Raw genomic sequence first — 83351 nt, forward strand, 5'->3', positions numbered from 1 at the left:
AGCGACCGGCATCCATCTGGTGATCGCCACCCAGCGCCCCAGCGTGGATGTGGTGACCGGGCTGATCAAGGCCAACTTCCCGGCCCGCATCGCCTTCGCGGTGGCCTCCTCCGTGGACTCCCGGGTGATCCTGGACACACCGGGAGCGGAGACCCTGCTGGGGCGCGGGGATATGCTCTTCCTGCCGCCGGATCTGGGGAAGCCGGTTCGGGTTCAGGGCGCCTATGTTTCGGATGGCGAGGTGGAGCGGGTGGTGCGGTTCTGGCAGGAGCGTTACGCGGATGAGCGGCCGGAGCCTGCCCCATGGGAAGGGATGGTGACTCCCTTGGAGGTGGGGAGCGGCCGTTCGGTGAGCCGTGGCGAATTCGAGGAAGAGGACGAAGAGGCCCTGTTGCGAGAGGCAATCGAGATCATCAAGCGTCATCGTGGGGCGTCCACTTCCTTGCTTCAGCGAAAGCTGCGCATCGGCTATCCCAAGGCCGCTCGCCTCATCGACCGCTTAGAGGAGCTGGGGATCATCGGCCCGCTGGAGCCCAGCGGCCGCCTGCGTCCGCTCCTCATCCCGGAGAACTGGGAACCGCCGCCGGACTGGCTCCGGCGATAGAGGACCGGGTTCCGAAGCGGAGAAGCCCCCATGAGGTTTTCGCAACTCCTCTCTCCGCCTTGCTTTCCTTGACGTTTTGGCGGACTACATTTAAAATGTAAAACAGAAGCGGCACGGTGGATTTGCGGCTGGAGTTCGGGAGGAAAGACAGGCTCTCCCAGGGTGTCTGCAGACCTTATAGCGGATTCCACTGTCGGAAGATCCCTTAGGATGAACAGGGGCGCGATCAGGCGCCCCTGTGTTGTTCCTATGGGGATGTGAGGATAATGGAAGGAGCTGCCTTCAGGGGCCTGTTGAGCCCTCCGAACCCGGGTGGGATCCACCGCGCCCTCTTGAGAGCGAATGATCGAATATGCAGAAAGAGGAGCTACCGAATGGCGAAGAGCGAGCTCCTGCTGGCCGTGAATCAGATCGCCGCCGATCGGAACCTTCCTCGGGAGGTGGTCTTGGAGGTCCTGAAGGGGGCCCTGGCCACCGTGTTCCGTCGGATGACCGATATGGGAAGTGCCCAGGCCGTCGATGTGGAGATCGATCTCGAAAACGGCCAGGTTCGCGTTTTCCTCCAGAAGACGGTCGTGGAAACCGTTAAGGATCCTCGCCATGAGATCTCTCTGGAGGACGCCCGACGGATCCGTCCCGACGTTCGGGTGGGGGAGACGATCCGCGTGGACGTCACGCCGGATAATTTCGCGCAGCGGATCGCGGCCCAGAATGTGCGACAGATCATCCTGCAACGCATCCGTGAGGCGGAGCGGGAACATCTTTACCGCTACTTCTCCGAACAGGAAGGCGAGATCGTCCACGGGGTGGTTCAGGCCGTCACCCCCCAGGGGGCAACGGTCCTGCTGGCCCAGGGGCGGGCGGAGGCGATTCTGCCTCGCAATCAGATGGTGCCCGGAGAGCGGCTCCAGCCCCATCAGCGGATCCGCGCCTATCTGGCAGAGGTCCGGCAAACGCCCCGAGGGCCGCAGCTGATCCTTTCCCGGACCCATAAAAACATGATCCGGCGGCTGCTGGAGACCGAGGTGCCGGAGATCTACAACGGCCTGGTGGAGATCAAGGCGATCGCCCGCGAGCCGGGCCAACGCACGAAAGTGGCCGTGGCGGCCACGCAGCCGAACATCGACGCGGTGGGGGCATGCGTTGGCCAGCGCGGCATGCGGATCCAGAACCTGGTCCACGAGCTGGGCGGCGAGAAAATCGATGTGATCGAGTGGCATCCGGATCCTGCCATCTTCATTGCAAAAGCCCTGAGCCCGGCCCGGGTGCTCACGGTGCATCTGTTCGAGGAAAAGCGCTCGGAGCGGACCGCCCAGGTGGTGGTGCCGGATGATCAGCTCTCTCTGGCCATCGGACGGGAGGGCCTGAACGCCCGGCTGGCGGCCCGCCTCACCGGCTGGCGGATCGATATCCACAGCCTCACGGAAGCCCTGGAGCAGTGGCTCCCTCGGGTGGAAGACCCCGAGCTGCGGGAGCGCATGGGCGAGGCCGCCCGCTTGATCCCTGCCATGCGGGAGGCGCTGGCCCGTCATAAGAGCCAGCCCGGCCTGCCCTGGAACGCCGATGAGCTCCAGGAGGCCCGGACTTTCCTGGAGGCCGCTTATCAGGCCTATATGGCACGGCGGGAGGCGGAGCGGGCCCGGCGCAAGGCGCAGAAAGCCGCCCGCGCAGAGGCTCCGGAAATCCCGCCGGAGAAACGGGAGCCCGCTCCTCAGGAGGCGGAGGAGGTTCCCGCTCCTGAGCCGGTGCCGGCATCGGAGTCGGCCCCATCGATTTCGGAAGCCGTTCTGGAGCCAGTTGCCCTGGAGTCCGCGGAGACGGAAATCCCCGGAAGCGGGGAACTCCACCCGGAGATTCAAGCTCCCCTCGAGGCTCCCCCTATCCCGGAGCCCGTAGGGATTGAGGAAACCGAAGACGAGGAAGAGGAAGAGGAAGAAGAAGAGGAGCTCCGACGGCGCAAGAAGGCCAGCAAGGGAAAGGAGCGCCGGCGGGTCCGTTATGAGATCGACTATGAGGACGAAACCTGGCTGAGGCGGATGCGTGGCGGGCGGGTGCGCGACTGGCTGGAGGAATGAGGTGGGGGATGAGCGGAAGGAGCCGATCCTGGATCCGTATGGGGTGCGGATGGGGGGCTGGACGCTGGAGCGCTACCCGGCGGAGGCTCCCGAAAGCCCGATCTGGGGGTTCGTGCGCGGGAAGATCGGGAGGCATCCGCTGAGTGGACAAGTAGGACATGGGTCAGACGGTCCATTTCGTGCTCCTGGCCGGTTCCACCGTGGAGGTGGACCGGATCTTCGGATGAAGGCTCGTCATCCAATTCGGCGTGGAGCGCGGGTGGCGCAGCGGGCTTCCTACGGGGAACTTTTCGGATTGGGCCGTTCTCTTCAGGATCCCGCGTGACGCGGGCCGTCCCGTCTATGAGATAAGTCTTACGGGCATGGAACCCAGATGGCGCGGAAGCATATCCCTCAACGCACGTGCGTGGGCTGCCGGCAGGTGCAGGCGAAGCGGGAGATGATCCGCATCGTCCGCACGCCGGAGGGCCGCGTGGAGGTCGATCCGACAGGGAAGAAATCCGGTCGGGGAGCTTACCTGCATCCCCGGCGTTCCTGCTGGGAGCGGGCCCTGAAGGATGGGCGCCTGGAATATGCCCTGCGGATCGAGGCGCTGCGGGAGGAGGACCGCATGGCGCTGGTGGCCTATGCCGCGACCCTGCCGGAGAATGAAGGGTGATGCGACCCTGAGGGAGATCGCCGGAGGACGCTTCGGGGCTTGGGCAGGCGGCAGGGCATCCTGGATTGGATCCACCGGCACGGTCGGCGAGGGCCACCGTGCCGGCTTTTTTATCCGCAGGACCTGTGCCTGGATCCTGGATAAGCGAACAGGATCCAGAGGGGGAGGACCTATCCTGTTTCGTGAGGAGGTAGGGGATGCGACAGAACGGACGGAAAGAGATCGAGATCCCGGCGAGCATTACAGTGCGCGAGCTGGCTGCGCTGATGTCGGTGAGCCCTATCGATGTCATCAAGGTCCTCATGCACAACGGCATTATGGCCAGCATCAATCAGCGCATCGATTATGAAACGGCGGCCCTGGTGGCCCATGAGTTCGGCTTTGAACCCCGGGAGCAGCGGCCGCCGGAGGCCGCGGAAGAGGAAGGCCCTTCGCTGCTCTGGGAGCGCCTCTATGCCGGGGAAGATCCCTCCAAACTGAAGCCGCGGCCGCCCGTCGTGGTGGTCCTCGGCCACGTGGATCATGGGAAGACCACCCTGCTGGACGCCATCCGCCGCACGAATGTGGCGGCCCAGGAGGTGGGGCAGATCACGCAGCGGATCGGCGCCTATCAGGTGGAATACAACGGGCGGAAGATCACCTTCCTGGATACGCCGGGCCACGAGGCGTTCACCCAGATGCGGGCCCGGGGCGCCCAGGTGACCGATATCGCTGTCCTGGTGGTGGCCGCCGATGATGGGGTGATGCCCCAGACCCGCGAGGCGCTGGCCCACGCCCGGGCCGCCCGATTGCCGGTGATCGTGGCCCTCAACAAGATCGATAAGCCCACCGCCAACGTGGAGCGCGTGATGAGCCAGCTCTCGGAGCTCGGCCTGGTTCCCCAGGAATACGGTGGGGACACCATCGTGGTGAAGGTCTCGGCCAAGCAGCGCATCGGCATCGAGGATCTCCTGGAGGCGATCCTGTTAGTGGCGGAGACCCGGGAGATCAAAGCCAATCCAGATCGCCCGGCGATGGGCACGGTGATCGACGCCCGAGTGGATAAGCGAGGGCCGGTGGCCACCCTGCTGGTGCAGAACGGCACTCTCAAACAGGGAGACATGATCGTCGCCGGTGCCACTTACGGTCGGGTCCGCGCTATGTTTGACGACCGGGGCCGTCCCTTGAAGAAGGCACTCCCCTCCACGCCGGTGGAGGTCCTGGGGCTCTCGGATGTGCCGGAGGCAGGAGACTTCTTCGAGGTGGTGGAAAACGAGCGCCAGGCCCGGGAACTGGCGGAGCGGCGGGCGGCCGAGCGCCAGCGACAACGCCAGGTCCGGCGGATGAGCCTGGAAGACCTTTACCGCCGCATGCAGTCGGGAAAGGTTCGCGAATTCAATGTCATCGTCAAGACGGACGTCCAAGGATCCATTGAGCCGATCATCAGCCTCTTGCAGCGGCTGGTGGAGAAGCACGCCCGGGATCAGCTCCAACTGAACGTCCTCCACGCCGATGCCGGCGAGGTCAGCGTCTCGGATGTCACCCTGGCGGCCGCCTCCGACGCCATCATCATCGGATTCAACGTCCCGGTGGATGCGGCGGCGAAGCGGCTGGCGGAGAGCGAGGGGGTGGATATCCGGCTTTACCATGTGATCTACCACATCGAGGAGGACCTGGAGAAGGCCCTGAAGGGCATGCTGGCCCCCGCCATCCAGGAACGAATCCTGGGCCACGCCGAGGTCCGTCAGGTCTTCAAGGTGCGGGGGGGCCAGGTGGCGGGCTGTTACGTCCGGGATGGCGAGATCCGGCGGAACGCCCTGGTGCGGGTCCTGCGGGGCGGCCAGAAGATCCACGAAGGCCGTATCGCCTCCCTCAAGCGTTACAAGGACGATGTCACCGAGGTCCGCGCGGGCTACGAATGCGGGATCGGACTGGAGGGATTCCACGATTTCGCCCCAGGGGATGTCCTGGAGTGCTTCATCCGGGAGGAAATCGCAGCGGCATAGCGGGCCCCAGTTGGCCGAACTTCCAGATGGGGGGGAGAGACGGATCGGGCCCCCAGCCCGGTGAGCCGCGGGGAGGGAAACCCCCAAGGCCGGATCGCCCGGGGGACCCTTTCTTGTTTCCCCCCTAGAGGCATGCTATAATGGGGACGCTATCCGGAGGATGACCGGGATCAAGCGACAAGTTTCAACAAACAGGGCGCCTGAACGGGCGCTCTTTCTGTTTATCATCTTGCTGTCCATGGGATATCGCCGCGAAAACTATACTCTTGCGAGGACCTATGAGCGAGCAACCGATCTATCTAACCCGTGAGGGTTATCAGAAACTCCTCGAAGAGCTGGAGTATCTCCGTACAGTCCGGCGCCAGGAGATCGCCAAGCGACTGAACCTGGCGATGGACGAAGGCAATTATGATGAAAACGCCGAATACGAGGCCGCCAAGACGGAGCAGGCGTTTGTGGAAGGCCGCATCATGATGCTGGAGTCCATGCTCCGCCGGGCGGTGATCATTGAGGAAACCAAAGGCCCTAAAACCTTCGTCACCCTGGGGAGCTGGGTGACCATTCAGGAGGAGGGCAGCTCCACCCCAGAGCGCTATCAGGTGGTCGGCTCGGCCGAGGCGGACCCCGCTCGAGGCCGGATCTCCAATGAGTCCCCACTGGGGCAGGCGCTCCTGGGGCGCCAGGTGGGGGATGTGATCACCGTCAACGCCCCAGATGGGGTTCTGCGTTTCCGCATCCTCCGCATCGAATAGGTTTCCGACAATGGCCCTCTTTCGAGAGATTGTCCGCCGCCGTCTGGAAAAGGTCGCCCGCCTCCGGGCCCAGGGCATCGATCCGTATCCGCCGCGTTCGCGGCGCACCCACACCAGCGCGCAGGCGATCCGAGCCTTTCAGGCTGTCGAGGCCGGCGAGGAAACCGTGGAGGCGGTAGTCGCCGGGCGCCTCACGGCGATCCGGGTAATGGGGAAAGTGACCTTCGCAGACCTCCACGACGGTGACGGTCGTCTCCAGCTGTTCCTCCGCTACGATGACTTGGGCGAGGAGCGTTATCGTTTCTTCCAGGAATTTTTCGACCTGGGCGATTTCATCGAGGCGGAAGGAACAATGATGCGCACCCGGACCGGGGAGATCTCCCTGCGGGTTCGGGATTTCCGCATGCTGGCCAAGGCGATCTACCCGCCCCCCTCCCGCTGGCACGGCCTGAAGGATGTGGAGACTCGTTACCGGCGTCGCTACCTGGACCTGATGATGAACCCGGAGGTTCGGGAGATCTTCCGCACCCGCGCAGCCCTCGTCCGAGCCATACGGACCTTCCTGGACGAACGGGGGTTCATCGAAGTGGAGACGCCGATCCTGCAGCCGATTTACGGCGGGGCCTCCGCTCGCCCCTTCGTGACTTATCACAACGAGCTAAAGCAGCAACTCTACCTGCGGATCAGCTTTGAGCTCTACCTCAAGCGCCTGCTCGTGGGGATGTTCGAGCGGGTATATGAGATCGGCCGCGATTTCCGCAACGAGGGGATTTCCTTCAAGCACAATCCGGAATTCACTCAGATGGAATGCTACGTGGCCTACGCCGATTATGAGGAGATGATGCGACTGACGGAGGAGCTGATCGCCTTCGCCGCCGATCGGGTGCTGGGGCGCCGCACTCTGGTTTACCAGGGCCACGAGATCGATCTCAATCCGCCTTGGCGCCGCCTCCCCCTCCGGGAGGCCATCCTGGAGTTCGCGGGGATCGACATCGCTCAGTATCCCACCCGCGAATCCCTGGCCGCCGTGATGGCAGCCCGCGGCATCGAGGTCGACCCTCGCGCCAGCCGGGGCAAGCTGATCGATGCCCTGATCTCGAAGTTCGTAGAGCCCCATCTCATCCAGCCGACTTTCGTCTATGATTACCCTCGGGAGATCTCGCCCCTGGCCAAGGCCCGCCCAGACGATCCGGAGACGGTGGAACGTTTCGAGGGATTCATCGGAGGCATGGAGATCTGCAATGCCTTCACAGAGCTGAACGACCCGCTGGATCAGGAGCAACGGTTCCTGGAACAGGGACGGGCGCGCGAGGCTGGAGATGAGGAGGCGCACCCAATGGATGAGGACTACCTGGATGCGATGCGCTACGGGATGCCTCCGAACGGAGGCCTGGGGGTGGGAATCGACCGTCTGACCATGCTCTTCACGGACCGGCGTTCGATCCGGGAGGTGATCCTGTTCCCGCACCTTCGGCCCCGGGAGCGCCGTCAGGAGGAGGCCGAACTGGAGGAACTGGCCGAAGGTTAACGCACGAGAGGGCGTTCCCCCAGACCGGCTGCGATCGCGGCTGGACCTGCACTGTAGGCCCTGAATGATGGAAGGCGGGAAAACTCTTCCCCCCTCCCGCGGGGGAGATCAATGCTATTATTCTCCCGCAGGCCATTGAGGGGTGCTGGGGAGAATCAAAGAAGGATGAGGGAACGTCTGCCACAAAGATGCGCCGCCGATCCCTGAGGGGGCCGCGATGAGTCCGCTGGAAAACCATCGTTCCGCCCGCTTTGTGGCCGATACGATGCTCGGCCGCTTGGCCAAGTGGTTGCGGATCTTGGGTTACGATACCCACTACGATCCCTCCCTCGATGACGACGCCCTGTTGCGCATCGCCCAGACGGAGGATCGCATCCTGCTCACCCGGGATCATGCCCTGGCTCGCCGGGCAGGACCCCATGCGTTCTTGGTAGACCACGAGGACCTCATTCAGCAGCTGCGGGCCATCCGGGAGCAGTTCGGGGAGCCTGCAGACGTCCCGTTCTCCCGCTGCCCGGTGTGCAACACCCGCCTGACCCCCGTCCCACGGGAAGCAGTGGCCTCCTGTGTCCCGGCTTTCGTCTGGCGGCAGTATGAACGTTTCCACCGTTGCCCGGAATGCGGCCGCGTGTATTGGCCCGGCACGCATTTTGAGCGGATGCGGTCCGTGCTGAAAGCCCTGGAGATCCATGACCTCGGGCTCGATGATGGCCGAGGTCTCAGAGCCTGACTTCAGATCTCCCATGCGGGCGGGCGAGGGAAGGGGCTTCCCGCTCTTGGTTTTATTCGGAAAAGGGGAAGCCACGCTCATCCTAACGGCGGCGTGGGTAGCCGCTGGCCACCCATCCCCGGGGCCCTGGCTGCTAGGGGCATGGCTGCTCACGGAAGCCGGATGGCCAGCGCTGCGCCGGCTGTTGCTCGAACGTTATGGAGAGGGCAGGCACCTCTCCTCAGACCTCCCCCCATTTTCCCTGCCCTATCTCCGCTCCGATAGCCCGGCGGATCTCTTCCTTCGAACGATCGGGCAGCTGGTCCGGGAGATCCGGACGCGGGCCCGGGGAGATCCAGAATTCCTGGCCACCCTAGGGACAGCACTCGCTGCCCTCGGAATCGGGATCGGGCTAGTGGGGGGCATCGGGGCATGGTTGACCCTTGGGGTTGGGGTCTCTCTCCTCCTTGGGCGGCGTCTGGGCCATCCGGGGATCGGGGAGGGAATCTGGCGGTGGGTCTTCGGCGCCTTTCCCTGGTGGTTGGGGCTGGCCGGTGGGAGCCCCTCAGCGCCCGCCCTGGTGGCGGGGATCCTAATCGGCCTGGCCTGGGTGGGGTTTCCATATCCGGCAGTCGGATGGGTCGCTTGGCCCTTGTGGGTCGCCTGGGCCGTGGCCCTGAGTCATGGACCCGGAGCTTATGGCCTGGCACTCATCGGTCTACTGCTTCAGGAAGATCGGGTCTGCCGTTCCCGTCGCGCCCAAGGAATCCTGTGGGCTCTCGCGCTGATCCTTACCATCTGGATCGTGCGGACGCTTCCGGCTTAGAGAGTTCGGAAGGGCTTCCGCCCTAGCCTTCCGCCTCAAACTCGAACACGCTCCCAGGCTCCGCCGATGAACCGCCATGCGAACAGCAACGCCCGCACCGCGAAATCCGCCAGCATGCCCAGCCAGGCGCCGGGCAGCCCCCAGCCCAGCCCATAGGCGAGGAGGATCGCGATGGGAAGACGAACGACCCAGATGGATGTGGCCGTGACCAACAGCGTGTAACGGGTATCCCCGGCCCCTCGCAACGCGCCGGAGAACACAAAGCTGACCGCCATGGCCGGCTGGATCAGCGCGGTGATCCGCAGGGCCGCCGCGCCCTGAGCGATGACCTCCGGATCTTCGGTGAACAGATTCACCAGCAAGGGCCCCCCCAGGGCCAGGGCTAGCCCCATCGTTCCCATCAGGGCCAGCGCCAAGAGGAGGGCAATGAACGTCGCCTTTCTCCCCGCTTCCGGTTGTCGCGCGCCCAGGGCCTGGCCTGTCAGGGTGGAAGCGGCCACGGCGAATCCCCATCCGGGAAGGAAGGAAAGGGACATCACCCGCAGCCCGATCTGATGGGCAGCATACGCGGCCGTCCCCAGGGCAGTGATCACGCCGGTTAGATTCAGCAGAGCCAGCTGCAGCAGCAATTGTTCCGCTCCCGCCGGCAGCCCAACCCGGAGGATGCGCTGCAGCACCTCCCCTTCGAGCCTTAACCCGCGATGCGGTAGGACCAGACGGGCGGTTCCCCGCCACAACCGCACCCCGACCAGCACTGCCCCCAGGGTCCGGGCCAGGGCCGTCGCTATGCCCAATCCGACGATGCCCAGATGAAAGGGACTCCATGGGCCGGATAGAATCCATGCCAGCGCGGCATTGGCGAAGACCACCACCGCCCAGATGCGCATCGGGGTAAGCGTGTCCCCGGCGCCCCGGAGCGCGGCGTTGCCCACGAAGAGGACAGCTATGGCTGGGAAGGAGAGGGCCACGATGTTCAGATAGGCCCGGGCGGCGGTGCCCACCGCTGGCTCCGCGCCCAGGGCGGCGAACAGCCAGGCTCCGCCGATCCCTGCGAGCCCCATCCCGGCCAGCCCGAGGGCTCCCGCGCCGAGCAGCGCCTGGAGGGTGATCCGGCCGGCCTGATCCCGATCGCCGGCGCCGACGGCGCGGGCTACCAGAGCCGTGGCCCCTACCCCAACGGCGCCGAAGAAGACCGCCACCAGGTTCGTGAGCTGGCCACTCAACCCCACGGCGGCCAGGGCGATGGTTCCCAGATGCCCAGCGAGGTAGGCATCGGTCCAGTCCACCACAATGTTCAACAGTTGCTCCAGGACCGCCGGCCAGGCCAACCCGAGCACGACCTTCAGCGTCATGGTCCAGGGGGCCGGAACGCCCCGATGGACACGGCGAGCAATCCCAAGCCCAGCCGGGGCGCGTCGGATTTCACGGAACGGCATGGCCCTACTCCCTTCGGATGCCGTAGCAGGGGACGCTATGGCCCATAGGACGGTGTGAGATAGGCGCCCGCCGCCCAGCCCCGTTCTCCGGTCCGTGGATCCTCCAGCTGCCACCAGGTCAATCCATCCGCTTCCTCCGGGCCACCGACCACCCGCATGATTGTCCCTTCGGGAAGAAATCGGATCCGCTCCGCCTGCAGACTGGGAGCCCGACGGAAACTCAGCCCCTGCTCGCCGGCCCCGCTCACCTTTACGAAGATTCCCACCTGGACAGCGGCGGGGAGGGTCGGCGTGGGCGTAGGCGCCGGAGGAGTGGGGCTGGGGCGTGGAGAGGGGGTCCATGTCGGCCGCGGCGTGGCGGTGGGCGGGCCGCTCAGCGCGCCCGCCATGGATCGCTGGAGCTGCCAGAACCCTCCCCCACAGATCAGCAGCGCCGCGAGGAGGGCGCCGAAAAACAGCAACCATTCCGAGGCCCGCAACTCGCCCTCCCCCGGGCGGGGACGCACACGGATCGGCCGCTGCATCGATCCTCCCTCAGCGATGGGCATGATCAATCGTCTCCATTCTACGCCGAACCGAGAGGATAGCCCGTTCCAGCCTCGTCCGGTGGAACCGGAAACGGTTTCCACCGCGGCCTCCGGCAGTTCAGGCCAAAGGGGGCAAGGGCGTTGCCGACCTCCTGGTTGAGGATCGGGGATGATCCCATCCTTGGACGCCAGCGCCATGGTGAAGCGCTATTGGCGGGAAGCAGGGAGCGATGCGGTGGTGCGCCCCACAGAGGCGACTGATCTTGTGGGCACTACCGCCATCACGTATCCCGTGGGGGGAAATGGCGTCGGCCCTGGCCAGGGCCGTAGAGGTTTCCCCGAGAACAGGCCATGAACGCGGCGCCTTTACTCGACCCCTTCCACCCACTGGCGCGGATCAACGGGGATGCCTCGCACTCGGATTTCCCAATGCAGGTGGGCACCGGTGGAGAGACCGGTGTTCCCCACATAGCCCAGCAAATCCCCCGCCTTCACCCGCTGCCCGGTTTGAACAGCCACCGCGCTGAGGTGCCAGTAACCGCTACATACCCCCCAGCCGTGTCGCAGGATCACAGCGTTGCCCCGCACAACCAGCGGCCCGGCGAAGGCGACCACGCCGTCGGCCGGCGCATAAACCGATGTCCCGACGGTTCCCCGCAGGTCCAGGCCCTCATGGTAACTGGTGTAAGGCCCCCCATTATACGAACGCCGGGTGCCAAAGGGAGAGGTCACCTCGGGGTTCGCCACCGGATACCGGAAGGGGCCGCTCCAGCGCCGCTCGGGCTCGAAGGGCGTGCAGGCGGCCAGCACCTTCTCCTGCTCCTCCCGAATCCGCCGGGGGTCGAGGAGACTCTGGCGATCCGGCGGCAGGCGGATCGCTTCCCGCCCATAAGGCCCGGCGGCCACCCGCACCTGGAGGTGGACGCGCACCGTCTGACCGTCGGAGCGGCGGGCGGTGAGGGCCAGGGGATATACTCCGGGGGCCTGCATCGCCGGCACGGCCAGCAGCCCTTCCCCGCCCTCCGCCGTCGGCGCCAGGGGATAGTTCACGCCCAGAAAGGCCGCCTCCAGTGCCGCCGGTTCAGAGAGGCGAACGCGCACCGGGAACACCCGTCCCTGGATCGCTGGAGCGGCGCCCACCTCGATCTCCACAAACGGCGAGGGCCAGACAGTGGAAGCGCCCGGGGCTTCCTCTGGGACCCGAAGGACCTGTCCGGCGAAAATCCAGTTGGGGCTGTTCAGATTGTTCAAGGCCATCAGGCGCGCCACTGTAGTGCCATAGCGCAACGCGATGCGATACAGGGTCTCCCCGGGTTGAACAATATGAATCCGTCCAGGGGAAGGGGCGGAGGCGCCGGCGGGGATGAGGAGAACCTGTCCCACATAGATCAGGTTGGGATTGGTCAGGCCGTTGGCCGCCTCGATCTCCGACACGGTGGTCCCGAAGCGCGCTGCGATGCGGGTGAGGGTATCTCCGGGTTGCACGGTGTAGCGGACCGGCTCCTGAGCGAGGGCGGGCCGAGCCAACGCGAGGCTCAAAGCCAGCCCCATCCGGATTCCCCAGCCTCCTCGCGCCATGTCCAAACCTCCCCGATCCGGGCGTGGGTCAGCAAACCGACGGGACCTTCAATCAGGTAGCGGGCTGGGCGCGGGGGGATATACACCCGGAAGGGACGAGCTTCCACCGCGTGGACGATCCGCCCGGCCTCATCCAGCCAGATGGCGGCGATGGGAAAGAACACGAAGAACATATGGATGGCGGTTTCCCACCGGCCGGCTCGCGGGAACACGAAGAAGAGACCTTCTTCCTCCATCCGGAGGCGGAACATCCATCCGCGTCCGCGGCACCACCACGAGCGGCAGGGCCGCAGCCGGGCCAGCAGCCGTCCGTCCGGGTCATAGAGAAGAATCCGCATGGCCATCGGGCGCGCCTGGGGAAGCTGCCTGCTTCACCTGAGCCCACAACGCCTCCATTTCTTCCGGCGAGAGCTCCTGGAGCCGCCGGCCCTGCGCGGCGACAATGGCCTCCATCTGACGGAACCGGCGCGCGAAGCGGGCGTTGGCCTCCCGCAAGGCCGCCTCCGGATCGATCCCCCAGTGCCGGGCGAGCTGCGCCAGGGTGAAGAGCAGATCCCCAAACTCCGCCGCCCGATGGACCAGATCCGCCGCGGCGGCGATCTCTCGCAGCTCCTCCTGGAGCTTCTCAAGCACCCCCTCGGCGTCCGACCAGTCGAACTTCAACCGGGCAGCCCGCTCGCCATAGGCTGCCGCCTGGGCCAGGGCGGGTAGGCCCTTCGGTACCCCATCCAGGATCGAGGCGGCCTGGCCCTGCTCCGCTTTCTCCTGCTGCTTGATCTGCTCCCAGTTCTCCAACACCTGCCGGACGCTGGTGACCCGCAGATCGCCGAACACGTGGGGATGGCGGCGGCGGATCTTCTCATTCACATGGGCGATGACCTCCGCCATCGAGAACTCCCCGCTTTCGACTGCGATCTGGCTATGGAAAACGATCTGCAGCAGGAGATCCCCCAGCTCCTCCTTCAGGCGGCCGGGATCATCCGCGTCCAGCGCCTCCAGGACCTCATAGGCCTCCTCTAGTAGGTTGGCGCGCAAGCTCTGGTGGGTCTGTTCCCGATCCCAGGGACAACCCTCGGGGGAACGGAGATGGGCGATGGTATCTTGGAACGTCTCGAAGGCGCCCGGCCGGGCCAGGGGCGGCACATACAGGGCGGTGAGCGGGGTGAAATCCGAGCGATGGTCCAGCTGATACAGCGGGAAGGTAACCTGCCGGGCCTCTGGAAGCCCCGCGGCGTCGATCAGCGTCACGGGATGCTCCGGAGGATACTGATTCATCAGGGTGAGCTTGAGATCGGCGGCCACCGTCCGGCTGTCCACCTGGGCGATCAGGGCCGGGCGATCGGGATTTAGCGGGGGATGATATCGCTCGGCCAGCTCAAAGGCGTCCGCGATCTGGAGGCCGTCCAGCGCGTCCAGGCCCAGGAGCTCCAGGGCGGTTTCGATGAAGCTGAGGCCGTGAACGATCCGGATGGGGATGCCGGCCCCGGCGGCCAGAGCGCGGATCCGGGCCACGGTCGCTTCCCCCACGAAGGGCGAGCCGGGCACCGCGTAGCAGACGCCCTCCGGCCGCCGGCCCAGCTCCAGGACCGTGTGGGCGATCCGCTCGTAGACCGCCTCCAGGTTCTCCGCTTCCGCGTAGACCGCATCGAAGTCGTAAACCACCAGATGAGGCGGCAGCGCCGCCACTGCCGGATGCCGCCGGGTCCGCACATAGATCTCCCGAAGCCCCTCCAGAACCTCCATCGTCTCCCGGGTCCAGTATCGAGGATCCCCGGGGCCCAAACCCATGATGATGATCACGCCCCATCCTCCCGGGAAAAGAGATCAGATGGGCGCCGCCCGATCCTCCAGCGGATGGGCTATGGTCCGGGGAAGATACCAGCCCACCGTCCGGTTGGCGCGCGTGAGATACGCGCGAGCGACCCGTTGCACGTCCTCGGGGGTCACCTGGCCCAGGCGCTCCAGATAGGTCTCGAACCAGGTGTAATCCGCGAAGATCTCACTCCAGCCATACCAGAAGCCCTGGTTGGTCACCGACTCGCTGCTGTAAGCGAAGTCGGCGCGAGCCTGCTTGAGGGCCTTCGCGAACTCCTCCGGGCGGATGGGCTCGGATTGCAGACGCTGGATCTCGGCATCGATGATCGCCTCCGCCTCTTCCGGATGCCGGCCGGGCTGCAGGGTCACCGTGAGGCTGTAAAGGAAGGGGTCCACGGTGGGGATCAGGCTGCTTCCCACTTCAGCGGCGATCTGCGTCTCCACCAGGGCCCGGTAAAGCCGCGAGGTCTTATTGGACGTGCCGCCGCTGAAGCTGAGGGAACCCGAACCGGCTAGCACGGCGTTCAGGATCACCAGGGGCATAAAGTCCGGATGGCTCGCCTCCGGGGCGTGATACGCGATCTCCAGGTAAGCGGTGTTCCCTTCCCCCTCCACGACCACCCGGCGTTCCCCCCGCTGGGGGGGCTCCGTCACCCGCAGGCGAGGGATCTCCAGGGCCGGGCGGATGCGACTGAAAGCCCGCTCAATGACCCGCAACGCCTCGGGGATGCGGAAATCCCCCACCGCCACCGCGATGGCATTGTTGGGCGCGTAATAAGTCCGGTAATGACGGTAGAGATCCTCCCGCGACATAGTCTGGAGATCCCCCGGCCATCCGATGACCTCGTGGCCGTAAGGATGGGCCTGGAAGGCGAGGGCCTGCACCTGCTCGCTTAACAGGAAAAGGGGATGGTTCTCCGCCCCGTGCCGTTCGGAGAGGATCACCGTGCGCTCCGCCTCCACCTCCTTCGGGTGGAAGAGGGCCTTCGTCATCCGATCGGCCTCGATCTCCGGGGCGATGGTCCACCGATCGGAGGGCAAGGTCTCGAAATAAGCAGTGAAATCCAGCCAGGTCATCCCATTCCAGGCCCCCCCCTCCCGGGAGATTAGACGGTCCAGCGTCCCCTTCGGATAGGTGGGGGTGCCCTTGAAGAGCATATGCTCCACCCAATGGGAGATCCCGGTGAGGCCGGTGGGCTCATCCCGGCTCCCCACCCGATACCAGACCCAGAAGGTGACCACCGGGGCATGGTGCTGCTCTTTCAGCACCACCGTCAGCCCATTGTCCAGCGCCGTTTTCAGAAAACCGTCCCGGCGAACCGGACGGAACCGTCGGGAGATCCGGGAAGCCGATCGCCGCGTCATTGCCTTCACCTCAACAGATGAGGCAGCAGGAAAGCCAGGGCCATCTGGCCGCCGAGGAGGAGCGCGGCCAGAATGCCAATGCGGCGCAGATCCCGCCGCACATAGGAGTAATCATAATTCGCCAGGCTGGATGCCGGCCGTCGGGACGAAGCCGGCAAAGCGGACACCGGGATCTCCCGGGCCGGGGCCGGAACCGCCCGGACCGGGGTGGAAGGGGTGGATCGCACCCGTCGTTTCTTGGCCATTGGGTTCCCCTCCCGTCAGGAAGGTCATTGTCTATGCGGACAGTCCGAACGTCTCCTCCCGCCTCGAGACGGCGGGGGGAGAAGGGAAGAGCCCGGGGGCAGAGCGGCTCGCCGGATCCCGCCCGGTGTCAGCGGGCGATCTCCACCGCTCGGGTCTCCCGGATCACGGTGACCTTGATCTGCCCGGGATACTGCATAGTCTCCTCGATCTTGCGGGCGATCTCCCGGGACATCCGGATGATGGCGAGGTCATCCACCTCCTCGGGCTTCACGATGATGCGGATCTCCCGGCCGGCCTGAATGGCGTAGCATTCAGCGACGCCGGGATAGGAGCGGGCCAGGTTCTCCAGATCCTGGATCCGCTTGAGATACATCTCCAAGGTCTCCCGGCGGGCGCCGGGCCGGGCGCCGGAGATGGCATCGGCGGCCTCGACGATCACCGCCTCGATGCACTCCTGCGGGACCTCGTGGTGGTGACTGGCGATGCAATTGACCACCTTGGGCGGCGCCCCATAGCGTCGGGCCAGCTCCGCGCCGATCAGGGCGTGGGTGCCCTCCACCTGATGGTCTACGGCCTTCCCGATGTCATGCAACAGCCCACCCATCCGGGCGATCCGCACATCGGCGCCCAGCTCCGCAGCGATCATCCCGGCCAGCCAGGCCACCTCGACCGCGTGATGCAACTGGTTCTGACCGTAACTGGTTCGGAACTTCAAACGGCCCAGGAGGCGGATGAGCTCGGGATGCAGGCCGGTGACCCCTGCCGCGGCCGCGGCCTGCTGGCCTTCTTCCCAGATGATCCGCTCCACCTCCTCTCGAGCCTCGGCCACCACCTTCTCGATCCGCGCCGGATGGATCCGCCCGTCCTGGATCAGGCGGGTGAGGGCGACGCGGGCGATCTCCCGGCGCACCGGGTCATGGGAAGAGAGGGTGATGGCCTCTGGGGTGTCATCCACAATGATCTCCACCCCGGTGATCTTCTCCAGGGCCCGGATGTTCCGACCGTTCCGTCCGATGATGCGCCCTTTCATCTCATCGTTCGGCAGGGGCACCACCGAGACGGTCAATTCAGCGACCTGCTCGCTGGCGATGCGCTGGATGGCGGTGGCAATGATCTCGCGGGCGCGCTCCTCCGCCTGAATCCGGGCCTCAGCCTCGATCTGGCGGTAAAGGCGTGCCATATCCTCCCGCGCCTCTTTTTCCACCATCTCCAGCAGGGCCTGACGGGCCTGCTCGACGGTCATCCCGGCGACCTGCTCCAGGGCGGCCCGACGCTCCTCCTCAAAGCGGCTGATCGCCGCCTGCAGCTGAGCGCTCTGGCGATCCAGCTCCGCCTGACGCTCATTCAAACGGCGCTCCTGCTTCTCCAGCCGTTCCGCCCGGCGATCCAGCTCTTCCCGTCGATGACGCAGACGCTCTTCTTCCTTGCGGAGGTCAGCCCGCCACCGGCGTAGCTCCGATTCGGTCGCCTCCCGAAGGCGAAGGGCTTCATCTTTGGCCTGGAGAAGAAGCTCCGCCGCCTGTTGTTTGGCTTCCTCGAGCAGCCGTTGGGATTCCTGCCGGGCGGCTTCGATCTCGCTCCGGAGCTGTTCTCGAACCCGTTGCTGGACCAGTCGCTTTCCTAGGAACCATCCCAGCGCACCGCCGCCAATGACTCCCATTGCGGCCAGTGGGATAAGGATCAGCCAGTCCATGACGCATCCTGTCTGAGTTGAGATGCGGGAAAACCCCTGCTTCTGGAGATCTGGAGCGACCGGCCCCCAGCACCCCCATCGGACCTGCGCTGACTTAATCCTCCGGATCCTCCCCCTCCTCCTGCCCTAGGGTTCGAAGGATCTCCCCCACCAGCTCCCCATCGAACCCCCGGCGGATGAGGTATCCAGCCAGGCGCCGCCGGAAGGTGCGGGGATCCAGACCTTGCCACCTCCGGGCCCGTTCCCGGGCCAGGCGCAGGGCGAGGGCGCGTTCATCAGGAGAGGTCTCCTGGAGGACCTCCCGGATGATGGCAAGGGGAACGCCTTTGCGCCGGAGCTCGGCCTGGAGGGCCCGGCGGCTACGCGGCCGGAACGCTGTCCGACTCTCCACCCAGAACCGGGCGAAGGCCCGATCATCTACCAGCCCCACGCGCCGGAGCCGTTCCAGCTCCGCTTCCACAGTCTGAGCATCGAAGCCCTTCCGGCGCAGGTAGTCAGCGACCTCTCGTTCGCTGCGGGGGCGATAACTCAGGAACCGGAGGGCGAGCTCATGGGCCTGTTCCCGGAGATCTCGCTCCAGGAGCTGGCCGATCTCCTCATCGGTGAGCACCTGGCCCGGGCGCAGCCGCGCGGCCTCCACAGCCGTCAGCTGGAACGCCCGGTGGCCATCCAGATAAACGGCCACACGGCCGCTTTTCAGCGCTCGCAAACCGGTGATCCGACCGCCCATGAAGCCTCTGGGCGAAGAGAAATCCCTGGCGGGGAAGCGGGTCTCGTCTTCCTGGCCGGCGATCCCCGAGCTCCTCCGGCCGGTTATTCGGCCTCCAGGATGGGAACGGCCTCCTCGGCGCCCTCCGCGCTCACCCCCAGGCGTTTGAGGGAGGCCGCACGGGCGGCGTTTTCCCGGATCTGGCGCTCCAGCTCCTCCAGTAATTCCGGATGGGCTTTCAGGAACTCACGGGCGTTCTCCCGGCCCTGCCCCAGGCGGGTGTCTCCATACAGAAAGAAAGTGCCCCGCTTGGTGACCAGCCCCAGCTCGGTCGCCAGATCCAGGATATCCCCGGCCTTGCTGATCCCCTCATTGTAGAGGATATCGAACTCCGCCTCGCGGAAGGGCGGAGCCACCTTGTTCTTCGTCACCCGAACCCGGACCCGGCTGCCGATGATCTCGCCGCCCGCTTTCAGGTTCTGCAGGCGACGGATCTCCAGGCGGACCGAGGCGTAGAACTTGAGGGCCATGCCGCCGGTGGTGGTCTCTGGGTTGCCGAACATCGTGCCGATCTTCATCCGCAGCTGGTTGGTGAAGAGCATCGCCGTGTTGGACTGGCGGATGGCCCCAGCAAGCTTGCGCAGGGCCTGGCTCATCAGGCGCGCCTGGAGCCCCACGTGGGCGTCGCCCATCTCCCCCTCGATCTCCGCCCGTGGCACCAGCGCGGCCACCGAGTCCACCACCACGACATCCACGGCCCCGCTGCGAATCAGGGTCTCCGCAATCTCCAGGGCCTGCTCCCCGGTGTCCGGCTGCGCCACATACAGGTTATCGACATCCACGCCGCATCGCGCGGCATACTGGGGATCGAGGGCATGCTCCATGTCGATGAAGGCCGCGATCCCACCTCGCCTCTGAGCCTCCGCGATGACATGAAGGCAGAGGGTCGTCTTCCCGGAGGCTTCCGGGCCGTAGATCTCGGTAATCCGCCCTCGGGGGATCCCCCCTACGCCTAAGGCCAGATCCAGGGCCAGGGAGCCTGTGGGGATCACGTCCACCGGCTGCTGTGCCGCCTCCCCCAGGCGCATGATCGTTCCTTCCCCAAATCGTTTCGTCAGCGTTAACACCGCGGTCTCCAGGGCCTTTCGCCGCGCGTCGTTCCCCATCGCTCACCTCTCTCCACAGGCTGGGTCCGCAGACCGGTCGCCTCTCAGGACATCATCCGATGGATACCCCATGCTTTAAACATAGTTTACGTTTGGAGAGTCCAGCATGCAAACCTGTGCAGGGAACTCCACCGGCTTTGCCCCATCGGGCTCCAACCAGGAAGATAGAACATCCCCTCACGGGGGTTCGGACGGGAAGGCTTTGGGATGGGGAGCTCCGGCTTCTGCAAATCCCGGCGAACCGGACTAAGATGAAGAAGCCAGCTCGTAGAGGGGAAAGGCATGGTGCGAGTTCCCCGCTTGGTGCTGTTCTTGGTCGCCTTCGCGGCGCTCATTTATGTCACGGAGCGGTTGTGGCAGCTGTTCACCATGTTCGCCGACCTGGTCCGCATGCTGGCCCTGGCCTGGCTGCTGGCCTACGTGCTGCATCCTCTGGTGGCCTGGCTGGATCGCGGGCCGTTCCCCGAGCCATGGCTGGAGGGCCTGATCCGGCGGGGGGCACCTCTATGGCTTCGCGTCCTCACGCGCTTCCGGATCCCCTACCCCATCGGGGCCACGCTGGTTTACATCGGCCTGCTCGCAGCGATCCTGATCGGCCTGCTGCTGGGAGTGCCCCTGCTGGTTCCCCAGGCCCTGGAGCTCACGACGCTGCTCGCTTCCTATTTTCAGAAGGCGCCGGAGATCCTGGTGGAGCTCCAGCGGGATCTGGCCGCGCGCTTCAACGTCCCGGTGGAATCCCTGGCGATCCTTCCCTCCCGGGAAGCCTGGCAGGATCTGGCGCGGCTGGGGGCCGGGTGGGTGCTCCCCATCCTGGTGGAAACCGCGCGGCGGATCGGGGGCGGGCTGGTGGAATTCCTGCTGATCTTGGCCTTGAGCTATTATACGATGTTGGACTGGCACAACCTTTCCCGGCAGATCCTCGCGCTGATCCCACCGGCGTATCACGATGAGATCCGGGCGACCGCGGCGATCCTGGATCGCACCTTCGGGGGCTTCCTCCGAGGGCAATTGCTGATCGCGCTGATCAACGGGCTGGTGACCTGGGGGGTGATGGTGGCCTTCGGCGCCCCTTTTGCTGGCCTGATCGCCTTGCTCGCGGGGCTGGTCATCCTGATCCCTCTCATCGGAGCGCCCATCGCCCTCTGGGGGCCTCCGCTCACCCTATGGCTCCGGGGGGAGTGGAGCGCCGGGCTCTGGATGTGGATCGTCCTGCTGATCTACCAGCAGGTCCTTTTTCATCTCCTAGTCCCTCGCATGCTGGGGGAGGCCACCGGGTTGCCCCCTTTACTGACGCTGATCGCCGTTCTCGTGGGAGTGCGCCTCCTCGGCTTCTGGGGATTCATCTTCGCCATCCCAATAGCCGGCGCCGGATACAGCCTGGCATTTCTGCTGCTGACCTCCCGGAGCGCTTCTACCCGAGCGCCGGAGCCGTCCGCGGGATCACCGTCCATTGATCCGATCGAAGATCGTAAATGAGATCGAAGACCATTCCATCGGCGGTGCGCGCCCGGAATGCCAGCGTCTCCGGGGTTCGCCAGCGATGGAGGATCTCCGCCACCGCCTTCTCCGTTCCCTCCCATTCGAAAGATTCCGGTCGCTCCGGATAAGTCGATCCAGCGTAGCAACGCACCTTGGCCATGGCGGTCCTCCTGGTCAAAACGATTCCGGAGAAAGGGGGCGCCGAAAACCATCTCGGGTCTCAGAAGGCGATTCGCCGTTGCGCTCGGAAAGCATGCCGGCCCGGGAACTTCCCGGGCCCGCCCATCGTTATTTTAAATCGGGCCCGGAGTCTTCGGGCTGAAATCGAGCGATGACCCCAATGCTCTTCCTCACCTCTCTGGAAGAAAAGGAGCGTTCCGATGAGCATGAAAACGAAGATCGGGATGATCGGCATCGGGATGATCGGATGGCTGGCCGCATGTCAGATGGGCCACCCATCCCTCCCTTCCACGCCGACGGCTTCGCCGGTCCCTCCTCAGCAGGCGCCTACGCTGACCTTTACGCCCACGCCCCCCACCCTTCAGGGGCCCTTCACGGTGGTCCTAGTTCCGCCCACGGATCAGCTGAATGTGCGCGCTGGGCCAGGGCCCGATCAGCCGATCCTGACAACGTTGCCCCCGAACGCTTCCGGCCTGTTCCTCACGGGAAAGGAGGAGACCGTTGCGGGCGCCCGCTGGGTGGAGGTCCGCCTTCCCGACGGACGGATCGGCTGGGTGAACGCGATGTTCCTCACCCAAGAGGTGTCCCTCCAGGCGTTCTGCGCGGACCCCCAGGTAAACGCGTTGCTGGACCGGCTGGAGGCGGCCATCCGGGGGCGAGACGGCCCGGCGCTTGCGGCGCTGATCAGTCCCATCCATGGGCTGCGCATTCACGTCAGCCGCATCAGCGATCCCGTCCTGATCCGACCGGAGCAGGCGGCCACCCTCTTCACCGATGAGACGCCCATCCGCTGGGGTGTTCATCCGGCCAGCGCCATGGAGATCGTGGGTCCCTTTCGGCAAGCCGTGCTGCCGGATCTCCTGGACGTCATCGGTCGCCCCCACGAACGGCACTGCGGCCTGCTGGTGCCTCCGGTCACTTATCAGCCGGCCTGGCCGGAATCTTATCAAGGGTTCCAATTTTATAGCCTGCACCGGCCAGGCACCCCGGGCAATGAGCTGGACTGGCGAACCTGGGTCGTGGGCATTGCATATATAAACGGTCATCCCTATGTGGCCGTGCTTATGCAATTTTTCTGGGAGCCTTAGGGGTCTCCCCCTGAACTTTCCTGTTTGCTTTCGCCTTTCCTGTCGGATACACTCGTTGAGAACCATCCCACACTGGCTTCCCCCAATCCTTGGGAGCGAGCATGGGCCATGGGGATCTCCTGGGGACGATCGAGAGCCGCCACAGGGTTTTCCCGACGCCGGTGGCGGACGCTGCTCGCGCTGGCGCTGGGGATCGGCCTTCTGGCCCTCTTGGGGCTGGCGTGGCGAGGCATGGCGGCGGTGGCCCGCCCGCAGCCGGAGAGCTCCTCGATCTGCTTTTACATTGATCCTCTCGATAGCCGGGTCCGGTGCGCTCCTCGTTTCTTCTCTCAAGCCGCCACCACCATCACCGATCGGGTTTCCCTTCGCCTCCAGGCTCTGGTCGCCGGACCGACGGCCGAGGAACGGGCGGCTGGATGGTGGTCCCCCCTGCCCTCGGGAGCGCGTTTGGCCAGTTTCCAGTGGTCCGGTCATGGGCTCACGCTCTACCTGGAGCTGCCTGCCTCTTATCTGGAGCGGACCGGCGGGACGGAGCCGATGCTCAATCCGTGGACCATCGATCAGGCGGCTTATCTCTTTCTACGGCATCTGGAGCCCTTCGGGGTGCAAAACGTGCAGTTGATGGCCCGGAACCCCCAGGATGGTCGATTTTATGCCCTCTCCTGGTTCCTCCGAGAACCCCCGCCGGTCAATAAACCCACTGAGCTTGCGCGGGCGAGGGGGGAGCCTCTGGCCCCTATGAGCGCTGCCGGCCAGCCCCCTGCCTACAGCCGCCCTCAAGCTCAGGGGTTCCTGAGCGGAAAGGCCGTTTATCTGAGCGCGGGCCACGGCTGGTACTGGTATGCGCCGGGCAGTCGCTGGTTGACTCAGCGGGGGAACACCAATGGGCTGGTGGAAGATCTGAACAATGCGGAGACTGTCAACCAGTTCCTGATCCAGTATCTCTTTAACGCGGGGGCCGATGTCTGGCCAGTTCGAGAACGGGATATGAACCCCTGGGAAGGGATCGCGGACAATGATAACCCTCAGGTGTATCAGGAGCAGGGCTCCTGGTCCCCGGGCACCCTACCGGGCTATAACGGCGGCACCTACCGCACGACTCTGACAGCTCTGGGGGCGGTCACCGCCCAGGCCGTCTGGACCCTCATGCCGCCCCGGGACGGCATCTATGCCGTGTACGTCTGGTATACGAGTGGCTCGAACCGGAGCACTGACGCACAGTTCCTGATCGAGCATGCCGGGGGCCGCAGTGAGGTCCGGATCAACCAGCAGGGGCACGGCTACACTTGGCGCTATCTGGGCTCCTTCCCCTTCCGCGGCGGGCAGCCTGCCCGGGTGATCCTCACCAACCGGACCGATCGTCCGGAGAACCTGAACCGCGTGGTGGTGGCAGACGCCGTTCGAATCGGTGGGGGGATGGGCACCGTAACCGGGGATGGGCCCCCGCCCAGCCCCGGGCCGAGCGGGCGACCGCGCTGGGAGGAAGCCGCCCGCTACTGGGCGAAATACCAGGGGGCTCCGTCCTCGGTCTACGATCCTTTCCAATGCTCCACTTATAGCGCATGCGGAGATTTGATCGATGACGTAACCGCTCGCCCCCGTTATGCGGAGTGGGAGCGAGAGCCCTTCGATGATCCGGTTTACTTCTCGTTCCACACGAACGCTTATAATGGGACCCTGCGAGGGACGGAATCGTATGTTTATGACAACAGCGATCCGAACTACCGGCGAACGCCGGGAAGCTTGGAGCTCCAGGATGCGATCCACACCCAAGTGATCCAGGATATCCGGGCCGGCTGGGATCCGAACTGGATTGACCGGGGGAAGAAACAGGCCAACCTGGGGGAATTGCGCCTCCTTTCGACGATGCCCGGTGTTCTCCTGGAAGCGGCGTTCCATGACAACCCGCAGGACGCCGCCGCGCTCAAGGATCCTCGCTTCGCTATGCTGGTGGCCCGGGCGATCTACAAGGGGATCGTGCGCTATTACGCGCAGCGGGATGGCCGCTCCCCAGTCTTCCTGCCGGAGCCTCCCCAGGCTCCGGTGGCCCGTCAAACAGGGCCAGGCCAGGTAACGCTTTCCTGGCAACCTTCGCCCAGCGATGGCGGTGTGCTCCTGGGCCATCCGGCCACGGCCTACAAGGTTTATACCAGCACCGACGGATTCGCCTGGGGGGATGGGATTCTCGTTAACGGTACCTCCTATATGCTTTCCGGTCTGCCCGAGGGCACGACGCTCTTCTTCCGCGTGACCGGCCTGAACGCGGGCGGCGAATCCTTCCCTACCCCGGTCGTCGGGGTGCGGGTTGGGCCATGGGGCGCGCCCCGGCTGCTCCTCGTGGACGGCTTCGATCGGCTGGACGGGGCGATGCGGCCGACAGAGGATCTGGGGGGAAGCCTGGGGATAGTGACGCGGATGCCGATCGCCCGAATGAACGCCTTCGATGCGCTGGCCCATGTAGGCCGCGCCCTCGCAATGCCCTTCGATGGGGCGACCGATGAGGCCGTCTCCGGCGGGTCCATCGGCCTGGAGGGCTATCCCATTGTCCTGTGGCTGCTGGGCGAGGAGGGATTCTCGGAACCGACCCTGGACGACGGAGCCCGGGCCCGGTTACGCAGCTTTCTGGCGAACGGCGGGCGGCTGATCCTCAGCGGGTCCAACGTGGGCCAGGATCTCCATCAGCGGGATCCGGGCTTTCTAACCGATGCCCTCCGGACAGGCTTCGTCGCCGACGACGCCGGGACCCGGACCGTCCGCCCAGTTTCGGGAGGCCTGCTGGACGGGATTGGGGATCTGACTCTGGATGATGGAACGATGGGGAGCCACCGGGTTACCACGCCGGATGTGCTCGCCCCCGGGCGAGACGCGCAGGCTCTCATGCAGTATCCGGATGGGCAGGCGGCGGCGACGTTCTATGGCGCGCCATGCCCACAGGTGGCTGTCTTTGGGTTCCCTCTGGAAAGCGCCTGGCCGATAGCGGCGCGCGCGGCCCTCCTCTCTCGATTGCTGGACGCGATGATCCAATGTGGAGCGCCCCCCGAGACCACGATCACGACCCCTGCCCCCAATGCCTTGCTGAACCAGGTCCCGGTGATCGCTGGAACCGCTTCCCCTTCGGACATCACAGGGGTTCAGGTGGCGCTTCAGCGGACAGCGGATCAGCAATGGTGGACGGGGAATGGATGGGGCGCGGGGCTGGTCTGGCTAACCGCCACCGGGCGGCTTTCCTGGTCCTGGACGCCCCCATCCGATCTGGCGGATGGAACCTATGGCGTGCTGGCGCGGGCGGTGCGGGGGACGACGGTGGATCCCACACCGGCGGCGGTCACCTTCACGCTGGATCGAACACCCCCCGGGGTGCCGACGCTGATCACCCCCACGGTCACCGCCACGTATACGCCGCCCATTCGCTTCGAGTGGGCACCGACCGGATCGGAGCCTCCCGCCGGGTACGTGCTCATCCTCAACAGCGCCCGCTTCACCGTGACGGCGACCAGTTTCATGGCCAATCTGGTCCCCGGGGAGTATCAGTGGACGGTTGCCGCCTTCGACGCCGCGGGCAACCTCTCCAGCACACCGCCGCCCGTGCGGTTCTATGTCAGCCCGGGCGCTCGGGGATCCACACTGTATCTACCTCTGATCCTGCGGGGAGCGGAGACGACGCCGCCTCCACCGCCGGCCTGTGAGGAACGGCTGCGCAATGGAGGGTTCGAAGCCGATCTAACAGGGACCTGGGAGATCCTGAACCCGGGCGCTCCCATCGCGCGGATTCAGAGCCCGGTCTATGAAGGGCAGTGGGCCGTCCGCTTGGGCGATCTCCAGGCGACCTCCGCCTCTTACGCCACTCTCTGGCAGCGAGTGACCCTGGATGGCACCCGGGCCACCCTGACCTTGTGGCGTCTCCCGCAGATCCGGGATAGCGGAGATCGCTTCTACATCGGTTTCCGGAACGCACGCAATGAGTGGGTGCCTCTGCTGGTGGATCAGGCGAACACCGGGACATGGGGGCAAGTGAGCCTGGACCTGACGCCATATGTGGGGCAGATCATTACGCTGACGATCGGCGTTTACAATGATGGGAGGGGATTGGGGAGCGCGGCCGTTGTGGATGGGGTGAGCCTGGAGGTTTGTCGTTAAAAGAAAAGGGTGGGATGCTCGATGCGAGCACAAACGATGTGGTTGTTGATCCTTCTGAGCGCACTGGGGATCGCCATGCTGGTCACGCCGGTGGCCCGGGCGGTCGCCTTCCGGATCGGGATGGTGGACCATCCCGCCCCGCGCAAGCTTCACACCCGGCCGATCCCCTTGCTGGGTGGCCTCGCGCTCTACCTCGCGGTCCTGATCGCCTTGTTGGTGCTGGAGGATCGTTATAACCTTCCTCAGCTGGCGGGGATCCTGATTGGGGCCACAGCGGTTTCCTTTCTGGGGATCTGGGATGACCGGTGGGGGCTTCGGCCTCTGATCAAGCTCAGCGGGCAGATCCTCGTCGCCGGGGTTGTGATGGCCACCGGCGTCATGGTTTCCCTCTTCCCGTGGCCGATTCTAAACCTCCTGATCACTTTGCTCTGGCTGGTGGGGATTACGAACGCCTTTAACCTGATTGACAACATGGATGGCCTCTCGGGTGGGATCGGCGCGGTTTCCGCAGCCTTCTTCCTGCTTCTGGCGGCCCTGAACGGCCAGTATCTGGTGGGTGCCCTTTCGGCCGCTGTGCTGGGCGCCTGCATTGGCTTCCTGCGCTACAACTTCAACCCGGCTTCGATTTTCATGGGGGACGCTGGCAGCCTCTTTCTGGGTTTCCTGATGGCCGTGCTGGGGATTAAACTGCGCTTCCCCAATCATGCCGCCTTTGTCACCTGGATGGTTCCGGTGCTAGTGCTGGGGATCCCCATCTTCGACACCGCCCTGGTGATCGTCTCGCGGTTGCGCCGGGGCCTGAACCCGCTCACCACCCCGGGGAAAGATCATCTCTCCCATCGGCTGGTGCGGGCTGGGATGACCCATCGGGAGGCGGTGCTCCTCCTCTATCTAGCCCAGGCCGCGCTGGGGGCCCTGGCGCTGTTTGTGTCGATGGCCGGGATGCTGGAAAGCTATCTGATCGGGGCCTTCGTGGGGGGGCTGGCGCTCTGGGCCCTCTGGCGTCTGGAACGACCACCCTTCTGGGGGAGGTAGCCCGGCAACCTATCCGGGGCTCCGCCCACGGACATCTTACCCATCCGATTCCAACGACGCTCCATCGAAATCGGCGAGAAGAGCATGGGGAAGAAATGGCTTATGGGGATGGCGGGAGCCTTACTCGCGCTGGGGTTGTGCATCGGGCTGGCCCAATTTCGGCCTGCGGCCCGTCCCCATCTATCCCTTCCCGCCGTAACGGCGCGGGTGATTCTGATCACCCGCCTTCCAACGCCGAGCCCTCCCCCCTCGTTTTTACCCTCACCTTCACCCTCCCCCACCCGGGCACCGCGGGCCCAGCGAATGGTGATTACAGGAACGGGAGGCATCGGCCTGCGGCTGCGAAAAGGGCCGGGGCTTCTCTACCCTGTCGTCACGATTCTGGAGGAAGGGACATTCCTCCGGGCATTCCCGGACTCTGTCGAGGCGGATGGCCTGCGCTGGCGTTGGGTCCAGACGGAGGATGGGGCTTTCGAGGGCTGGGTAGCGGAATCCTATCTGGCCCCCGCGGAATAGTGCCTCATGCGGCGGCGAGCCAACCGCTCGCGAGGTGGGGGCTGCTATAGGCCGCCCTCCTCCTGCGAACACTGGGGAGGAGGGTTTATCCCAGCTCCGGCTGGATCAGCCCGTAGTTGCCATCCCGCCGTCGGTAGACCAGGTTGATGCTGGCCGTTTCTGGATTGTAGAAAATAAAGAAATCGTGGCCCAGGAGCTCCATCTGCTCGATGGCCTCCTCCGGTGTCATGGCCGTGATCTCGAACCGCTTGATCTTCACAATACGTCCCGCAGGGCTGCTGGTTTCCCCGAGGGAAGCGGACTCCAGCGACTCCGCGCGGATCCGTCCTTCCCGACGCCCTTTGAAGCGCTCAATCCGCCGCTCCATTTTATCCACCACGAGGTCGATCGCCGCCAACAGGTCAGCGTGACGTTCCTCGGCGCGCAGGAGGATACCCGGGGTCATCCGCAGTGTAAGCTGAGCGATCTGACGCTGATCCCGGCTTCGGGTGTTCTCCTGGGCCAGCTCCAGCTCGGCCTGAGAGATGGTGGGCAGAAATCGCTCCAGGCGCGCGATTCGCTTCCGAGCATATGTTTCAATCTGATCGGTGATCTCGAGGTTCCGCCCCCGAATAATGAGCTCCATAGCCTTCCTCCGACGTAGATGGAACTGGAGGGCTATCGCTGACCTTCTCCGAGTGGACCCGGGCCGGCCTGAGCTCCCAACCGGGCCTTTATTTTATTCATGAGGCCTGCGGGAAAAGCGCGACCGCTCGGCCTAACAATCCTCCTGTTGAAGGATCACGCGGGCCAGAGTGAACCCCCAGACCGATCGCGCCCCTGCCTGATAGAGGGCTGCCGCGCAGGCCTCCAGCGTCGCCCCGCTGGTGCACACATCGTCCACCACGACGATCCGCTTCCCCGATACCCAGCGGGGATCCGCCATGAAAGCCCCGCGCACATTCTCCCGACGGGCGTTCTGATCCAGCCCAACCTGAGAGGGAGTAGACCGGATCCGATGCAACGCTTGGAGGCAGAACGGAACCGCCACGCCCTCCGCCAGAGCCCGGGCCAGCATGGCGGCCTGATTGTATCCCCGCTGACGCTGGCGCGCCCTGGAGGCGGGGACCGGAACCAGCAAGTCAGCCTCCATCGCGAAGCGGGCCCATCCTTCCACCATCCCCACTCCCAGAGCCTGGGCGAGACGATACCGCCCATGGAATTTTAGCCGATGCAGTGCCCGCCGGATGGGGCCCGAATAAAGGTAACAGGAGCGGACGCCATCCAGCTGCAGGGGCGCCTTTTTACAACGGGGGCAGTGGGCTCCCCTGGACCATGGGAGGCCACATCGGAAACAGACGGGGGGTGCCAGCGGGCTCATCGCGGCCCCACAGGTTGGGCACCAGGGCCAGCCAGGACGCCCACATCCGGCACAACGAGGGGGAAACAGGAGGTCGAGCGCCTCCTCCCTCAGGCGAGCAATCCACCAGGAGAAGCGAAACGAGGACAAGGGATCCCCGACCGTTCTGAGAAATTCAACGCAGGAATCCGCCGCTGAACTGTTTGATCACGATCAACACGGCCGGCCCCAGAAGGACGACAAACATGGCCGGGAAGATCAGGAAGACCAGCGGGAAGAGCATCTTGATCGGGGCTTGTCGGGCCAATTCCTCCGCCCGCTGCCGGCGGCGCAGGCGCATCTGATCTGCCTGGATGTGAAGCACCTTGGCGATGCTGACTCCCAGCTGCTCTGCCTGAATGATCGCGGCCACAAACGTGGTCATCTCCGGTAGATCCACGCGGGCCGCCATATCCCGCAGCGCGTCCTTCCGGGAGCGCCCGAGGGCGATTTCCTGGAGCACCCGGGCGAAGGCTTTCCCCAGCTCGTTGTTCCATCGCTCCGCCACCCGCTGCATGGCCGCATCGAACCCCAGCCCGGCCTCTACGCAGATCACCAGCAGGTCCAGGGCGTCCGGGAGTGTTTTCAGGATCTCCTTCTTACGCCGGGCGATCTGTTGATTGAGCCAGAGCATCGGGTAATAGAAGCCCAGTCCGCCGATAGCCAGGCTCAGGGCCCATCGTTGGAGGGCCGGAGCGCGCAGCAGCAGCACATAGATCAGGCCGAAAAGGAAGAAGCCGGCCATGATCCGCAGCCCAAAGAACTCCGCCGCCCCCAGACGGACCGGGTTGCCTGCCAGCTCCAGCCGGCGCCGCGTGTCCTCAATGATCGATTGAGGCGTGAAGCGGCTGATGAATTCCGCGATCTGACGGAGAATAGGGACAATCACCCTTTGGGTGAAGGGAATCGAAAGCTCGACCTCCTCCAGTGTCACTGGCACATCCCGGGCAGCGAACTCCGCCAGACGGGCCTGGAGCACCTCTTCCTCACGGGGAGCGCCCAAGCCAATCACCAGGGCCACGGCGATCACCCCTACAGCCAGAATCCCCAGGACCAGAACCAGACTCAACATCTCCTTATACCTCGATCTGGACAATCCGTCGGATTACGAAGTAGCCGATCAGCATCATCACCGCTGTGCAGGCGACCATGAAGTAGCCTAGGATTCCACTGTTGAAGAAATTCAGCATATAGTTTCGGTTGATCCCAAACAGGACAAGGCCCAGCAAAATCGGGAGGACCATCAACACATACCCGCTGAGGGTTTGCTGGGCCGTCAAGGCTCGGATTTCCCCCTTGATCCGCACCCGCTCCCGAATGGTGAAACTGATGGTATCCAGGATCTCCGCCAGATTTCCTCCTATCTCGCGATGGATTAAGATCGCTGTGACCAGCATCTCCAGGTCATCGCTGTGCACTCGACGCAGCATGTTCTGGAGCGCCTGGTCGAGGGAGAGACCCAGCTGTTGCTCTTTCACCACCCGATCGAACTCAGTGGAGATCGGCGGAGGAAGCTCGCGGGCGACGGCCTCCATGGCCTGAAGAATGCTGTAGCCGGCGCGCAACCCATTGACCATCAGATTGATGGCATCGCCGAGCTGGGCATTGAAGGCCTGGAGCCGTCGTCGCTGCCGCCATGCGACATAGAAGCGCGGCGCAAAGAAGCCCGCGATCAGACCCAGCATGGCCAGAGGAAGGAACCGGAAGAACAGCTGGGCCAAGAGGAGCCCTATCATCGCCGTCAGGATCTGGATGACCAGGAACTCTCCCGGTGTGACCTTCAGATCGGCCCGGGCCAGCTGAAGCCGCAGATCCTCCGCGAACCCCCGCCCGGCAATGGCCCGATTCAAGCTTTCGCTGAACGGCATCGTCCGGCGAGGAGGGGTTGGGCGAGACGGCCCCTCACCCCGACGCCCTGGACGAGGAGCGGCATATCGCTCCAGCCGCTCCACGACAACTTCCTCCTCTTCCCCGCCAAAGATATAGAGAAGCAAAAGGATGAGGATCAGAATCCCTCCTCCGACCAGCACATACGTTTGCCAGGCCATAGCTTCCCCCTGCATCTTTACATTTCCCACGGCCCGGAGGGATCGGGGAAGGGGAGAAGAGCCATCCCCTTCTGGAATCCGGGCCAGCCGGCACAAGAACCGGTCGCTACCTTCGCCCGGCGCCGAAAATCGAGGGCGGCAGCCGGATGCCGGCTGCCTCTAAGCGGTCCATAAAGCGGGGGCGGATCCCAGTTGGGAGCAGGCGGCCAACGATCTTTCCACCTTCCATCCCGTATTGCTCGAACTTGAACAGCTCCGTGGTGGTGATCACCTCTCCTTCCAGCCCCTGGATCTCTGTGACCGAGATGATCTTACGGGAACCATCCCGCATGCGCGCCGTCTGGACGATCAGGTCGATCGCCATCGCGATCTGCTCCCGGATCGCCCGGTGGGGCAGATCCGTCCCCGCCATCAACACCATGTTCTCCAGACGGGCCAGGGCATCGCGGGGGCTGTTGGCGTGGATGGTGGTCATGGAGCCCTCATGGCCAGTGTTCATCGCCTGGAGCATATCAAAGGCCTCGCCGCCACGGCACTCGCCGACGATGATCCGATCCGGACGCATCCGCAGGGCGTTGATCACCAGATCCCGCATGGTGATCTCGCCCTTCCCCTCAATATTGGGCGGGCGGGTTTCCAAAGTCACCACATGCTCCTGGCGCAGCTGCAGCTCCGCTGCGTTCTCAATCGTGATGATCCGCTCCCCCTCCGGGATAAATCCGGAGAGGATGTTCAGCAATGTCGTCTTCCCGGAGCCGGTCCCGCCGGACACCACGATGTTGATCTTCGCCTGAACGCAGGCCTTGAGGAACTCCATCACCTCGGGCGTGGCCGAGCCCAGGCGGATCAGGTCGTCCACCGTAAGCGGCGTACGGTAGAACTTTCGGATGGTCACCACCGGGCCGATGAGGGAGATGGGCGGGATCACAATATTCACACGGGATCCGTCCGGCAACCGGGCATCCACGTAAGGCATGCTCTCATCCACCCGACGCCCCAGGGGGGCGACGATGCGCTCGATGATGCGCATTAAGTGCTCCTCATCCTCGAAGACCACATTCGTCCGCTCAATCTTCCCGTTGCGCTCGATGTAGACCTTCTTGGGGCCGTTCACCATGATCTCGGTGATGGAGTCATCTTTCAGCAGGGGCTCCAGGGGGCCGAAGCCCAGGATCTCAGCGACGATCTGCTCAAAGAGCCGCTGTCGCTCCAGGCGACTGAGGACGATGTGATCCTCCATCAGAACAGCATCGAACTTCTCCTCGATCATCGCCCGCAACTCGTCTGTGCGGGAGAAATCGAGAGTAGGCTCCAGTTCCGAGAGAAGCTTCGCCTGGATACGGCTCTTGAGGTCCACATATGCGTCCCGCATCCCCCCCGTCGTAGGGAGCGGACGACGGGGAGGGGCAGATGAGGGCTCAGGAGTCGGGACGGCGCGCGCCGGCTCAGGGTTCGGGGGAGTCGAGGGAGAGGGCTGGGCGCCCTGAATTCGCTTTAAGAGAGACATCGCTCCACCTCCTTAACGTTTCCTCCATGGTGGGAGAGCCCCTGCCCACTTTCAACGACTGCTCCGCTTTCGCGCCTCCTCGACCTCCTGAGGGGCGAACAGCGTCTCTTCGACCCGCCCGGCCAGCTGGAGGATCGCCTGAGCAATCGGTTTGGATCGCTGGGCCACCAATGGGGCCCCTTTATTGATGGAGCTCAGGACGGTGATCTCATCCCAGGGGATCTGAGCGCTCACCGGATGCTTGAGGGCCTGCTCCACCATCTCCGCGGTGATCCCGAAGCGGCGATCCATCTTGTTCATGATCATTCGAGTCTTCTGCGGTGGGTAGTTCAACTGGGTAATGACATCAAAGAACAGGCGAGCGTTCTTGATCGTCGGCACATCGGGGGTCACCACCAGCACGATCTGTTCTGCCTCGTCCAGGATCAGCAGCGTGGCATCCGTGAGCTGGGTGGCGGTGTCAATCACCACGATATCGAAGAGGGTTCGGGCCATGTGCAGGATCCGCCTCATCGCATCGGCGGTCACATACTCCGCCAGCTCCGGACGTGGGGGGGCCAGGAGCACTTTCAGCCCGGAGGCATGGGACACCAGGGAGAGGGTGAAGGCCTCCGGATCCATCTCCTCCAGCTGGGCCAGGTCCGCAATGCTACGGGGCCCCTGCAAATTCAGGAACACCCCGATGTCTCCAAAGGGCAGGGAGGCGTCGATCAGGACCACACGGCGCTCTGGCTTTTGCAAAGCCACGGCAAGGTTCACGGCGATGAGCGTGGTGCCTACTCCTCCCTTGGGGCTGTAAACCGCCACGACCTTCCCTTGAGCGCCACGCCCACCTCCGGGCAACGGACCCGTTGGGGGCAGCACTGGCGGCGGCCGGCGCATCCGATGGACCCGACGAACGGTGGCCACCAGCTCGTCGGCCGAGAAGGGTTTGGAGAGAAAGTCTCGAGCTCCGGCCAGCATCGCCCGCCGCAGATAGTCCGCATCGCTCTGAACCGACATCATCACCACCTGGGTGAGGGGCGCCACCTCCATAATTTGCTCCACCGCCGCGATCCCGCTCATCCCCGGTAGGTTGATGTCCAGCAGGACGACATCCGGCTGAAGGTCCCGGGCCAGCCGGATCCCCTCCTCCGCGCTGGCTGCGCTGCCCACCACCTCAATGTCCGGCTCAAACATGAGGAGCTTCTTCAAATTCTCTCGCGTCTCGCGGACATCGTCCACGATCAACACACGAATCCGCGCGTCCGCCATCGGATCTCCTCGACGGGCACAGTCTGGAATGCCTAAACCGATCGGAGGCCCACCCTTGTCCCACCCGGAGCTCAGCGGCATGGCTCCCGGGCGAATTGATCGGGACAGCCTGGCGTGTTATCTCGAGCCAAGCCGAAGCGTCCCGGAGGCGGAAGCGTGATCCCGATCCGCTGGATCAGCCAGCCCAACGTCACTGGATCTGTCCGCACCAGCTGGTTGTCTGTCGGATTGCGCAAGGCCAGATCTATCACGGCCCCCGATTCCCGTAGCCACTGCAGGATCAAGGCGTCCTGAGGTTCCACCAGCAGCGTGATATATTGTTGACGCGGCATGGGCGTGGGCGTCGGTGTGGGCCCAGGAGCGGGGGTCGGTCCGGGGGTTGGAGCGGGGCGGCGAGGCGACTCGAAAGGCCCCACGGAAAGAACTTCCACGTTCTGGAGGACCAGCTGGCTGACTGGGAAGATCGTCTGCTGGTCCGGCTTCACCACAGCGGCCTGAGCGGCAGCCCCGGGCTCCACCCCCAGAGCTTTCAGCCGGCTGAAAAGATCCTCATCCAGGATCTGAGGATAAAACTCTCCCTCCGCCGCCTGCTTAACGGGAACAAACCGGAACGTCACCAGGACATCCACCCGATCTCCAGGCGCCAAGTTGAAGGCCACCGCGCCCGCCTCATCCACCGGGATGGGGAAGGCCACTTTACCGGGTGGCACGAAGAAGCTGGCCTCGGATCCCCGCCGTCCCACCTCCGCAGGCTGGACCGTCAGATCCTCCGGCACGATGGGCTTCTGTCGGGGGATATCCACCCGCGCCACCTTCCCGATCACCGCCTTGGGATCGGTAAAGGCGCCTTCTGGAAGAACCTCCACCGGCCATCCCCGCAGCGTCACATCCGATTCGCTGATCACGGCGCCACGAGGGATGTTCTGTGCGGCAATCACAATGGATTGCAGGAAGGGCGGCGTAGGGGTGGCCGTTGGAGCAGGCCCCGCCGCAAAGCGCGGCAACAGCCATAGCGCCGCTCCCATCAAGACCAGGATCAGCAGGATCAGCAGCAACAGCGTCCGATTTCTGCGCCGGCGCATTTCCCGCCTCCCGTGGATAATCTCCCGCGCTCGCCTCGAGCGGATGGCTCCAGACTGGTTCCACCGCAGGCCTGATCTCCACCCGGCACCGCTCCTGGAAGACAGAAGCTTTTCCGGTTATCGTCTATTATATGCCTTTTCCAATCTTTCGGAATCGGCGCTGGGCCTCCGGGGTCAGGCTTTCCGGGTCATGCCTCTGTAGATGGCCAACAAGGAGCGGGCTTGATGGGATGGGGAAGCCCTCCCTTGAAAACATCATCCTGAGGGATCTCCCCTTCGCCCGCGGGACCGCCGGTGCCATGCCAGCCAAACTGCCAGCAGCGCCAATCCCCCTCCGGCCACCGGCCCCCACAACGCTCCCCCTGTCTGCGGCAACCGAGCCGCGTCCAGACGCGGCGGAACGGTTCCCGGCACAGGGCTGTGCAATTCCCCCGACGGGGGTGGCGGTGGCGGAGGAGGAGCAAGAGTCCCCGTGGCCACCGGGGTCGGGGATGGCATAGGGGTATACGTCGCCGTAGGCCCAGGGGGCAACGGAGTAGGCGTTAGACCGGGTGTGGGAAACCCAGAACCCGTGGGCGTCGCCGTCGGCATGGGCGTCCCGGTCGGCGTGTCCGTCGGGGTCGCCAGCGGAGTGGCCGAAGCAGTCAGGGTCAGAGTCGGAATAGGCGTGGGCGTCCAGGTCGGCGGCGGCGTAGGCGTGGGGCCGGGGGTCGGGAATTGCGCCCCGGCCGGCCGGACTTGGCTCCCCACCACCCCCAGGATCAGCACGCTTCGCAGGCTGCTCCAGAGGAGTCTCCGCATGGGAACCTCGAATCAAACGGACGGCGCGTCCGAGACTGTTCGGTCGCGGTGGGCCCGACGGCATCGCCTGCAAGTTTGGAAAGCATTATATCGCATTTCGATTCACCAGGAAGGTCATCCGGCAAGGGGATCGCTTTCCCCGCGTTCGAAAACGAAAGAGGGGTTCGGCCACCGCGCGTCCCTTCTCGAATTGAGTCCTGGCACCTCGATCTATCGGATGGCCGAGGAGCTCATGGGCCGCGCAGGACCAGCGGGAGGAACATTCGGAAGCTCCACCCGATCCATACTTCAAGGGTCTCGTTATTGCCCTCGTTGACCTCCATCACACAACCCCGTGCCGGATCCCCTAACCCGGGAACCGGCGCATCCACCATCGCCTGCAAACGGGAGATCGAGATCGCCTCAGTGGTCGTGTAGACGAAGGTCTGGGAGAGGCTTTCCCCGGGAGCCAATCGCTGGGCAGGGATGCTGAAATAGCGGCTGGCGGCAGGGTTCCCATTGATCTTCAAGCCGATCAGCATCCACCACGGCGCGCAGCCCAGGGTGCCGCTGAGCGGACGGGCGGTTCCAGGGCCAATGTTGGTCACCCTCAATGTAAATGTAAGCGTTCGAGTAGGGTTGTCTTCCTGATACTGAATCGAATCCGGCAAGATGGCGGCCGTGAGATCCGGCCCGGCCAGGGCGGTGACGTCGGAGGCCTGGAAGACATCCATCAGGGGAACGCCGGCCGTCCCGAAGGAGCGGGCAATGACCGTGTTGGTGAAGGCGACCACGTCGGAGAGATTGGCGGAGACGCTGATTTGAGCCTTCTGGACGAAGGAAACCGTGGCCCGCGGGCCCAGGGCGGGCAGCGTGATCACTGCCTGCCCCCACCCGACGGGCAGGTCCACGAAAGCAATCCATGGCCACCCGGTCAGCGTGTCGGTAATCCGAACATCCGTGACCGTCACCCACCCGGTATTGGTGACCGTGACTGTGTAATAAAGTACATCTCCGATATCCGCCTGACTCCGGCCATCGGTTTTGGAGATCTCGAGAGCGTAGGGCTGACGCACCAGGTGGGCAACACTCCCAAGCGGAATCGGGATCGCACCGGAGAGGGCCGCGGTGGCGGTGAGCCACACGCCATCGGCAATGAAAGCGGGATCCGTGATCCGCACGGTCCAGGTGAGGGCGGCAGCCATCCCCGCGCTTAGGCCGGGCAGGTCCCAGCGGAAGGTTGGCCATGGGTCCGTGAGCACCGAACCCATGGAGACCTGCACGCCATTGGGAATCGGGACGATCGGGCTGGGAAGCTGGCCGAAGATCTCCAAAGCCCCACTGGCTGCCGACGCCGTGTTCGTCACTCGAAGCGTATAGGTGAGCAACGCCCCCGGGGAAACGATACTCCCGGCAGGCGGAAGAGCGCCGAGCGTGCCGGTCAGCGCCGCCACCGGATGGATAACTGGGTTGCTGGCAAGCGAGCCGAACTCATCGGTTTGCAACACGGCCTGGTTCTGGATCTCGCCACCTCCTGCGGATACGGTGACGGCGAAGGAGAACGTCAGAATCCCGCCCGGGGCAAGGGAGGCAATTTCCCCCAGCCATCCATTGGAGGCGACCGTCCACGAGAGGCCCCCGGAAGCGGAAGCGGAGCCTCCCACATAAGCGGTTCCGGTAGGGAAGAGATCGACCAGACGGAGGCCGTGCAGAGTGGCGCCACTGTCGTTCGTCAGGACAACCGTGTAGGTGATCCGATCTCCCGGCCGCACCGAGCTTCCTCCCGGGGGCATGGCTTGCTTCAACCAGGTGGGTGGCCTGTCTGGGACCTCATAGCGCAGATCGGCCCGGAGCAAGGAAGGCGCCGTGAGGGGGTTTGTGGTGCTGAGCGCCACTTCATACTGTAAGGATTGAACATAGAGATTGAGGGGAATGGAGAGCGTAACCGCCCCCGTCTCAGTGAGCGGTGTCCATGCGCTCCAATCACTCCAGGGGAAGCCATCCTGGCTCTGGGATCGAATACGAACTGCGGCGTCTGTTCCGGGCGGGCGCATGAACTGAAGATCCAGAGTCAACAACAGCCGTCGCTGATCCAGATGGAAGGGCGGGGCCAGATAGTGCCCATTGGATACGAAGAGGCCTGCTCCCTCCGCGCTCAGGCGGCCGGCGTTGATATGGGTCAGCGGAATGTTGGCATACCGGCCTCCGATCACATAAACCCAACCATCCGGCAACACCACCATGGCATGGGCGCTGCGAGGCGGCGTGATCAGGCTGGTCGCCGTCCAAGTGATGACCTCCCCCGTGTCCGCGAGCACACCCGCTCGCACATCCCGGCTGGCATCGCTGAAGTTGCTCTGTAGCCCTCCACTAGTCAGTAAGAGACCGCGATAACCAATGGCGGCCAGTTCCACCAGATTGTTATCCAGGAGCGCCGTGCGCGTGAAGGGTCCAAGGAGCGTCCCGTCCCCCAGAGGCGCGAACCAGACCTCGAACAGAGGCAGGCTGCTCGTCCCGGTCATTCCTCCGATCACATAAAGAGCACCCTGCTCGGCGACCGCTGCGTGCCGCCACAGGGGATAGGGAAGCGTCCACGAAAGGACTTGCCAATGGGTGATCTGACCCGTGACCGGGTCAGGCCGCGCCGCATAGATGAGGTCACGAACCTGGAAGCCCTCTGAAATCCCCCCCAACACATAGATCCATCCACCCCATGCGACAACCGCCATGTTCGTCAGGCTGATGGGCAGAGAAGCCGTCGTCGTGAACGGCCCCAGGGAGCCGTCCGGCTGGATCCGGGCGTAGACCACCATCCGCTGCGGCGCCCCCGGGGCGATGGCCGGCTGGTTTTGCCCGCCGATCACATAGAGAAAGTTGTTCACCACCACCGCCCCCCCATATGCGATCCCGGAAGGGAAGAAGTCCGCGAGGTTTGTCGAAACCGTCACCCAGGGAGTGAGATCATGATCGGAGCGGACGGTGGCCGATTGCACAAGGAATGGGCCTGCGATCATGTCGTTGCTCGAGGCCAATCCTCCCATGACATAGAGGCGGCTCGCCGTATAGACGGCCATATGACCCCAACGGGGGATCAAGCCAGCCGTTACCACCGTGGTGATCCACTCTCCACTCAGCCCGGCCCGAAGGAGGGAGACGGCGCCATCTCCCATATTCGCCAGCCCGGTACGGAGGAACTCTCCCGCGCTGAAATCGGCCCAGGTGGTCTGAGAGAGGGTCTGGACGCCCGCCTCAACCCGGCGGCCCATAGACAGAAGGAGAACAAGAAATCCCACCCCTCCCAGGAGAAGCCCCGCCACAACCCGATGCCAACCTCTGCGCATTCCCATACCCCGGATCCTGGGTGGAGAGATCGAGATCGGACTCGCCGGAAGCCTCCTCATCGGAACAGGAAGAGTTGAGGAGGGGTGGTCGGGCAGGCGTTATCGTTATAGGTCAGCTGGAAGTTTGCCCCGGAGACATCGACTTCGTAGCCGAAGATGGCGCCGTTCCCGGTGAACCCCTGGCTGCCCGAGAGGTTCACCAGACCGTTCGGGGCGTAGATCAGGCCTTCCCATGCGATCCGGGAATACGAGAGCTGGATCGCCCCGTTGTTGGTGTCATTCGAGGTCGAGAAGAACAGGAGCTGCCCCTTGCCATCGGGCTCCTTGTAGAATCCTTTAAAGTAAGCCTGATCGTTGTTCGAACTCGTAGACTTGATCGATCCATTGGTGACGACAGTGATGGTGACCGTCCCCCCACCCTGGATCGTGACATCGCCGTTGACCACGTAGAGCCCATCGCAAAGTTTATAGGAGCCCCCACCGTTGCTCCCGGGGGAGGGGCAGGAGCCGCTGGATTTCAGGGTGATGGAACCGTTGAAATAATACCGCCGGCTGGAATCGACCTGGTTCCATTTCGCGCCACCGGGCAGGAAGTCCTCATACCGGTAGAACGGCGGCATCGGGATGTAGCTGCCCTGCTGGGTGGTCTGGCATGTCCCGTTTCCTTTCTTCTGAGTCACGTAATCGCAGACCCCGTTGATATACATTTGCTGGCTGATGTTAATATCGGCGTTGGAATGGATGTTGCCGTTGACCACCCCAGCCTGGCCGCCGCCAGTGGCCTTGAGCACGTTGGGCTGGCAGTTGCCGGTACACCCCGCAAAAATCGCCCAGCCATTGCAAGAAACCGGAGGCTGATAGACGGCCACCGCCTGGGCGCTCACCCGCAGGTTCGCCTGGCCGATCACTTGCGCGATGAAGGCCGAGAAGGGATTCCAGACCACCACGCGAATCCCCTTGACCTCTTGGGTGCCGATCTTCGCCGGCACGAAACCACCACCGACCGGACTGAGGACATTCCCATCCGCGTCGGTGTAGAAGATCTCGATATTGTTGTTATAAGCGTCTCCCGGTTGACCCGAGGTGTCGGGAATGCCGTGGGCCTCCACCGCAGCGTTCACCGCCTGCCGCAAGGATGCCTCCGGGCAGCCATACCCATGGGGATTACTGCACCATGGCTGGGGGTTCCAGAGAAAGCGGGCCCCGGTCAGGGCCCCAGCGTCCGCCCCGTTCTGAGCCCGTCGGCGCTGGCCGTAGGCATTGCTGCCATCCAGGGCCAGGGCCGTAAGGGCCAGAAGGCCGATGAAGGCGATCGCGATGAGCACCAGTGCCTGTCCACGATTCCACCCTTTCATCCTTCCACCCATGGGAGCGCCTCCTGATCGGTCCGCATCACACCTTATGGGCACGCTCCGGATCCATGGTTGAGGGCCCGCTGCACCGCATAAGCCCGCAGCCTCACCTCCGGGCCGAACACCACCTGCATCACAGGCGTGATCATCGTAAATGAATATGAGGTGGAAACCGTGATCGGCGTGCCGAAGCAGATCTGTCCCGGATTGTTCGGCATGATCACGATCGTGACCCGGTAGGGATCCAGAGGAGTTCCGGGCGTGTGCTGGATCGCGATGAACGTTCGATCGTAAGCGTTATTGGGGGTCGCGCATGAAGGCCCGTCGGCCGCGCTGATGCAGCGCGGATTCATCGCCGCGTAGAGCGCTCCCTCGCCCGCCGCATCCTGGATCGCCACCCACGCCATATACATCCGGCCCAGATCCAGCACCCCGGTGAGCAACAGCAACAACACGGTGGCCGCCAGAGCGAACTCCACCAGGCTCTGGCCGCGCTGGCGATGATCATGAAAGCAGTGATTCCAGCCGGATCCCACTGTCCTCTCCCCCCGCGCTCACGGCTTGGGCATGGCGATCCCGCTGATCGGAACCACGGAGCGCATCCCGGCGAAACGGAGCGGGAGGTTCGATACAAAGGGCCGGATCAGAGGGGTGGCCGCGCTCACCTGGGATTGAACGTCCACATAGACCAGGTCGTTCAGGGCCAGGACATCTGTAGTAGGCAGCCCGATCTGCGCCGGATCCGAAGAGCACCTGCCCAAGGGAAGGAAGGATCCACTCCCATCGGGACGACGATACTCCACCGTGATCGTCACCTGGCTCCGAGGCGTCAACGCCAATGTCCCATAAGCCCGGTTCAGGACCTCGTTGCACTCGGCGATGGTCACCTTCCCGCGATCCGCATCATTGCTCCGATGGATGGTTACGGCGGCCGCTCGCAACGCTTCCCGCGCCGCGTTGGAGACCTCGGTGTAGATGAAGAGGACCCGTCCGAACTCCATGATGCCCAGCATGAACAGCAACAGCACCGGGAAGACCAGGGCGAACTCCACCAGGCCCTGCCCACGATTCCTGGATCCCCTCCACGATCGTCTCGCCAGCCCCCGGAAAGTCATAAATCTCTTACCTCCTTTGAGGAAACCGCCTCGCCCGGCGGGGAGGTTACGGGTCCCGTTCTTCCCGCCTCTACCGGACCCTCGGGCTATTGACGGTTTGAGAAATTTTAATATAATGTGGAGGGAGAAGGGGCGAAAGAAGGTATATTTATAAACCGTTTTCGAGGGCCTTTAGGATACGGGAGGGATCGATGCGTCGATGGACATGGAGAGGACGGAGAGCCCAGAGCATCGTGGAGCTAGCGATCCTGCTGCCCCTCTTCCTGATCCTCATCGCCGGCCTAACCGAACTGGGGTTCGCGATCGCTGCATATCTTTCTCTCCAGGATGCCGTGCGGGAGGCCGCCCGCTTCGGGGCCGACGGCGATCCTTGTCTGTATGCCGATCATCAGGAGGATCCCCGAGACCCTGGCGCCGTTTGCGACAGTGACCTGTTCATGACCCCGGTTTCCCAACGCTTCGATGAAGCCTTCCGTCCATACACGATGAACGCGAGCCTGGGGGACGATCTGGTGATCTCCGCCTTCGGCATCCGACAGGACGGCACGCTGGCCTGGCGGCTCCCCCGCAATGCCCCTAACGGGTGGTCCCGTTTCCGCAATCGGAGCTCCCGGGTCACGGATGCGGCGATCGCCGCCCAGATCGGCCACTCCCCCAGCAAAGGGGTACTGGTGGTGGAGGCGTATTACCACTACCGCCAGCGTCTGGGCCTGTTCACCTGGGCGTTCCCGGAAATCATCCCGATGTATGCATCGGCCTGGATGCCGCTGCCTTCGGTGGATCCGATGGAATGAACGAGGCGCAGGTCGGCAGGGCTTCTCCGGCGCCCCAAGGGAGATCAGGAGGTGGAGCTATGCGCCGCCGCGGGCAGATTGTGGTTCTCTTTGCCTTGATGCTGGTGGGGCTGCTGGCCCTGGCCGGCCTGGCGATGGATGGCGCCCGCCTCTATGCTGCCCGACACCGCCTGCAGCACGCCCTGGATGGAGCGGCCCTGGCCGGCTCCAACCAGTTCCGCGTCGGCCGCACCCTTGCCGATATCCAGCAGGCCGCCCGGGATTTCCTGACCGCTCAGGGCTTCGATGTGGCCACCATCCGGGTCTATACATGCGATGACCCAGGCCCTTACGCCGCGGAGCTCTGCACCACTCCCCGTCGCAAGCTGGTGCGCGTCGAAGCCGAGGTCGTCGTCCCTATGACCTTCATGCGGGTGGTGGGTTGGTCGAGCGCGCGGCTCTCCGGCTCCGCGACCGGAGAGGCAGCCTCCGTCGATCTGGTGCTGATCATTGACAACTCGGAGTCAATGGCTTATGACACCCGGATGGTGCTCACTCAGGGTAACCCCATCGTCTGCATTCCCACGGACTCCCCCAACCCCAATCCGGAATGCCCCAAACCCCAGAAGCCGCACTTCTGCAACCCCCATGATATCTGCGAGCCTTTCCGCTCCGTGCGCCAGGCGGCTCGCGAGTTCGCCGAGCGGATGTATTACCCCTACGATCGCGTAGCTGTGGTCTCCTTCGACCGTCAAGCCCGCCTGCTGGTGGATCTCAACGGGGGGACGAGCCTCGCCACTGTTCAGAACGCGATCCAGAGCATCCAGGTTTACGACCCCGCCCAGAACGCCCAAACTGCGAAATGCGCCGGGATGGATTGCACCTCTGGAAATTGCCGTCCGGTTTCTGTGCTGGTGCCGGGGCCAGACACTGACCCACGCCCATGCCCCAGTAGCAACGTCCAAGGAGCTCTCCGCTTGGCCTACAATATCCTGGCCACCCAAGGACGGCCAGCGGAGACCGGCGCCCTTTGGGCCATCGTGATGCTGAGTGACGCCGCGGCCAACGCCACGGATCCCTCTCCAAGCTCGCCGGATCCGGTAGCGAGGGACTTCGGGCTCTGCCCTCGCTACAACCCACCCCCCAGCTGGGGTGCGCCCACCTGGTACTGGGGGGATCCGGGGTACCGTCCGTTTTGTCAGGATGGCGACTTCGAAACGCGTCATCCCCCATCTGATCCCCGATATGATGCGGAGGACGCCGCGCTCGATATGGTGGATGTGCTCCGAGAGGCCAACATCGTGGTCTTCTCCATTGGCTATGGCAGCGGAATGCACAACCTGAACGTACGCCCGGGCCAGGGACGGGATCCAGACGTTGGGGAGAAGTTCATGCGCTACTTGGCCGACAGCACCGATGGCAACAATCAGGCGGACTGCCTGCAGAGCGGAAGCGACTGGTTCAGCCCAGGGGCGGTCTGGAAGCCGCAGGGGCAGTCATGCAGCAACTATTTCTACGCCCCGGACGCTGCAACGCTGCAGCAGATCTTCCGTGAGATCGCCCGCCGGATTTTCACCCGTTTGAATCGATAGACGGGTTTTCCGTCGCATGGCTGAGGAGGGGGAATCATGCGCCGAATGGCCCAAGGGACGCTGGAGTTCGCCGTGGCCCTGCCGATCTTTCTCCTTCTGGTTTTCATGGTTATCGAGCTGGCCCGGGTGTTCTACGCGTGGGCGACCATCGAGAATAATGCCCGGGCGGCGGCCCGCTATCTCTCCACCGGGCAATACGACCCGGCCTTCTGCCTCAGCGGCTGCGCCGATGAGGCGGATCGGGAACAGGCTCGGCTCCGGGCCGGCCTGGAACGAGGTCGGGAGATCCTTTACGGCCTCCTGATCACGCAGTTCGGAGAGCAAGCCGGGGGGCCGGGCTCCGATGCCCCAGGTTTCTATGGGGTCACGATCTGCAGCAGCCGGCCGGGCTTTGAGTTCGATCCGGCTACGCTGCGCTGCGTCCCAGGGAACGATGCCGGGGGCCCTGGGGATCGGGTCGTGGTGGTGGTCCGCCACAACCATATGATCATCACCCCCCTCCTCCGGCCCATTGTGGCCTATATCCCCCTGATCGCCCGCCGCGAGGTGATCAACGAGCGCTTCCGGACCGTCCGCCTGTTGGGGCTGCCGCCGGAGATCCCGACGGTCGTGCCGCCGCCGACGCCTACGTTCACGCCGGCTCCCACGGATACCCCCACGCCCCCGCCGCCGCCGACGGCTACGCCGACGCCAACAGCTACCTTCACGCCCACGCCCACTCGCACCCCGACGCCGACGGTGTGCCCGCCCGGGGTTTGCACCCCCACCCCCACTCCTACACCCACCCGTACCTGGACGCCCACGCCGACTCCTACCCGCACGCCCACCCGTACCCCGACGCCAGTGTGGACGCCCACCCGCACGCCCACCCGCACCCCGACGTCCACGCCGACGATGACGCCCACGCCGGGTGGCTTTGACGGGTGAACAGAGCGAAAGAGAGGAGGAGTCAAAGATGCAAAGGGGGAGGGTCGTCCGGCTTATGGGACTCATTCTAATAGGACTGGGGCTTCTGGGCGCCCTGATCGGACGCGGGAGCGCCCAGACCCTTCCGCCCCCGCCCCCTCCTCCATGGCCGGCTCCTCCTGCCCCGGCGCCGGGGATGTATGCTGCTGAGACGCCTCCCAACGCCCGATGGCAGACCATGACCATCGGCATCGCGGATCCGGGAAACCCCTATCTCCCGATCACCCGGGAAAACCGGGTTGAGAATGCCACCGTGAGCTCCCTGCGCCTTGGGTTTGGAGGGCTCACATTCCCGGAGCTGATCACCCGTGTGGAGGCCTGGGCAGAGCCTCAGGATGGCAGCATCACCTGGACGGTGGAACCCACTGGGGTGGTGTTCTATAATGTGCAGCCGACTCATACCCTCTTCGCCTCCTGGGTCACCACGGCCTACGCCCGATATGAGCCGCCGGAATACGAGATCACCGTTGGGACCATCGGGCGGGAGGGCTTTGATTTCGCCACCGGGATGGCGGTGCAATTGCCCGCGGGCGTCTATACGGTTACCTATGCCCGGATCGTCTCCACCAGCCACGAGGGGTTGAGCCCTTTTCCCCTTTACGTGCCCGGAGGCCTCGTCTGGCCGATGGCGCGCTTCACCACCACCCCAGAGAGCCGGGCATGGGTCACATATACCTTCCGCCTGGGGGATCTGCGGAATCGATCGGAAGCCACGCTCCCGGATCTGATCCCCCTCACCCTGACCTTGCGGATCCATAGGGGAAGCACTCAGGTGAACGCATGGATCCGCAATGCGGGCGCCGCCGCGGTCCCATCACGGGTCGGCGGCTTTCTGGTCGCTTTGCAGCAACGCGCCCCTGGCGATCCCCCGGCCAGCCCGACGGACGGCGGGGGGTTCGAGACGTGGATGCAGGGACCCACCGGTGTGTGGCTTCCTCCTTTGAGCCCCGGCCACGAGGTTCTGATCACGGGAACCGCCTCGCTCCAGCCCGGTCGATGCCTGTTCCTGAACGTGGATGTGGATCCCTTCGGGGAAAGCCCTCTGACCGGGCGGGTCTGGGAGGCCCGGGAGGACAACAACGTGGCCGGGATCTGCCCACACGTCCTCTTCCTCCCTCTGATCCTGCGCAGTCCTCCGTAAATTCTCCCGCCTGCCCTCGCCTCCAGTAAAATCAACAACCGGGAAGGGACCTCCCGGACGGCACGCCGGAACAGGGAACCGGAGGCATGGATGATCCGCCGGTGGGAACGCGGGATGATCGGATTCGGGGTGGCGTTGCTGGTCGCCTGCCTGGCCCGGCCGGTGATGGTGACCGTCATCGCGGACGGCCAGCGCCGCATCCTCTATGCCCGCGGTCCAACGGTCCGAGAGGCGCTGGCCCAGGCAGGCATCCTCCTCGGGGATCTGGATCGGGTTACGCCGCCGGAGAACCTGCCCATTCGCCCCGGGATGGTGATCACGGTCACCCGTATCACCCAGACCCTGGAGGTACAGGAGGTCCCGATCCCGTTCCCCCGACAGATCCTGAAGGACGCCCGGCTGGCTCCCGGGGAAAACCGCCTGATCCGCCGGGGCGAACCCGGCGTCGAACGGGTGACCGTCCGGATCACATGGGCCGATGGCCAACCGGTGGAGCGCCAGGAGATCCACCGGGAACGCCTGCGGGATCCGGTTCCCGAGATCGTGGCGGTCAGCTTGCTGGGCGAGGTGGTCTCTATGCCGATCTCCGGCACGCTGGTCTTCCTGGCCCATCGAGACGCATGGCGCGTCGCTGGGGAAACGACCCGGATCCTGCCGCTCACGAACCTAGGGGATCTGGACGGACGGATCTTCACGTTGTCTCCCGATGGCGGCCTCCTCCTGTTCTCCCGCTCCCCCCTGACATCCCCCCGCCCGCTCCTGAACACCCTCTGGGGGCTGAACCTCCGCGCCGATCCGCCACGCCCGCAGCCAGCCGGGCTGGAAAACGTGCTCTGGCTGGAATGGTCCCCCCGGGGGGATCGTCTGGCCTTTGCCACTGGGGAGCCGAGCCCCGGGCCGCCAGGCTGGCGGGCGCATAACGACCTCTGGATTGGCCGATGGACAAACGGACGGATTGAAGCCCGCCAGGTGCTGACGCCGACCGCTGGCGGCCCTTACGGATGGTGGGGCATGGCCTGGGCCTGGTCTCCGGATGGCCGCCGTCTGGCCTTCGGGCGCACGGATGGGATCGGGATGCTGGATCTGGGGAGCCTACAAGTGACCATCCTGCTCACCTTCCCGGTTTATGAAACCCGGAGCGCCTGGGCCTGGGTGCCCGCCCTCGCCTGGTCCCCGGATGGCCGATACCTCGCTGCCCTCGTTCATGGCCCTCCCCGCTCCGGAGAGCCCCCCGAGCAATCCACCCGCTTTGATCTCTGGATCCTGGCCGTGGATGCCGGATGGGCGCGCCCGTTGATCGAGGATGTCGGGATATGGGCGGGCGTGCTCTGGAGCGACCAGGGCCTCTTTTTCGGCCAGGCCCATCAGCCCGAGGCCGGGGACGCTTCCCGTTATGACCTCTACTGGGCCGATCACGATGGGAGCGATCGACGGCGCTTATTCCCGCCAGAGGGGGAGATTGGCTTCGGCGGCCAGCCCGATATGCGCTGGGGACCCGACGGGCGAAGCCTCCTGGTGCGCTATCAGGGGGACCTCTACCGGATTGCCCTCCCTTCCGGCCGGATCGATCGCCTCACCGCTCGGGGGGACATCGCGGCGATGGCATGGCGCTGAAGGCCGGGTTCCCTGTGGAGACAGCTCCTTCCACCGTTCGGAGCGGACGGCCATGGCCTGTTTATGGATCCATCCCGATCCGGAATCCGGGATTTTCATTCGCCGGGGGAATCCGGGTGAAGCGAGGGCCTGTTACCGCCTGCCCGGCCGGGGTCTGTCGCCTCCGAAAATCTGCTGGAGCAGAGAGGGGATAGAGGTAGCGGTGGGGGATGGCAGGGAAGTCGGCGTAAACCCCGCGTCGCTCCGGCGGCAGCAACGCCGCGATCTGTGCCATCAGCTCATCCGTCGCCTCCCGCAGCGCCTCCCGGCTCCGCTCCTCGGGGATTTCCACCCGGAAAGGCGGGCCGAAAACCACCCGCACCGGTGTGCGCCGGAGCCGGCGGATATTGAACTTGAAGCGATCGGTTCCATCCACGCCCACCGGCACGATCGGGGCGCCCGTGCGCCAGGCCAGGTAGACAGCTCCCTCTTTCCCCGGGATCAGCGCGCCGGTGGGGCTGCGAGTGCCCTCCGGGGCGATAAGCAACACCCCGCCCATCCGAAGCACTTCCAGGGCGGTCTGGACGGCCCGGCGATCGACCTCCCCCCGTCGGACCGGGAAGGCATCGAAGGCGGTGACCAGGGGGCCCAGCACGACATCGCGGAAGACCTCGGCCTTGGCCATGGGGAGCACCTTGCGCCGTAGGAGGCTGACCACCAGCACTGGATCCAGGAAGCTGATGTGATTGATGGCCAGGATCACAGGCCCAGCGGGGGGGATATTCTCCAGCCCCACGACCTCCAGGCGCAGCACCAGCCGGTAAGCGAGATGAAGCAAGAAGGTCAGGAAGCGGCGCAGCCACGAGTGCCGATGGACCCGCGTGGCCGTCGCCCAGCGGGAAGCCCGTTGGAATACCTGTCCCGTTTCCGTCATATCCTGGCCGCTGAATCCAGATCGTAGAATGCCGGCAGAAATCAAAAATTGAGGAACGCAGCGGGTTTCCCCGCTGCGCAACCCCTGATGCGATCGGTATTCTCAGCGCGTCGCCATCTCTTCCTCCGCTAGCCGGCGGGTCTGATCATCCAGGATCAGCGCATCGATGAGGGGATCCAGATCGCCATCCAGAATCTCCTGTAAGCGATACAGGGAGAGATTGATCCGGTGATCCGTGACCCGATTCTGAGGGAAGTTATAGGTACGGATCTTCTCGGCCCGCTCCGCAGTCCCCACCTGGAGGCGGCGAGCCTGGCTGACCTCCGCCTCTCGTTTCCGGCGCTCCCGCTCATACAGACGGGCCCGCAAGATGGCCAACGCCCGCTGCTTGTTCTGGAACTGGGAGCGTTCATCCTGGCATGAGACCACAATCCCGGTGGGAATATGGGTGATGCGCACCGCCGTTTCGTTCTTCTGCATGTGCTGCCCACCCGCTGTGCCCGCCCGGAAGGTTTCGATGATCAGGTCCTTGGGATCGATCTGCACCTCCACCTCATCCATCTCGGGGAGCACTGCAACCGTCGCCGTGCTGGTGTGGATGCGGCCCGAGGCCTCCGTAACGGGCACCCGCTGGACCCGATGGACACCGCTCTCATATTTGAGGCGGGAATAAGCACCGCGGCCGCGGATCAGGAAGATGACCTCCTTAAAGCCGCCCAGGCCGGTCTCGTTGGCGCTGAGGAGCTCCACCTCCCAACCTTTCCGCTCCGCGTAACGGGTATACATCCGGAAAAGATCAGCGGCAAACAGGGCGGCCTCTTCTCCACCCGCCCCCGCGCGGATCTCCATAATGACGTTCTTTTCATCGTTCGGATCGCGGGGGAGCAGGAGGCGCCGGAGCTGCTGCTCAAGGCGCTCCTGCTCCTCGGAGAGGCGCTCGGCCTCCTCCTGGGCGAGGGCGGCCAGCTCTTCGTCCTCCGTGGTTTCCAGCAACTGCCGCGCCTCTTCCAGCTGTCGACGCACCGCCTGATAGCGGCGGAAGGTTTCCACAATGGGCTCCAGCTCCTCCCGCTCCTGGCTGAGGATCCGGAGCCGGGAGATATCCGCCGCCACGGCCGGGTCGGCCAGCATCGCGGTCAGCTCTTCATAGCGCCGTTCAACGGCTTCCAGTTTCTCCAGCCATCGCCGTTCCATCGGGAATTCACCGGACAACCGTTGTGCGAAAGACCAGCAGGATCGGATGTCACGCAGTTCCGATTCCCTGTTCGCCCCCATTCTCGATCCCCAGGCGGATCAGCGCGTTCCGGGCCGCTTCCCGGGTGGCTTCCCGCTTGCTGGCCCCCTGACCTTCCCCCACGACCTCATCGCCGATCAGCACCTGAACCGTGAAACGGGCTGCGTGGGGGGGGCCTTCCACCGCCACCACCCGATAGACAGGGGTCTTCCCCCGGACAGCCTGGCTCCAGTGCTGCAGGCGTCCTTTCGGATCATGCCACTCCAGATCCCGCATGGCCTGATCGATGGCCGCGGGGAGCAACTGGCCCATCAGGCGTTCGGCTGCCGGCAGCCCCCCATCCAGATACAGAGCGCCCAGGAGCGCCTCGAAGGCATCCGCCAGAACCGAGGGACGGACCCGCGCGCTTTCCGCCTCCCCCTTCCCGAGGCGGAGCCACCGGCCCAGCTCCAGCTCCTCCGCCCATGCGGCCAGCCGCTCCCCCCGGATTAGGACGGTGCGCAACTCCGTCAGGCGTCCCTCCGACCAGCCTGGAAATCGACGGAACAGCTCCGTGCTGACCACCAGCTGAAGGACCGCATCGCCCAGAAATTCCAGGCGCTCGTTATCCCGGACCCCCTCCTCCGGGTGCTCATTCACATAGGACCGATGGGTGAGGGCTTCCATGAGAAGGGCCCGATCTCGGAAGGACCAGCCCAGGCGTTTCTCCAGGAGCCGAAAAGGGTCTTCCTCGGAAGGGGAAGCGTGGGGTGAAGGGAGGGGCGAACCGCGAGGCGCGGGTTCCGGCTGCTTTCCCGGACGATGCCCCCAGATATGCCCGATCCGAACCCACCAGTTCCCCATCGCAAATTTCCCTCGCAAGGAAGGATAAAAGCTCGAGGACCTCCCCCCCATCCCCTCCTCAACGCGGGAAAGGGGTCGGGGGTTAGGTCTGAGAACCCCCACAAAACAAAGGGGGCAGATCCGTGATCTGCCCCCATGGAGCGGGCGACGGGACTCGAACCCGCGGCCTTTGGCTTGGGAAGCCAACGCTCTACCACCTGAGCTACGCCCGCCCGCTCTATATAACAATTTAGCGGGTCCGAGCTCCGCTGTCAAATCTCCCCCTCACCCCGACCCTTCCTCGGATAGGGGAGGGGTCGGGGCGGGGTAGGACCTCAGCGCTTCGTCCGAAAGCCCAGCAACGCGTAGAGCGGGCACCAGCCCACCAGAGAGGTCAGGATGAAGATCACACCGACGACACTGAGGATGACGCCCAAGATATTGAAGTGGAGGACGAAGGCGGAGAGCAGGATAAACACCACGGCCACGATGAGCCGCACGACCCGATCCCAGCTGGCCATATTCACCATCATGGTTTCACCTCCCGCAAGAGATCGAACGGAATCCCCCTGAACCTCACCAGCTCACTCCGCCTCATCCTCATCATGAGGATGAGGGTGACGCGCATGGGCTCCGGCAAGGGCATGGCGCATATGCTCCCAGGCCGCTCGGGCCCGCGCCATCGCCTCCGGATCCATCACCTTCATCAGCTCGTTGATGAAATAGCCCTCCGGCACCGCCCCCTCGATGTGAAGGACCTCGTTGATCACCGTTCGGGGGACGCCGTAGACGCCGTAGTAATCCGCCAGCTCCGGGAACTCCATCGCCTCCACCATATCCGCCCGAATCCACGGGCTCTCCATCGCCGCCTGATGAGCCATCCGCACCATCCGCGGGCAATAGGGGCATGTCGGCGTGACGAAGACCTGGATGTGAACAGGCGTCTGGAGCTGGGCCAGGCGCTTGCGGCTGGAGGGCGAGAGACCGGAGTCCCGCGCGCCGACCATTCGGATATCCTCGATCAGGGAGCCGAACTCATAGCCGGACGGGATCCCGAAGTAGCGAATGCCATAGTCCCGATCCCCCTCGATCACGACCGCAGGCGCCTTGTCGATGCCATAGCGCTCGGCTACCTCCCGATCGGTGATCCGGTTGTAGACCTCCGCTGTGATCCGATCCGACAGGGAGGCAACCTCCTCGATCAGCTGCTGTGTCTCGCGGCAATATACACAATCGATATGCTGGATGAAAACCAGAAGCCGGACTGGGTTCTTCAGATCTGTCAGCAGGCGTCGGACTTCCTCACGGGTGTGCGCATCCAGCAACGCCATACGGACCTCCTCCTGGGGTGAGAGGGTTTCGGGCTCGATCCGCCGGCCTCCTCCTGGGAGCCTGGAGGGGGTGGGCGAAAACCCACCCCCTCTCCCCAGTCGGAGGGCCCGATGGCGCGGACCGTTGCCCCTCACTTCCCTTAGATGCAGAGGGCTGGTTGAGGTGACAAATCCGCCTTCGCCTTGCGAAGAGAGAAGGGGGCGGAGCGAGCATTTCCCCAGAAGCTGGATGTGCGATATAATAAAAGTGCCCGAGGGGGCGAAAAGGGCTCGACGGGGGAGGCAGATCGTCGGCGGCAGGTCGGGGCCGCTCGGACCCCGTGAACAACCCGAGCAAACAATAAGTGCCAACCGCGATTACGCGGCTCTCCCGCTGGCCGCCTAAGCCAGCGTGAGGGGACGGTCCCCCGCTGAGGGGACCCGCTCGACCGGACCCATCGCCGACGGGGCCGGATCGGGTGTGACAAAGTCGGCGTGCGGCGGCCAGGCGCCCCGGAAGGCCGCCTAAGCCTAAGGGGCTGGCCGGCCGGAGACCTTGCCGGTGGGAGGACCGGCCGGCGAGAGGGAAAAACCGGATACGCCTGTAGGCGCCGGCGATCGAATCTTCCGGACGCGGGTTCGATTCCCGCCGCCTCCACCTGTGCGGAAGTGGGCGGGGTCCTGGAGTGGGCCTCGCCCACTTCCCGTTTATAAGGCCGGGGACCTGCGCACGGGGGTTCAATATTTTCCCGCGCCGACAGGGCGTGCCATGGGAGTCACGGATTACTATGTCTGGCGGGAATTCGAGGATCGCATCGGCGGAGAGCGGATCCGCTGGGCGGGGAAGCCAGGCCTGGAGATCTGGAGCCATGTCGATCCGGGTGTGGCCCTCATCGCCCAGGTGATGGAGATCGGCCCCGAGGATCACGTCCTTGATTTGAACTGCGGGGTGGGATGGTTGGGGGTGCTGGCCGCCCGACGTACAACCGGTCGGATCATCCTGGCCAGCGACCACGGCCTGGCGGTGGAAGCTGCTCGGCGCACGATGGCGATGAACGGCTTGGAGGGGCGCGCCCGGATCTTCCATGGCGATGGCTATCCCCTCCTGGAGCCCGGGTCTTTTGATGTGGTTCTTTTGAACATCCCCAAGGGCAAGGAGGTAGCGCAACGCCTGGTGCGCCTCGCGGCATGGGCGCTGAAGCCTGGGGGACGGCTCTATCTGGCCGGGCCGAAGCGAGGCGGCGTAGACAGCATCATCGCTTACGCCCGGGATCTCTTCGGTCGGGCTCCAGTATGGGCGTATGGAAGCGGCTATCGAGTGGCGGTGGCCTCCCGCCCGGCTCACCTGGAGATCGAGCCTCCCGGAGATGATTTCGTGGAACGGGAGGCGGTCGTTCGGGGCCGCCCATGGCGCTTCATCACTCGCCCTGGCCTGTTCTCGTGGTCTGCCCTGGATGAGGGAACCCGTCATCTCATCGAACAGATGGAGATCCGCCCCGCGGATCACGTTCTGGATCTGGGATGCGGATATGGGATCGTAGGGGTGATCGCCGGCCACGAAGCGCGGGAAGGTCGAGTGGTGATGGTGGATATCAGTGCGGCGGCCCTGGAGGCGAGCCGCCGCACTCTGGCCCTTTATTCCCTGCCTCACGTGGAAGTCCGTCTCAGTGACGTCATCGATGGCGTGCGGGGAGAACTGTTCGATGTCGTGGTGACCAATCCGCCGATCCACCAAGGCTTCGGAGTCGAACGGGAAGTCGCCACACAATTCGTATATGATGCTCCTTCTGTGTTGCGCCCTGGAGGGCGGCTCTATCTGGTTGGGGCGGTGGTGCTGCCTTATCGCACGATCATTGAGCGGGTCTTTGGAAACGTGGAGATCCTGTTCGATGATCGCCATTATCGGGTGTATCGGGCACTCCACATGCCCCGCCGGCTTCGATAGCTGGCGCGGTTGGCCGTTCCCCCGATTCCGATAGCCCTCCCCGGCCTCTCTATCCGATGCCGGAAGTCGGAACCGCGCCCGCTCCAGCGCCCCCGGTCCAAAGGGCTTCCCCAAAATCTGGGAACGACCGCGGCATCCCATTGACAGCCCTTCATTCGAAACGGTATAATGGGCTGAAGAACTCTATACCCAGAAAGGGGGTGGGGACATTGGCCCGCGTGATCATTGAGGAGGGGGAGTCCTTCGAGTCGGCCCTCAAGCGATTCAACAAGCAGATCCAGGCCGACAAGTTGCTATCGGAGCTGCGGCGCCGGCGCTACTATGAGCCGCCCAGTGTGATCCGCAAGCGCAAAAAGGCGGCCAAGCTGCGCAAAAGCCGGCGCACGACTTTGAAGGCCCTGCGAGCGGCTGGTTTGCTGTAAGCGCGGCAAGGTAGACAAACAAAAGGGTGGGGATCGCCGAAGGCGATCCCCACCCGAGAATCTCGCGAGTTGCTCGAAGGGCGGATCGAGCTATCTCTCCCAGCTCGAACCTGACCTCTGAACACCCTCAAGGGAGCATCTCCGTCTTCAGCACGGCGTCCAGCACGATCATCGCGGCCAGCGCCAGAGGCACCGCAGTGCCCAGATGATAGAGCCATCCATATTTCGCAGGCGGGATCGCATAAAGCGCCAGGGCGCACAGCTCCAGCGCGATCCCGATGATGAGGCCACCGATGACGACAGCAACCCGTTTGGCCAGCATCCCCGATCTCCTCCTGCCTCAGCGTTCTCCGGCTATTCAAATGGAGGCAACCGAACCTGGTATAGGCCCGATGAGCCGCCCCTCTCTGCTCCCTGCTCCGTGGGGCCTCTCGACCTCACCGCTATCCGAAGCCCTCGCACGGGCGAATGAGGGAGCCGCCAGAGACTCCCCGCGGCCGATCTTTCTTGAACGGTGTAAATTCTAATCCCCCCATGAACGCTCGTCAATGCAACCCGTGGAAAATGAAGAGCCCGCGGGAGAAAAAAGAGAGCGGGTCGTTTCATCGCCTGCCCCGCTCCGCCGGCTCAGAACCACCCCATGAGAAGCGCCCGGAGAAACTGCCCCGCCAGTTCGATCAACAGGATCGCCACCAGGGGGCTGAAATCCAGCCCGCCCACCGGGGGGAGGTAGCGCCGCAGGGGATTCAACACGGGCTCCACCGCGCTCGCCAGGAGGCGTCGGGCTGGATGCCACGGATCGAGGCCGATCCAGGAGGCGAACACATAAAACACAATCAGAAGCACGTAGAGATTGACCAGGGCATCGATCAGGGAGCTCAGCATTCCAGGCATGGTCGCTTTCCTCAAGGAAATTCGCGGGGCCGTGATAATGGCTCCCGTCCTCCAGGCCCTCTACGGGAAGGGCAACGAGCGTCATGACGAGGGACGCTCGCCGAAAATCGCCCGCCCCAGGCGGACCATGGTTGCGCCCTCTTCGATGGCCACCTCGAAATCGTCGGTCATGCCCATGGAGAGATGCTCCCAGGAGCCCTGGGGGAACCGCGCAGCCAGCGCGTCCCGCAGCGTTCGGAGCCGGCGAAACACCGGTCGGACCGCTTCGGGATCGGGGGCGATGGGCGCGACGGTCATCAACCCGAGGACCTCCAGGCCGGGCTGATCCAGGATCCGGGCGACCGCCTCGAAGAAAGCCTCCCGCTGAGCCGCATCGTCCTCCCAGCGATCCAGAGGGAAGCCGTATTTGCTCGCCTCGCCGGAGACATTGCACTCCAGCAGGATCCTCGCCCGTTGCCCCCTCTCCCCCGCCAGCCGGCTGAGCCTCTCCGCCAGCGGCACCGAGTCAACGGAATGGATCACGTCGAACAGGCTCAGGGCCCGCCGGGCCTTCCGCCGTTGCAGATGGCCGACCATATGCCATCGGATCGCCACCGCGCCGCCCAGCATGGCCTGCACCTGCGGGATTTTCCCCTCCGCTTCCTCCACCCGGTTCTCCCCGAAGATCCGCAGCCCACAGGCATACGCTTCCAGGATCCGCTCCGGCGGCACTGTCTTGGTCACGGCCACCACGGTGATCTCCCCCGGATCCCGGCCAGCCCGACGAGCTGCGCGCGTGATCCGTTCCTGAACCTGTTCCCAGCGCTCCGCGATGGAGGAGTTCATCCTCGAGAAGCCACCCGGATGGATTTCGAGCGGATGCGGTTGGGCTCGAAGCGAGCCGGCGGAGTGGGTCGCCGCGGGCGATCCGGTTCCCCCTCAAACCCTGGGGATCCTCACCCCTTGATCACTGCAATCGGCCGGAGCCGGGCGACCTTCTTGGCGATCCCCGCGTGATGGACCACCTCGACCACGCGGCTGACGTCCTTGTAAGCTCGCGGAGCCTCCTCGGCCAGCCCGGCCATGGAGCCGGCGCGGACGACGATGCCCTGGCTTTCCAGTTCGGCCTTGAGCTTCTCGCCGCGGATCTCCCGCTTGGCCTGGGCACGGCTCATGACACGGCCGGCCCCGTGGCAGGTGCTTCCGAAGGTCTGGGCCATAGACCCGGGCGTCCCCAGTAACACATACGACGCCGTGCCCATCGAGCCGGGGATCAGAACCGGCTGCCCGATATCCACGTATTTCTTCGGCAGCCCTGGGGAGCCCGGACCCCAGGCGCGGGTGGCCCCCTTCCGATGGACGCACACAGTCATCCGTTGGCCGTCGATCTCGTGGGTTTCGATCTTACCCATGTTATGGGCGATGTCGTAGACCTGCCAGACGTCGTGGGCGATGCCCTTCGGCTGGAGGACCTCCTCAAAGCTCTTGCGGATGTAGTGAGCCAGGATCTGGCGATTGCAGAAGGCGAAGTTCGCCGCGCAGGCCATCGCCTTCAGGTAATCCTGCCCCTCCGGGCTATCGATGGGCGCGCACATCAGCTCCTTGTCGGGCAGCTTGATGCCGTACTTATGGATCACCCGCTCGAAGCGCTGGAGGTAATCGGTACAGATCTGGTGGCCGAAGCCGCGGGAGCCGCAATGGATCTGGACGGCGACCTGCCCCTCGAAGAGCCCCATTCGCTCCGCGCCCACTGGATCAAAGATCTCATCCACCACATCCACCTCGATGAAGTGGTTCCCGGCGCCCAGGGTGCCCAGCTGATCCTTCCCCCGCTCTTTGGCCTTAGGGGTAGCCTTGTCCGGATCCGCGTTGGGCATGCAGCCGAATTCCTCAGTGTGCTCCAGATCCTCGGGCCGGGCGTAGCCGTGGCGCAGCGCCCAGCGGGCTCCCTCCGCCAGCACTTCGTCCAGTTGCCGCGCCGTCAGGGGGACATGCCCTTCGGAGCCCACCCCGCTGGGGCAGTTGGAATAGATCCGCGACGCCAGCTCCGCCAGATGTGGCGCGATCTGTTCGTAGGTCAAATTGGTCGCCAGCAGCCGCACGCCGCAGTTGATGTCATAGCCTACCGCGCCGGGAGAGATAATTCCTCCCGGCACCTTGCTGGCCATTACGCCACCCACGGGCATCCCATAGCCTTGATGGACATCCGGCATGACCACCACATAACCCACCAAACCCGGTAGCGAGGCCACATTCACCGCCTGATGCACCGACAGGTCCCCCAGGGCATCCTCCAGCAGCTCCTCGTCCGCGTAGATGCGGACGGGGACATTCATCCGCGGGTCGAACGAGGTGGGCAGTTCCCAGAGATACTCATGGATCCGTCGGAAATCTTGTTTCCGGATCTCCCGCGCCATGATCTCCCTCCTCACACATCGAACACCAGCTCTACCCAGTAACGCCCATCCTCCTGCCGGATCGCCACATTATGATAGGTCACCGCCTTTATATATTTTCGCATCTCCCGGGTCCGTTCTCCATAAGCAGTCGCGCGAAGGCGACCGAGGGAATCCGGATCCCCGGGATCCGGCGGGCGGAGCTCATGGAGCTCAAACCGCTTGAAAGCCAAGTGCTCCCGCTCCGTGTGGTAGACCAGCTCGTTCAACCAGGCCACCAGCAATCCCTCAAGGCTGGCCGCCTCCACCTCAATTTCCCGCCGCTCGGACTCTCCCAGGGCATCCAGGTCAACCAGCAGGCTATACATCCCCATCGCCGCGTTCGCGAACAGCTCCGGCAGCGTCCGCCCATAGGCTCGGATGGCCCAGTCCGCCGTGTGGGGGATCTCCTCAAAGGGGATTCCAACGCTGGACATATGCCCCGTTCCTCCCGCGGTCGATTTCCTAAGAGAAAGCCGCACGCTGGAACAACGAACCCAGAGCCTGTCATTCGCGGTTCCTGTTCGTAGATGGCCTCCACCCGGCCATCGGCACGGCCTTCGCTCAGGGAACCACCTGGATCTCGGGCGCTCCCTCCAGACGGCCGATGGCCCAGGCTGATTCGCCGGCCTCCGCCATCCGGGCGCAGAAGGCCTCCGCATCGGCCGGAGCGAAGGCCAGCAGCAGCCCTCCGGAGGTCTGGGGATCATACAGCAAGGCCTCCGTGATCTCATCGATCGAGGGCTCCAGACGCACGTGCGGTCGGTAGAACTCCCGGTTCCGCCAGAGGCCTCCGGCGAAGGCCTCCGCCTCCGCGCAGCGCCGCGCGCCCCGCATCCAGGGGAGCCGGCGAGCCTCCAGGACCGCCCCCACCCCGGAGGCCTCCACCATCTCCCACACATGGCCCAGCAGCCCGAACCCGGTCACATCCGTGGCGGCGTGGGCGTTGCATTTCACCGCCAGCCGGGCGGCCGTCTTGTTCAGCCGCATCATCCATGCCATCGCCTCTTCGATCTCCTCCGGCCAGGCCAGATCCCGCTTAAGGGCGGTGGTGATCACCCCGCTCCCCAGCGGCTTCGTCAGGACCAGGACATCCCCCGCCCGGGCCCCGGATTTCCGCAGGATCCGTTGCGGATGCGCCACGCCCGTGACCACCAGACCGAACTTCGGCTCGCGGTCGGTGACCGTATGGCCGCCGAGAACAACCCCGCCCGCCTCGGCCACCTTATCCGCCGCCCCCTTTAGGATCCGAACCAGGATCTCCAGATCCAGGCTGTCCGGAAACGCCACCAGATTGAGGGCGAAACGGACCTCCCCGCCCATGGCGTAGATATCGCTCATCGCGTTGGCCGCAGCGATGGCGCCATAGGCGTATGGGTCATCCACCACCGGCGGGAAAAAGTCGGCGCTCTGGACGAGGGCCGTCTCCTCGTCCAGCTGATAGACGGCCGCATCATCCGGCGCCTCGATCCCGATCAGGACCGCCGGATGGGGCAGGGGCGGGATTTCCTCGTGGAGCCGGCGCAGCACGTGCGCCAGGGCCTCCGGGGCCATCTTGCTGGCTCAACCTGCGCACGAAGCCAGCGCCGTCAGGCGAATCGTCTTATTGTCCACCGATCGGCTCCTGAAGGATCTGGAGGAACGCTGAGCAGGAGCTCGCAGGCATTGCCCTGGAAAAGTATAACCTGGAATCGAGCGGCCGTTCCGCCCGAGTTCACACCCTTGTGATCCGGGTCCCCCGGATCCGTGGGGGATCCCGCAAGGCATCCCGGAGCGCCCCGGGGCGTCGCCCGGAGAAGATCCAGACCTCAAGCTCGGGATCCCGTTCCACCCAGCGCAGGGCCATTTCCAGCTTGGCACGCATCCCCCCGGTGACATCGATCCCCCGGGATGCGCCGACCGCGCCCTGGATCTCTCGGAACCCTTCTGGGGTCAAATGGGGGATCACCTGATGTCCATCCGGCCCATCCGCGAGGACGCCGGCCACATCCCCCACCAGCAAAACGCGGGTGGGCCGAAGGGATTCCAGGAGCGCGTCGAACACCTGCTCAGTGGACAGGATCGCCGCTCCCCGTTCCCGATCGAAGACCACATCGCCCCCCGTCAGGGGGATGAGGCCGACCTCCCAGGCCCGCTGGAAGGCCCGGACTTCAAAGGCCGCCGGGCGCCCTCCGGCCGCCTCCGCGACGGCGGAGGGTGGGATGCTGAGGGTCGGCAAGCCGGCAGCATGGAAGGCCCGACGGACCTGCATGTGGAGCTCCGCTGCCGCGAGGGCCACCTCGGCGAACCCCCACCAGTCCTCTAGCCGGGAGATCCCCTCGTGGATACGGGTGCGGGCAGCTGCGGCGTGGCCGAAGGATCCACTGCCATGGCCCACCAGGATCCGCAACCCCGGGCGTTCCGTCATCGCTTCGCGGATCTCCTTCGCCAGCCGGCGGATGACCCGGAGGCGAGCCCGTCGCTCCCGGCGCTTATCCGTGATCAGCGAGCCGCCCAGCTTGATGAAAACCCGTTCGCCGGAATCCCGCATCGCCCTTCCCCTCCAGGATCCAACGGCCTGCCCGATCTACTCCAGCCGATGGAGGCGGCGGACGTTCGCGATGAGCCCTTCCACTGAAGGCTCATCGGTCCGAGGGGGCGGACCCAGAGGGTCCACGACCTCTTCATGGCCCAGCCAGAGGCGGAACGCGGCCAGCACCCCATAGGCCAGGGCGTCCCGATGGTATCCGCCCTCCAGCACAAAGACCAGGCGCCCCTGGCAGAGGGTGTCCGCCAGCTCCGTGAGCCGCCGGGTCAAGGCCGCAAACCCAGAGACCGTCATGGTCAACCCTCCCAGAGGATCCCCCCAGTGAGGATCATAGCCGGCGGAGACCAGCAGGATCTCCGGTTCGAAGCGGCGGGCAGCCGGGGCGATCACCGCCTCGAAAATCCGTTCGAACCCCCGATCCCCCACGCCCATCGGCAGGGGGAGATTGATCGTAGCCCCTTCCCCGGGCCCCGCCCCGATCTCCCGCCAGTGCCCGGTCCCCGGATAGATCCCCCACTGATGAGTGGACAGATAGAGAACGGAGGGATCCGTATAGAAGATGGCCTGGGTGCCATTGCCGTGGTGGAGATCGAAGTCCACGATCATCACCCGGCGAGCCCCCAGCTCCTCCCGGGCGAAGCGAGCGCCCAGGGCGATGTTGTTGAAAATACAGAAGCCCTCGCCGTGATCAGGGAAGGCGTGATGGCCCGGAGGGCGGACCAGGGCGAAGGCCCGGCCGGCCCGGCCTTCCCAGACAGCGGCGACGGCGGTCTCGACAGCCCCGGCCGCTCGCAGCGCCGCCTCAAAAGAGCGTGGAGTCACATACGTTTCATCGCCCGGGAAATTCAGGCCACCCCCGCCGCGTTCCGCCAGACGGCGCACCCGCTCCACGTAGTTGGCCTGATGCACCCGGTTGAGCCGCTGCAGGGGGATCGGCTCAACCGGAAGCGCCATGGTCTGGTCCAGAATGCCGTGGGCTCGCAGGACGTCGAGGATCCGCTCCAGGCGATCGCGGCGCTCAACATGTTGGGGATCATCATGCTCCAGGAAGATCGGATCGAAGGCATAGGCGACCACCATCGCGCCCTCCGGCATGCGGGCTTCCTGAGAGGAGTTTAGCGGGGATCAAGCGACGAGGCCATTCCGGGGAAGTGAGAAGGGGCGATGGGTTTTGCTTCCCCCTACGAGGTGGGGATGGTGGAGCGCCCTATGGGGCCATGACCCCACCCGTGAAAGCGCCCTCTGAAAAGCTTGCTTTCGGGCGAACAGATGCTCAGTTTTCAGGCCGCCCTGGACTCGCTCAGTGGGGGAGGATCCCCATCCGGTTCCGGGTTTTGCGCGAGGAAGGCCAGGAGCTCCTCCCGATAGGGCATAGAGGGCTGCGCGCCGTAACGGGTTACGCTGAGAGCGCCCGCAGCATTCGCCCAGCGCAGGGCCTCGGCCACGGATCGCCCCTCCCAGAGCGCCGCCGCCAGTGCCCCGTTGAAGGCGTCCCCCGCCGCCACCGTATCGACCACGGGCACCCGATAGGAGGACACCCAGCGCACTTCATGGCGATCCGCATACACACATCCTCGTTCCCCCAGGGTGATCACCACATGCGCACACCCTTTCCCCACCAGGATCCGGGCGGCCTCTTCGATCGCCCGGGTATCATCCAGGGAGAACCCCACCAGCCCCTCCGCCTCCACCTCGTTCGGCGTCAGCCAGGTACACCATGGGTAGATCTCCTCCGGCAGCGGCGTCACCGGCGCAGGGTTCAGGATCACCGTCACCCCAGCCCGCGCCGCCTGCTCGGCCGCCCGCATCACTGCCTCTAGGGGCACCTCCAGCTGCAGCAGCAGCACTCGGGCTTCCGGCAGCCACTGCTCCAGCCGGGTCAACTCCGTGGCCCCCACCCGGCCGTTCGCTCCTGGGATCACCACGATAGCATTCTGCCCTCCCTCCTCCACCACAATCAATGCCGTCCCAGAGCTGGTTTCGGGATCGATGGTCACTCCCTCCACATCCACTCCAGCCCCCGCCAGCGCCTGCCGGAGCGCGGGGCCGAACACATCATTCCCTACTCGGCCGATCATCCGGGTAGGGACCTGTAGCCGCGCCGCCGCCACCGCCTGATTGGCACCTTTCCCTCCAGGAGCGGTGAAAAACCGATGACCCCGCAGCGTCTCCCCCGGTCGGGGAAATCGCGGGGCCACCGCCACCAGATCCATATTGATGCTCCCCAGCACCAGGACGCTCATGAAGTTCCCCTCGGGCGAACGGGTGTGGAAGGCACAGGCCATAGGCCCGTCTTCAGCAGTCGATCCAGGCCCACCGCGAAGATAAAGACAAGGCCTTTAATGATCTGCTGATGGTAGGAGGGAACCTCCAGCAGGTTCAGCCCGTTTCCGACCGTCCCCATCACCAGTGCCCCCACCAGGGTGCCGCTGACGCTGCCGTAGCCCCCGCTCAGGCTGGCGCCGCCCAGCACGGAAGCCGCGATGGCCTCCAGCTCCAGGCCGACGCCCACATTGGGCTGAGCAGACCAGAGGCGAGCTGTCAGCAGGATCCCGCCCAGCCCAGCTAGAAGACCGCTCATCCCATATACAACCCCTTTCACCCGCTTCACCCGAACACCGGATAGCCAGGCGAGATCCTCCCCACCACCTACGGCATACAGATGCAACCCCCATGGCGTGTGGTTCAACAGCAGGCTGACCCCCAGCGCCACCGCGCCCATCAGGAGGACCGGCATAGGGATCCCGAGCAAGTCCCCAGTGCCCAGGAAAGTGAACGCCTCCGGCAATCCGGAGATGGGGTAACCCCTTGTATAGACGAGGGTCAACCCGCGGGCGATGGCCATAGTGGAGAGGGTAGCGATGAAGGGGACCAGCCGGCCGTAAACCACCAGCGCCCCATTCAGGAGACCGAGGGCCAGCCCGGCGACCAGCCCAGCGAGGATCGCCCCGCCAACTGGCCACCCGTTCCGAACCATCAATCCCGCCGTCATCGCCCCGGTGAAAGCGACCACCGATCCCACCGATAGATCAATCCCTCCACTGATAATCGTCAGGGTCATGCCCAGCGCGACCACCGCCAGGATGGAGGACTGAAGGGCCACGTTCAGCAAATTTGACGGAGTGAGAAACCGGGGAGTCATCAGGGTCAGGGTCATCCAGAGCGCCAAAAGAACCAGCACGCCGCTCCATCGCCCGAGGACATCACGCAGCCTGCCCATGCATCCCTCCCATTGCCAGCGCCAACACCCGATCCGCTGTGGCCTCCTCGCGTTTCAACTCCCCCACGATCCGCCCCTCTCGCATTACCAGGATCCGATCGCTGATGCCGAGGATCTCCGGGAGCTCCGAAGAGATCATCAGGATCGCCTTTCCCTCGCGGGCCAGGCGATCCATCAACGCGTGGATCTCGGCTTTGGCCCCCACATCGATCCCCCGCGTGGGCTCGTCCATGATCAGGATCCGGGGTTGCAGGAGAAGCCAGCGCGCGATCACCGCTTTCTGTTGGTTCCCGCCGGACAGATAGCGCACGGGCACGCCGGGGCGTGGCGGCCGGATATTCAGGTGGCGGATGTAGGGCTGGCTCACGGCATCCAGCTGTCGCCTGGAAAGCAAGCCCAGGGGAGCAATGCGGGGCAAAGCGGAGATGGCGATGTTCGATCGCAAAGCCATGCTCAGGAACAGGGCCTGAGCCTTGCGATCCTCTGGGATGAACGCCATCCCCAGCCGGATCGCCTCCACCGGGGAGCGGATGCGAACCGCCTTCCCCTCGACCCGGATCTCCCCGCGATCCACCGGGTCCAGGCCGAAGATGGCGCGCGCCACCTCCGTCCGGCCCGCCCCCACCAGGCCGGCCAGGCCTACGATCTCCCCCCGATGGACCTCGAACGAAACTTCATGGAACACGCCCCCACGGGTGAGATCCCGGACCTCCAGGATCGCCTCCGCACCCGGGGTGGCGGTTTTCACGAACATCTCACCCATCTCCCGACCCACCATCATTCGAACCACCGCCGCGGGCGTAACCTCGGCGATGGAGAAAGTCCCAATATGACGACCATCCCGCAAGATCGTGATCCGATCCGCGATCTGGAACACCTCTTCCAGGCGATGGGAAATGAAGAGGACGGCCACCCCGCGCCCCTTCAGATCCCGCAACAGTCCGAACAGGCGATGGATCTCCCGATCGCTCAGCGCCGAGGTCGGCTCATCCATAATCAACAGGCGAGCCTTTTCAGAAAGCGCGCGGGCGATCTCCAGCATCTGGCGCTGGGCGAAGGGCAGGCTTCCCGCCGGAGCTTGAGGGTCCAGATCCAGGCCCAGCTCCCGCAGGATCTGGCGGGCCTGTTGCTCCATAGCCCGTCGATCTAGGCCTCCCCACGGGGTTCGGGGCTCCCGGCCCAGGAGCAAGTTCTGGGCCACCGTCAGGTTCGGGAGCAGACTGAGCTCCTGATGGATCACCGCAATCCCCAGCCGACGGGCGTGTCGGGGATCCACGATCTCCACCGGCTGGCCCTGCCAGAAGATCCGCCCGGTGTCCCGCGGGATAGCTCCCGCCAGGATCCGGATGAGGGTGCTTTTCCCAGCACCGTTTTCCCCTACCAGACCATGGATTTCCCCCGGGAAAATCTCCAGGGTGACTCGATCGAGCGCCTGCACGCCCGGGAAAGCTTTGGAGATCCCCTCCGCTCGAAGCAAAGGCTCTCCCATCTGGGTCTCCCTTTCCGAGATGTTCCCCGGTTATCGGGGGTTATCTTGGCGCCGATGGAGAGGAGCTCTGCCGCTGGGCTTCTGGGGCCTGGGGGCTCCAAAGGCGCCCCCAGGCCCCATCCCGCATCGGGGAGAGGCCATCCGCGTCCCTGACAAGGGACGCACTTCCTCAGCGCTCCTCTTCCGCCCGGTTACTTCACCGTCTCCTTGGTCACCAGGGAAAGCGGGACCGGGATGAACTTCTCCACCTTCTCGCCCCGCAGATACTTGACGGCCATCTCCACGGCGAGGCGACCCATCTCCGCCGGCTGCTGGGCCACGGTGGCCGCCAGCTTGCCTTCCTTCACTGCCTTCACCGCATCGTCGATCGCGTCGAAGCCCACAAAAATGATCCCAGTGCGCCCGGCGGCCTCCGCTGCCTGGATCGCCCCAAGCACCATCTCGTCGTTGTGGGCGAAGACGCCATCGATCTGCGGCTGGGCCTGGAGGATGTTCTCAAACACCTGCAAGCCCTTCGCGCGATTGAAATCCGCGGGCTGGCGGGCGATCACCTCGAGGCCTGGACATTTCTCCTTCAGGTATTCGTTGAACCCCTTGCCCCGATCCCGGGCAGCCGAAGTGCCAGGGATGCCCTCCAGTTCCACCACCTTGCCCTTACCCTTCAGGGCCTGGCAAAGGAACTCCGCTGCCATCCGCCCGCCGGCGACGTTGTCCGAGGCGATATGGGAGACGATCTCCCCGCCCTCCGCCGCGCGGTCCACGGTGAAGACAGGGATTCCCGCCTGATTGGCCTTCTGGATGCTGGGCACCACCGCTTTGGTGTCGGTGGGATTGATCAGCAGCGCGGAGACCTTCTTCTGGATCAGGTCTTCAATGTTGGCGGCTTCCTTCGCGGGGTCATCCTGAGCGTCGACCACGATCAACCGCACGCCATACTGAGCGGCGGCTTTCTCCGCCCCTTCCTTCAGCGTGACGAAGAAGGGATTGTTGAGCGTGGAGAGGGAAAGGCCCAGAACAACCTCCTGAGGCTGGGCGGCCGCGGGCGTGGCCGTTGCCCTTGGCGCTGCCGGCGTGGCGGGCGCGCACGCGCCGGCGATCAGAACCAGAACCATCAGCAGAGGCCAGAAGGAACGGATACGCATCGCTTCTCCTCCTTTTGTGAAGTTTGGACCTGCGCAAGGAAGCTCCAAGCGGGAAGGCTGGATGTCCCTCCTTGATTTCTCCTCTTTAACCGGAGGAGGGAAAGGCTCGTATCTATTCCCGCCGCAGCGCCCGGTGAAGCAGCAGTGCCGCGGCGATCACACCCCCTTTGAATACCTGCTCATAAAAGGACGGGATGTTCAGCAGATTGATCCCGTTATTGAGCACCCCGATGATCAGCGCGCCGATCAGCGTGCCCCCCAACCATCCCTCTCCACCGGTCAGGCGAGTCCCGCCGATGACCACCGCCGCGATGGCATCAAACTCGTAGCCAATCCCCAGGGTCGGCGGGGCAGAATCCAGACGGCCGATCAGGACCAGCCCGGCCAGAGCGGCCAGGAGCCCGCTCAGGCCATAGGTGATCACCAGATGTCGCCGGAGCGGGATCCCGGCCGCCTGCGCTGCAGCCGGGTTGTTTCCGATGGCCAGCAGGTGCTCCCCAAAAACGGTGTAGCTCAACAGAAATCCTCCAAACCCAAACACCAGCGCCATCCCGAGAACCGGCACGGGCAGGGGCCCTACCCATCCCGCCCCCAGCCATCGAAAAGACTCGGGAAAGCCGGTGATCGGCCGCCCCTGGGTGTAGCTGAGGGCCAGCCCCCGGGCAACCGTCATCATCCCCAGCGTGGCGATGAAGGGCGGGATTCGCAAATAGGCCACAGCGGCTCCGCTCAGCATGCCCATCAGAGATCCCAGGATCAGCGCGCTGACCATTGCCAGCGCCGGCGACTGACCTGCTGTCACCAAGCTGGCCGCCACCACCCCTGTAAACGCCAGGACCGAGCCCACGGAAAGATCGATCCCCCCGGTGAGGATTACCAGTGTCATCCCCACCGCGATGATGCCGTTGATAGAGGCCTGACGGACCACATTGATCAGGTTGCTTGGCGTCAGAAAACGCGGGGAGAGCACGCTCAGCACCAGACAAAGCATCCCCAACGTTAGAACCAGCCCCAGCCGTGTCCAGCGCTCCCGAGCCTCCCACGCCCCCAGACCCGACATCAGATTCGCAGGTTGCTCCAGCCTCCTCATCCGCTCCGCCGAAGGGTGATCCATCCCTGCCCGCCTCGAAGAGAAAATGCCTGGCAAAGCCAGCGAAAAAACACACAGTCACTTAAAAGATCACGCCCGACACCAAGATCACATTGGCATAAGGGGTGCATTCGCCGGTCCGGACCACCGCGCGCGCAGTCGCCGTCATCGCCTTGAAGACCTCATGGGGCACGTGCTCAAGGGGGATCGAGGCCAGTCGCTCCCGTAAGGCGGCATACAATGTGGGGCTGCGGTCCATCATCTCAACGGCCATAATCGCCTTCTCTACGTGAAGTTCCTCCAGGACTGCATCGAGGACATCCAGAAAAGGGGGGAGCCCCGGACGAACCGCCAGGTCAATCCGCTGGACCGTTGGAGGGATGGGCAGACCCGCGTCGGCGATCACCAGCAGATCCCCATGACCCATCTGAGCCACCACCCGGCTCAAAGGAGCGTTGAGTAACCCCCGTTTTTTCATCGAGAACCTCCCCGCTCAGGTGGAATGCCGAACGACCATGCGAACCGGCAGCAGATAACGGGCCGGTGGGCGTCCCCCCGCCTGGATCCGGCGAAGGAGGAGCTCCCCCGCCAGCCGGCCCATCTCATAGGTGGGCTGGGCCACAGTGGTCAGGGGTGGGATGACATAGGCCGCCAGGACGATATCATCGAAGCCGACCAGAGCGATATCCTGAGGGATCCGCAGGCCTGCCTCGCCGATCGCCCGCATTGCCCCGATCGCCATCAGATCGTTGCAGGCGAAAATCGCTGTCGGGCGGATCGCAGGGGGGAGGCTTAAGAAAAAACGCGCCGCGTGATATCCGCTTTGCGCTCGGAAATCCCCCCGACGGATCCAGACATCCAGGGGCTCGACCCCCGCTTCCTCCATGGCCTTTCGATAGCCGCGCACCCGATCGGCGCTCGGCGTGAGATCCGAAGGGCCTGTGATGCATGCAATGCGCCGATGGCCCCGATCCAGCAGATGCCGCGTGGCCCAATAACCGCCCTGGAAATTGTCCGCCAGCACGCAATCCGCTTCCAGACCCGGGAGATCGCGATCCACCACGACGAAGGGGATCCCACGTTCCTGAAGGATAGCCAGATGCGCAGGCGTCGCGCTGGCCGAGACCAGGGCAATCCCATCCACCTGTTGCTCGATCAGAACCCCCAGATACCGTTGCTCCTTGATCGGATCGCCATCGGAGTTGCAGAGGATCAGACTGTAATCATGGGCGAAACTGAGATCCTCCAGCCCGCGGGCGACCTCCGCAAAGAAGGGGTTCGCACTGTCCGGCACAATCAGACCCAGCACATGGGTTCGCTTGCGACGAAGACCCCGAGCCAGCCGGTTGGGACGATACTGCAAGGCCGCAGCCGCTTCCCGCACCCGGGCCTCCACCTCCGGGCTCACCGGGCGCGTGCCATTCAACACGTAGGAAACCGTCGCAATCGATACCCCAGCACGTCGCGCTACATCCCGTAATGTCACCATATCATCCACGAAGTTAAACGTTTAACCCTATGCCCATGAAAGCACCAACCGGAGCATTTGTCAAGGGGAAGAGCCTATGGCGTGGGCTTGGCGATCGTCCTGCTCCGCGCGGCCGCACCTTTCAAGGATCCGCCTATCTATCATTATCTATGGACGAATCCCTCGGATCCGGAGACCTTACGATGCGGACCCGTTACCTCCCCCCGGGCCTCCCCCGGGGCCGAATCCTGGGGGCTCTGGCGTTGGCGTTCGCCGGGCTGCTGGCCCTCTGGTGGCAGATCCGGCTCCAGCCAGTGCCCACCCGCTCGCCTTCCGAAATCCACTCCAAAGGCCTCGCCGGATATGTTCGGGTGCGAGGCGTGGTCGCGGAGCCGCCCCGCTGGGATCCTGAGGGGCCCCGCCTCCTCTTCCCTCTGAGCGATGAGATGGCCAACCTTCTGGTTCTCGCTTCTGGCCCCATCGCTACGGCGTTGCAGCATCAGGGACGCATCCCCCGAACCGCAGATATCGTGACGGTGGAGGGGCGGGTGCGGGAAGATTCGGATCCCCCCATGCTGGAGGTTCTCTCTCCCAGCGCCATGACGATCGAACGGCCGGAGCCGCTTCCCCTCGCTCTGAGCGCGCTGTCGACCGCTCCCATTGGGACGCGGATCCGGATCGCCGGCCAGATCCGAAGGGTGCGTCGTCCCTATGCGAACCTGACCCTGGTCCGGCTTCAGGATGAAACGGGGGCGGTCGAGGTAGCTTGGTATGAAGATCTGGCCGGACGGCCGGAGCTCCCCCCGGGCGTCGGGCTTCAGATCACCGGCGCGCTGGGGCTTTACCAGGACACGCTCCAGGTGGTGCTGGATGACCCGGAAGGATGGGCGATGATCCCCTGGGCACCCAGCCCCCGGCCGATCGCTCAGGCGATTGACCTCCCGGACGGCGCCTGGGTGGGGATCGCCGGCCGTCTGATCCAGCGCTCCGAGGGCCGATGGACGGTCCAGGATGATACGGGGACGATCGAGATCGGGCTTTCCCGGGAGCTTCAGGCCGCCCTCACCGCCACCCCCTCGGTGGGCGTCCAGCTGCAAGCCTGGGGCAGACTGCGGCGGGCCCGCGGGGAACCGGTGCTCTTCCCCGAGCTTTCCCTGGACATACACTGGGAGCCTCCGGCCGCGACGTCCACGCCTTCCCCTTCCCCCACCCCCACCCCACTCCCCACACCCTCTCCTTCACCTCACCCGTCTCCCACCCCTCGCCCGCGGCCGACGGCCACGCCGTTCCCACTTCCCGAGCTGTCCACGCTATCTCCAGGAGCCCGCCTCACGGTAGAGGGGACGGTGATGGACCTCCAGGGGTTCTCCGCCGGATGGGCGGTGATCCTGGAACAGGAGGGGCATCGCCTCCGCCTGTTCATCCCGAACCGGCAGATGGCGGAGGTGCCGGGGCGGGAGGGGCTCTACCTGGGGGCGACCATCCGGGCCACCGGGGTGCTGACGTCATATCGCGGGGAGCTGGAGTTGCTTCCCCAGCAGGGTCGTGACATCATCGTGAGAAAGGGGATCCGACCGGAGGCGCCCCTTCGTTCCATCGGAAGCCTGACGCCCGGCGACCAGGGCACGCGGGTGCAGATCCGCGGGGACATCGTGGAGGCGAGGAGCTTCTCCGCCGGCCTGCGCCTGATCGTGCGCGACGAGAGCGGGATGCTCCCGGTGATCCTGTGGGAGAACGTCGCCGCCATGGTTCCCGAACGATGGAAAGCAAAAGGAGCAAAGGTGGAGATCGTCGGGCAGGTCCGCGTCTATCGAGGAGAGCTCCAGCTCATTCCCACGGTGCCGTGGGAGGTTCGATCCCCATGACCGCGCTTCCCTCCTGGCCACCCTCCCAACCCGCTTCCCCGGAGCGGCCGATCCCCCGATGGACTCTGCGGCCACGGGCGCGGGGTCTCCTGCTACTGACGCTTATCACCGGCCTGGCGGCGATGATTACCGGCCGCTCGATCCTCTACCACCTCACTTACCTGCTCCTCGCCCTGCTGATCCTCTCCTTCGCCTGGGCCTGGAGCGCCGTGCGGGATCTGGAGATCCGACGGATCCCCCGCTCCCGGCGGAGCGCCGTGGGGGGGTTCTTTGAAGAAACCCTCATTCTCCAGAACACCGGTTTCTTCCCCAAGATCTGGCTGGAGGTGCGGGATGGCTCCACGTTGCCCGGCCACCGCGCCAGTTTCGTGCTGGACAACCTGGGGCGAGGGGGGAAGCGCCTGTGGACGGTGCGGACGCGCTGTCGCCGTCGGGGGCTGTATCGCCTCGGGCCGCTGACCCTCATCGGAACCGATCCGTTCGGCCTTTTTGAGGCCACCCTGCAGCTGACGGAAACCGAGGAGGTGCTGGTTTATCCGCCGATCCTGCCGATCAGGCGGCTGGGCCTGCCGCCGGGTTTCTGGCGAGAACGGGAGTCCGCCCGGCAGCGGACCCCGGAGGTGACCCCTAATGCCGGAGGCGTGCGGGAATATCAGCCGGGGGACGCCTTTCAGCGGATCCACTGGCCTTCCACGGCCCGGCGGGAGCGCCTGATGGTGAAGGAATTCGATCAGGAGCCCGCCGCAGAGGTATGGATCGTCCTCGATATGATGGCCGATGTCCACGTCCATCGGCCGATTCAAGATGAAGAGGAATGGCTGGCCGAGAAGCCCCGGCTTCCCCCTCTTTCCACGGAAGAATATGCGGTCGCCCTCGCCGCTTCCCTGGCCGCCTACTTTTTGCGACACGGGCGGATGGTGGGGATCCTGGCGTATGGCTCCCGCCGCCTCCTTCTGCCGCCTCATCGCGGGGAAAACCAGTTAGAGCGTCTCCTGGAGGGGCTGGCGCTGCTGCGGGCGCATGGCGAGATCCCCTTCCACCAGGCCTTACAATCCCATGCCCTCCGTATCGCCCGCGGCTCCATCCTCATCCTGATCACCCCCTCCGGCGATCCGCGATGGGCGATGACCGCTCGGAGCCTGGTCTCTCAAGGCATGCGGGTGGTCGCCATCGTACTGGAGACCGCCTCCTTCGGCGGGGCGGAGACCGCCCCTCGCGTTCTTCCCATGCTGAAAAACGCCGGCATCCCAGCCGCCGTGATCCGGGCTGAAGAGCCCTTCGCCTTCGCCCTGGAACGGCTGAGCTCTGCCGGGTGATCGCCGCCAGATCTCCTCCCCTCAAACTTCCTCGGCGAAGCGGGGGCTGAGCCGGCGGAACAGCACATAACCCAGAAACCCTACCAGCCCGGCCGTGACCAGGGTCCGAATGAGGAACTCCGGCGCTGTATACGTCCCATAGTAAAAGAGATCGTGATAAGAAGCGATGATCGAGGCCATGGGGTTCAGGCGCCGGGTCCAGAGCCAGACGTCCACCGAGATCCCCAGGAACGAGGCATTTCGAGGCAAAACCGATATCGGATAGAAGATCGGGGTCAGGAAGAACCAAGCCAGCAACAACACCTGGAGGATATGCCCGGTGTCCCGGTAGAACACATTCAAAGCCGAGACAGCCAGGGCCACGCCCGCGGTGAACAACCCATGGGCCAGCAGCGTCAGCGGCAGCAGCAGCAGCCAGGGCGTCGGCCGGATCCCGGAGAGCCATGCGATGGCGAAATAGATAGGCAGGGAGATCAGGAAATTCAGCATATTCGAAAGGACGACCGAGAGGGGAAGAATCTCGCGGGGGAAATAGACCTTGCGCACCAGGGAGGCGTTGGCGGTGACGCTCTCCGCAGCTCCCTGCACAGAGAGGGCGAAGGCGTTCCATGCCAGGATGCCGATCAGCACAAAGGCGTGAAAGTGTGGAAGGCTGGCCGGCCCCCGGTTCATCACAGTGAAAACCACTGTGAATACGGTCATCATCAGCAGGGGGTTCATCCATGACCAGGCCACGCCGAGGACCGAATTCCGGTATCGGACCTTGAGATCCCGCCAGGTGAGCAGCCAGAGCAGATCCCGATAATGCCACAATTCAACAACCCCGCGAAGCATCCGATCCCCGCCTCATCGCCCGGTTGGATCCAGATCACGGGAGATCCCCTTCCCGCAGTTTCCCCAGGAATCCCCCAAGGAATAAAGCCAAGCCATAGCCATTGGAGGTTGATCCCCATAGAAGCTCGGGGTTGGAGCCTTCCCCGTATCCGCCCATCGAGCGAGATCCGGATCATTCTTCCATCTTCCGGATACGGGTGGAGCTATCTGGAGCCGCCCTCCCCGCCTCTTCTCGCGCGGACTTCCGGGCTGCGGAGGGATCCGCGCCTCTTCGAGGCGAAATGCTGGCCCATGCGGGGAGATGCCTGCCCTGTCGAACAGCCTGATAGATTTCCAATAACCTCTGACCGGCGGTCCTCCAGCTGTAATGGGCCGTAGCGCGGGCGCGAAGCCGGCGGCCGCGCTCCACCGATTCCTCCGGATGACGGAGGGCATACAGAATCCACTCCGCCAAGCTTCCCGCATCCCCCAATCGGGCGTAATAGCCGTCCCGGCCCAGAAACTCCCGGCTGACCGGGGTATCAAAGGCCACCACCGGAAGGCCGGTGGCCATATAGTTTAACAGCTTCCCACTCCCCTCTGTGGCCGACATTTTGGGCGCCACCGCCAGTTCGCCTAACCGAAGATAAATCGGGGCGTGCTCGTAAGGCAGCTTCCCCGTAAACGTCACATGCGCTGAGATCCCCAGGGCGGCGGCCCGGGCCATGTAGAAGGTTTCCCCCGGAAATCCCATGATTATGAAATGAACCTGGGGATCCTGATGAATCACGTGAGCGGCCGCCTCCAGCAGCAGATCCGTGCCCTGATAGGGAGCCAGCAATCCCAGGTAGATCACCCGGCGGCGTCCCCGGGGGATCCCCCATTCCTCCTGCAAGCGCTGGAGCTCCGGCAGCTCCTCGGGGAGCGGAGGGCGGAAGATCTCCGTATTGACCGCATCCGGGAACGGGATCACCCGCTCCGGGGGCGCGCCGAAGGCCTCGATCAAGAGACGGGCCCCGTGAACCGTGCTGGTGAGGATCCGATCGGGCTGCCGATCGATCCAGACCTCCAGCCGCCGCATCAGGGGATACCAGGGCCCATCCGGGTTCAGGAAGCGGTGATCGATCATCTCCCCGGTCAGGCTGCCCTGGAAATCGAAAATCAGCGGAACCCGTAACAGCATCCGAAGGACGCTCCCGATGAGTGCGCCCTCGTGGAGATGCGCGTGCAACAGATGGGGGCGCCAGCGCAGCGCCGTGACCAGCGCCGTGGCGGAGAGATAGAGATCGAAAGCGATCTTATGTCGAGAGGATCCGACCTCATAGTGGGAACGCCACGGCAGAGGAGGGGTGCGGACGATGTCCAGACCCGGGAGATCGCGGCCTTTGTAGTAGGTTACAATCTTCACCTGGAGCCCGAGGGACTGGAGGGCTCTGGCTTCCTCCAGGATACGCACGTGACATCCATAGTCGTTGAAGAACGAAGTCGGCGCGATCATCAATACCCGCATCCGATGAGGCCCTCCGAAGGATCAGATTCGAGCCGTCCAGAACGAGGCCCAGCTCGCGAAAGCTCCGCCCGGGCTTATTGCTTCCGAGAGGAACGAAGGGAGTGGATCCCCAACATGGTTTCCAGAAGGCTGGGCGGATCCGCCGGCGTAGGCAACGCCTGCAGACGCTCGCGCCGGGACTTCAACCAGGCTTCCCGGATCTGGCGGGCGGCGCGGAAAACGTCCTCCAGAGCGGCCTCATTCTCCACATCTGTCAGCGCCTCCCGCAAACGCCCCAGTGCTTCCAGCAGGCGATCCAGCCAGTAGAGCAGGGATTCCCGATTGGCCATTGCCGCCAGCCGCCCATCGGGAGCATCCGGGAGATCTGCGGTCATCCGGGCAAAGCGGCTTCCGATCGCCTGGGGCATTTCCCGTCGGGCGGGGGCGGCGGACCACACCGACAGGAGGGCGGCGCTGAGCAGAGACGGCAATTGCTCGAGAGCCGCCATCCAACCGTCATGCTCGACGGGGTCGATGAAGAAAGGGCGCGCGCCGATCCGCTGGGCCAGCCCGGCGGCCGCCTCCACGGCCCAGGCAGGAGCCTGAGCCGGCGGGCTCAGACAGAACAGGGCATCCCGGAACAAATCCGGTCCGGGTTCCTCCCCGACATCCGGACGGAGAATCGGATGGCCGCCGATGAATGGGATGGTGGGAGGGAGGTAGTGCCGGGCCCAGGCCAAGACCGGGGCCTTGAGCTCCGCTGTATCCAGCACCAGGGTGCCTTCGGCAAGGACGGGAGCGATCGCCCGCATGGCCTGCTCCATTTCGGCCAGAGGGAGCGCGAGGAGGATCAGTTCGGATCCCTCACAGGCTCCAGGAAGGTTCCCGTCTATACGGTCCACGGCCTGTCGTCGCAATGCCTCCCGCGCCCGCCCGGGGTCCGGATCGTGGCCGATCCGCTGGGCCTGGGGCGTCGCCTCCCGCAGCGCCAGCCCCAGGGAGATTCCGATTTTTCCCAGACCGACAATGGTAATGCGCATCCTTGGCTCCCCAAGGAGGTTCCTCCCCGAGTATACCATGGCTGTGTCATGGATCCGGGGGAGGGCGCTCTCCACGCGCTCATCATTCCCGACCGGAACGCCAGGCGAAGAGCAGACCGAGCATCCCGATCAGGAACCCCGCGGCGGATGCAACGTAGGAGAAAAGAGAGAGTAGAAGAGAGGGGGGAAGATAGCGGACGACCATCAGGAAAGCGATCGCCCACCCGAGCAGCATGAGGAAGAGGCCTGCTGTGATCCAGCGCTTAGGGTTCATGGGCGATACAGCCAGCAGGCGACATGATGCTGCGGCCCCACCTCGAAATCTGGAGGCTCCTCCCGGTCACACAAGCCCTGAAGGATGCGAGGGCAGCGGGGGTGGAAGCGACAGCCGGGAGGCGGAGCGATCAGGCTGGGGGGCTCCCCGGGTGGGATCTCCTTCAGCAGTCGGGCATTCTCCGGATCGGGGTCCGGGAGCGCGGTGAGCAGAGCTGCTGTGTATGGGTGAGCCGGATGGGCGAGCAGCTCCGCAATAGGGGCTTGCTCGACGACCCTGCCGGCATACATCACCAAGATGCGGTCGGCGAAATAGCTGGCCGTCGCCAGATCGTGGGTTACGTAAATGACCGACAGGTGATAACGCTGTTGCAATGCCTGAATCAACTTCAGGATCTCCACACGGATAGAGGCATCCAGCATAGAGACGGGCTCATCGGCAATGAGCAAGCGGGGGCGCATCAGGATCGCCCGGGCGATGACCACCCGCTGTTGCTGCCCACCGCTGAGCATGTGCGGGAACTTAAAAAGAAAATCCTCAACTGGAGTCAACTTTACCTCTTCCATGACCTCGCAAACGCGCTCCAGGCGCTGGCGCCGATCCCGAATCCCGCCGACGATCAAGGGCTCTTCCAGGATCTGACGGATGCTCATGAACGGGGGAAGGGCTCCGTAAGGGTCCTGTTGCACATAGCCCACCTGCGTGTTCCGATACCAACGCATCTCCTGGGAGGTGAAGGTGCGAAGATCCCTTCCCAGGTAACTCACCGTGCCCCGGATCGGCCGATGCAGCCCCAGGAGGGTTCGGATGAGGGTGGATTTGCCTGATCCGCTCTCCCCGACCACCGCGAGGATCTCCCCTGGATACAGATCGAAGGAGATCCCATCGACCGCGCGCACATAGCCGGCGCGGCTGAAGACCCAGCGGCGCAACTCAAACCATACGCATAGATCTCGCACGGTCAGGAGGGGCCCCTGGGTCGCATGGGCCATGACTTGATCGGAGACCAGGTGGGTCTGAGGCTCCATATCTGCCATTTTCCTCCTCACATCGGGGAGATCCCAGTCTCCCCAGCCATGGGCATTTTCCTCCGAGCGATCGGGGAACCGCTTGGAAGCCCCCGCGTCATTCATAAAGCCAGCAACGCACCATACGACCATCCCGATGGATCATCGGCGGATCCTGGGAACACTTCTCAAACCGGAAAGGACAACGATCCGCGAAGCGACAGCCTGGGGGGAGCTGGATCAGGCCCGGAGGCCGGCCCGGGATGAACGTGATTTCCCCCCGATGGCGGAGACGAGGCACACTGGCCAGCAAGCCCTTTGAATACGGATGGAGAGGCTCGCGGAAGAACCGTTGCGCATCGCTGAACTCGACGATCTGACCTGCGTACATAACGGCCACCCGATCGGCCAACTCGCTGGACACCGCGATGTCATGGGTGATCAGGATGAAAGCGATCCCGGTCTCCCATTTGATTTGCTTCAATTTGTTGAAGATACTGGCCTGGGTGAGCACATCCAACGCAGAAGTCGGCTCATCCAGGAGAAGGAGGCGGGGAGAGGTGATCATGGCCATGGCGATAGCGGCCCGCTGGCGCATCCCCCCGCTGAGCTCAAAAGGATAGCGCTGGAGGAAGGCCTCCGGAATCCCCACCAGCCGGAAGAGGGCTCGAGCTCGGTCCATCGCCTCGCCTCGGCTCATCCCCAGCTGGTTCACGGCCGGCTCGATGATCTGATCGCCCATCCGCAATACCGGGTTGAAGGCGTTCATCGCTGCCTGGGGGACTAGAGAGATCAGCTTCCAGCGCACTTCCCGGCGGAAGCTTTCATCATCCAGGCGCATCAGATCGAGCCCATCCATGAGGATCGCGCCGCGATAAGCGGCCACGTTGCGAGGCAACAGGCGCAGGATCGCACGGACCAGGGAGGATTTGCCGCATCCGGATTCGCCCAGGATCACCAGGGCCTCGTTATCTCCCACCGTCAGATCCACCCCGTCCACCGCGCGCACGATCCCTGCCCGGGTTCGGAAGTGGAGGATCAAGTCCGATATCGCCAGGAGGGTCTTCGGGGTCATAGCTGGTCTCAGATCTCCCGCAGACGAGGGTTGAACACCCGATCCAGGGCGAAGCCAACAGTGGAGAACGAAAGGCCTGCCACCATCAGCAGGAGGGCGGGCTCCAGCACCCAGTAGTAAGAGCCCTGAAGGAGACTCCCGCTGAAGATCGCCTCGTCCAACACCTTCCCCCACGTAGGCAGAACGGGATCCCCTAACCCGAGCACGGCGAGGGAAGCTTCCAGAAAGACAAAGCTGGGCACTCCGATAACCAGATTCGGGATCATCAGGGGAAGAATGCGGGGCAACAGATAGCGGAGGATGATCCGTCCGCTTCCCGCCCCATAGGCTTGTGCGGCTTCGATATAGGGCAGTTCCCGGATCTGGAGGAAGATCGCCCGATAGTTCTTGATGGTGATGCTGAAGACCGAAAGGACGATGGCGACTCCCAGGATCACGATCAGGCTGCGCGAGTAAAAGGTGCCCACCAGGATGAGGACAGGAAGGAAGGGGATGATGGAGAAGATCTCCACCAGGCGCTGGATCAGCTCGTCCACCCATCCCCGGAACCACACCCCCACGGCGGCCAGCCCCATGGCGATCAGGGTAGTCCCGACGGAGCCCAGCACCCCAAAGGCCATGGCCACCGGGAAACCCCAGAGCAGAGCCACCCCCAGATCGCGGCGATACCGGTCGGTTCCCGCCCAGCCGTATACCTGCCCGTAGGCGATGAATTCCACATCGACATCCGCGTCCGGCTCGAAGGTAATCGCCTCGATGTGCAATCGATAGGTTCCCTTCAACACCCGAGGCTGGCTCTCCCCCGGCGTGGAGAAAAGGGCTTCCTCAGGGGGAACTCCTTCCAGACGTTGGAGCAGCCGGCGATCCTGAGAGAATCGGAACCCCTGTTTGATCCCCTCGACGCGGAGCTCCGCGACCCGGATCGATCGCCCATCCGGTGTTTTCCAGGTCGCCACGAGGAACGGTGCCTTCTCGCGAAAGCGGGACCAGATGTAGAGAGCGAGCTCCTGAGGGAAGGTGTCGTAGGGATAATTGAAAACGAAATCCACCTCGATGCGCCGCCCCTCGCCGGCGGGCTGGCTGTGCTTCCAGGAGGGCTGATCCCGCGTGCTGAAGATCAGGGTATCCGCCAGCTTATCCCGCCGGAACCAGTTCACCCACGCAGGAGGGACCTGACGGGGCGATCGATACCAGACCTCCTCTCCTCCTCGCCACAAGCGGACAGCCTCCGAGTAGGGGATCCAAAGAGGCACGACGAGGGAGATCATCAGCATGATCCCGATGACGATCCCCCCGAGAAGGGCCGAGGGATAATAGCGCAGATCCTTCAGGAAATCTTTTAGCCAGAACCTCATGGGGCCCCCTGCTCCACTCCCGGCCCGCCAATCCGCACCCGGGGATCCACGAGGGCATAGAGGAGGTCCAGGATCAGCACCGTCAGGGCCAGCAGATACGCGAAAATAACGGTCGCTCCCACAATCACGGGAGTGTCCACCAATCCGATGGCCTCATAGATCACCCGACCCAGCCCGGGCCAATTGAACACCGTCTCCAGGATGGGCGCACCGGTCCACGAGGTGATCAATACGATGGCGAAACTCGTAAGGATGTTCGGCATGGTAGGCCGGAGGATATACCGCCGCTCGATGTCACGGCCTTTCAGACCCTTGGCCCGCGCCATTTCCACATAATCCTCACCGGCGTAAATCAAAAAGAAGGTGCGGTTGGCATAAGCGTTGATAAAGAAGTTGCTCAGCGTGAGGGCCAGGGTAGGCAGGATCAGGTGACGCAGCACGCTAAGAGCGTAACTCGTGGAATCCGAGGGCGGGGGGACGTCCACCATGCCTCCGAACGGGAGCCAGCGGAGGGTAGCGGCGAAAATCAGGATCAGAAAAACCCCATAGAACCAGGCCGGTGCGGCCGAGAGAGGAGTCAGAGCGATGAGCAAACGATCCGCCAGATGACCATAACGCCGGGAGAGGGCCAGGCCAGCCCATAGGGTCAAGAAGAAGATCAGGACATTGCTCGTGCTCAAGAGAAGGAGCGTGGGAGGCAGCCGTTCGGCGAGGATCAGACGGACCTGTCGGGATCCGGTATCGCTGGAGATCTGATAGGAGCGTCCCAGATCCAGGAGCAAGGCATCCCTCAAGTAAATCAAACTCCGAACGAGAAAGGGCCGATCCAGCCCGAAATACTGTTCCAACTGCTGCACCCGCTGCTGCTGTAAGCGAGCCCGCGCATCCGGGGAGAGGGTTCGGAAGGACGGATTGGCCAACAGCTCCTGACCGACCCGCTCCCGGATCTCGGCGCGGCGGATCTCATCGACATACCCGCCCATGTTCGCGACAAGGATCGTGAGATAGACAGCAATGACGACCGTGATCGCCAGAACAAGGATCCGGAAGGACACAAAGAGAAAAACTCGCCGGGCGGCTTCGAGCAAGGGCGAGGCGGAAGCCACAGCCTCCGGCTTCGGGGTTACTAGCAGGGCGCCCTGTTCCATTCCTCTGTCTACCCCCCTTGCCGGGCGAGGGCGAGGCTGGAGAGCGCCTCGCCCTCGCCCCAGATCCAGAGGTAGCTCTCGCTTATTTCGTGCTGATGAATTCCAGAGAGGCAAAGGCCGGCAGGCTCACCGGCTTGACCGTCACGATCACCTCCAGCCGGTTACTGCCCGCCCCCAGCTTCTGGGTCACATCCCCCGTCAGGCGAACCTGATAGCGCCCTTCCGCGACGGGAGCGGCCTGGCCACTGGCGGCCACCTGACCCTGAGCATCGAAGACCAGGTAGCGGACGCTTTGGACCTCCGCCGCCGGATAGGGGCGATCCTTCTCCTTCACGCTGACCTCGAAGGTGGCCTCGCTTCCGGCCGTCACCTGGCTGGGCCCTTCCACGCTCACGCTCGCCAGGCGCGGCTCGCTGAACCGGGCCCACTTCTCCGCCGGATCGGGGAAGTCGGCGAAGCGCTTCAGGCTGACCGTCTTCTCCGTGGGGAACACCTTATCCAAATAGAACGGACCCATGCCAACCCAGAAATGGTTATGGGCTTCCACCCACTTCTTCAGGTTGGCATAACGGCTCTGGATCTCCTCCGTCTTCACATACTCCCCCATCGTCGGAGCATAGGGGAGATACCCCTCTTGCGCGGCCTGATTCAGCGTGGCCTTCAGCACATCCAGGCTGGGTCCGGCCACCATGTTCATCCACTCGACCTTCAGCTTCTCAGCCTTATCGGAGGAGAACGTCAGCTTCTTCTCCGCCTCCGCTCGGATCCCCAGGGCCAGGGTGTGCCACGGGCCTGGACCGGAGCCGTAATCAGGGAACCACGTCCAGCCGGCGGCCAGGACCTCCGCGTCCAGCTCGAAAGCGTCGACGTAGCTCTCGATCACCAGCGGGTTCGTCGAGACGATGCGGACGCCTTTGAATCGTTGCATGAACGACTCGAAGCTCGGGACGTAAGATTCGTCGTAAATCGGGCTGTCCGGCTTGGCCCGATCGAAGGTCAGGATCATGTTCAAGATGAAATCCCCCAGGGAGAGGGGCGAACCGTCATGCCACTTCACCTTCTGGAACAGGTCTGCCGGGTAATACACCGTGACCTTGGCCTGAACGCTCACCGGCTGGGTGTAACGCTCGCTGGCGCGAACGAACCGCTGAGCCTTCGCGTCCCAATCCACCCAGGCATCGGCAGGGACCTGGATCTCCTTCGCCGTCTGCAGGGAGACCCAATCCAGAGTCCGAGTTACCGGTAGCCCTTCCCGGACCACCACCTCTGCCCGCTCGAGCCGCTGAGGCCAGTAAAGCCCCGTGTAAGGATCCGGCATAGCCGCCGGGTCACTGGTGGCCCGATAGGCGAAGGCGTCAGAGACCCAGTTGGAGCCGGCCACCGGGTTGTAGGGATCAATCAAGATCCCGTTGAAGGCGATGCGCACCTGGGGGGCAGGGTTCTTGAGCCAGCGAAGGGTATAGGGAACCAATCGGGATCCGCCGATGCCACCGGCCAGATCGTAGGCTGCCGTCAGATCGGCCTTGCGGGCGTTAAAGGATTGCTGATCGACCAGCCATACCCGGACGGAATCCTTCAGCGCCAGCTCCATGGCCCGGCGGAACAGCTGGGCCCGTTCCTCCAGGGTGCGATACTGTCGGTTCTGCAGCTTCGTGGCCACATCCAGGAACTCTGGAGAAGGCTTGTAGGCGGCGGCCAGAGGAGTGCCCGCCAGGGCACTAGTTTGCGGGGTATAGAAATCCGCGAAAACAGTGGAATCGTCCCGGGAGATCGCTGTGTTGATCCATCCACCCGTGTAGAGGTGCCACTTGCCTTCGGCGGGATCGCTCCGGACCCAGATCGGCGAGGCTTCCTTTCGGGTCTTATACTGCCGATCCACAGTAAACCCGACCTGCTCCAGCAGGCCTGCCACATAGTCACCGATGGCTTTGCGCTCATCCTCCGTCCGAATAATGAAGATCAAGGTGACCGGCTTGCCTTTATACAGCCACTTTCCATCCGGCCCGAGGGTGGCCCCCAGCGCCTTCATGCGATCCGCAATGACCTGCTTCGCCTTGTCTGGATTGTGCGCGTATTGACGCTCCAGGGCACGCGCCACATCCACATATCGGGCATAGTCGGGGAAGGCAGAACTTAGGGGCAACCACTTGGGTGTGGCCAAGCCTCCATAGATCTCCTGGGCAATGTAGTTGCGATCGATCAGCCAATTCATCGCCTCCCGAATCTGCGGGTCCCCGAAGGGATTCAGCCGACCGTCCTTGAAGTTCAACACGGGGTTGAAGGTGAGCTCTGTGTAAGCACCCCAGGCCAAGTTATAACCCAACTTGGCATCGCTGCGCACCGTCTTGAACAGCTGGGGATTCGATACTGTCTCCGCGTAGATATCAATCTGACCCGCCTGGAGTGACTGGATCCCCGCCTCCTGGGAGGCAACCGTGGAAAGGACGAGTTCCTGAACGCCCACAGGGGCCGCGGTCGGAGAGGGCACAGGAGCTGAGGTGGGAGTCGGAGCAGGGGCAGTCGTAGGCGTCAGAGGTACTGGAGTCGCCGGACGGCATGCGCTCAGGGCCACCAGGCCGAGCACAGCGGAGATCAACAGGAAATAGGGCGGGCGGTTGTGTTTCATGGCTTCTCCTCCTCATTCATAAGCTGGGCCCCGCTTCGGGGACATTCCCATGCTACAACAGATGGGGCGAGACCATCAAATTCGCTCCGCTCAAGGTTTGGAGCGTTCCTGACCCGAGTCGGGATCCCCGATATGCATGGACTGCTACCGTTCTGTGACTCATCGTCATTTATTTCCCCCAACAGGGGGAAGCGAATGACCAGCCACTTCCGGCTTCCTCGACCCGTGGCTCGTAGACCGGCTCTCCGCCGTTCCGCCGCCAGAGGGATCTCCACAGGCGTCCCTTCCCGGGGAACTCCCGGTAGGGCCCGTCAGGTGGGCCCGCCCGTAGTGTTCCAGGTTGAGCGCCGCGTTCAGGTCCCGATCCAGCACCACCCCGCACGTCGCGCAGCGGAAGACCCGG

At 64.4% G+C, this 83351-nt stretch carries 75 protein-coding genes, 1 tRNA gene, 1 other RNA gene and 1 pseudogene; 23 read left to right on the top strand and 55 right to left on the bottom strand.

The features are described from left to right. The 8 genes from ACFMO3_RS02900 to ACFMO3_RS02935 form a co-directional block, all read left to right on the top strand. Nucleotides 1–604 (top strand): DNA translocase FtsK (locus ACFMO3_RS02900; protein WP_376788936.1); only part of this gene is annotated, 604 nt, incomplete at its 5' end. Between the two features lie 374 nt (nt 605–978). After that, the gene (gene nusA / locus ACFMO3_RS02905; RefSeq protein ID WP_376788937.1) at nt 979–2679 is read left to right on the top strand and encodes a transcription termination factor NusA; all 1701 of its coding nucleotides are present in this window, start codon (nt 979–981) and stop codon (nt 2677–2679) included. Between the two features lie 373 nt (nt 2680–3052). Then, nucleotides 3053–3337: an RNase P modulator RnpM gene (gene rnpM / locus ACFMO3_RS02910; protein ID WP_376788938.1), complete on the top strand. Its 285-nt coding sequence runs from the start codon at nt 3053–3055 to the stop codon at nt 3335–3337. 197 nt (nt 3338–3534) lie between these two features. Next, nucleotides 3535–5322, top strand: a complete 1788-nt coding sequence (gene infB, locus ACFMO3_RS02915) for a translation initiation factor IF-2 (protein WP_376788939.1) — start codon at nt 3535–3537, stop codon at nt 5320–5322. Between the two features lie 278 nt (nt 5323–5600). After that, nucleotides 5601–6074: a transcription elongation factor GreA gene (gene greA / locus ACFMO3_RS02920; protein WP_376788940.1), complete on the top strand. Its 474-nt coding sequence runs from the start codon at nt 5601–5603 to the stop codon at nt 6072–6074. A gap of 10 nt (nt 6075–6084) precedes the next feature. Next, entirely contained in the window at nt 6085–7602 is a 1518-nt protein-coding gene (gene lysS / locus ACFMO3_RS02925; protein ID WP_376788941.1) for a lysine--tRNA ligase, read from the top strand. 217 nt (nt 7603–7819) lie between these two features. Continuing rightward, nucleotides 7820–8332 (top strand): Mut7-C RNAse domain-containing protein, encoded by a 513-nt coding sequence (locus ACFMO3_RS02930; protein WP_376788942.1) that lies wholly within the window; start codon nt 7820–7822, stop codon nt 8330–8332. 46 nt (nt 8333–8378) lie between these two features. After that, nucleotides 8379–9137 (top strand): hypothetical protein, encoded by a 759-nt coding sequence (locus ACFMO3_RS02935; RefSeq protein ID WP_376788943.1) that lies wholly within the window; start codon nt 8379–8381, stop codon nt 9135–9137. A gap of 35 nt (nt 9138–9172) precedes the next feature. Here ACFMO3_RS02935 and ACFMO3_RS02940 read toward each other — a convergent pair whose 3' ends face one another. The 10 genes from ACFMO3_RS02940 to recA all read right to left on the bottom strand — a co-directional run bounded on the left by ACFMO3_RS02940 (nt 9173) and on the right by recA (nt 19672). Further along, entirely contained in the window at nt 9173–10573 is a 1401-nt protein-coding gene (locus ACFMO3_RS02940) for an MATE family efflux transporter (protein WP_376788944.1), read from the bottom strand. Between the two features lie 35 nt (nt 10574–10608). Continuing rightward, on the bottom strand, nt 10609–11097 hold the full coding sequence (locus ACFMO3_RS02945; protein WP_376788945.1) for an SH3 domain-containing protein: 489 nt from the start codon (nt 11095–11097) through the stop codon (nt 10609–10611). 369 nt (nt 11098–11466) lie between these two features. Further along, the gene (locus tag ACFMO3_RS02950; RefSeq protein WP_376788946.1) at nt 11467–12678 is read right to left on the bottom strand and encodes a LysM peptidoglycan-binding domain-containing protein; all 1212 of its coding nucleotides are present in this window, start codon (nt 12676–12678) and stop codon (nt 11467–11469) included. Beyond that, nucleotides 12636–13022 (bottom strand): DUF192 domain-containing protein, encoded by a 387-nt coding sequence (locus ACFMO3_RS02955; protein ID WP_376788947.1) that lies wholly within the window; start codon nt 13020–13022, stop codon nt 12636–12638. Before ACFMO3_RS02955 ends, ACFMO3_RS02950 begins: the two co-directional genes overlap by 43 nt. Then, nucleotides 12997–14478 carry a nucleoside triphosphate pyrophosphohydrolase gene (gene mazG, locus ACFMO3_RS02960; RefSeq protein ID WP_376788948.1) on the bottom strand — a complete coding sequence of 494 codons (1482 nt, stop codon included), beginning with the start codon at nt 14476–14478 and terminating at the stop codon, nt 12997–12999. The genes ACFMO3_RS02955 and mazG overlap by 26 nt, the downstream gene beginning before the upstream one ends. Before the next feature lie 24 nt (nt 14479–14502). Continuing rightward, nucleotides 14503–15858, bottom strand: coding sequence for a M16 family metallopeptidase (locus tag ACFMO3_RS02965; protein WP_376788949.1), 1356 nt, complete (start codon nt 15856–15858; stop codon nt 14503–14505). A 5-nt stretch (nt 15859–15863) separates the two neighbouring features. Beyond that, nucleotides 15864–16103: a hypothetical protein gene (locus ACFMO3_RS02970; protein ID WP_376788950.1), complete on the bottom strand. Its 240-nt coding sequence runs from the start codon at nt 16101–16103 to the stop codon at nt 15864–15866. Between the two features lie 128 nt (nt 16104–16231). After that, complete coding sequence (gene rny / locus ACFMO3_RS02975) at nt 16232–17797, bottom strand: ribonuclease Y (protein WP_376788951.1); 1566 nt, start codon at nt 17795–17797, stop codon at nt 16232–16234. Nucleotides 17798–17891: 94 nt separating this feature from the next. Beyond that, nucleotides 17892–18527 carry a regulatory protein RecX gene (locus ACFMO3_RS02980; RefSeq protein ID WP_376788952.1) on the bottom strand — a complete coding sequence of 212 codons (636 nt, stop codon included), beginning with the start codon at nt 18525–18527 and terminating at the stop codon, nt 17892–17894. An 83-nt stretch (nt 18528–18610) separates the two neighbouring features. Next, nucleotides 18611–19672, bottom strand: a complete 1062-nt coding sequence (recA, locus tag ACFMO3_RS02985; protein ID WP_376788953.1) for a recombinase RecA — start codon at nt 19670–19672, stop codon at nt 18611–18613. A gap of 282 nt (nt 19673–19954) precedes the next feature. On the opposite strand from recA, the gene ACFMO3_RS02990 reads away from it, so the two are divergent. After that, nucleotides 19955–21148: an AI-2E family transporter gene (locus tag ACFMO3_RS02990; protein WP_376788954.1), complete on the top strand. Its 1194-nt coding sequence runs from the start codon at nt 19955–19957 to the stop codon at nt 21146–21148. On the opposite strand, the gene ACFMO3_RS02995 is transcribed toward ACFMO3_RS02990, so the two are convergent. Further along, nucleotides 21084–21311: a hypothetical protein gene (locus ACFMO3_RS02995; protein WP_376788955.1), complete on the bottom strand. Its 228-nt coding sequence runs from the start codon at nt 21309–21311 to the stop codon at nt 21084–21086. The genes ACFMO3_RS02990 and ACFMO3_RS02995 overlap by 65 nt on opposite strands. Before the next feature lie 220 nt (nt 21312–21531). On the opposite strand from ACFMO3_RS02995, the gene ACFMO3_RS03000 reads away from it, so the two are divergent. From ACFMO3_RS03000 to ACFMO3_RS03015, 4 genes are all read left to right on the top strand, one after another. Next, nucleotides 21532–22419, top strand: a complete 888-nt coding sequence (locus tag ACFMO3_RS03000; protein WP_376788956.1) for an SH3 domain-containing protein — start codon at nt 21532–21534, stop codon at nt 22417–22419. Nucleotides 22420–22527: 108 nt separating this feature from the next. After that, nucleotides 22528–26556 (top strand): N-acetylmuramoyl-L-alanine amidase, encoded by a 4029-nt coding sequence (locus tag ACFMO3_RS03005; protein WP_376788957.1) that lies wholly within the window; start codon nt 22528–22530, stop codon nt 26554–26556. A 21-nt stretch (nt 26557–26577) separates the two neighbouring features. Next, a complete protein-coding gene (locus ACFMO3_RS03010) occupies nt 26578–27591 on the top strand; it encodes an MraY family glycosyltransferase (RefSeq protein WP_376788958.1) in 1014 nt (337 codons plus the stop codon). 84 nt (nt 27592–27675) lie between these two features. Next, entirely contained in the window at nt 27676–28107 is a 432-nt protein-coding gene (locus ACFMO3_RS03015) for an SH3 domain-containing protein (protein WP_376788959.1), read from the top strand. An 85-nt stretch (nt 28108–28192) separates the two neighbouring features. Here the strand turns inward: ACFMO3_RS03015 and hpf are convergent, their stop codons facing one another. The 13 genes and pseudogenes from hpf to ACFMO3_RS03080 form a co-directional block, all read right to left on the bottom strand. Then, on the bottom strand, nt 28193–28732 hold the full coding sequence (hpf, locus tag ACFMO3_RS03020) for a ribosome hibernation-promoting factor, HPF/YfiA family (RefSeq protein ID WP_376788960.1): 540 nt from the start codon (nt 28730–28732) through the stop codon (nt 28193–28195). A 132-nt stretch (nt 28733–28864) separates the two neighbouring features. After that, nucleotides 28865–29266, bottom strand: a complete 402-nt coding sequence (locus ACFMO3_RS03025) for a ComF family protein (RefSeq protein ID WP_376789009.1) — start codon at nt 29264–29266, stop codon at nt 28865–28867. Between the two features lie 135 nt (nt 29267–29401). Continuing rightward, nucleotides 29402–29596, bottom strand: a pseudogene (locus ACFMO3_RS03030) (double zinc ribbon domain-containing protein); the annotation flags it as partial. Nucleotides 29597–29621: 25 nt separating this feature from the next. Continuing rightward, the gene (locus ACFMO3_RS03035) at nt 29622–30557 is read right to left on the bottom strand and encodes a type II secretion system F family protein (RefSeq protein ID WP_376788961.1); all 936 of its coding nucleotides are present in this window, start codon (nt 30555–30557) and stop codon (nt 29622–29624) included. A gap of 4 nt (nt 30558–30561) precedes the next feature. After that, nucleotides 30562–31533, bottom strand: coding sequence for a type II secretion system F family protein (locus ACFMO3_RS03040; protein WP_376788962.1), 972 nt, complete (start codon nt 31531–31533; stop codon nt 30562–30564). 106 nt (nt 31534–31639) lie between these two features. Next, a complete protein-coding gene (locus ACFMO3_RS03045; protein ID WP_376788963.1) occupies nt 31640–33040 on the bottom strand; it encodes a CpaF family protein in 1401 nt (466 codons plus the stop codon). A gap of 51 nt (nt 33041–33091) precedes the next feature. Further along, nucleotides 33092–34294, bottom strand: coding sequence for a CpaE family protein (locus ACFMO3_RS03050; RefSeq protein ID WP_376788964.1), 1203 nt, complete (start codon nt 34292–34294; stop codon nt 33092–33094). A gap of 71 nt (nt 34295–34365) precedes the next feature. Further along, a complete protein-coding gene (cpaB, locus tag ACFMO3_RS03055) occupies nt 34366–35376 on the bottom strand; it encodes a Flp pilus assembly protein CpaB (RefSeq protein ID WP_376788965.1) in 1011 nt (336 codons plus the stop codon). A 255-nt stretch (nt 35377–35631) separates the two neighbouring features. Continuing rightward, nucleotides 35632–36177 (bottom strand): LPXTG cell wall anchor domain-containing protein, encoded by a 546-nt coding sequence (locus ACFMO3_RS03060; protein WP_376788966.1) that lies wholly within the window; start codon nt 36175–36177, stop codon nt 35632–35634. 230 nt (nt 36178–36407) lie between these two features. After that, nucleotides 36408–39503 (bottom strand): hypothetical protein, encoded by a 3096-nt coding sequence (locus ACFMO3_RS03065; RefSeq protein ID WP_376788967.1) that lies wholly within the window; start codon nt 39501–39503, stop codon nt 36408–36410. A gap of 50 nt (nt 39504–39553) precedes the next feature. Then, entirely contained in the window at nt 39554–40864 is a 1311-nt protein-coding gene (locus tag ACFMO3_RS03070; protein WP_376788968.1) for a Tad domain-containing protein, read from the bottom strand. 32 nt (nt 40865–40896) lie between these two features. Next, on the bottom strand, nt 40897–41385 hold the full coding sequence (locus ACFMO3_RS03075; protein WP_376788969.1) for a TadE/TadG family type IV pilus assembly protein: 489 nt from the start codon (nt 41383–41385) through the stop codon (nt 40897–40899). 18 nt (nt 41386–41403) lie between these two features. Further along, complete coding sequence (locus tag ACFMO3_RS03080) at nt 41404–41901, bottom strand: TadE family protein (RefSeq protein WP_376788970.1); 498 nt, start codon at nt 41899–41901, stop codon at nt 41404–41406. A gap of 254 nt (nt 41902–42155) precedes the next feature. Between ACFMO3_RS03080 and ACFMO3_RS03085 the strand changes: the two genes are divergently transcribed. From ACFMO3_RS03085 to ACFMO3_RS03105, 5 genes are all read left to right on the top strand, one after another. Next, the gene (locus ACFMO3_RS03085; protein ID WP_376788971.1) at nt 42156–42758 is read left to right on the top strand and encodes a TadE/TadG family type IV pilus assembly protein; all 603 of its coding nucleotides are present in this window, start codon (nt 42156–42158) and stop codon (nt 42756–42758) included. Nucleotides 42759–42817: 59 nt separating this feature from the next. Beyond that, the gene (locus tag ACFMO3_RS03090) at nt 42818–44329 is read left to right on the top strand and encodes a pilus assembly protein TadG-related protein (RefSeq protein ID WP_376788972.1); all 1512 of its coding nucleotides are present in this window, start codon (nt 42818–42820) and stop codon (nt 44327–44329) included. Between the two features lie 36 nt (nt 44330–44365). Next, nucleotides 44366–45256, top strand: a complete 891-nt coding sequence (locus ACFMO3_RS03095) for a TadE family protein (protein ID WP_376788973.1) — start codon at nt 44366–44368, stop codon at nt 45254–45256. A 55-nt stretch (nt 45257–45311) separates the two neighbouring features. Beyond that, complete coding sequence (locus tag ACFMO3_RS03100; protein ID WP_376788974.1) at nt 45312–46436, top strand: hypothetical protein; 1125 nt, start codon at nt 45312–45314, stop codon at nt 46434–46436. Nucleotides 46437–46526: 90 nt separating this feature from the next. Further along, on the top strand, nt 46527–48050 hold the full coding sequence (locus ACFMO3_RS03105) for a G5 domain-containing protein (RefSeq protein ID WP_376788975.1): 1524 nt from the start codon (nt 46527–46529) through the stop codon (nt 48048–48050). A 61-nt stretch (nt 48051–48111) separates the two neighbouring features. Here the strand turns inward: ACFMO3_RS03105 and ACFMO3_RS03110 are convergent, their stop codons facing one another. The 6 genes from ACFMO3_RS03110 to ACFMO3_RS03135 form a co-directional block, all read right to left on the bottom strand. Further along, nucleotides 48112–48963, bottom strand: a complete 852-nt coding sequence (locus tag ACFMO3_RS03110) for a lysophospholipid acyltransferase family protein (protein WP_376788976.1) — start codon at nt 48961–48963, stop codon at nt 48112–48114. 102 nt (nt 48964–49065) lie between these two features. Continuing rightward, nucleotides 49066–50157 carry a peptide chain release factor 1 gene (gene prfA, locus ACFMO3_RS03115; RefSeq protein WP_376788977.1) on the bottom strand — a complete coding sequence of 364 codons (1092 nt, stop codon included), beginning with the start codon at nt 50155–50157 and terminating at the stop codon, nt 49066–49068. Nucleotides 50158–50206: 49 nt separating this feature from the next. Beyond that, on the bottom strand, nt 50207–51040 hold the full coding sequence (gene rnc / locus ACFMO3_RS03120) for a ribonuclease III (RefSeq protein WP_376788978.1): 834 nt from the start codon (nt 51038–51040) through the stop codon (nt 50207–50209). Nucleotides 51041–51176: 136 nt separating this feature from the next. After that, nucleotides 51177–51252 (bottom strand) — tRNA-Gly (locus ACFMO3_RS03125). Between the two features lie 102 nt (nt 51253–51354). Then, complete coding sequence (locus tag ACFMO3_RS03130; RefSeq protein WP_376788979.1) at nt 51355–51552, bottom strand: DUF2892 domain-containing protein; 198 nt, start codon at nt 51550–51552, stop codon at nt 51355–51357. Nucleotides 51553–51603: 51 nt separating this feature from the next. Beyond that, on the bottom strand, nt 51604–52350 hold the full coding sequence (locus ACFMO3_RS03135; protein WP_376788980.1) for a thioredoxin family protein: 747 nt from the start codon (nt 52348–52350) through the stop codon (nt 51604–51606). Nucleotides 52351–52605: 255 nt separating this feature from the next. On the opposite strand from ACFMO3_RS03135, the gene ssrA reads away from it, so the two are divergent. The 3 genes from ssrA to rpsU all read left to right on the top strand — a co-directional run bounded on the left by ssrA (nt 52606) and on the right by rpsU (nt 54696). Beyond that, nucleotides 52606–52990: a transfer-messenger RNA gene (gene ssrA, locus ACFMO3_RS03140) on the top strand. Between the two features lie 108 nt (nt 52991–53098). Continuing rightward, entirely contained in the window at nt 53099–54274 is a 1176-nt protein-coding gene (locus ACFMO3_RS03145; RefSeq protein ID WP_376788981.1) for a class I SAM-dependent methyltransferase, read from the top strand. 218 nt (nt 54275–54492) lie between these two features. Beyond that, on the top strand, nt 54493–54696 hold the full coding sequence (gene rpsU, locus ACFMO3_RS03150; protein ID WP_376789010.1) for a 30S ribosomal protein S21: 204 nt from the start codon (nt 54493–54495) through the stop codon (nt 54694–54696). 127 nt (nt 54697–54823) lie between these two features. On the opposite strand, the gene ACFMO3_RS03155 is transcribed toward rpsU, so the two are convergent. From ACFMO3_RS03155 to ACFMO3_RS03225, 15 genes are all read right to left on the bottom strand, one after another. Continuing rightward, complete coding sequence (locus tag ACFMO3_RS03155) at nt 54824–55018, bottom strand: hypothetical protein (protein ID WP_376788982.1); 195 nt, start codon at nt 55016–55018, stop codon at nt 54824–54826. Between the two features lie 305 nt (nt 55019–55323). Then, nucleotides 55324–55590 carry a YggT family protein gene (locus ACFMO3_RS03160; protein ID WP_376788983.1) on the bottom strand — a complete coding sequence of 89 codons (267 nt, stop codon included), beginning with the start codon at nt 55588–55590 and terminating at the stop codon, nt 55324–55326. Between the two features lie 81 nt (nt 55591–55671). Then, nucleotides 55672–56415 carry a YggS family pyridoxal phosphate-dependent enzyme gene (locus ACFMO3_RS03165; protein WP_376788984.1) on the bottom strand — a complete coding sequence of 248 codons (744 nt, stop codon included), beginning with the start codon at nt 56413–56415 and terminating at the stop codon, nt 55672–55674. A 110-nt stretch (nt 56416–56525) separates the two neighbouring features. Beyond that, nucleotides 56526–57986, bottom strand: coding sequence for an RtcB family protein (locus ACFMO3_RS03170; protein ID WP_376788985.1), 1461 nt, complete (start codon nt 57984–57986; stop codon nt 56526–56528). A gap of 11 nt (nt 57987–57997) precedes the next feature. After that, the gene (locus ACFMO3_RS03175) at nt 57998–58441 is read right to left on the bottom strand and encodes an archease (protein WP_376788986.1); all 444 of its coding nucleotides are present in this window, start codon (nt 58439–58441) and stop codon (nt 57998–58000) included. Nucleotides 58442–58568: 127 nt separating this feature from the next. Further along, entirely contained in the window at nt 58569–59618 is a 1050-nt protein-coding gene (gene selD, locus ACFMO3_RS03180; RefSeq protein WP_376788987.1) for a selenide, water dikinase SelD, read from the bottom strand. Nucleotides 59619–59718: 100 nt separating this feature from the next. Next, on the bottom strand, nt 59719–60534 hold the full coding sequence (locus ACFMO3_RS03185; RefSeq protein ID WP_376788988.1) for an isopentenyl phosphate kinase: 816 nt from the start codon (nt 60532–60534) through the stop codon (nt 59719–59721). A 36-nt stretch (nt 60535–60570) separates the two neighbouring features. Beyond that, nucleotides 60571–61626, bottom strand: coding sequence for a histone deacetylase (locus ACFMO3_RS03190; protein WP_376788989.1), 1056 nt, complete (start codon nt 61624–61626; stop codon nt 60571–60573). A gap of 185 nt (nt 61627–61811) precedes the next feature. Continuing rightward, nucleotides 61812–62774: a ribokinase gene (gene rbsK / locus ACFMO3_RS03195; protein ID WP_376788990.1), complete on the bottom strand. Its 963-nt coding sequence runs from the start codon at nt 62772–62774 to the stop codon at nt 61812–61814. Then, nucleotides 62771–63751: an ABC transporter permease gene (locus tag ACFMO3_RS03200; RefSeq protein ID WP_376788991.1), complete on the bottom strand. Its 981-nt coding sequence runs from the start codon at nt 63749–63751 to the stop codon at nt 62771–62773. Before ACFMO3_RS03200 ends, rbsK begins: the two co-directional genes overlap by 4 nt. Beyond that, a complete protein-coding gene (locus ACFMO3_RS03205) occupies nt 63735–65240 on the bottom strand; it encodes a sugar ABC transporter ATP-binding protein (protein ID WP_376788992.1) in 1506 nt (501 codons plus the stop codon). The genes ACFMO3_RS03200 and ACFMO3_RS03205 overlap by 17 nt, the downstream gene beginning before the upstream one ends. A 191-nt stretch (nt 65241–65431) precedes the next feature. Then, a complete protein-coding gene (gene rbsB, locus ACFMO3_RS03210; RefSeq protein WP_376788993.1) occupies nt 65432–66382 on the bottom strand; it encodes a ribose ABC transporter substrate-binding protein RbsB in 951 nt (316 codons plus the stop codon). Nucleotides 66383–66494: 112 nt separating this feature from the next. Next, nucleotides 66495–67442 (bottom strand): ABC transporter permease, encoded by a 948-nt coding sequence (locus ACFMO3_RS03215; protein ID WP_376788994.1) that lies wholly within the window; start codon nt 67440–67442, stop codon nt 66495–66497. Between the two features lie 112 nt (nt 67443–67554). Next, nucleotides 67555–67950 carry a D-ribose pyranase gene (gene rbsD / locus ACFMO3_RS03220; protein WP_376788995.1) on the bottom strand — a complete coding sequence of 132 codons (396 nt, stop codon included), beginning with the start codon at nt 67948–67950 and terminating at the stop codon, nt 67555–67557. 15 nt (nt 67951–67965) lie between these two features. Beyond that, complete coding sequence (locus ACFMO3_RS03225) at nt 67966–68961, bottom strand: LacI family DNA-binding transcriptional regulator (protein WP_376788996.1); 996 nt, start codon at nt 68959–68961, stop codon at nt 67966–67968. Nucleotides 68962–69143: 182 nt separating this feature from the next. Here ACFMO3_RS03225 and ACFMO3_RS03230 point away from each other — a divergent pair, with 182 nt between their 5' ends. Further along, the gene (locus ACFMO3_RS03230; RefSeq protein WP_376788997.1) at nt 69144–70805 is read left to right on the top strand and encodes a hypothetical protein; all 1662 of its coding nucleotides are present in this window, start codon (nt 69144–69146) and stop codon (nt 70803–70805) included. After that, complete coding sequence (locus ACFMO3_RS03235; RefSeq protein ID WP_376788998.1) at nt 70802–72121, top strand: DUF58 domain-containing protein; 1320 nt, start codon at nt 70802–70804, stop codon at nt 72119–72121. Before ACFMO3_RS03230 ends, ACFMO3_RS03235 begins: the two co-directional genes overlap by 4 nt. A gap of 21 nt (nt 72122–72142) precedes the next feature. On the opposite strand, the gene ACFMO3_RS03240 is transcribed toward ACFMO3_RS03235, so the two are convergent. The 10 genes from ACFMO3_RS03240 to ACFMO3_RS03285 form a co-directional block, all read right to left on the bottom strand. Then, nucleotides 72143–72955, bottom strand: a complete 813-nt coding sequence (locus ACFMO3_RS03240) for an ABC transporter permease (RefSeq protein ID WP_376788999.1) — start codon at nt 72953–72955, stop codon at nt 72143–72145. Nucleotides 72956–73127: 172 nt separating this feature from the next. Continuing rightward, nucleotides 73128–74444: a glycosyltransferase family 4 protein gene (locus tag ACFMO3_RS03245; protein ID WP_376789000.1), complete on the bottom strand. Its 1317-nt coding sequence runs from the start codon at nt 74442–74444 to the stop codon at nt 73128–73130. A gap of 74 nt (nt 74445–74518) precedes the next feature. Next, a complete protein-coding gene (locus tag ACFMO3_RS03250) occupies nt 74519–75463 on the bottom strand; it encodes a prephenate dehydrogenase (protein ID WP_376789001.1) in 945 nt (314 codons plus the stop codon). An 82-nt stretch (nt 75464–75545) separates the two neighbouring features. Next, nucleotides 75546–75698 carry a hypothetical protein gene (locus ACFMO3_RS03255; RefSeq protein WP_376789002.1) on the bottom strand — a complete coding sequence of 51 codons (153 nt, stop codon included), beginning with the start codon at nt 75696–75698 and terminating at the stop codon, nt 75546–75548. A gap of 35 nt (nt 75699–75733) precedes the next feature. Next, on the bottom strand, nt 75734–76765 hold the full coding sequence (locus ACFMO3_RS03260; protein ID WP_376789003.1) for an ABC transporter ATP-binding protein: 1032 nt from the start codon (nt 76763–76765) through the stop codon (nt 75734–75736). A 97-nt stretch (nt 76766–76862) separates the two neighbouring features. Beyond that, nucleotides 76863–77819 carry an ABC transporter ATP-binding protein gene (locus ACFMO3_RS03265; RefSeq protein WP_376789004.1) on the bottom strand — a complete coding sequence of 319 codons (957 nt, stop codon included), beginning with the start codon at nt 77817–77819 and terminating at the stop codon, nt 76863–76865. 8 nt (nt 77820–77827) lie between these two features. Further along, nucleotides 77828–79174, bottom strand: a complete 1347-nt coding sequence (locus ACFMO3_RS03270) for an ABC transporter permease (protein ID WP_376789005.1) — start codon at nt 79172–79174, stop codon at nt 77828–77830. Continuing rightward, nucleotides 79171–80322 (bottom strand): ABC transporter permease, encoded by a 1152-nt coding sequence (locus ACFMO3_RS03275; RefSeq protein ID WP_376789006.1) that lies wholly within the window; start codon nt 80320–80322, stop codon nt 79171–79173. The genes ACFMO3_RS03270 and ACFMO3_RS03275 overlap by 4 nt, the downstream gene beginning before the upstream one ends. 82 nt (nt 80323–80404) lie before the next feature. Next, entirely contained in the window at nt 80405–82948 is a 2544-nt protein-coding gene (locus ACFMO3_RS03280; RefSeq protein ID WP_376789007.1) for an ABC transporter substrate-binding protein, read from the bottom strand. Nucleotides 82949–83113: 165 nt separating this feature from the next. Beyond that, the coding region (locus tag ACFMO3_RS03285) for a zinc ribbon domain-containing protein (protein WP_376789008.1) at nt 83114–83351 on the bottom strand (238 nt) is incomplete at its 5' end.

It is taken from the genome of Thermoflexus sp. (assembly GCF_042408815.1).
Classification (GTDB): Bacteria; Chloroflexota; Anaerolineae; order Thermoflexales; family Thermoflexaceae; genus Thermoflexus.

Bases quoted from the DNA above. Each gene is read 5' to 3' on its own strand.
- nusA (WP_376788937.1), top strand. From the start codon at position 979: ATGGCGAAGAGCGAGCTCCTGCTGGCCGTGAATCAGATCGCCGCCGAT.
- rnpM (WP_376788938.1), top strand. From the start codon at position 3,053: ATGGCGCGGAAGCATATCCCTCAACGCACGTGCGTGGGCTGCCGGCAG.
- infB (WP_376788939.1), top strand. From the start codon at position 3,535: ATGCGACAGAACGGACGGAAAGAGATCGAGATCCCGGCGAGCATTACA.
- greA (WP_376788940.1), top strand. From the start codon at position 5,601: ATGAGCGAGCAACCGATCTATCTAACCCGTGAGGGTTATCAGAAACTC.
- lysS (WP_376788941.1), top strand. From the start codon at position 6,085: ATGGCCCTCTTTCGAGAGATTGTCCGCCGCCGTCTGGAAAAGGTCGCC.
- ACFMO3_RS02930 (WP_376788942.1), top strand. From the start codon at position 7,820: ATGAGTCCGCTGGAAAACCATCGTTCCGCCCGCTTTGTGGCCGATACG.
- ACFMO3_RS02940 (WP_376788944.1), bottom strand. From the start codon at position 10,573: ATGCCGTTCCGTGAAATCCGACGCGCCCCGGCTGGGCTTGGGATTGCT.
- ACFMO3_RS02945 (WP_376788945.1), bottom strand. From the start codon at position 11,097: ATGCAGCGGCCGATCCGTGTGCGTCCCCGCCCGGGGGAGGGCGAGTTG.
- ACFMO3_RS02950 (WP_376788946.1), bottom strand. From the start codon at position 12,678: ATGGCGCGAGGAGGCTGGGGAATCCGGATGGGGCTGGCTTTGAGCCTC.
- ACFMO3_RS02955 (WP_376788947.1), bottom strand. From the start codon at position 13,022: ATGGCCATGCGGATTCTTCTCTATGACCCGGACGGACGGCTGCTGGCC.
- ACFMO3_RS02965 (WP_376788949.1), bottom strand. From the start codon at position 15,858: ATGACGCGGCGATCGGCTTCCCGGATCTCCCGACGGTTCCGTCCGGTT.
- ACFMO3_RS02970 (WP_376788950.1), bottom strand. From the start codon at position 16,103: ATGGCCAAGAAACGACGGGTGCGATCCACCCCTTCCACCCCGGTCCGG.
- rny (WP_376788951.1), bottom strand. From the start codon at position 17,797: ATGGACTGGCTGATCCTTATCCCACTGGCCGCAATGGGAGTCATTGGC.
- ACFMO3_RS02980 (WP_376788952.1), bottom strand. From the start codon at position 18,527: ATGGGCGGTCGGATCACCGGTTTGCGAGCGCTGAAAAGCGGCCGTGTG.
- recA (WP_376788953.1), bottom strand. From the start codon at position 19,672: ATGGGGAACGACGCGCGGCGAAAGGCCCTGGAGACCGCGGTGTTAACG.
- ACFMO3_RS02990 (WP_376788954.1), top strand. From the start codon at position 19,955: ATGGTGCGAGTTCCCCGCTTGGTGCTGTTCTTGGTCGCCTTCGCGGCG.
- ACFMO3_RS02995 (WP_376788955.1), bottom strand. From the start codon at position 21,311: ATGGCCAAGGTGCGTTGCTACGCTGGATCGACTTATCCGGAGCGACCG.
- ACFMO3_RS03000 (WP_376788956.1), top strand. From the start codon at position 21,532: ATGAGCATGAAAACGAAGATCGGGATGATCGGCATCGGGATGATCGGA.
- ACFMO3_RS03005 (WP_376788957.1), top strand. From the start codon at position 22,528: ATGGGGATCTCCTGGGGACGATCGAGAGCCGCCACAGGGTTTTCCCGA.
- ACFMO3_RS03010 (WP_376788958.1), top strand. From the start codon at position 26,578: ATGCGAGCACAAACGATGTGGTTGTTGATCCTTCTGAGCGCACTGGGG.
- ACFMO3_RS03015 (WP_376788959.1), top strand. From the start codon at position 27,676: ATGGGGAAGAAATGGCTTATGGGGATGGCGGGAGCCTTACTCGCGCTG.
- hpf (WP_376788960.1), bottom strand. From the start codon at position 28,732: ATGGAGCTCATTATTCGGGGGCGGAACCTCGAGATCACCGATCAGATT.
- ACFMO3_RS03025 (WP_376789009.1), bottom strand. From the start codon at position 29,266: ATGGTGGAAGGATGGGCCCGCTTCGCGATGGAGGCTGACTTGCTGGTT.
- ACFMO3_RS03035 (WP_376788961.1), bottom strand. From the start codon at position 30,557: ATGTTGAGTCTGGTTCTGGTCCTGGGGATTCTGGCTGTAGGGGTGATC.
- ACFMO3_RS03040 (WP_376788962.1), bottom strand. From the start codon at position 31,533: ATGGCCTGGCAAACGTATGTGCTGGTCGGAGGAGGGATTCTGATCCTC.
- ACFMO3_RS03045 (WP_376788963.1), bottom strand. From the start codon at position 33,040: ATGTCTCTCTTAAAGCGAATTCAGGGCGCCCAGCCCTCTCCCTCGACT.
- ACFMO3_RS03050 (WP_376788964.1), bottom strand. From the start codon at position 34,294: ATGGCGGACGCGCGGATTCGTGTGTTGATCGTGGACGATGTCCGCGAG.
- cpaB (WP_376788965.1), bottom strand. From the start codon at position 35,376: ATGCGCCGGCGCAGAAATCGGACGCTGTTGCTGCTGATCCTGCTGATC.
- ACFMO3_RS03060 (WP_376788966.1), bottom strand. From the start codon at position 36,177: ATGCGGAGACTCCTCTGGAGCAGCCTGCGAAGCGTGCTGATCCTGGGG.
- ACFMO3_RS03065 (WP_376788967.1), bottom strand. From the start codon at position 39,503: ATGGGAATGCGCAGAGGTTGGCATCGGGTTGTGGCGGGGCTTCTCCTG.
- ACFMO3_RS03070 (WP_376788968.1), bottom strand. From the start codon at position 40,864: ATGGGTGGAAGGATGAAAGGGTGGAATCGTGGACAGGCACTGGTGCTC.
- ACFMO3_RS03085 (WP_376788971.1), top strand. From the start codon at position 42,156: ATGCGTCGATGGACATGGAGAGGACGGAGAGCCCAGAGCATCGTGGAG.
- ACFMO3_RS03090 (WP_376788972.1), top strand. From the start codon at position 42,818: ATGCGCCGCCGCGGGCAGATTGTGGTTCTCTTTGCCTTGATGCTGGTG.
- ACFMO3_RS03095 (WP_376788973.1), top strand. From the start codon at position 44,366: ATGCGCCGAATGGCCCAAGGGACGCTGGAGTTCGCCGTGGCCCTGCCG.
- ACFMO3_RS03100 (WP_376788974.1), top strand. From the start codon at position 45,312: ATGGGACTCATTCTAATAGGACTGGGGCTTCTGGGCGCCCTGATCGGA.
- ACFMO3_RS03105 (WP_376788975.1), top strand. From the start codon at position 46,527: ATGATCCGCCGGTGGGAACGCGGGATGATCGGATTCGGGGTGGCGTTG.
- ACFMO3_RS03110 (WP_376788976.1), bottom strand. From the start codon at position 48,963: ATGACGGAAACGGGACAGGTATTCCAACGGGCTTCCCGCTGGGCGACG.
- prfA (WP_376788977.1), bottom strand. From the start codon at position 50,157: ATGGAACGGCGATGGCTGGAGAAACTGGAAGCCGTTGAACGGCGCTAT.
- rnc (WP_376788978.1), bottom strand. From the start codon at position 51,040: ATGGGGAACTGGTGGGTTCGGATCGGGCATATCTGGGGGCATCGTCCG.
- ACFMO3_RS03130 (WP_376788979.1), bottom strand. From the start codon at position 51,552: ATGATGGTGAATATGGCCAGCTGGGATCGGGTCGTGCGGCTCATCGTG.
- ACFMO3_RS03135 (WP_376788980.1), bottom strand. From the start codon at position 52,350: ATGGCGTTGCTGGATGCGCACACCCGTGAGGAAGTCCGACGCCTGCTG.
- ACFMO3_RS03145 (WP_376788981.1), top strand. From the start codon at position 53,099: ATGGGAGTCACGGATTACTATGTCTGGCGGGAATTCGAGGATCGCATC.
- ACFMO3_RS03155 (WP_376788982.1), bottom strand. From the start codon at position 55,018: ATGCTGGCCAAACGGGTTGCTGTCGTCATCGGTGGCCTCATCATCGGG.
- ACFMO3_RS03160 (WP_376788983.1), bottom strand. From the start codon at position 55,590: ATGCCTGGAATGCTGAGCTCCCTGATCGATGCCCTGGTCAATCTCTAC.
- ACFMO3_RS03165 (WP_376788984.1), bottom strand. From the start codon at position 56,415: ATGAACTCCTCCATCGCGGAGCGCTGGGAACAGGTTCAGGAACGGATC.
- ACFMO3_RS03170 (WP_376788985.1), bottom strand. From the start codon at position 57,986: ATGGCGCGGGAGATCCGGAAACAAGATTTCCGACGGATCCATGAGTAT.
- ACFMO3_RS03175 (WP_376788986.1), bottom strand. From the start codon at position 58,441: ATGTCCAGCGTTGGAATCCCCTTTGAGGAGATCCCCCACACGGCGGAC.
- ACFMO3_RS03185 (WP_376788988.1), bottom strand. From the start codon at position 60,534: ATGCGGGATTCCGGCGAACGGGTTTTCATCAAGCTGGGCGGCTCGCTG.
- ACFMO3_RS03190 (WP_376788989.1), bottom strand. From the start codon at position 61,626: ATGCCGGAGGGCGCGATGGTGGTCGCCTATGCCTTCGATCCGATCTTC.
- rbsK (WP_376788990.1), bottom strand. From the start codon at position 62,774: ATGAGCGTCCTGGTGCTGGGGAGCATCAATATGGATCTGGTGGCGGTG.
- ACFMO3_RS03200 (WP_376788991.1), bottom strand. From the start codon at position 63,751: ATGGGCAGGCTGCGTGATGTCCTCGGGCGATGGAGCGGCGTGCTGGTT.
- ACFMO3_RS03205 (WP_376788992.1), bottom strand. From the start codon at position 65,240: ATGGGAGAGCCTTTGCTTCGAGCGGAGGGGATCTCCAAAGCTTTCCCG.
- rbsB (WP_376788993.1), bottom strand. From the start codon at position 66,382: ATGCGTATCCGTTCCTTCTGGCCTCTGCTGATGGTTCTGGTTCTGATC.
- ACFMO3_RS03215 (WP_376788994.1), bottom strand. From the start codon at position 67,442: ATGTCGGGTCTGGGGGCGTGGGAGGCTCGGGAGCGCTGGACACGGCTG.
- rbsD (WP_376788995.1), bottom strand. From the start codon at position 67,950: ATGAAAAAACGGGGGTTACTCAACGCTCCTTTGAGCCGGGTGGTGGCT.
- ACFMO3_RS03225 (WP_376788996.1), bottom strand. From the start codon at position 68,961: ATGGTGACATTACGGGATGTAGCGCGACGTGCTGGGGTATCGATTGCG.
- ACFMO3_RS03230 (WP_376788997.1), top strand. From the start codon at position 69,144: ATGCGGACCCGTTACCTCCCCCCGGGCCTCCCCCGGGGCCGAATCCTG.
- ACFMO3_RS03235 (WP_376788998.1), top strand. From the start codon at position 70,802: ATGACCGCGCTTCCCTCCTGGCCACCCTCCCAACCCGCTTCCCCGGAG.
- ACFMO3_RS03240 (WP_376788999.1), bottom strand. From the start codon at position 72,955: ATGCTTCGCGGGGTTGTTGAATTGTGGCATTATCGGGATCTGCTCTGG.
- ACFMO3_RS03245 (WP_376789000.1), bottom strand. From the start codon at position 74,444: ATGCGGGTATTGATGATCGCGCCGACTTCGTTCTTCAACGACTATGGA.
- ACFMO3_RS03250 (WP_376789001.1), bottom strand. From the start codon at position 75,463: ATGCGCATTACCATTGTCGGTCTGGGAAAAATCGGAATCTCCCTGGGG.
- ACFMO3_RS03255 (WP_376789002.1), bottom strand. From the start codon at position 75,698: ATGCTGCTCGGGTGGGCGATCGCTTTCCTGATGGTCGTCCGCTATCTT.
- ACFMO3_RS03260 (WP_376789003.1), bottom strand. From the start codon at position 76,765: ATGGAGCCTCAGACCCACCTGGTCTCCGATCAAGTCATGGCCCATGCG.
- ACFMO3_RS03265 (WP_376789004.1), bottom strand. From the start codon at position 77,819: ATGACCCCGAAGACCCTCCTGGCGATATCGGACTTGATCCTCCACTTC.
- ACFMO3_RS03270 (WP_376789005.1), bottom strand. From the start codon at position 79,174: ATGAGGTTCTGGCTAAAAGATTTCCTGAAGGATCTGCGCTATTATCCC.
- ACFMO3_RS03275 (WP_376789006.1), bottom strand. From the start codon at position 80,322: ATGGAACAGGGCGCCCTGCTAGTAACCCCGAAGCCGGAGGCTGTGGCT.
- ACFMO3_RS03280 (WP_376789007.1), bottom strand. From the start codon at position 82,948: ATGAAACACAACCGCCCGCCCTATTTCCTGTTGATCTCCGCTGTGCTC.